Genomic DNA, 113,860 nt, shown 5'->3' on the forward strand with positions numbered 1-113,860 from the left:
CAAAACGGGGCGCACTACCCGGTTCGGGCCAAGCGCCGTATCCGCGCCAACGCTCGGCTGCGGGAAGGAAGAGTGGGACTCAATGCATCGCGATGAACTGACACGCTATCTGGATGATCTGCTGGGAGCCCCGCGGATCAAGGATTATTGCCCAAACGGTTTGCAGGTGGAAGGTCGTGCCGATGTGCGCAAGCTGGTTTGCGGCGTTACCGCTTCCCTGGCCCTGATCGATGCCGCGATTGCGCGCGGGGCAGACGGCTTGCTGGTGCATCACGGTTACTTCTGGCGCGGCGAAGACCCGCGCGTTCTTGCCACGCGGCGCAAGCGGCTTGCCCGACTGCTCGGGCATGACCTGAACCTTTACGCCTATCACTTGCCGCTCGACCTGCACCCTGAGCTCGGCAATAACGCCCAGTTGGCAAAGCTGATGGGGTGGCGCGCTGTCGGGCGTTTTGGCGATCAGGACATCGGCGTGATCGGGGAGCTTGAGGCGCCAGCCCCCCTGATGCAGGTGGCGCGTTCAATTGGAGCCCGGTTGGGGCGCGAGCCCCTGGTTGTGGGTGAGGCGGCAGGCGAGATCCGGCATGTGGCCTGGTGTACAGGCGCTGCGCAGGGCATGTTCGAAGCGGCGATTGCCGCGGGGGCCGAGCTGTTTGTTTCCGGTGAAGTGTCTGAGCCCACCGTGCATCTGGCGCGGGAGAGCGGCGTGCCCTACATCGCTGCAGGGCACCATGCCACTGAGCGCTACGGCGTGCATGCCTTGGGCGCGCATCTGCAGGCCCAACTTGGCATTCACTGCGAGTTTGTCGATATCGACAACCCGGCCTAGCGGGCCGGCGCTAGTCGCGCGCCTTGAGCGGTGGCAGTTCTTCGTCGAGGTTGAATTCGATCATCGACTCGGTGCGTTCCGGCACGAATGGCGCCGGCGCGGGCCGTGGCTTTGAGGGCGGCAGCGCGTCGTTGTCGACAGTGAAGATGGCGTCGAGCGGCGGTAGCGGGGGCGGCGCGGCTGGCTCTGTCTCGGGTTCAGGCGTCGCGGCCCGATCCACGGCGTCCTCGATGATGATCGGTGGCATGTGATGTGGTGCAGGCGGATTCTCCATCGCCAGCAGTTCTGCCGGGCTAGGGCGGAAGGGGCCCAGTTCGATCTCCAGCACCCCGTTCAGACACAGGATGTCGTCGACGATGCCGAGCGGAAACCCTTGGCGGGTGCCCTTGCGGTTGTCGCGAAGCAAGGTGTGCAAGAGCGATTGACATTCCCGTGTGCCCCAGCTTTGCTCGATCCGGCTGAGCACATGTGGCATTTGCTCGATGCTTTCGTTGGCGGCCTTGACGGTGTCGAACTCATCCCATGTCACCGCCTTCACATTGAAGGTCTTGTTCAGTTGCCCAGCCAGGGCGTCGAACTCCATCCGCATCGAGGCTGCCTTGTAAACCTCAAGCAACTTGATCCAGGGCTTGACTGCTTGCTTCGGGTTGGCGCGGATGAACTCCGCCAGCGTTTCGGCGGCGCCTTGCACACGACCGAAGGACATCATGATTTCGGCCAGTTCAACCGCCGAGTCGTGCTCTTCGACTTCGTCGTCAATATGCAAGAGGCTGCTGGGGCCGAGTGCATCCGGCGAAAGGGTGGGCGGTGACCAATCGATGGCGTCACGTGCGCCGGACTCCGCTTGCGGAGCGCCTTGACTGTCGGGCCAGATGTCCGAAACCGTCAACGGCTCAGCCTCGAACTCCACCTCTTCGTCTTCGGCCAGGTTCGCGGCACCAGGCAAGGGGGTGACGGGCTGCACCTGGATCCGGCGGCGGCGCCAAGCGAACCAGGCGCCGAAGGCCAGCAGCGGGATCATCGCGGCCGCCGCGAACCAACGCCAATCCTGCGTGGTGGATGCGGGCTCGCTTTGGATGGGGGCTGCGGTCTGGCTTGCGATCAGGCGCGTCAGGCGTGCGTTCTCGGCCTGAAGTGCTTGTTGTGCGGCCTCGAGCTGGCGGATGCGGTCGTTGAGCTCAAGCGTGGTCGCGATCTTGTCGTCGATCGCCAAGATCAACTGCTGTTCGCGCTGCAGCCGGACGCGCGTCGAATCATCCGGCACTGCATGTCGGCGCGATTCGTCGAGCTCCAGCGAAAGGCGTAGGGGGCGGTCGCCCTGATCGGCAGTCACCGAGAGGCGATCAGCGCTTGTGGGGCGATCCTTCGGCGGCCGCGTGCTCGTCGTGCCGCGGCGCGCTGTTGGTGCTAGCGCCTGCGGCGTGGCCGTATCCTGCTTTGCGTCGGCGGGGCGTTGCGGGTCGGCGCTTGGCTGTGTGCGCAGCGTCAGATCCGAGGGGACAATCAGGCGTGTGCCAGCGGGCAAGGCCCGTTTTGCAGCGTCGGAAGCCCCGCCGTAGACATCGGGGTTCGCGCTGATGATGTCTCGCGTGATCTGCGCTTGAAGTCGGCGATCGCCGGCGGCCAGCGCACGTGCAATGCTGGCGGCGCTTTCACCCTCAGCCGTTGACCAGGCGTCCCCTTCCCGAGCGCCAGCCTTTCGGCTTTGGCGGGGGCTTTCGTTCGCGCTTGCGTCGGTCGTTCGGGGCGGCTCGACCGTGGCAACAGGCGCCAGCAAAAGAGTGAATTCACGCCGGATCTGGGTGCCGCAACCAATCTGCATGCCTAGTACGATTGCTGGCTCATGCACTGCATACCGTGTGCTGACGACCAGTCGCGCTTTGTCGGGGCCGATGTGTTCAACGCGCGTGATTGCGTCGCGCACCCAAGGCAAGTCATCGTTGGCCGCCGACGGGATATAGGAACGGAAGCATTCTTGCCCCAGCTCCGATGCGTCATCGCCCACCAGCGCGATCTCAACCCTAAGCGGCTGCCCCAGGTGACTGCTGACCCGTGCGTCACCCAAGCCGGCCGCGTGCACGGCGCCCGCCGCCCCTAACAGCAGGCAAAGCAGTAAGGCGTGTCGTCCGAATTGAGTCTGCATCGAAGTCGAGTGGGAAGCTGCAACGATGGATGCGATGTCGCACCACGGTGTCTCTAACGACCAAAACACAGTGGACTTTAAGGCGGGAGGCGCACTAAAGCGAGCGCGGAGGCGGGGTTTGGCGTGGCGCCGTCGAATCGCCCCGGCAAATGCGAGGCTTTGGGCGGCGCTTGCGAACCGGACGGGGCGCTGATTGACCTATTTGAACGGCTTATTGATTTCACTGGGCGCAATCGTGTTTCGCATTATAGCAAAGCCGGAAAGCAAAATCGTTGACCTGACGTTCTTGTTGTTGTTGCGTCAGAGGCATACGCTGTACAGGTCGATTAAGCGCTCAACTTGATGACGGCGTTGCGTGTGTTCGCGTAAGCGGGCGGGTGCCGGAGCCTCAAGTCGCGCGCATGCCGGAACTCTCGCAACGCGTTGAATGCGGGTTTTGCGACGGCACCAAGTTTGAACTCGAAATGCCTCAGGAGGGCGATCATGGATGTAGCAGTCAAGTCAAAGGAAAACCCGGTGGTTGGCGAGCCGTGGCGCGGTTTTGCCGACGGCGTCTGGCAGAAGCAAGTCAATGTGCGCGACTTCATCCAGCGCAACTACACGCCCTACGAGGGCGATGACAGCTTCGTCTGTGGCGCGACCGATCGCATTTCGGCCCTGTGGGCAAAGCTTCAGCCGCTGATCGCCGAAGAGCGCGAGAAGGGCATTCTCGATGTCTCGCAGATTCCCTCGGGCATCACCTCGCACGAGCCCGGCTACATCGACAAAGACCTTGAGCTGATCGTCGGCCTGCAGACCGAAGCCCCGCTCAAGCGCGCAATCATGCCGTACGGCGGATGGCGCATGGTTGAAACCTCGCTGGAATCCTACGGCTACAAGGCAGACCCGAAGGTCGCCGAGATCTTCACCAAGTACCGCAAGACGCACAACGCCGGCGTGTTCGATGCCTACACCCCGAGCATCTTGGCCTGCCGCAAGTCCGGCATCGTTACCGGCTTGCCGGATGCCTACGGCCGTGGCCGCATCATCGGCGACTATCGCCGTGTGGCGCTGTACGGCGTGGATTTCCTGATCGCCGCGAAGAAGCGCGAGAAGGCCGAACTCAACGACGTGCATTCGACGGAAGACGTGATCCGCTTGCGCGAAGAGCTGTCGGAACAGATCCGTTCGCTTTCCGAACTCAAGGAAATGGCCGCCGGGTACGGTTACGACATTTCCAAGCCGGCCGCGACCGCACAGCAGGCGGTGCAGTGGACCTACTTCGGCTACCTCGCTGCGATCAAGTCGCAAAACGGTGCTGCGATGTCGGTGGGCCGCGTATCGACCTTCCTTGACGTGTATTTCGAGCGCGACCTGAAGGAAGGCCTGATCACCGAGCAGTTCGCCCAGGAAATCATGGACGACTTCGTGATGAAGCTGCGTCTGGTCCGCTTCCTGCGCACGCCGGAATACAACGAGCTGTTCTCGGGCGACCCGGTGTGGGCGACAGAGTCGATCGGCGGCATGGCCGAAGACGGCCGCACGCTGGTCACCAAGACCAGCTTCCGCATGCTGAACACCCTCTACACGCTGGGACCGGCCCCCGAGCCGAACCTCACCGTGTTCTGGACGCCGGCGCTGCCGGAAGGCTTCAAGCGTTTCTGCGCGAAGGTCTCGATCGACACTTCGTCGATCCAGTACGAGTCGGACGAGCTGATGCGCCCGCGTTGGGGTGACGACTGTGCGATCGCCTGCTGCGTGTCGGCGATGCGCGTCGGCAAGCAGATGCAGTTCTTCGGTGCCCGTGTGAACCTTGCGAAGACCATGCTCTACGCGATCAACGGCGGCCGCGACGAAATCTCCGGCGAGCAGGTGGGTCCGGTTCTGCCCCCGATCGAAGGCGATTACCTCGACTACGACACGGTGATGGCCCGTCTCGACACGATGATGGACTGGCTCGCGAAGACCTACGTGAATGCGCTGAACATCATTCACTACATGCACGACAAGTACGCGTACGAAGCGATCGAGATGGCGCTGCACGACCGCGACATTCTGCGCACCATGGCTTGCGGTATCGCTGGCCTGTCGCACGCGGCGGACAGCCTGTCGGCGATCAAGTTCGCCAAGGTCAAAGTGGTGCGTGATGAGCGTGGCCTGATTGTCGATTACGTCACTGAAGGCGACTTCCCGTGCTACGGCAATAACGATGACCAGGTTGATCAAATTGCGACTGGCCTCGTCACGTCGATGATGGAGAAGATCCGCAAGTACCCGACCTATCGCGATGCGATGCATACCCAGTCGGTGCTGACGATCACCTCCAACGTGGTGTACGGCAAGAAGACCGGCTCGACGCCGGACGGCCGCAAGAAGGGCGATGCCTTCGCGCCGGGTGCCAATCCGTCGAACCAGAAGGACACCCATGGTGCGCTGGCCGCGATGATGTCGGTGGCCAAGATCCCGTACGAAGACGCCGCTGACGGCATCTCGCTGACGCTGTCGTACTCGCCGAGCGCACTCGGTTCGGCCGAAGAGCGCACCGAGAAGCTCAAGGGCAGCCTTGATGGCTACTTCGGTAGCGAAGGCTTCCATGTGAACGTCAACGTGCTCAACCGCGATATGCTGATCGACGCCATGGAGCACCCGGAAAAGTATCCGCAGCTGACCATCCGGGTCTCGGGCTATGCGGTGAATTTCGTCAAGCTGACGCGTGAGCAGCAGATGGACGTGATCAACCGTACCTTCCACGGTTCCATGTAAGGAGATCCTCTCGTGGCGACACGCCTTTCCGGCAGTCGCTACGAGCTGAAGGTCCAATCCGGGGCCACCCAGTCGGGTGGCCCGGATCATTTTGCGATCCACGAGGCTGATCTTGAGGACATCGCAGAAAACGAGGACCAGCAGCTCGTCGGCTACATCCACTCCTACGAAATGGGCAGCGCGGTAGATGGCCCCGGCATTCGTGCCGTGGTCTTCCTCTCGGGCTGCCTCATGCGTTGTCAGTACTGTCACAACCCTGACACCTGGCACAAGATGCACGGTACGCCCACCACTGCGGGCGACCTGATGGCGGAGCTCAAGAAGTATGTGCGCCCGCTCACCTTGTCCAAGGGCGGCGTGACGATCAGCGGCGGCGAGCCGCTGGTGCAGCACCGTTTCGCCAAGCGCATCCTGCGCCGTTGCAAGGAGCTCGGGCTGCACACGGCGCTCGATACCTGCGGCCGGCTGGGCGAGAAGCTGTCGGACGAAGAGCTGATGGATGTCGATCTGAACCTGCTCGACATCAAATCCGGCGACCCGGACACCTACTTCCGCGCGACGCATCAACCGCTGCAGCCCACTCTGGACTATGCCAAGCGCTTGTCGGATCTGAACCGTCCAACCTGGGTGCGTTTCGTGCTCGTGCCTGGCCTGACCGATGACTACGACAACGTCGAACGCGTTGCCGACATCACCGCGTCGATCCGTAGTGTTGAGCGCGTGGATGTACTGCGCTTCCACCAGATGGGCCGCTCGAAGTGGGATGCGCTCAATCTGAAGTACCCCTTGGCGGATGCTCATCCGCCCAGCAACGAGCTGACCGAGCGCGTCAAAGAGCAGTTCCGGGCGCGTGGCCTCAAGGTTTATTGAGGGCTTGGGTGGGAGTCGGGGTGGCGGCTGATCGCTGTCAATATTGCGGCGCAATATGAATGGCAGAATTTTCGACACCCCTTCTTCGGACCCGACGCGATGGATGAGTTGAAGAACCTCACCTACGACGATCTGCACGTCGGCGCGTCGATGGAAATCACCCACACCGTCACCGCGACCAACGTTGCGATGCTCTCGCAGCTCTCGGGTGACGCCGAGGCGTTTCACCCCGAAACCGACAAGACCGATGAGAAGCTCTCGGTCCAGGGCGTCTGCGCGGTGGCCTTGATGTCCAACGTGGTCATGCGCCGTTTGCCCGGCCCTGGCTCGCGCATCATCAATCAGAGCTTGCATGCTGGTGGTTTCATCACCGATGGCGATGAACTCACTGCATCGGTGCGGGTGCATAACAAGTATCCGGGCGATCGCACCGTCGAGCTCGACATCCGCATCGTGAATCAGCACGGAGACAACGTGCTGTGGGGCTCGTTAACCGTGCTGCCGCCGGGCACCAAGGGGCGTTTTGCCGATTCGCGCCAGACGGCGTTCTACATGCCGCGCAACGACTCGTTCGCCAAGATGTACGCCGCCTGCGCCGGCATCCCGCCGGTACTGACCGCGGTAGTGCACCCCTGCGACCGTGAGGCCTTGCTGGGCCCGGTGGAGGCGGCGCGCAAGGGGCTGATTACGCCGGTTCTGGTGGGGCCGCTTGCGAAAATCCGTGCGGTGGCCGATGCCGAGGGCGTTGATCTGTCGCCGTTTGAGGTAATCGATTGCGAGCACAGCCACGCAGCCGCCGAACATGCTGTGAGCCTTGCCCGTCTTGGTAAGGTGCAGGCCCTGATGAAGGGCAGCCTGCACACCGATGAGCTGATGGCCGCGGTGGTCAAGAGCGCCACCGGGCTGCGCACCTCGCGCCGGGTCAGCCACGTGTTCGTGATGGACGTGCCGGCCTACCCGCGGATGCTGTTGGTGACCGATGCCGCGATCAACATCTTCCCAACGGTGGAGGAGAAGGTCGACATCGTCCTGAACGCGGTTGAGCTTGCGCACATCCTCGGGATTGCGTTGCCCAAGGTAGCGGTGATCTCGGCGGTTGAAACGGTGAACCCGAAGATCCAGTCGACGATCGACGCAGCGATGCTGTGCAAGATGGCCGACCGAAAACAGATCACCGGCTGCGTGATTGACGGGCCGTTGGGTTTTGACAACGCCGTCAGCGAGGCCGCCGCCAAAACAAAGAAGATCGTCTCGCCGGTGGCGGGGCGCGCCGACATCCTGATCGTGCCCGATCTGGAAGCCGGCAACATGGTTGCGAAGCAGCTTCAATATCTTGCCGGTGCCGACAGCGCTGGCATCGTGCTCGGCGCCAAGGTGCCGATCGTTCTGACCAGCCGGGCCGACTCTGTCGCGATCCGGATGGCCTCCACCGCCGTGATGGCGCTGATTGCGCACTATCGCAGCACGGGAGAGATCCCGATGAATACCCCCTGAAAAAACAAAAGGTTTCCCCATGACCGATGCAATTGTTGTGCTGAACGCAGGCTCATCGAGCCTCAAGTTTTCTGTGTTTGCAGTTGAAGACGGCGAGATCAACCTGCGCCTGCGTGGCCAGCTTGAAGGCCTGTTCACCTCGCCCAAGTTCGTTGGCAAGACGGCCGACGGCAAGGTGTTGGGCGAACACGCCTGGCCCGAGGGCCATCAGTTGGGCCACGAGGGCGCGATGGCGCACCTCACCGCCTTCCTTGATGCGCATACCGAAGGGCTCGAGATCAAGGCCATCGGCCACCGCGTGGTGCACGGCGGCGTTGAATTCGCCGAGCCGGTACGCCTTGATCCGGCGACGCTCAAGCGCCTTGAGGCCTTTGTGCCGCTGGCGCCGCTGCACCAGCCGAACAACCTGCTGCCGATCCGTTTGCTGCTTGAAAGCGGCACCAAGGCGACGCAGGTCGCGTGTTTCGACACCGCGTTCCACCGCGACCAGCCGCTGATTGCGCAAATGTACGCGCTGCCGCATGAAATGACAGCCGCCGGCATCCGCCGCTATGGTTTCCATGGCCTCTCGTACGAGTTCATCGCCTCGGTCATGGCGCAACACGACGAGCGCGCCGCCAAGGGCCGCACAGTGGTGTTCCACCTCGGCAACGGCGCCAGCATGTGTGCGGTTGAAAACGGCCGTAGCGTTGCGACGACGATGGGTTTTACCGCGGTCGACGGCTTGCCGATGGGCACCCGCTGTGGCTCGGTTGACCCCGGCGTGCTGCTGTATCTGATGGATCAGCGCGGCATGGATGCGCGTGCGATCGAAAAACTGATCTACCACCGCTCTGGCTTGCTGGGCATGTCCGGCATTTCGAGCGACTGCCGTGCGCTGGAAGAGTCCGATGAGCGCAATGCCAAGCTGGCGCTCGATCACTTTTGCTACCGCGCCGCGCGCGAGCTGGCATCGCTGGCCGCGACGATGGGCGGAGTGGATGCCGTGGTGTTCACCGCCGGCATCGGTGAGAACTCGCCGACGGTTCGCGCGAAGATCCTTGAGCAGGCAGCCTGGCTGGGCATCGATCTTGATGTCGAAGCCAACAACTGCCGTGGCTTTGCGAAGATCAGCACCGCCGCCAGCAAGGTCAACGCGTGGGTCATCCCAACCAATGAAGAACTGATGATCGCGCGTCACGCCTGGCGTGTGGTCCACGGCTGATCCAGCCACCAAGAACCCACCTCTCCCCCGGGTACGGCCGGTTGCTGCAAGGCGCCGGCCGTTTTCACGTCGGCGGGCCTGCCGCCGCATGCATTGCTATCATCCGACGCTCAGGGAAGCGGCTGGCCGACGCCGGGGGGCGATTGGCCAGCACAAATGGGGGAGAGCATGGCATTACCAGAACCGGGGCCACGACGTCGCTTGCACACGCGCCGGATCGAGGCCGAGGGCTACCTTCGTGACGACGGGCATTTCGAACTCGACGCTACATTGGTGGATCTGAAAGACCAGGACTACGAGATCCTCTCGGGCGTCCGCGCGGCCGGCTCGCCGGTTCACCAGATGCGGGTGCGGCTGACCATCGACAAACGCTTCAACGTGCTGGATGCGATCGCAGACACCGAGTGGGCGCCTTACACCGGATACTGCGAAACCATTGCGCCGGCCTATCGGCAGCTGGTCGGGCTGAATCTGTTTCAGGGGTTTCGCAAGGCTATGCGCGAGCGCTTTGCTGACGTGCACGGCTGCACCCACCTGACCGAGCTGCTGCTGACCTTGCCCACGGTGGCATTGCAGACTTTCGCCACCCTGATCCGCGAAGATGACTCGGGTGATCGCAAGCCTTACCAGCTCGATCGCTGCCACGCTCTTGATTCAGCAGGCGCCGCGGCGCAGCGTTACTACCCCAGGTGGTATCGGCCGCATGTGCCAGGCGAGACCGAGTAGCCGTAAGTAACGCGCAAGGGCGATTCGGTTACAATCCGCCGATCCGGGTGTTGCACTGCGGCAAAGGGGCTGCCACGCGCCCGGTCTGGCTTCTGCTAAGGGGGAGGGGGCGGATCCACTGCGTCAAAGGGGGCGCAGTCCGTCTCGCTTGCCCGTATTCCGACCCGATACCAACTTTGAGCCTACTGCGCCCGGCCTTGCCGGGTGGGGGGCAGAGATCGAAGGGCAACCATGAAGATTCACGAGTACCAGGCGAAAGAAGTCCTGCGCAAATACGGTGTTGTGACGCCGCGCGGCATCCCGTGTTTTTCCGTCGATGAGGCGGTGAAGGCGGCCGAAGAACTTGGCGGCAAGATCTGGGTGGTGAAGGCCCAGATCCACGCGGGTGGTCGCGGCAAGGGCGGCGGCGTCAAACTCGCGCGTTCGCTCGATGAAGTGCGCGCACTCGCTGGCGAGATCCTCGGCATGCAGCTCATCACGCACCAGACCGGCCCGGAAGGCCAGAAGGTCCGTCGCCTGCTGATCGAAGAAGGCGCCGACATCAAGAAGGAATACTACGTTGCCGCGCTGACCGACCGTGCTACGCAGAAGGTGGCCATGATGGCCTCTTCCGAGGGCGGCATGGACATCGAAGAGGTTGCGCACAACACGCCGGAGAAGATCATCAAGGTCTTCGTTGATCCGGCAGCCGGCCTGACCGACGCACAAGCCAAGGAACTCGCGAGCGGCATCGGTGTGCCCGAAGCCTCGATTCCGCAGGCCGTGGATACGCTCAAGCGCCTGTACACCTGCTACATGGAAACCGATGCCTCGCTGGCGGAAATCAACCCGCTGATCCTCGAAGGCAACGGCAACATCAAGGCGCTCGACGCCAAGTTCAACTTCGATGCGAACGCGCTCTTCCGCCACCCGGAGATCGTTGCCTACCGCGACCTGGACGAAGAAGACGCGGACGAGATCGAGGCCTCGAAGTTCGACCTCGCCTACATCTCGCTCGACGGCAACATCGGCTGCCTGGTGAATGGTGCCGGTCTGGCGATGGCGACCATGGACACGATCAAGCTCTTCGGCGCCGAGCCGGCGAACTTCCTCGATGTGGGCGGCGGCGCAACGACCGAGAAGGTCACCGAAGCCTTCAAGATCATGCTCAAGAATCCCAAGGTCAAGGGCATCCTGGTCAACATCTTCGGCGGCATCATGAAGTGCGACACCATCGCCACCGGCGTGGTCACCGCAGCCAAGGAAACCCACCTGTCGGTGCCCTTGGTCGTGCGCATGAAGGGCACCAACGAAGATCTGGGCAAGAAGATCCTCGCCGAATCCGGCCTGCCGATCATCGCGGCCGACACCATGGCCGAAGCGGCTGAAAAAATCGTTGCTGCCGTCAAGTAATGGCCGGAGAAAACTGAAATGTCGATTCTCATCAACAAAGACACCAAGGTCATCACCCAGGGCATCACTGGCAAGACCGGCCAGTTTCACACCGAAAAATGCCAGGAGTACGCGAACGGCAAGAATTGCTTCGTTGCCGGCGTGAACCCGAAGAAGGCGGGCGAGTCGATCTTCAACATCCCGATCTTCGGTTCGGTGAAGGAAGCCGCTTCTGAAACCGGCGCGACCGTATCGGTGATCTACGTGCCGCCGGCGGGCGCGGCCGCTGCGATCTGGGAAGCCGTCGAGGCCGATCTGGATCTGGCGATCTGTATCACCGAGGGCATCCCGGTTCGCGACATGCTCGAAGTGCGCAACAAGATGAAGGCCAAGGAAGCGGCCGGCGGCAAGAAGACCCTGCTGCTGGGGCCGAACTGCCCGGGCCTGATCACGCCTGACGAAATCAAGATCGGCATCATGCCGGGCCACATCCACCGCAAGGGCCGCATCGGCGTGGTGTCGCGTTCGGGTACGCTGACCTATGAAGCGGTCGCGCAGCTGACCGAAATCGGCCTCGGCCAATCGTCGGCTGTCGGCATCGGTGGCGACCCGATCAACGGCCTCAAGCACATCGATGTGATGCGCATGTTCAACGACGATCCGGATACCGATGCGGTGATCATGATCGGCGAGATCGGCGGCCCCGACGAAGCCGAAGCGGCGATGTGGTGCAAGGCCAACATGAAGAAGCCGATCGTTGGCTTCATCGCTGGCGTGACCGCGCCGGCCGGCAAGCGCATGGGCCACGCTGGTGCGCTGATCTCCGGCGGCGCCGATACCGCAGATGCCAAGCTCGCCATCATGGAAGAGTGCGGCTTCAAGGTGACCCGCAACCCGTCTGAAATGGCGCGCTTGCTCAAGGGCATGCTCTGACCCTGAGCTTAGTGTTGTGTAACAACGCCCGGCCTTGGCCGGGCGTTTCGTTTTGGTGCTTGAGCGGGCGCTTGGCGCGGCCAGCCCTGGCGGCTCCGCTAGAATTTGGCTTTTCAAAGAAACACGCTGATGCTGCAATTTTCTGATCCGCTCTTCTGGTCTGCCGTCGCGCAGATCATCGTGATTGACTTGGTGCTCTCGGGCGATAACGCCGTCGTGATTGCGCTCGCCTGCCGCAATCTGGCGCCTGCGCAGCGCAAGCTCGGGATCTTCTGGGGCGTGTTCGGCGCGGTGGGTTTGCGTGTGGTGCTGACGGCCTTTGCCGCGCTGCTGATGGATTGGCCTTGGCTCAAGGTGGTAGGTGGGCTGCTGTTGCTTTGGATTGGGGTGAAGCTGCTGGTGCCCGAGCAAGACGGCGATCACGAGATTGGCGGCGCGTCCAATGTGTGGGGCGCGGTGAAGACCATCATCATTGCCGACTTCGTGATGAGTCTGGATAACGTCATCGCGGTCGCCGGCGCGTCGCACGGTAGCATTCCGTTGCTGGTATTCGGCCTGGTCGTGAGCATTCCTATCATCGTGTTTGCCAGCCAGCTCATCCTCAAGGCGATGGAGCGCATCCCCTTGATCGTCACGATTGGTGCGGGCCTGCTGGGTTGGGTGGCGGGTGCGATGATTTTTGCCGATCCCGGCGTTCGGCCCTATGTTGCGGGGATGCCGGGCTGGGCACATTACGGTGCGTCGGCGCTGGGGGCGGTGCTGGTGGTCCTGGTCGGCTGGCTGATTTCACGGCGACAGGCCAAGGGCTATCGGGTACTGGAGAACGTCTGAGATGGCGGCGCTCTACCTCACCGAGCAGGATGTCGCGGCCGTGGTCGACATGCCGCTCGCGCTTGAGGCCGTTGCGTCGGCGCATCTTGCGCTGGCGAAGGGCGAGGCGGTTGATTGCCCGCGCCAACGTGTGCGAAGCGGAAAATCGATCCAGCATTTGCTGCAGGGTGGGCTTTTCGATGCCCGCAAGGTGACCGGCTACAAGGTCTACACCTCGTCGCGCGCAGGCGTTCGCTTCTGGCTGCATCTGTTCGACGCAGAGCGTGGCGATCCGCTTGCGGTGATCGAAGCCAACCGGCTTGGCATGATGCGCACCGGTGCTGCGGGCGGCGTGGCAGCGCGCGCGCTCGCGCGTGAAGACAGCCGTCGTGCGGTGGTGTTTGGCGCTGGCTGGCAGGCGCGTGGCCAGCTTGAGGCATTGGCCTTGTCCACTTCGGTTGAGCAGATCGCGGTGGTGGCACGCGATGCAACGCGCCTTGACGCGTTTTGCTGCGAAATGGCAGCACTGACCGGGCGCGAGGTTTTCCCCGCCGAAGACATCGAGGCTGCCGTGCGGCAGGCGGATGTGGTGGTCACCATCACGACCGCGGCCGCGCCCTTGTTCAAGGGGGAATGGCTGGCCGAGGGGTGCCATGTCACGGCGGCCGGATCGAACGCGTTGATTCGGCGAGAGATCGACGAAACCTGTGTGTCCCGGGCTGGTTTGGTGGTGGTGGATAGCCGCGCCACCGCTTTGCGCGAGGCTGGCGATCTGCTGCCCGCACTTGAGAAAGGGCGTCTGCGTGAAGGCGCGCTGGTGGAGCTTGGCGAAATCCTCGCGGGGCACCGGGCGGGCCGATCGGATCAGCGCATGATCACGCTTTTCGAATCGCAAGGTCTGGCCGTTCAAGACCTCGCCTTGGGGGTTGAAGTGCTTACTCGCGCGCAATCTGCCAAACTCGGCACGCTCCTGCCCTATTGAATTCGCCGGTACCCGTTGCCCGCCGGGGCGTGGCGGGGCATGATTGTGATCTTGGTGGTGCTGCCCTCGGGTGGTTTTACGCCTCAATCTGGAGTTCCGAATGCCCAAAATCGTCCTGAGCATGGATGGCCTCGTGCTGAAGGAAATCGCGCTCGACAAACAGCGCATCACAATCGGTCGCAAACCGCACAACGACATCCAGATCGACAATCTGGCGATCAGCGGCGAGCACGCTTCGATTGCGACGATCCTCCAGGATGCGTTCCTCGAAGATCTCAACAGCACCAACGGGACTTACGTAAACGGCCAGCCCGTCAAGAAACATGCGCTCAAGGACGGCGATGTCGTCGAACTGGGCAAGTACCGCCTCAAGTTCCTCAAAGACACGCCGCCCCCCGCGGCACTCGCCAATTCGCTGGAAATGGCGTACGAAGTGCCGCAAGACTTCACCAAGACGCAGAACACCACAATGCGCACCGCCGCAGAGACCATGGTGACCGGCTTCGCGGAGGGGCAGACGGCGACGCAGGGCGTCACAGCATCGGGCGGGCTGTCGGGCACCAACTGGTCGCAGCCGGAATCGGATGCTGTCAGCCAGATCGGTGTCGTACAAATTCTGTCGGGGCGCAACGCCGGGCGTGAGTTGGAACTAAGCAAGTCGCTTACCACGCTGGGCAAGCCGGGCCTGCAAGTGGCGGTGATCACGCGTCGTTCGGTGGGCTATTTCATCACCCATGTTGAGGGCACTGCGTTCCCGGTGGTCAATGGCCGCGAGATCGACGCGCAGGCCCGCGCCTTGCAGGATCACGACGTGATCGAGCTAGCGGGCGTCAAGATGGAGTTTTACCTGCGCGCCGGCTGAGCGCGCGGGTGGGGTGAGCGGTGGAGGTCCGCGTTCTCGGATGCAGCGGCGGCATTGGTGGGCTGGACGTTCGCACCACGGCGCTGGCTGTTGACGACGACATCCTGATCGACTGCGGCACCGGCGTCGGCATGCTGGATGTGCCGGCCTTGATGGCGATTGATCACGTATTCCTCACGCACGCGCACCTCGATCATGTGGCCTACCTGCCGTTCATCATCGATACGGTGGGTGATTACCGCGATCGGCCGCTGATGGTGTATGCGGCGCCCGAAACCTTGCGGATTGTTCGTTCCCATATCTTCAACTGGCTGATCTGGCCAGATTTCTCCGCGATTCCCGATCGTGCGCACCCGCTGATGCATTTCAACGAAATGCGGCCGGGCGAGTCGGTCGATCTTGGCGGGCGGCGCATTACATCTCTACCTGCGCTGCACGCGGTGCCGGCGGTTGGTTACCAGTTGCGCTCCGAAACCGGTGCCAGTCTGGTGTTTTCGGGCGATACAACGGTTTGCGAGCCGCAGATCGACGCAATCAATGCGATCAACGATCTGAGCGCGCTGATCATTGAAACCGCGTTTCCGAACGCGCAGCACGATCTGGCCCTTGCCGCCCGGCACTTGTGCCCGCAGATGCTTTTTTCGGTACTCGATCGCCTGCTGGTATCGCCCGAGGTGTTTGTCACCCACCTCAAGCCTGCACAGGCGGCCGAGATTACCGCCGAGATTGAACAATACGCTGGGCGCCTGCGGCCGAAGATCCTTACAAACGACCACGTTTTCCGCTTCTGATCGCGCCGTTGGCGCAGGCTGCCGGGTTTATCATCTGAACGAGGCATTTCGCCATTGGGGGGCGATTGATGAGTTCGATTCCGGGGCGCACCAGCGCAGGTGATCTGAGCCGCAGGCTGGCTTTTTTCAAGGGTCTGCAAGGGCTGACGGCCCGTATCCACGCCACAAACAACATCGACGAGATCATCTTCGAGCTCTCGGCGGATATCTGCAGCCTGTTCGGCGCAGAGCGGATCACGCTCTACACGGTGGACGAATCCGGCGCCGCGATCGTCTCGAAGGTAAAGACCGGGCTGCATTCGATCAAGGCGATCCGGCTGCCGATTTCAGACCGCAGCGTGGCTGGCTACGTTGCCCTGCACAAGACCTTGTTGAACATCCACGATGTCTACGACGCCGGCGAACTGAGCGCGATATCGCCTAACCTGGAGTTCCGCCGCGAAGTGGACGAGCGTAGCGGTTACCACAGCAAACAGATGCTGGTTGCGCCGATCATGGGGGCCGCCGAGAGCGAGCTGCTCGGCGTGGTGCAATTGATCAATGCCCGCGATGGCTCGTCCTTCTCCGCGATTGATGAGGAGGGGCTCCAGGGGCTGGCGCAGACGCTCGGCGTGGCCTTCGCCCAGCGCCTGTCGCAAGAGAAGCCGTTGCGCAACAAGTACGAGCACCTTGCCCGCGCCGGGCTCATCAGCCATGAGCAGCTTGAGGACATGTCTCGCCTTGCGCGTGAGCGCAATGCCACGGTCGAAGCCATGCTGCTGGACGAACACCGACTTGCGGCGGCGGCGGTGGGGGAGTCGATGTCCCGCTTCTACGGCGTGCCCTACGAGCCCTTTCGGCAAGAACGGGTCAAGTCGATGCACCTGCTGCGCAACATCAAGAAGGACTACGTGCTGCAAAGCGGCTGGTTGCCGCTGGAAGAAACCCAGGAAGGCATCGTCATACTGACGACCGATCCCGAACTTGTGCGCGGTGCCCGGGTTGCCGACAACGTATTCCCCGGCGCCAAGCTTTCGTTCCGCGTCACCACCCGGCGCGAGTTCGAGAAAACCACTCAACAGCTCTTTGAGCAAGGTTTTGATGACGCCTCGGTGACCGATCTGATCTCGGGACTGGGCGATGATGATCGCGATGGGCCTTCGCAAGACGACATCTCCGCCGCGGCGGACAACGAGTTGGTCAAGCTGGTCAACAAAGTCATCATCGAAGCACACCGGCAGGGCGCCTCCGATATTCACATCGAGCCTCGTCCGGGCAAGGAAAAGACGCTGATCCGCTTCCGCAAGGACGGCTCGCTGGTGCCCTACATCGAGATCCCCGCCAGCTACCGCAACCCGCTGGTCACGCGCATCAAGATCATGTGCGACCTCGACATCTCCGAGCGCCGCAAGCCGCAAGACGGCAAGATTCGCTTCCGCAAGTACGGCCCGCTTGATATCGAACTGCGGGTCGCCACGGTGCCCACCGCCGGTGGCATGGAAGACGTGGTGATGCGTCTGCTTGCCAACGGCGAACCGCTGCCACTGGCGGATCTGGGCATGTCGCCGCGCAACCTTGATCGGCTGCGCGGCACGATCAACAAGCCGTACGGCATCTTCTTCTGCTGTGGCCCAACCGGCTCGGGCAAAACCACCACGCTGCATTCGATCCTGCGGGAACTGAATACGCCCGATACCAAGATCTGGACGGCGGAAGACCCGGTTGAAATCACCCAGCGCGGCCTGCGGCAAGTGCAGATCAACCGCAAGGCAGGGCTCGATTTCGTTTCGATCATGCGTGCCTTCCTGCGCGCCGACCCGGACGTGATCATGGTCGGCGAAATGCGCGACAAGGAAACCGTGACGATCGGCATCGAAGCCTCGCTCACCGGCCACCTCGTGCTCAGCACCTTGCACACCAACAGCGCGCCCGAATCGGTGGTGCGCCTGCTCGACATGGGCATGGACCCCTTCAACTTCGCCGATGCGCTGCTCGGCGTGCTGGCTCAGCGTCTTGCCAAGCGCCTCTGCAAACACTGCAAAGAGGCCTACCACCCCGACGAAGATGAAATTCAGGCGCTACTCAACGAGTACTGCGAGGATTTGCGCCTCACCCCCGAATTCCGCGCCGACCCCGCCGCTGCAGAAGCCGCCATCCTTGCTGAATGGAAAGCCGAGTTTGGTCATGAAGGCCAGTTGCTGCTCTACCACCCCAAGGGCTGCCCCGAATGCACCGAGGGCTACAAAGGCCGCGTCGGCCTGCACGAAATGATGATCGGCTCCGCCCCTGTCAAACACCTCATCCAGGCCCGCGCCCCCGTCTCCGAGCTCTTCACCGCTGCGATGGAAGACGGCATGCGCACGCTGCGCCAAGACGGCATCGAGAAAGTGCTCAAAGGGGTGACGGACATGAAGCAGGTGCGGAAGGTGTGTATTCGTTGAGTGCCTGCCGTGCGACGGCAGTGTAACTGACGTATAGCGTCACTTGCCCTTTCGCCTTGGGAAGAGGTTCAGGCACCACATCAAGCGTTTTCAGGGAAATGCCGCGAAACTGGTATCTGGCACGGCTCATGCTGGATGTGCTTCGAGCGGGATGTGCCCGCCGAGACTTTCTCAACTGAGGAGAATCAGCATGACGAACAAAATCCAAAAAGGCTTCACCCTGATCGAACTGATGATCGTTGTGGCAATTATCGGTATCTTGGCCGCAGTTGCGTTGCCGGCATACCAGGACTACACCATTCGTGCCAAGATCAGCGAGTGTGCTGGCGTAGCAAGCGCATGTAAGTCGTCAGTCTCGGAGGCTTATGCGTCGATGAATGCCCTGCCGGGTACTACCGCGGCCGCAGGCTGTGCAACAACCGATACCCAATATTGCGACGCCCCGTCGGTTGGCACCAATGGCGTAATTACTGTGGGCATCAAGACGCTGACCGGCGTTTCAGGTGCTTGTAACCTTCTTTTGACGCCTAATCCTTCGGCAAGTGCCTGGACTGGCTCAACGACTTGCGACAAGAAGTACGTGCCAGCAAACTTCCGCTAATGCCATTGTCGCCTGAGAACGCCCCGCGATGCGGGGCGTTTTTGCTTTGCTTCTTTGTGGAATAGCGCTGTGGATAGAAATCAGATCCAGACAAGGATTCGCTTTGCTTCGCTACATCTCGCGATCAGCGGACTGGTTCTTGCTGCTATATCAACAGTCGTGTTCATCTGCTGGTACCCAAACGATCTGCTTGAGATACAGGGCGGCTTTTTCGTATTGGGAATGGTGGTGCTCGTCGATCTATGTCTTGGGCCGTTACTGACTTTTGCGGTGTATGACACGAAGAAGCGAGAGTTACTGCGCGATCTGATTGTCGTTGTCTTGATACAGCTCGCAGCTACGAGCTATGGGGTGTGGGTCCTCTATTCGGAGCGACCTGCGTATCTCGCCTTTGTCCATGATAGGTTCTTCGTCGTCCGCGCAGGTGACTTGTTTGGCCCTGCCGGCGAGGCAGAGTTTGGTCGGGTGGGCTATGGATTCGGTCCGGCTGTTGTCGCGGTTAACATGACTGCGCGGACTGAGATGGAGTTGGCCCCAGAGATTGAAAATGCCGCCGCGGTGCCTTTGTTTGCGGCGATGCCGGCTGGCTATCAGGCCATCTCCGATGCACGGAGTCGTCTAGCGCATACAGGCCGAAGCGCGACCGGTGGAAAGTTACCTCACTCCGTGATCGCTTTGCTTGAGGGTGATCCGCAACTAAGGGCTTACCCTGTGGTGGGCAGGAAGTCATCAGGTTTCGTTGTATTGAACCATCAATACCCACTTGACTCGATACGTGTCATAGCCCTCAACTAGATTGCTTCGCAGCTGCGCTCTAAGCCTGCGTTTTTGGGCCGTAGGGGCCAGATTGAAGACTTGCCCGAGAGGGTTTTGTGTTTGGCTTTGTCGGCAGAAACTCTGTTCATTTTGCTTTAGTTTTGGGGCTTGCCGCCTCCATTCTTCCACTTCGATCAAGTCCAAGCGCTACGTTTTGGTCGGAATGGCTTGTAGGTGGAATGGCGCTGACATGGTCGTCTATTCGGCTGAGTCGTGCGCAAAGCTGGCGCGCGATGAGCGAGGTCCCTTGGGCGGCAGGTTTTTTGGCCGGTGCGTGCCTCGTCCCGTTGCTTTCAGCTCGCGTGCATGCATCAGCATTTGGCGTTTCTTCTTTCCTTTTGACGCTGATGTGTGTGAGTTGCGTGGCTAGTCTCTCACGTGATGTCTCGAAGGTTGTCTCGTTCGGGGTGCTACTCGGCGCCGTGCTTCAATCGCTCGCGGGCGCTATGCAGCTCGCTGGCATCTCAGCTTTCGGTCTGGTGCTTTCCAAGGTGTATCTGCAGGCGTTCGGCAATGTCGGCCAAGCGAATCACTATGCATCGCTTCTAAGTTTGGGGCTTGCGGCTTTGGTAGTCGGCGCTGGGCGTTGGCGCTGGCCAAACTGGCTGACGGGTGTGTGCGTGGTTTGGCTTGCCTTTTCCATCGCGGCTTCTGCGTCACGCGCACCGTGGTTCTACATGCTGGCATTCATCGTCCTTGGCGCTTGGGCCTTGCGTTCGGATGATCCCGATAGCCGCGAGGCGGGGTGGCGGTCGATCTGGGTCGGGGTGGTCGTGCTGGCGGTTCAGGTGGTGTTCGCCTATGGCGGTTTCCTGGACAAGCTTGGTGTGACTTCGTCAATTGCCCGTGCCGCCGATGCCGGCTCCAACGGCCAGCGCCTCTACGATTGGGCGTTGGCTTGGTCGGCGATCAAGGCGCATCCGTGGCTGGGCGTGGGGATTGGCGGTTTCCATGGTTGGGCGATCGAGCAGATGCCCTTCACGCCGCCGGTGCCGTTTTCGAAGTTTGCCGAGCATGCGCACAATTTGCCACTTCACCTGGCGGCGACGATGGGCGTGCCGTTCACCGTGCTGTTTCTTGGTGGGCTCGGCTGGTGGCTGGTGCGGCAGTTGCGTGCGCCGATGACGCCGGAGCGCTTGTTTGCGTTCTGCGGGCTGGCGGTTATCGGTTTGCACAGCATGGTTGAGTACCCGCTCTGGTACACCTATTTCATCATTCCGGCGGGTTTGTTTTGCGGGATTCTGGCAGCGACCAATCCGTCCGAGCGCACGATTACTGTGCCGGCTTGGGTGATGCGCGGCTTTGCAGCGCTGATGCTGATCGGGCTGGTATGGGTGGCGCGCGACTATGTGATCCTTGAGCGCGCGTATGCCGACTGGTATGCCCATCGTGCCGCGCCCACGCTGGAAGATCGCGCCCGCGTGCGGGCTGCGGTGGAGCGGGTGCCGCGCTGGTCAATCGTCGGTGATCATGCGCAGTCGATGGCGCTGCAGACTTGGCTACCGGATGCGGCGACAGCGGCGGACATGGTTTCGCGCTGTGAGCCGGCATTCAAGGTGCGCCCCTCCTGGGGCTTGGGTACGCAGTGTCTGCTTGCAATGGGGATGGCGGGTGACCGCGTCGGGCTTGAGCGGATGTCCCGGGTGATGTGCGAGGGCTTCGCGCGCCACCATGCCTTGCTGCGCCAATGGGTGGATGGTGCCCAGCGTTACAAGCCCGCCCTGCCTTTGCGCTCGTTCGCCTGCCTGCGCAATCCCTGACCGGATTTGCTGCGCTGCACGCCGGTATACTGGTGCGTTGCCTGGCATTAAAGAGCCCTCAAGTCCATGACATTTCTCGATAAACACGGCGTTTTGCCCCGCTTTCAGGCTGGAGAGCGGTTTTCGATTGAGCTGGGCTGTGGTCCGCGCAAGCTCGATGCCGCAGCAGTGGGGATTGATGCGCTGGACTTCGATTGCGTCGATCTGGTGGGCGATGTTTTTGAAGTGCTCGCCGCCTTGCCGCAAGGCGGTGTTTCGTCCTGCTATTCGGCGCATTTCTTTGAGCACATTGACGATCTGCCGCGCCTGATCGACGAACTGGCGCGCATCATGGCCCCCGGTAAGATCGCGACGGTCAAGGTTCCGCACTTTGCCAACCCTTACTTCTACTCCGATCCGACCCACCGCCGCTTTTTCGGCCTCTACACCATGTCCTACTACGCGCGCGATGCGCTGCTCTGGCGCAAGGTGCCTAACTATGGCCGCATGCCGGCCTTTGAGCTGGATGCTGTGACGTTGAAGTTCGACTCGCCGTTTCCGATTCGAGGCTTGATCAAGCGGACACTTGGCCGAGTGTTCAATCTGACAACCTGGTTGCAGGAGTTCTACGAAGAGAACCTCTGCTACCTGTTCCCCTGTTACGAAGTCGAATACCGCCTGCGCCGGCTCTGATTCGCTGATGTCGTTGCGCTCAAGCCTCGCCTACTTTGCTTTTCGCGGCGCTTCGGGCGCCATGGCGGTGCTAACCGTATCGGTCTTCGCGCGCCTGCTCGGCCCAGAGGGTTATGCGCACTGGACGCTCGCTGTTGTCCTCAGCAGCTTCGTCGCCGGCGTGCTGATCCAGCCGATCCACGCTACGCTGGCGCGCTTTCTGCCGCGCCCCGGGGGGGCTGAACTGGTTACGACATTCGGCCGGCTGCTGTTGGTGGCTGCGGGCATCGTCACCGTGTTCGCCCTTGTGCTGGACGCGCTGATTCCCGCATGGTTGCCTGCCGGCATCCTTGCTCTGGCGCTTGCGCTGGGCCTGTCGCAGGGCGTCTTTGATTTCGCCGCGCAGCATTGCTCCAGCACCTTGCAGGCTCGCCGGTATGGCCGGCTCTACCTGTTTAAGTCCGTGGTGGCGCTGGCGCTTGGCTATGCGGTGCTGACGCAGGGCTGGGGCGCGGCGGGGGCGGTGTTTGCCGTGTGCGCGGCCTATCTGCTTGCTACCGCGGTGTTCGGGCGCGCAGCCTGGGTGGCGGTGGTGCGTGGCCGCTTCAGCGCGGCAAGCTTGCCTGAGATCCGAGCCTACGCCTTGCCCGTGGGCTTTGCCCTGCTGACTGGCGCGCTTTTGCAGTGGGGGGATCGGCTGGTGCTCGCCGCCCACGTCGCACCGGCGCAATTGGGCGCTTACGGTGCGGCGGGGGATCTGGCACAGCAGGGTTTTGGCCTGCTCTTCAGCGCCTTCCACCTGGCTTGGTTTCCGCGGCTTATATCGGCGTGGGAGCGTCGGGCGCCGGATCTGCAGGCCCAGCTTGACCGCTATGCGCAGCTCTCGCTGCTTGTGATGGTGCCGGCCACGCTGGGGTTTGCGCTGGTCGCGCATGAGCTTGCCGGCGCGCTGCTGGGCAGCGCATTCCGCGACGATGCCGCGCGTGTCATGCCCTGGCTGGCCTTGGCGGCCTTGCTCGGCGGGCTGCGCACCTACCTGTTTGATTTGCCCCTGCATCTTGGCCAGCGCATGGGCGTGCAGAGTGCAATCGCCGGTGGCTGCGCGCTGCTGGGCGTAACGCTCAATCTCTTGCTGGTGCCGCGCTACGGCATCGCGGCGGCGGCGGCGGTGGCAGTGCTGGCACAGGGCTGCGGATGTGTCGCGAGCTACTGGGTCGGGCGGCGCACGTTGAGCCCGCGCTGGGCAATGCGCGATCTTGGCGCGGTCGGCGCCGGGGCGCTCGGCATGGCGCTTGCGGTGATGGCGGTGCCGATGTCTGCGGGCGCTACGCTGCTGGTCGCCACGACACTGGCGGCCAAGGTGCTGTTGGGCGGGCTGGTGTATGCGCTGGCGATGCTGGCCTTCAACACCGCCGGACTGCGCACGCTGATCCTTCGGTGCCTGAGGCCTGGCGTATGACGCAACGTGTGCGGGCTGTCGCCTTGACACAAGGTGTCCGGGAGCCGTCGGCGCGGTTTCGTGTGCGTCAATACCTGCCGCAACTCGAATGCGCCGGTATCGATCTGGTCGAACGCCCCGCGCGTTTTGGTGCTTATCCGCCTGGTCCCGGCTTGCAACGCCTGCCCTGGCTGGCCGCCACCCTGGCAGAGCGGGCCTTTGCGGCGTTGCGATCGAACTCGGCCGACGTGGTGCTCTTCCAGCGTGAAATGGTGTCGACGCTGTCGCTGACCGAACGCCTTTGCCGTGCGCCAGCGGTGCTGGATGTGGATGACGCGATTTGGCTGACGCAGCGCGCCGGCATGATCGACCGCCTCGCTGCGCGCTGCCGGCTGGTGTTATGCGGCAACGACTACATTGCGGATCACTTCGCGCGCTTTGCGCCGGTCCGTGTGTTGCCAACCGGTGTGGATACCCGCGTCTGGGTGCCCGGCGTGCGCGACGCGAAGCCGACGCTGGTCTGGTCGGGCAGTGCAGGGGGCTTGCCCTACCTCTACGAGATCGAAGCGGCGCTTGCGCGCTTGCTGGCGGATCTTCCCGAGGCAAGGCTGCGGGTGGTCAGCAATACGCCGCCGCTCTTCCGAACGATCGATCCCTCACGCGTCGAGTTCATCCCCTGGTCGCCGGAGCGCGAGGTCGCGGCGGTGCAATCGGCTTGGGTGGGCCTGATGCCGATGCCAGACACACCGTGGACGCGCGGCAAGTGCAGCTTCAAGATGCTGACCTACCTTGCCTGTGCCGTGCCGGCGGTTGCGTCCCCTTGGGGGATGAATCAACTGGTCATCGCCGGCGGTGGCGCGTTTGCGGCGATCAGCGACGACGACTGGGTCGAGCATCTGCAAGCGCTGCTGCGCGATGCCGATCTTGCGCGGCAGGCAGGTCTTGCCGGGCGCGCCCAGATCGAAGCGAAATACGCGTCAGAAATGCTCGGGCAAACCCTTGCAGCAGCCCTTCGCGAGGTGGCCGCTTGAACGCGCCGCGCTCGCCCGATAATCTCCTTCACCGTTTGGATTGAGACGCAGGTATGTGTGGCATTGCTGGGTTCTGGGGGCCGTCTGCGTCATCCGATGCGCTGACTTCAATCGCGCGGGCGATGGGTGAGGCGAGCGTGCATCGCGGGCCGGACGGGCGGGGTGAGTTTGCCTTGCCGGCGGTGGGGCTTGGGTTGGCGCACCGGCGACTGGCGATCATCGATCTGACCGAGGCCGGCCACCAGCCGATGCATTCCGCGTCGGGGCGCTGGACGGTGGTCTTCAACGGCGAGATCTACAACTACCTGGTCGCCCGTGCCGAGCTCGAAAAGCTGCGCGGCGGATTCGCCTGGCGCGGCCATTCCGATACCGAACTGCTGGTCGAGGCGCTGGAAACCTGGGGCGTTGAAGGCACGCTGGCGCGCTGCAATGGCATGTTCGCGTTCGCTGCGTGGGATCACGCCGCAGGCCGGTTGATCCTCGCGCGCGACCGGCTTGGCGAGAAGCCGCTCTACTACGGCACCATGCCCGACGGCACGCTGCTGTTCGGCTCGGAACTCCGCGCGCTGTACGCACACCCTTCTTGGCGCGGTGCAATCAACCGCGACGCGGTGGGCATGCTGATGCACTACAACAGCATCCCGGCGCCGTTTAGCGTGTGGCAAGGCGTTGCCAAATTGCCACCGGCACACTGGCTGGAGGTGCGCGAGCGCAGGGCAAGTGCGCCACGGCCTTACTGGTCGCTACGCGATGCGATGCAAACCGGCGCCGCATCGCGTACTGGTGCGGCCGGTGACGACAGCCTCTGGGTCGATCGGCTCGAAACTGTGCTCGGCGAAGTGGTCGAGCAGCAGATGCTCTCCGACGTGCCGCTGGGCGCCTTCCTGTCTGGTGGCATCGACTCCTCGCTGGTGGTTGCGATGATGCAGAAGCGCGCCTCGCAGCCAGTCAAAACCTTCACGATAGGTTTCCGCGAAGACGCCTTCGACGAGGCGCGTTTTGCCCGCGAAGTCGCCGCGCACCTGGGCACCGAGCACCACGAGTTCTACCTCACGGGCGGCGATGCGCTGGGCGTGGTGCCCAAGTTGGCCGAGATCTATGACGAACCTTTCTCGGATTCCTCGCAAGTGCCGACCTGGCTGGTCTCGCACTTTGCACGCCAGCATGTCACGGTCGCGCTGTCGGGCGACGCGGGTGACGAGCTGTTTGCCGGCTACACCCGCTACCTCGTCGGCGATGGGTTCTGGCGCCGTGCCAGCAAGGTGCCTTACCCCTTGCGTCGCGCGATCGCTGCGGGCATTGGCTGTATGCCGTCGCGCGCATGGGATGGGCTCGGTGCCGCACTCGGGCCAGCCTGCCCGAAGCTGTTGCGCAATTCACCCGGCGACAAGTTCTCGCGCATCGCCCGCATGCTGCGCGAGCGCTCGCCAGCCGGTTTCTACGATGAGCTGATCTCGCACTGGAAGGACCCCGCGACCCTGGTGCCGGGCGCGCGCCTTGCACCGCTCGAACTGGCCGAGGCCGCGGCCCGCGCCGGGCTCAGCGACATCGAATTCATGCAGGCGCACGACACGCTGGCCTACCTGCCTAACGACATCCTGGTGAAGGTCGACCGCGCGGCGATGGCGGTTAGCCTGGAGACTCGCGCGCCCTTCCTCGACCGCCGCGTCCTCGAGTTCGCCTGGACCGTGCCTGAATCGCTCAAGGTGCGCGAGGGCAATGGCAAGTGGTTGATGCGCGAACTGCTCGCGCGCCATGTGCCGCGAGCGCTGTTCGAGCGCCCCAAGCAGGGCTTCGGCGTGCCGCTCGCGGGCTGGTTACGTGGGCCCTTGCGCGAATGGGCCGAGAGCTTGCTGGCGCCCTCGGCATTGGCCGAGAGCGGCCTGTTCGACCCGGCGCCGATCCGCAAGAAGTGGGCTGAACATCTGGCCGGGCAAGGTCACTGGCACTACTACCTGTGGGACGTGCTGATGTTTCAGGCCTGGTTCCAGCGCTACCGCGCCCAGGTGAGCTGACACAATGCGGGTGCTGCTGTTCGCCAACACCGATTGGTTCCTGTGGAACTTCAAGCGCTCGCTCGCCCACGCCTTGCGCGCTGCGGGCCACGATGTGGTGCTGGTGAGTCCGCCCGGTGAATTCGGCGAGCGCTTGCGCGCCGACGGATTCCGCTGGGAGCCCTTCGAACTCTCGCGCAGCGGCACGCACCCACTGCTCGAACTGCAGGCGGTGCGTCGGCTCGAAGCGCTCTACTGCGCGCTGCGGCCCGATCTGGTGCACCACTTCACGATCAAGTGCGTGATCTACGGCTCCTTCGCGGCGCGGCGCACCCAGGTGCCGCGCATCGTCAACTCGATTACCGGACTCGGTTTCGCGCTGCTCGCGACCACGCTCAAGGCGCGGCTGATCCGCCCGGTGGTGGTGGCGCTGTACCGCCGTGCGCTGGTCGGCACGCAGGTGATTTTCCAGAACGCCGACAACCGCGACACGCTGGCGGCGCTGGGTGTGCTTGAGCGATCCGGCGTGCATGTGATTCCCGGCGACGGGGTGGATCCCGCTTTCTTCGCGCCGCCCGCCAACGCAGCGCGTGGCAAGACCGTTCTGATGATGGGGCGTCTGCTTGCATCCAAAGGTGTGGCCGAATACGTAGCCGCTGCGCGCATCGTGCGCGCGCGCCATCCCGATGCGCGGATGCTGCTGGCCGGTGCGCCCGACCCCGGCAACCCCGAAAGCATTGGCGAGGCACAGTTGGCGCAATGGCGCGGCGTGGGCGCAGTCGAATTCCTTGGCCAGCGCAGCGATGTGTTGGCTCTGCAGCAGCAGGCCGATGTGGCCGTGTTGGCAAGCACGCAGGGCGAGGGCATGCCGCGTGCTTTGCTCGAAGCGGCATCCTGCGGGCGGCCGATGGTCGCTACGGATGTGCCCGGTTGCCGCGAGCTGGTGGCGCATGGACGTAACGGCTTGCTGGTGCCGCCGGGCGATGCCGAAGCGCTTGCGGCGGCGATCATTTCGCTGCTCGACGATCCGGCGCGCGCCGCACGCATGGGCGCCGAAGCGCGGGCCGATGTACTCGCGGGCCTGACGGACGCGCGCATCGCGGCGCGGACGATGCAGGTCTATGGGCTTGACGCGGGAGCGGGCGCCGCGTGAGTTTCAACTACCTCTTCTACCCCTTCGCGCTGTCGCTGATTTTCTGCCTCGTGCTGGCGCGGCTGGCACCGTGGCTGGCGCTGATGGATAAACCCGATGCGCGCAAGCAGCACGGCCGCGCGGTGCCCGTGGTGGGCGGCATCGCGATCATGGGTGCCTACATCCTCGCGCTGAAGCTGCGCGGGATTGGCGGCAACCTCTTCGAGGCGATGCTGCCTGTGGCGCTGGTGCTGGTGGTGGGCGTGATCGACGATGCGCGGCCGGTCCCAGCGCGCGTGAAGCTGATCGCGCAGTGCGTGGCCGCCTGGCTGCTGCTGCGCGTGACCGGCTTCACCCTGGCGCAGGTGCCGCTTCCGGGGCTGGATGGCGGCGTGCCGCTGGGGCCGCTGGATACCGCGGTTACGGTGTTCGTCATCGTCGGCGTAGTAAACGCGCTTAATCTTTCAGACGGGGCGGATGGTCTGGCCGGCGGGCACGTGATGATTGCGCTGACGGTGTTCCTCGTTGCTGCAGTATCGGCGGGGCGCACGACCGATGTGCTGCTGATCGTCGGTCTGATGTCCTCGGTGCTGGGTTTTCTGGCCGTCAATGCGCGCCACCCGATGCTCGACCGCGCCCATGTGTTCATGGGCGATGCAGGCGCGCTCGCGCTCGGAACCTTGCTGTGCTGGTTCGCGATCCATCTTTCGCGTGGCCCGAACCCGGCAATGCCGCCGGTGCTGCTGCTGTACGCCGTCGCGCTGCCCCTGCTCGACATGGCCACCGTGTCGGTGCGGCGCCTGATGCAGGGCGTATCGCCAATGCGGCCGGATCGCACCCACCTGCACCACATCCTGTGCCTGAAAGGCCTGTCAGTGGAACTCTCGGTGCCCTTGCTGTGGGCGCTGAACGCCGCGATTGCCACGCTGGGCTTGCTGCTGTGGCGTGGTGGCGCGTCGCAGGGCGTGCTGCTGCTCGTCTGGGTCTTGGTGCTGGCGGGCAAGATGGTCTGGATGCGCGTGTGGGAGGAGGTCGAGCCGCCAGTGCCCTCCATATCGAATGAAGCGGAGCGGTAACAGGTGGCTAAGTGCGTCCGATAAGAGTCTGTTTCATCATCTCTGGTTTGGGCCTTGGTGGCGCCGAACATGTTCTATTGCGGTTGTTGCGCGCGCTTGATCGCACAAGCATTGAGCCGTTGCTCGTGGTTCTTGGGGCTGATGATGCCTTGGCGGACGAATTCGCTCGCGCGGGCGTAGTGCCCCACATGGTTGGTCTGACGAGACGGCGCTTGCAACTGATGGACATGTTCCGCCTGATGTCCCTAATCAGAGGGCTGTCACCGGATTTACTTCAGGGTTGGATGTACCACGGAAATTTCGCAGCCAGTTTCTTCGGCGCTCGATTGGGCGTGCCGGTGTGCTGGAGCATCCATGACACGCCCGATGCCGCGCACGGACTAAGCACAACAACCCGCTGGATTGTTAAGTTGTCGCGTTGGTATGTGGGACGAGTGGCCACAATCTTCAATGTTTCCGCACGAAGCGCTGCATATTGCTGTGCGACGATGGGGTGGCCCGCAGACCGGACCGAGGTGCTGCCAAACGGTCTCGATGTGTCGAAGTTTCGCCCTGGCGCGGCACGCAGGGCCGCATGGCGACTCGCGCTCGGTGTCAACGATTCGATTCCTTTGATCGGTATGGTGGCGCGCTGGAGTCCAGTCAAGAATCATCGTCTATTCTTGGAAGCGGCAGCGACTCTGGTCAAAAGTGGCAATCCGGGGCGTTTTGTCATGGTCGGCAAGGGGCTCGATAGTGACAACAGCGTGTTGTCTGGCTGGATTGACGAGCTTGATCTTGGGGCAAGGGTTGTGTTGCTTGGCCCTCGACATGATCTTGAAGAGATTTACCCTGCATTCGATCTTGTCGCGCTTACATCGAAGAGCGAGGGGTTTCCGCTGGCATTGACCGAGGCGATGGCATGCGGTGTTCCCGTGGTCAGTACGGACGTGGGCGATGCGAGCGAGATCATTGGCGAAGCAGGTCGAGTAGTGCCCGCGAGTGCTGAGGCATTTGCTGCCGCGTTTGCAGAATTGCTTGGTGCTCCCAAGCTGGCTGAATTGGGGGTGGCCGCAAGAGCGCGGATCGTCGATCGCTATGCAATCGAAGGCATTGCGGCAAGGCTGGCTGCGCGTTACGTGGCTCTCGCGGCTGGACGCACGTAAACCGCGGAGCTTGAGATTCCTCTGCGGAGGGCGGTGCCGATTCGTTATAATTCAAGGCTTTGCTCCTTTCTGGCAGACCAATCATGACCACCACTCCGCTCACCGCGCTCTCTCCGCTCGACGGCCGCTATGCCTCGAAGGTAGACGGCTTGCGCCCGCACTTCTCCGAATTCGGGCTGATCCGTAACCGTGTGCGGGTGGAGATCGAGTGGCTCAAGGCGCTGGCCGCCGAACCGCACATCGCCGAAGCCACCGCCTTCTCGCCAGCGACCATCGCCGAGCTCGACGCCGTGATCGCCAACTTCTCGGTGTCGGATGCGGAAGCCGTGAAGGAAATCGAGGCGACGACGAACCACGACGTCAAGGCGATGGAGTACTGGCTGAAGAAGCGCTTCGCCGCCAACGCCGAAGTCATGAAGGTCACCGAGTTCATCCACTTCGGCTGCACCTCGGAAGACATCAACAACGTCTCGCACGCGCTGATGCTGCAGGAGGCCCGCGAAGAGGTGCTGCTGCCGGCCTTCGACAAGGTCGTGGACCGCTTCGTCGCGCTCGCGCACCAGCACGCCGAGCTGCCGATGCTTTCGCGCACGCACGGCCAGACCGCCAGCCCGACCACGCTGGGCAAGGAGATGGCCAACATCGCCTACCGCCTGCGTCGCGCACGCAAGGCCTTTGCCGCGGTGGAGATGACCGCCAAGTTCAACGGCGCGGTCGGCAACTACAACGCCCACCTCTCCGCCTACCCGGACTTCGACTGGGCTGCCTTCAACCAGCGCTTCATCGAATCGCTGGGCCTGGTGTTCAACCCCTACACCATCCAGATCGAGCCGCATGACTCGATGGCGGAACTGTTCGACGCCATTGGCCGTGGCAACACCATGCTGATCGACGCCTGCCGCGACATCTGGATGTACATCTCGCTCGGCTACTTCAAGCAGAAGCTCAAGGACGGCGAAGTGGGCAGTTCGACGATGCCGCACAAGGTCAACCCGATCGATTTCGAAAACGCCGAGGGCAACTTCGGTGTCGCCAACGCGGTGCTGCGGCATTTTTCCGAAAAGCTGCCGATCTCGCGCATGCAGCGCGACCTCACCGACTCGACCGTGCTGCGCAACATGGGCATCGGCATCGGCCACTCCGTGCTGGGCCTCGAATCCTGCCTGCGCGGCCTGAACAAGCTCGAAGCCGACCCGGCCAAGCTTGCCGCCGACCTGGACGCCGCCTGGGAAGTGCTGGCCGAGCCGATCCAGACCGTGATGCGCCGCTACGCCGTGCCGAACCCTTACGAGCAGCTCAAGGCGCTCACGCGTGGCACCGGTATCACGAAGGCCGCGCTGCAGGACTTCGTCAAGACGCTGGCGATTCCCGAAGCCGACAAGCAGCGCTTGCTCGACATGACGCCGGGCAGTTACATCGGTGAAGCCGCGGCGCTGGCCAAGAAGATCTGAGCTTCCACGTGTTCTGACCACGCCCCGGCGCCGCGCGCTGCGGCGTGGTTTTTCATTTCCACATCAGGATTTCGACATGAGTTTTGCCGACACCCTCAAGCAGCTTCCCAAGGTTTCCCACCTCGATGCACTGCAGTTGATCGATGCCGACGGCGCAATCGTCGCGACCATCGAGAACAAGCCTGGCCAGGCCGGTTCGTTGGCGGTGTACAACCACCTCGCCCAGCTTCACGGTTCGATCAACGCTGATGCAGCCAAAAAGGGAATTGAGCTCTACGCTGAGCATAGCGAAGACGCGCGTGCCAACCCGGGCAAGCATCCGAACATCGATCGGCTGATCGAGATCGCTGCCGGTGCCGCCACCCTGCGGGTCAAGCACATCTTCGCGGTTTGAGGGAACCCGGCGCGCCGCCGCCGGTCTGCCTGATCAGGAGGCAATATCGTGTCGATCGAACGTAATGTGCTGGGTGGGCCACTGCAGGCCTGCAGTTTTGATCCGCTGACCGGATTTTTCCGCACGGGCTGCTGTGAGACTGGGCCCGAAGACCTGGGTCGCCATGTCGTGTGCGCCCGGGTGACGGCAGAGTTCCTCGCCTTTTCGGCCGAACGCGGCAACAACCTGTCGCAGCCGCGCCCCGAGATGCGCTTCCGCGGCTTGCGGCCGGGCGATCGCTGGTGCCTTTGCGCGCTGCGCTGGCGTGAAGCGCTGGAGGCTGGTGTGGCCCCTCCGGTAGTGCTGGAGGCGACCCACGAATCCGTGCTGCGGGTGGTGTCGCTGCAGGATCTGACGCGCCACGCCGTATCCGCCTGACCCATGCACCAGGACGGCGCCGTCATGCTTTGCTGTGGTGCAGCAATGTTTGTAGTGCTTGGTGATTAAACTGCGCTACGTTGTTGGGTTGTGGCGCACAAATTGTTTTAATCGTTGCGTATTTTGTCTGAAGGCAACAACAATCAACCCGCGAAATTCGGCTGAAAACTAGAATCAAGCCTCGTTTTCGGCCGGCGGGCTACCCATCCGCACTGGTCTGAATGTTCGGCGTTACCCACGTCGAGCGCCTGATCCACCTCTACCCGAGGTCTTTGCGGAATGCAGCTTGCTCAAGTCTCATCGTCAGTGCGCGCAATTGCGCCGCTGCGTCCTTATCTTCTCTTGATTTTTGCTGCGCTGTGCTGGGCCGGCAACTTCGTCCTGGCGCGCGGCGTCAGTACGCAGATCCAGCCCGTTTCGCTGGCTGTGGGGCGCTGGACCGTTGCAGCGATCCTGCTCGCACCGCTGGCTTTGCCCCGCCTGCGCGATGCGATGGCATCCTTGCTCGCCATGCGCGGCCGTCTGCTGGGGCTCTCGCTGCTCGGCATCGCCGCTTCGAACACGCTTGTCTATGTCGGCCTGCAAACGACGCCAGCCACCCACGGCGTGCTACTTAATGCACTGATGCCGATGATGGTGGCTGTGCTGGCGGCAGTGATCTGGCGCAAGGCGCTGCCGGTTGGCGCGTGGGCCGGCATGGCCGTGTCGGTGCTGGGCATCCTGCTCATCGTCAGTCACGGGAATCCGCTCTCCTTGATCGAGATCGGGATCGGCGGCGGCGAGTTGTGGGTGGTGGGCGGCATGGTGTGTTGGGCTGCCTATACCGTGATGCTGCGGACGGTATCGCCGCAGGTCGACAAGCTGGTGTTGCTGTGGGCCTCCGTCGTACTCGGCTTGGTGATGCTGACGCCGTTCTGGATCGGCGAACTGGTCATGCACGGTCTGCCGGTGCCGACCCGCGGCGCGATGGCAGGCGTCTTGTACCTTGGGGTGTTTCCGTCTGTGCTCGCCTTGTTTGCGTACATGAGTGCGGTGGCGGACATTGGCGCTTCGCGTGCGGCGGCGTTCCTTCACCTGATCCCGGCGTTCGGCACGCTCATGGCGGCGCTGTTCCTGGGTGAGCAGCTCGCGCTCTTTCACTATGTCGGGCTGGCTGCGATCCTTGCCGGGCTGGTCTGGACGCAACAGTCTTCGGGGCGAGAAAAAGCGTGAAATGCGACACGCGTCACGGCCTGTGGCGCTAGACCCTGCGTCGCGGTAACGATTTCGGTATGATCCCGTGGTCATGAGCGACCTTCACGCAATTCCTGCCAAACCCGAGCGCGAGTACTGCAGCACCAGTGAGGCTGCGCAGATGCTTGGCGTGTCTCTGGGTACCGTGCAGCAGATGGTTGAAAACGGGCTTCTCGAGGCCTGGAAGACAGCCGGGGGCCACCGCCGCATCCGCATCGGATCGGTCGAGGATTATCTGAAGCGCCGGTCTTCCGGCGGCGGCGTTGTGCCCACCATCGGAATGCTCCGCGTGCTGGTGGCCGAAGACGACCGTATCCTGCAGCGGCTCTACGCCCACACCTTCGAGACCTGGGGCCTTCCCATCGAAATGCGTCTGGTGGAGTCGGGTTTTGATGGTCTGCTCGAAATCGGGCGCCAGCAGCCTGATCTGCTGATCTCGGATCTGGTGATGCCGGGCCTCGATGGTTTCGCGATGATCTCCAAACTGCGCTCGGATCCGAAGCTTGCCGAGATGGACATCATCGTGGTCACCGGCTTGTCGGCAGATGACATTGCCGAGCGTGGTGGCCTTCCGGATGACGTGACGATCTACGGCAAGCCGGTGCCATTCAAGGAACTCAAAGGCTACATTCAGGCTCGTCTGGCACAGTTCCAGCGCCACGGCCGCGCTGCCGGCTGAGTGCGCCAATGCGCAAGAAAAAAGCCCGCTTCGGCGGGCTTTTTCATTGGTGTTCTGCTCAGCCTCAGGCGCCGCGAATGCGCCCCAGCAACGCGGTGGTTGAACGCAGATGCTCGAAGGGGATTGAATGGACGGTGCCGCCCCAGCCCAGCACCTCCGGCGCGCCAACGATGCGGTCTGGCGTCCAGTCGCCGCCCTTGACCAGGATGTCCGGTTTGCAGCTGAGGATCCGTTCAATCGGTGTGTCTTCGTCGAACCAGGTCACCAGGTCGCAGCAGTCGAGTGCTGCCATCACCGCAAGCCGGTCTTCCAGGCAATTGATCGGCCGGTCGTCGCCCTTGCCCTGGCGTTTCACCGATGCGTCGGTGTTGAGCGCCACCACCATCGCCGCGCCCAGCTCGCGCGCCTGCGCGAGGTAGGTGACGTGGCCGCGATGCAGGATGTCGAAGCAGCCGTTGGTGAACACCAGCGGACGCGGCAGCGCTGCAATGCGTGTTGCGAGTTGGTCGGGTGCGCAGATGCGCTGTTCGAAGCGTGGGCGGGGATAGCTGGCGGACATGGTTGTTCGGGGTGATGGCAAGCCCAGAGTCTAGCGCAGCTCGGCTGCCGGCTCGCGCACCTTACGAGCTTAGCTGTGGTGCTCGCTCTTCACCCGGTACATCGCGGAGTCGGCGTGACCGAGCAATGCTTCGGCGTCTTGCCCATCGCTCGGGTAGCGTGCCACGCCGATACTGGCGCACAAGCGGATGGTCTTGCCGCTGGGCATCACCAGCGGCTCTTCCAGGGCTCTGTGGATTCTGGCAACAGCCTGTTCGGCCGTGTTCTCGTGGTCGAGGCCGTCGAGGATGGCGACGAATTCGTCACCGCCAAGCCGCGCAACCGTGTCGCCCAAGCGGATGCAGCCTGCGATCCGCCGTGCGGTTTCGCGCAGCACTTCGTCTCCCGTCGCGTGACCGAAACAATCGTTGATTTCCTTGAAGCGATCGAGATCGACGAATAGCAGTGCCAGTTCGCGTCGGTCGCGCCGCGCGCGATGGAGTGCGCCTTGCAAGCGGTCCTGCAGCAAGGTGCGGTTGGGTAGTCCTGTCAACGGGTCGTGGTGGGCCTGCAGCTCTAGCTGATGCTGCCGATCCTTGAGCGGGGTGATGTCGGCCAGTACCGCAATGTACTGGGCGATCTGATCGTCGTCGCCGCGTACCGCGATGACGGTGGCCCAAACCGGAATCGGCTGCCCGTTCTTGCGCCGCAACCAGAGCTCGCCAACCCAGCGGTGTTCGCTCTGCAGGGCCTTGCTCATTTCATGGCGGGTGTCACAGGCAGGGCGTTCGGCATCGAGGATGCCGGGCGACTTGCCGAGCAGTTCTGCTTCTTGGTAGCCGCTGATTTCGATCAGGGCCGGGTTGACGGCGAGGATGCGCTGATGCGCATCGGTAACGACGATGCCCTCTGCGGTGTTGCGGAACACGGCGTCGGCCTGGCGCAGTCGCAGGGCGGCCTCGTAGGCGGCCGAGATGTCGTGGCAGATACCGATCAGGCCGATCGGTTTGCCGCTGCCATCAAGGATCGGGCTCTTGAGGGTATCGACACGGACTTGCCGACCCTCCGGATACACGATCCATTCCTCGTTGCGGCGCGCCTCGCCACAGGCCATCACGACCTGGTCATGGGTACGGTAGAGGTCGGCGAGCGCGCGTTCCCACAGATCATGATCGGTGCGGCCGACCAGCTTTGCTTCGGTGGTGCCGCTGAGGCGCTCGAAGGCCGGATTGCAGACGATGAAGCGCCCCGCCTGATCCTTGGCGAAGACCGGGTCGGCGATCGAATCGAGCAGGGTGCGCAACAAGGCGCGTTCGCGCAGCGTGCGGTCGAGCACCCGGCGGCGCTGGGCGGTGCGCAAGGCCAGCGCCAGCGCGATCAGCGCAAGGCCGGCAACCAGCGCGGCGGCGGCCGTTGTGGCAACCGGGTGAGCGCGCCACACCGGGGTCGGGCGATTGATGACTCGCGCATCGGGTGCGAGCAGGTCTTCGGCCAGGTGCCAGCGCTGGAGCGCTGCGTGATCGAAGATCGGGCGATTCGGGCTGGTCTCGCGGATCGGGATGCTTTGCGGCGGTGTACCGTTGAGGATGCGCAGGGCCATGTCGGCCGCTACCAGACCGTGCTCTCGGTGGCTCATCACATAGCCGCCGACAAGGCCGCGCCCGATGCCGTGTTCCCAGAGGTGAAAGACGGGGCCGTTGGCGTGCTCGATGATCCAGTCCACGCCGTTTTCGAAACTGCGCGGCTTGCCCTGCACATCGCGGTAGGCGGCCAGCAGCAATGCCGCCTCGTCAGGGGCGAGGCGTTCAAGCCGGCGCGCGAGCTCATCCCAGGTGATCTGTGTGAGATCGGCGACTTCGATGGCGATCTCGGGGAAGCGGGTGGCGTGCTGCGCGCGCAGCGTCAGCAGATCGGCGCGGCCGCCGGGGCTACCATCGGCGATGACGAGCATGCGCTTGAGGCCCGGCATCAGGCGCTGAACTTGCGCAAAGGTTTCGGGGATCGATACATGTTCGATCACCCCGGTTTCGCGGGGCGAGCCGCGCAGCGCGAGCGCCCGTTCAACATTGTTCACGCCGAGGAAGACCACGGGGACATTACCGAACAGCGTAGTGCCGTGATCGGTGGCGAGGTTGAAGGCCGCATCGTCGGCGCTGATCACCAGGTCATAACGGGGTTTGCGCGCGAGGCGGTAGGCGAGCCATTCGCGATAGCGGGCGGCGCTCTCGGGGTCGGAGAGATGGCGCGCGTCCATGAACTCTTCGTCGATCTGGATGCCGTGCGCAGCCAGCACCTCGAATACGCCGCTATGGATTTTCTCGGTGGTCGGAAAGCCCGGGTGGTAGGAGTACAGCAACAGCACACGGCTGTCTTGAAGGGCTTCGGCGCCGAGGCATGCGCCCGCCAGCAGGTGGAAGCCGAGCAGCAGTAGTCCGATACGAAGCAATGCGCGTCGCATTGATACCCCCGCGGGCGCATGGTTGCGCCCTTACCCAAACTATAACGGACGCGGGGCGCGCTTCTGAAGGGCTATCCCGCCGCCGCGCCGAGGGACTTGCGGAAGCGGTTGAGGTCTTGCGCGGTCTCGAAGGCCTGGCCGAAAAGGCTCGATAGATTGCGCAGGATGCCGCCGATGACGCGGGCCTCCTGTTCGCGGCCGAACTGGATCTGTTCCGAGAGCCAGTGCTCCAGCCAGGCTGGATTCGGCAGCCGCGACTGGATCGTGTCGTTCGGGAACAGGCCCTGATTGACATGCAGGTTCGTCGGGTGCAGCGGTTTGCCGCTGCGCGCCGAGCTGGCCATCAAGACGCCGATCTTTGCGAAGGCGGCGCGCGCGGTGTCGCCCGCACGGTCGATCGCCTGCTTCATGTACTTGAGGTAGGCGCCACCATGGCGGGCCTCATCGCGCGAGAGCAGGTCGTAGATCTTCTTGATGACCGGCTCGGAATGCCATTCGGATGCCCGCCGATACCATTGGGTCAGGCGTAATTCGCCGCAGAAATGCAGCATCAGGGTTTCGAGGGGCGGCGCCGGGTCGAATTCAAAGCGGACCGCGTGCAGCTCTTCTTCGCTCGGGCTCAGTTCGGGGCGGAAGCGCCGCAGGTATTCCATCAGGACCAGGGCGTGCTTCTGCTCTTCGTAGAACCAGATCGACATGAAGGCGGAAAAGTCCGAGTCCTCGCGGTTGTCGCGCAGGAACATTTCGGTGGCGGGCAGCGCGGACCATTCGGTGATGGCGTTCATCTTCACCGTCAGCGCCTGTTCTTCGCTGAGCAGGCCGGGATCGAAGCGGTCCCACGGCACGTCCCGCTCCAAGCTCCAGCGCGCAGATTCGAGCGATTTGTACAGTTCGGGATACAGCATGATGGGGGTCTCCAGGGGCGGGCGCAGCCTGGCGAGCGGGAGGCTCAATCCGGAGGCGGCCGGGCAACGCGACTTATTGCAGGTTCTTGTTACGCCATTCTTCCAGCGCACCGGTGGCGTCGGCAATATCGGTGATGATGCTGACCCCTGCGATGCCTGGTTTTCGCTCGGCCAGGGCGCGCCCGCCCGCCCACAGTGAGATGTTTGCGGGCAGGGTCTGGCGCAAGGCGGTGAGGCCGTCGATCGCCTGGCGGGCCGGAAAGGCGGCCGAGAACGAGAGCGCGACGATGTCGAAGCCGCCCGCCTGCGCTGCGGCGTCAATATCGGCCAGCGGCATCTGGGTGCCCAGCGAAACACAGGTGGCGCCCTCGCTCACCAGCATGGCTTCGGCCATCAGCAAACCGAGCACGTGCAGCTCATCGGGCAGGGTGGTCAGCAGCACGCGCGGGCGCGATCCGCCGCCCTGTGCGCTGATCGCATTGCGCAGGATGTTCTGCACCTGCTCGGTGTACAGATGTTCTTCCGCCACATCGATTTCGCCCCGCAGCCAGGCGCTGCCGATCATCTGATTCATGGGCGCAATGGTGCTAGTGACAAATTCCTGCAAGCCCTGCTTGAGCAATACCTGCTGCAGCGCGCGGCGTAGTTCGTCGGCGCGGTGCAGGCGCAGCAACTCGATCAAGCTGCTGCAGCGGCTTGCCGCGGCCGGGCATTCGATGCCCTTGGGCTGGTGGTTTTCAAGCAGGCGCGCCAGTTCGTCTGCGCTGGCCATGATCAGCTTGCCGGGGCGCATGCCCTGGTCGATCAAACGCTTGAGCAGACGCAGCTTGTCGACCTGGTCGGCGGGGTAGAGCCGTTCGTCATTGCTGTCGCGCTCGGGCTGCGGAAAGCCGTAACGACGCTCCCACATCCTGAGCGTGTCTTTGGGCAAGCCGGTGTCGCGTTCAACGGCGGCGATCGAGAAAGTGCTCTGTTGCTTTTGCATTCAATTTGTCCTGGACAAATGCTTGACGCGTTCGATCTATGTGTCTATCTTACGAACACGGAATCAATTTGTCCAGGACAAAAGGTGGCGAAAATGACGCAACTCAGATCGATCGCAGTCAGCCGGAAACGCTTGCTGGCCTTGGCTTCAGCCCTGGTTCTGCTGGGCGGACTGGGCTGGACCCTGGCTCACGCAGGCGAGCAAGTGTGTGCCGCAACGGCAGGTCTGGAGCATGATCGGATTCTGCTTGTCCTGCACAGCAATGGCGCCGAGGCGGCAGTGCCGCGCCTGCCCAGCCTTGCTCCTTGATCCGGCCGCAGCGCAAACACGGGGAAGCCGACAATGAAGATGGGTGAATTCAACGCTCGCATGCTCGATCAAGGCAGCCGGCAGCGGATTGCGGTGGTGGGCTCTGGCATTGCCGGGCTCGGTGCGGCCTGGCTGCTGCGTAACCATCACGACGTCGTGCTGTTTGAAGCGGCGCCGCGGCTGGGAGGCCACACCAACACGGTGGATGTGAGCCTGGATGGCATCACGCATGGTGTGGATACCGGCTTCCTGGTGTTCAACCGCCGTACCTACCCGAACCTTTGCGCCTTGTTTGCCGAACTGGATGTGCCGGTGACCACCAGCGACATGAGCTTTGCCGTCAGCGTGAGCGAGCCGGATATCGAATGGGCTGGCAGCAATCTGGCAAGCGTGTTTGCGCAGAAGCGCAATCTGACGAGGCCTGCCTTCTGGCGCATGCTGCAAGACATCGTGCGCTTCAATCGCGAAACCACGCAGGCTGCACGCGAACACTCGCTACCGGCGATCTCGCTGGGCGACTATCTCGATCGCAACCGTTACGGCGCGGAGTTCCGCGACTGGTACCTGGTGCCGATGGCGGCGGCGATCTGGTCTTGCCCGCCGCGCACCATGCTTGAATACCCGGTCGCGACCTTCCTGCACTTCTGCCATAACCACGGCCTGCTCAAGGTCACCGATCGGCCGCAGTGGATGACGGTGAATGGCGGCGCGCGCGAGTATGTGCGCCGCATCGCCGCGCAGCTGCCGGATATCCGCCTCAGTACGCCGGTGGCCGGCGTGCGCCGCGAGGCGGGCAAGGTCGAGCTGCTCACCGCCGCCGGCGCGGAGGTCTTCGACCAAGTGGTCTTCGCCTGCCATTCCGATCAGACGCTCGCGATCCTTGGCGGTGCCGCAACGCCACTGGAGCGTTCGGTGCTTGGCGCGGTGCGTTACCAGCCCAATCGTGCCCTGCTGCATACCGACCCGGCCTTGCTGCCGCGCCGGCGAAGCACCTGGAGCGCATGGAACTACGCATCGAGCGCGGGCGCTTCGGCCGATCGCTCGGTGGCCGTGTCCTACCTCATCAACCAGTTGCAGCCCCTGCCGTGGAAGGCGCCGGTGGTGGTGTCGCTCAACCCGTTCCGCGAGCCCGCGCCCGAGCATCTGATTGCCGAGATCGACTACGCCCACCCGGTGTTCGATGCGGCGGCGGTGGCGGCGCAAGCGCATCTGCCGATGCTGCAGGGGCGCAACCACACCTGGTTCTGCGGTGCCTGGACGGGCTACGGCTTCCATGAAGACGGGCTGCGCTCTGCGGTGGATGTGTGCGGCATGATCGGCGCGGTCGCGCCCTGGAAGGCGCAACCCTTGCGTGAGCAGGTGCTTGCATGAACGGCGGCGCCGAGGCAGCCCTCTGCGTGGGTGGCGTGATGCACGCGCGCCACTGGCCGGTGGGGCACCGCTTCGCTTACCCGCTTGCCTGGGTGCGGCTGCCATTGTCGAAGCTCGATACGCTGGGTAATGCGCTGTTCGGGGTGGAGCGGGCGCGGGTCTTTTCCTTCCGCAACCGCGACCATGGCGCGCGCGATGGCAGCCCGCTGCTGCCTTGGATTCAGGACTTGCTGGCCCGCCACGGACTGGCCGCGGCCTGCGATGGCGAAGTGGTGCTGCAGACCTTCCCGCGCCTGTTCGGTTTTGTCTTCAACCCGGTGAGCTTCTGGTATTGCCATGATCGGGACGGTGCGCTGCGCGCGGTGCTGTGCGAGGTCAGCAATACCTTTGGCGAGCGCCACAATTACCTTGTTGCGCATCCCGATGGCCGCCCGATCACCAGCGCAGATCGCTTCCGTTCGAGCAAGGTCTTCCATGTGTCGCCCTTCTTTCCGGTGCGCGGCGAGTACGAATTCCGCTTTGTCCAACGCGGCAAGATCGCCAGCGTGTCGATCGACCTCTTCGACGGCGGCCGCCACCAACTCACCACCCGCTTGAGCGGGCGCGCCGGCGCGCTGTCGCCTGCTGCACTGGCGCGCGCCGCGCTGCGCTTTCCGCTGCTGACGCTGGGCGTTGTCGTTCGTATTCACTGGCAGGCGCTCAAGCTGTTCGCCAAGCGTGTGCCCTTTCACCGAAAACCCGTGCCGCCCCTTCAGGAGACGACTTCATGAGCGCTATTGAAAACACCCTCGCTTCCGGCCGTTTCGAACTGCTGCCCGGCCCGGCCAACGCCGTCATCAAGATGCTTGGCGCAATCCGCGGTGGCAGCCTGGAGCTGGCCTTGCCCAATGGCGAACGCGTTGTTGCGGGTGAGGGCCACCGCGTGGCGAGTTTCGAAGTTGGCGACTGGGGCGTTTTCGAAACCCTGATCGCAAAGGGTTCGATCGGCCTGGCCGAAGACTTCATCAACGGCCTCTGGCGCACCGACAACCTGACTGGCCTGCTGACCCTGGCGGCGCAGAATCGCGACGCCATGAGCCGTGCGATTCACGGCAATGCGCTGCGCCTGCTGGGCTACAAGATCTGGCACGGCCTGCGGGCCAACACCCGCAAGGGCGCCCGCCGCAATATCGAGGCGCACTACGATTTGGGCAACGATTTCTACAGCCTGTGGCTGGACGAAACGATGACCTACTCAAGCGCGCTGTTTGCCGACCCGCACCAGCCGCTGGCCGATGCGCAGCGCGCCAAGTACCGCCGCATCCTCGATCAGCTCGACGCCAAATCGGGCCAGCGCATTCTGGAAGTGGGCTGCGGTTGGGGGGGGTTCGCCGAAGTCGCAACGCTTGAATACGGCTGCGAGGTGCTCGGGCTCACGCTCTCGCCCGCGCAGCTGAAGTTTGCGCGTGAGCGCGCCGAACGCGTTGGCTTTGCCGACAAGGCCGACTTCGAGCTGTGCGACTACCGTGACGTGCGCGGCCATTACGATCACATTGTTTCGATCGAGATGTACGAAGCCGTGGGCGAGCGTTTCTGGCCTTCCTACTTCCAGCAGTTGCATGATCGACTGGCACCCGGCGGCCGCATCGTGATCCAGGCGATCACGATTGACGACAATCTGTTCGGCTTCTACCGCAAGAATCCGGACTTCATCCAGCGCTACATTTTCCCCGGCGGCATGCTCGCTTCGCCGGGCACGATCGAGCGCCTGGCCAAGCGCTCCGGTCTGGCGATCGTCGATGATCTGGCCTTCGGTCTGGACTACGCACGCACCCTGGCGGTGTGGCACGAGCGCTTCAACGCCGTGCGCGAGCAGGTGCACGCGCAGGGCTTTGACGAGCGTTTCGTGCGCCTGTGGCAGTTCTATCTGTCGTACTGCGAGGCTGGTTTCCGTGCCGGCTCGACCGACGTGCATCACTACGCGTTTGCGCGCGCCTGAGGGGGCGGCCATGTTGCGCATCCGTCTGCTCATGAGTCTGTTGTGTGCGGCGCTGGCGCTGCCGGTAGCGGCCACTGCATCGAACACCGCGCTGCCTGAGGCCGTGCGCACGCTGGCGCCGGACTGGCGCCAGCTGGGCAGCGGCGAGATGAGCTGGTTTGGTCTGCGGCTCTACGACGCGCAGCTCTGGGGTAGCGCTGCAAGCTTCTCGCCCGCGTCGCCCTATGCCTTGCACCTGACCTATGCGCGCGATTTCTCTGCCGAGCGCCTGGCCGACACCAGCATCGACGAGATGCGCCGCCTTGGCACGCGCGACGAGGCAACCCTCGCGCGCTGGCGCGCCGAGCTGGGCCGCGTGTTTCCGGAAGTCAAACGGGGTGACGTGATCGTCGGCGTGCACCTGCCCGATCGCGGCGCGCGTTTCTACCACCAGGGCAAACTTACCGGCGAGGTGAACGACCCCGCTTTCGCGCGGGCCTTCTTCGCCATCTGGCTCGACCCCCGCACCCGCGCGCCCGAGCTGCGAACGCGCTTGCTGGGCAGCGCATCATGACGCGTACCGCAGCGGCCCTTGCGCCGCCGGGCTTGCTGCGGATTGGTGATTTGCTTGCCTATGGTGCGCTGGCCGTACCGCTCGCGTTTGCGGCACTGCCGCTGTATGTGCACGTGCCCAAGCTGTACGTCGACACGGTGGGCCTCTCGCTCAGCCTGGTCGGTGCGGTGCTGTTGGCCGCGCGCCTGGGGGATGCGGTGGCCGACCCGCTTTTCGGCTTGTGGAGCGATCGCCTGCAACGGCGCCGCGGCCTTACGCTGATTGCGCTACCGCTGCTGGTGCTGGGCATGTTCGGCTTGCTGCGCCCGCCTGAAGGCGCTGGCGTTGCCTGGCTGGCGGCGATGCTGGTGCTCGCCTACACCGGCTATTCCTTGTCGAGCGTGAACTACTACGCCTGGGGCGCAGAGGCGGGGGCAAGCTCGGCGGGCCGTACCGGGCTGACCGCTGCGCGCGAAGGCTGTGCCCTGCTCGGCGTGGTGCTCGCATCGGCTTTGCCGGAGCTGCTGGCGCCCACCCAGGCGCAAGGGCTTGAGCGCATGCTCTGGATCTTTGTGCCGCTGGTGCTGGTGAGCGCGTGGCTCGCAGCACGCTATGCGCCTGCGCCGCGGCCGCTCAGGCCGGTGCGGTCCGGCGCCAGCATGTTCCAGCAGGGCTTGATCCCTTTGCGCGACCGGCCGGTGCTCGCACTGCTCGCGGTTTACGCCCTCAACGGAATTGCTGCGGCGATTCCGGCGACCATCTTTCTGTTCTTCGTGGCCGATGTGCTAGACCGCGAGCGCTTGTCCGGCCTCTTCCTCGCCGCTTACTTCGTCAGTGGAGCGGCCGCCTTGCCGCTATGGGTGAAGCTGGCCGGGCGCACGGGCAAGGTGCGCGCCTGGCTGCTTTCGATGTGCGTGGCCGGACTGGCGTTTGGCTGGGCGGTGAGCTTGGGGGAGGGCGACGTCGCGGCCTTTTTTGCGATCTGCGTGCTGTCGGGCATCGCGTTGGGGGCCGACATCACCTTTCCGCCCGCCCTGCTGGCCGATGCGCTGGCGCAACCGTCGCGCGCTTCGGCCGGCGGCGTCTACTTCGGCTGGTGGAACCTTGTCACCAAGCTCAACCTTGCGCTTGCTGCAGGCATCGCCTTGCCCTTGCTTGATCTGCTCGGCTACCAGCCCGGCGTGCGAGATGCCGCGGCGCTGAGCGCACTGGCAATCGTCTACGCGATCGCACCAATCATCCTCAAAGCCTTTGCTGCACTGCTGCTGTGGCGCGTGCAGGCCCGAATCGAAACAGACGGAGTCTCACGATGAAACGCTTGTTGATTGTCCTGATGACGGTCTTCTTCCTTGCAGGCTGCGCGAGCGTCGATGTGGCGGACTACCGCAACGAGAAGCCGGTGCTCGATCTGCAGACTTACTTCAACGGTACGGTGGATGCGTGGGGCGTGTTCCAGGACCGCTCCGGCAAGGTCGTCAAACGCTTTCATGTGGTGATCGAGTCGAGCTGGCAAGGCAAGGTCGGTACGCTCGATGAGCGTTTCGTGTATTCCGACGGCACGACGCAACGCCGTGTCTGGACGGTGACAAAGCACGACAGCGGCCGATACACTGGCCGTGCCGACGACGTTGTGGGCGAAGCGCAGGGCGAGGCGCAGGGCAACGCCCTGCGCTGGCGCTACACGCTGGCCTTGCCGGTGGATGGAACGGTGTACAACGTCGAGTTCGACGACTGGATGTTCCTGATGGATGACAAGACGATGCTGAACCGTTCGTTCATGAGCAAGTTCGGCGTCGAGCTCGGGCAGGTCACGCTGAGCTTCCGAAAGCGCTGACAGATATGGCGATGAACGAACCGATTCGGGACTGGCGCGGCAAGCGCGTCTGGATAGTGGGCGCGTCCACCGGCATTGGCGCCGCCTTGGCGGAGGACTTGGCTGCGCGCGGCGCGCACCTGGCGCTCTCGGCGCGCCGCGTCGAACGTCTGCAAGCCTTTGTGGATCGACTCCCTGGCAGCGTCGCGATCCCGCTCGACGTGGCCGAGCACCAGACCCTGATGCCAGCCTTGCTCCAGCTGCTGGATCTGTGGGGCGGCATCGATGTGGTGATCTTCAATGCTGGGACCTATGCGCCGATGCGGGCGTGGGATCTGACGGTGGAAGGCGCGCGGACCACCTTCGAGATCAATCTGATGGGCGTCATCAATGGCGTTGCCGCCGTGCTGCCGCAGTTCCTGCAGCAAGGCGAGGGCGCCATCGTCATCGTCGGCAGCGTGGCGGGCTATCGTGGCTTGCCAAAGGCGCTCGCTTATGGGGCCTCGAAAGCGGCAGTGATCAACTTCGCCGAGTCGCTGTACATGGACCTTGCCCCGCGCGGCGTGAGTGTGTTTCTGGTGAACCCGGGCTTCGTCGAAACCCCGCTGACCGCCAAGAACAAATTCCGCATGCCTGCGCTGATCAGCGCGGCCGAAGCTTCACGCCAGATCCTGCAAGGCATGGCGCGCGGACGCTTCGAGATCCACTTCCCGCGACGCTTCACCTTGATGCTCAAGGCCATGCGTTTCCTGCCCGAATGGATCTACCTGCGCGCGGTCCGCCGTGCAACCGGCACATGAACACCGGTGCAGCGCTGGCAGAGCTGGTGATTGCCTACGAGGGCTTGAGCGCGCAGAACACGGCTGCGCTGGCGGCCCGCTATGCGCCCGAAGCTCGCTTCAAGGATCCATTCAACGAGGTGCAGGGGCGCGCGGCGATCGAGCGGATCTTCATCCACATGTTCGAGCAGGTCGATGCGCCCCGGTTTTGCGTGACCGGTCAGTTCCCCGGCGACGGGGCGGCGATGCTGACCTGGGAATTCCACTTACGCTTTCGCGGTGAAGCGCAGGCGCGAGTGATTCGCGGCGCCAGTCACCTGCGCTTCGATGCGCAAGGCCTGGTGACCGATCACCGCGATTACTGGGATGCCGCTGAAGAGTTGTACGCCCAGATTCCGCTGCTGGGCGCGCTGATGCGTTGGCTGCGGCGCCGCCTCGCGACGCCGCAGCACTGATCGATCAGTTGCTACCCGCCACTTTCGGCGTCTTGCGCGGCGGCAACTCGCGCGCCGCTTCGGCAGCTTCTGCCATGTCCATCTGTTCTGGGCTCAGGTAGCGGTAGGCCAGACCAACGAAGACCGCGCCGCCGATCACATTCCCCAGGGTGCTGAACACCAGATTGAACAAGGCTTCCTGGATGGTGAGCCCACCGTGGCTCATGATGGCCATCGAGAAGGTGCCCATGTTGGCGATCGAGTGCTCAAAGCCGAGGTAGAGAAAGATGAATACCACCAGGATCATCGCGATCATCTTGGTGAAGTCTTCCTTGACCTGAAGCGCGACCCACACCGCCAGGCACACGACCCAGTTCGCCAGGATGCCCTTGAAGAAGATCACTTGCGCGCTCTGGTGGACCTTATGCACCGCACCCTGGTTGAGCGCATGCTCGGGCGGCAGCGCATCGAGTACGCCCGCGCCGTAGAGCAGGCCCGTCAGGATGAGTGCGCCCACCAGATTGCCGAAGTAGCACACGATCCACAGTTCGATCATCTGCCCCCAGGACGTCTTGCCCTCGGCCGAAGACACCGCGAGGTACATGTTGTTGCTGGTGAAGAGTTCAGAGTTCGTGAACACGATGATCGACAGACCCACGCCGAAAAACAGGCTTGCCAGCACCTTGCCGAAAGGCGAATCGTGCAGGTTGTTCAGCAGCGACCAATACACCAGCACGACGATCGACAGGTACATGCCGGCGAGCACAGCCCGCATGATGTACCGCCCCGGATCTTCTTCCAGTAGCGAGATTTTGCGCAGGCCACTTGCGGCCGACTTTTCAACGATTGGACGTTCCATTGCGGGAGTTCCTGTTTTTCTTGGGGAGGGGCCGCTGTGCGGCTTGTGAGCACAAGTTTCCGCGCACTGTAAGTGACTGACTTTGCAGCATTTGCGCTTCTGTGGCTCTGTTTGATGTGCGTCAGTTTGGCGGGCCGGTAGTAAAACTACATTTATCGAGCCATAAGCAATCACATTTTCTTACAAGCCCTTGAGGAGACATTCGTGAAGAATCGCTGGCTCATCGCCGCATCCGCAGTAGGCGTCCACATATCCATCGGTTCGGTTTATGCGTGGAGCGTGTTCAAGAAACCGCTCGCGCCGCTGATGGAAGCCACCCCCGGGTTCCAGACGCTCAAAGAGATCGTGCCCGATCCGATCGGTCTCGCATTTGGCCTCGCCATTCTCTTCCTTGGGCTGTCCGCTGCCGTGCTTGGGCGTTTTGTCGAGCGCAATGGCCCGCGCATCTCTGGCATGGTGTCGGCCTGCTTCTGGGCCGCCGGCCTGGCCATCTCCGGCCTCGGTGCGCTGCATGACAACCTCTGGCTCTTGCTACTCGGCTACGGCGTGGTCGGCGGAATCGGTTTGGGGGTGGGTTACATCACGCCGGTATCGACCTTGGTCAAATGGTTCCCCGACCGCCGTGGTCTGGCAACCGGTATGGCCATCATGGGCTTCGGCTTCGGTTCGCTGGTTGGTGCGCCGGTGTTTGCCAAGCTGATCGCCATGTTCGGCGTGCCGCAAACGTTCTTCATCATTGCCGCGGTTTACTTCTGCGTCATGATGGCTAGTGCGCAGTACCTTGCGGCCCCGCCCCAAGGCTGGAAGCCTGCCGGATTTGAAGACGCAATTGCCAAGGGGAAGGCCAAGGTCACCTTCGACCTGACGCAATCGACCGCAAACGAAGCCGCCAAGACCCTGCCGTTCTACGGGCTCTGGGCGATGATGTTCATCAACATCACCTGCGGTATCGGCATGATCTCGATTGCCTCGCCGATGTTCCAGGAGTTGTTCGGCATGGAAGCGGCGGCTGCGGCCGGCATTGTGGGTACGATGGCCTTGTTCAACGGCCTGGGGCGTATCGGTTGGTCCACCGTGTCCGATCTGCTGTCGCGCCCGGTTACCTTCATCATGTTCTTCTCGATCGAGTTCCTGGCCTACCTGTCCTTGTCCGGCATGCCTGAATTCGTGATCTTCCAGGGTCTGGTGTTCCTGGTCATGACCACCTACGGCGGCGGCTTCGCTACCCTGCCCGCATACATCGGCGACTTGTTCGGCACCAAGCAACTGGGCGCGATTCACGGTTACGTGCTGACCGCGTGGTCGCTCGCCGGTATCGTCGGCCCGCAAATCGCCGGTATGGGCAAGAAGATCGGTTATCACAACGTGCTGCTGACCTTCGTTGCGATGTACGCCGTGGCGCTGGTCGTTTCGATCCTGATGCGCCTGTACGTTGTGCGTGCGATGGCGAGCAAGCAACAATCGACCGCAGCTGTCTGAGACTCAGAAGTCCGGTTGTAAGCAAGGGCACCTTCGGGTGCCCTTTTTGTTTTGGCTGCGTTGTCCGCCAAAATCCCACTGGGTCGAACCTGCTGCACCGCAGATTGTGAGTCGCTTCGCCGAGACCGGGCGCTGGGTTTTGCCCACGCTTGCTGCGGCTGTGACGCACTGGGATGGTCCTGCCGTGCGGATTCGCGGGAGATGCGCGTGAACTTAGTGGTCCTCAGGCTTTGGGGGGGTGGGGTGTGCTTCACCGCGTCTGAGCGCGCGGCATTTGCACGCTTAGGGATGGCCTGAGTCATGCGGACTGGCTGACGAAGCCCCGCTCGTCGGTGCAAGGAGGTTTCGATGTGCGCTGCCGGTTCGGGCGGTGAATGCCGGTTTGCACCGCAGAGCGGGCGCGCTGAGCATGCGGCGGCGTCGTAGTCGCAGGTCCGGTCGGGCGGGGCGCGCAGGCGAAAGGCGCTCGGCGCAGGCGTTACGCCGCAAGGTGCGTGCAGGCAGCAGCAAACAAAAACCCCGGCACTAGGCCGGGGTTTCCATTTACTGCTGGGGGGCTAAGGTCAGGCGACCTTCTTGCCGCCCTTCTTGGTGCTGGCCACCGGGGCGGCTTCCGGCTCGTCTTCGCGTTCGTACGCTTCGACGTAGGCGCGGCCGTAGTAGCTGTCGAGCAGGATCTGCTTGAGTTCGCTGATCAGCGGGTAGCGCGGGTTGGCGCCGGTACATTGATCGTCGAACGCATCTTCAGCCAGCTTGTCGACCTTGGCCAGGAAGTCAGCTTCGGACACGCCGGCAGCCTGGATCGATGCCGGGATGTTGAGGGTCTTCTTCAGGCCTTCAACCCATTCGACGAGCTTCTCAACGCGCTCGTGGTCGCGGCTGGCTTCGATGCCGAGGTGACGGGCGATCTGGGCGTAGCGTGCAACGCTCTTCGGACGGTCGTACTGCGAGAACGCAGCCTGCTTGGTCGGGATATCGACGGCGTTGTAGCGGATCACGTTCGAGATCAGCAGCGCGTTGGCCAAGCCGTGAGCGATGTGGAACTCGGCACCCAGCTTGTGCGCCATCGAGTGGCAGACACCCAGGAAGGCGTTTGCGAAGGCGATACCGGCGATGGTGGCGCCGTTATGGACTTGCTCGCGGGCCTTCGGATCCTTGGCGCCGTTCTCGTACGCGGAGGGCAGGTAGTCCTTCAGCAGCTTGAGCGCTTGCAGGGCCTGTGCATCCGAGTACTCGTTCGCCATGATCGAAACATAGGCTTCGAGCGCGTGGGTCACGGCGTCGATACCACCGAAGGCGGTCAGCGACTTGGGCATGTTCATGACCAGGTTCGCGTCGACGATCGCCATGCTCGGCGTCAGCTCGTAGTCGGCGATCGGGTACTTCACGCCGGTCACTTCGTCGGTCACGACAGCGAACGGGGTGACTTCCGAACCGGTACCCGAGGTCGTCGGCACGGCAACCATCATCGCCTTGACGCCCAGCTTCGGGAACTTGTAGATGCGCTTGCGGATGTCCATGAAGCGCAGCGCCAGGTCTTCGAACGCGACTTCCGGATGCTCGTACATCACCCACATGATCTTCGCGGCGTCCATCGGCGAGCCGCCGCCCAGCGCCAGGATCACGTCCGGCTGGAAGGCATTGGCCAGCGACAGGCACTTGCGCACGACGGCCAGCGTCGGGTCGGCAGCGACTTCGAAGAACACTTCGACTTCCATGCCCAGGCTCTTGAGCAGGCGAACCGGCTCATCGACGTAACCGTTTTCGAACAGGTAACGGTCGGTCACGATCAGGCAGCGCTTCTTGCCTTGCAGGTCGTCAAGGGCGAACGGCAGACAGCCGCGGCGGAAGTAGATCGACTTCGGAAGTTTGTGCCACAACATGTTCTCGGCTCGCTTCGCAACGGTTTTCTTGTTGATCAAGTGCTGGGGACCGACGTTCTCGGAGATCGAGTTGCCGCCCCACGAACCGCAACCCAGCGTCAGCGAGGGTGCAAGCCGGAAGTTGTAGAGGTCACCGATACCGCCTTGCGACGACGGGGTGTTGATCAGGATGCGGGCGGTCTTCATCTTGTCGCCGAAGTGGCGGATGCGATCCTGCTGCAGATCCTGGTCGGTGTAGAGGGCCGAGGTGTGGCCGATACCGCCCATGGTCACCAGCGCGACAGCCTTGTCGCAGGCGTCATAGAAGTCCTTGGCGCGGTACATGCCCAGACAGGGCGACAGCTTCTCGTGTGCAAACGCTTCAGCTTCGTTGATGTCGCTCACTTCACCGATCAGGACCTTGGTGAAGGGCGGCACGGTCACGCCAGCCATCTCAGCGATCTTGATGGCGGACTGGCCAACGATCGCGGCGTTCAGGTGGCCTTCGACGAGGATGACCTTGCGGACTGCCTCGGTTTCCTTCTTGCTCAGCATGTAGCCGCCGTGGTGGGCGAAACGCTCACGCACTGCGTCGTACACCTTGTCGACCACGATCACCGACTGCTCGGATGCACAGACGACGCCATTGTCGAAGGTCTTCGACATCAGGATCGAAGCGACAGCGCGCTTGATGTCGGCAGTTTCGTCGATCACGGCCGGGGTGTTACCTGCGCCCACGCCGATTGCCGGCTTGCCGGACGAGTAGGCTGCCTTCACCATGCCGGGGCCGCCGGTGGCGAGGATCAGGTTGATCTCGGGGTGACGCATCAGTGCGTTCGAGAGTTCAACCGACGGCTGGTCGATCCAGCCGATGATGTCTTTCGGGGCGCCGGCGGCAACGGCTGCATCGAGCACGAGCTTGGCGGCGTAGCAGGTTGCGTTCTTGGCGCGCGGGTGCGGTGAGAACACGATGCCGTTGCGGGTCTTCAGTGCGATCAGCGCCTTGAAGATGGCAGTTGAAGTCGGGTTCGTGGTCGGAACGATGCCGCAGATGATGCCGATCGGCTCAGCGATCGTCATGATGCCGAATTCCGGCTCTTCGTCCAGCACGCCGCAGGTCTTCTCGTCCTTGTACTTGTTGTAGATGTACTCGGAGGCGAAGTGGTTCTTGATGACCTTGTCTTCCAGGATACCCATGCGGGTTTCCTCGACGGCCATCTTTGCCAGCGGGATGCGCGCATCAGCGGCGGCAAGCGCGGCACTGCGGAAAATCAGGTCAACCTGCTCTTGCGAGAAACTGGCGAACTTCTGCTGAGCTGCCTTGACTCGAACCATAAGGGCGTCGAGTTCGGCCACATTCGTGACAGTCATAACAATGCTCCTGCATCAAGGGGAATCGGGCGCAGTGCCGAGGTTTTGCGATGACCCCGATACAGCGAGTCGGTCACATAGAACAGCCTGCGTATTTTCCAAGCAGTATAAGGATTGCCGCGAAACTTCATATGATCTAAGTCAGTCGCTTCGGCGGTGCAGCAGACGCGGTCAAGCCGCAGGGAGGGGGCGGGTCTTGACGAGGGACCAGGTTTCGCCGGGCGCTGACGTGAAACCGGTGATGCAGCAATACGACCGAGGGCTCGCAAAGAGGTTCCTCGGCGTACGTAGGGGGCGTGCGGTGCGCCTTCGCGTTGCGGGTCAGGCGTGGCGACGCTGGAGCGATTCGTAAAGGCTGATGAACTCCTTGGCCAGCTTGTGCGAGGGGTCGAGGTGGATCATCGGCTTGGCGTGTTCGTGCGACTCGCGGATCTTGACGCTGGCAGAGAGGAAAGACGTCAGCACCGGCAGGCCTTCGTCCTGGAGTTCCTTGACGATTCGCTGCGGCAGGGCCGCGCGCGGCTGGAACTGGTTGACAACGATGCCTTCGATCTCGAGCGTTTCGTTGTGGTCTGCCTTGAGTTCGGTGACGCTCTCGAGCAGCGAATAGAGGGCGCGACGGGAGAAGTCGTCGCAGTCGAAGGGGATCAGGCAGCGTTCGGCGGCGATGAGCGCGGAGCGGGTATAGAAGTTCAGCGCGGGTGGCGTGTCGATGAACACCATGTCGTAGTCGTCAGCCAGCTCGTCAAGCGCATCGCGCAGCTTGTAGATCTTGTAGCGCGACTCAAGCTTGCTCATCAGTTCTTCGAGCGCAGGCGCCGACGGAAGGATGTGCAGGCGCTCGAAGGGGGTCTCGTGCACATAGCCTTCGACCTTGTCGTTGAGCAGTCGAAGCCGCAGCGTCTGGTCGAACATGTCTGCAAGGGTCTTGTCGAGCGAATCGGCCGCCTTGCCCAGAAGGTAATGCGTTGAGTTTCCCTGTGGATCGAGGTCCACGACCAGCGTGCGTTTGCCCCGGCTGGCGGCAATCGCGGCGAGGTTGCAGGTAATGGTGGATTTGCCGACGCCACCCTTTTGATTGAATACCACGCGTCGCACGATCGGATCCTTTGAAGGTTGGTGCACCACGGCATTGTGCCAAATCCGCCTGATGAACGGCGGAGCCGTGTCGAGCCGGGCGATGTGAAGTTGTTTTACAAAGCGGAATCAACCGGAATTTCTCGTTTTCGGATAATCTTTTCACGTTTTGGTGGGATCGACCCGGAGCCAAAAAACAGAACGCGAACTCGAGTTCGCCGAAATCAGGAGGTGGATGTGAAGCGCAGTCTTACAGCGCTGTGCTTGGCGATGGTGGTGGGGGGAGTGGCCCAGACCGCGGTTGCCGAGGACATTGTGGTATTGCAGGTCGCCCCAGGCGCGACCAAGGATGGAACGGTGGGTTGGCAACTGCAGATGGGGGCCAAGAGCTGGTTCGATGAAGTCAATGTGCGTGGCGGCATCGGTGGCAAGCAGATCAAGCTGCTCTCGGTGGATGAAACGGGCGACGTGTCGGTGCAGGTCAAGGCGCTGATCAAGGAGCATCAGCCTGCGGTGCTGTTTGGTACGGTCGGTTCGGCCTCTGTTCAAAAGCTGCTGGCCGACAAGGTGCTCGATTCAACCCAGGTGCCCTTGATTGGTCCCCGTACGGGCGCGGGGGTGATCGCCAACGACAAGAAGGCGGACCTGGTGTTCCTGACGCGGCCAAGCTATGCCGACGAAATGGACAAGGTGATGAAGCAGCTTGCGACCATCGGGATTCGCAAGTTTGTGGTTTTTCATTCGGAAGACATTACAGGGCTTGAGTTGCGTGACCTTGCGAAGGCGGTCGCGGCCAAGCAGAACCAGACCGTTGTGGCCGCCGTGGCGCAACCTCGCGATTTGGGCAAGATTGCGCCGCTGGCTGATGCGGTGGTCGAGAAAGAGCACCAGGCGGTGTTGCTGGCCGTCGAGGCGCCGGCAGCTGCGGCCTTCGTCAAGCGGTATCGCGAGCTGGGCGGTTCTGGCCAGCTGGTTGCCATGTCTACGGTTGAAGGCGTGCGTCTTGCAGAGATGGCCGGCGCGAAAGCGTCGCGTGGTGTGGCGGTATCGCAGGTTGCGCCCAATCCGCGTAACGAGGCCTACGCGGTTGTGCGGGAGTTCACCACCAACTACCGTAAGTACGGCCCCTACACCGAAGAGCCCACGCAAGCCATGATGGAAGGCTATCTGGCAGCGAAGGTGATCAGTGAAGGCCTCAAGCGTGGCGGCGGCAAGGCCGGCCTGGCGCGCGCTGTTTCTGGTATGTCGAGCTACGATGTGGGGGGCGTGACCTACAGCTTTGGTTCGGCCTCACGCAGTGGCGCGAAGTACATCGAAATGTCGGTGATCGACAAGGATGGCCGCGTAACACGCTGACCCCCGGCAGCATCAAAAAAAACGGCGACCTTGGTCGCCGTTTTTGTTTGTACAGCCGAGCGCTCAGTCGCGCAAGCCTGCCAGCAGAATCACGTCTCCCTGGCGCTTGACCAGCGCGGCTTCGGGCCGTTCGGCGCGGGTGATGGGGCTGCGAGTTTTGTAGTAGACCCAGCCCTCGCCTTGCGCGGTTGCAACCTGAAGCGCATCCACGTAAAGGTACTTGCCGCTGACGTCGCGCAGATCAAGGATGTTGCGCCCGACTCGCTGCGGCTGATTCGGATCTGCAACGACGTTTCCGGCCAAGTCCAGGGCGAGAACGCGCGTCTTGCCTTCGTGCAGCGGGCTGTTGGCTTTCTGCAGGCTGTTGACCATGGCGGCGTTGCCATTGGTGGATGCAAATTGCGTCGCGCGCTCCATGGCTGCGCGTGCCTCTTCCTTGGTGACTTGTGGTTTGAACGAGATGACGGCTGTGCCACCTACGAATGCAAGGCCGATTGCGATGCCTTTGATTACGCTGCTCTTCATTACGATTCTCCCGATCGGTTGATACGGCACGCTCTTCGGCGTGTAAACGTGTGAACGGCCAGTGCCTTGTGGACTTGAGGGTGACAAGTGCCGCGTGGCGCACCGGTCATGCTGCACTGCGCTAGAATCGCGCCGAACGTACTGCGACGTTCTTCCCCCCAGCGCCGTCCGACCGGGATGGCGCCTTGCCGGTGAGCATCCGGAGGCCTTCTCCACACTGGTGTCACGTGCAGCACGCCCATGCGGGCACGCGCCTTTTGCGCTTGCCCAGGGCCATGCTTTCAGACAATCACTTGAGGCAAGACGAATGGATAAGGATTTCATTGCCGCGGCGCTCGACTATCACCGCTACCCAAGCCCGGGGAAGATCTCGGTCACGCCAACCAAAGGGCTGACCAACCAGCGGGATCTGGCTTTGGCTTATTCGCCGGGTGTTGCGGCGGCGTGCGAAGCGATCGTCGCGGACCCGGCGCAGGCGGCCGAACTCACCTCGCGCGGTAATCTGGTCGGGGTGATCACGAACGGCACCGCGGTGCTGGGCCTGGGCAATATCGGCCCGCTGGCCGGCAAGCCGGTGATGGAGGGCAAGGGCTGTCTGTTCAAGAAATTTGCCGGGATCGATGTGTTCGACATCGAACTCAACCAGAACGACCCCGACAAGCTGATTGAGATCATTGCCGCGCTTGAGCCCACGCTTGGCGGTATCAACCTTGAGGACATCAAGGCGCCCGAGTGTTTCTACATCGAGCAGCAACTGCGTGAGCGCCTCAATATTCCGGTGTTCCATGACGATCAGCACGGCACGGCGATCATCTCCACCGCGGCCCTGATCAATGGTCTGGAGGTTGTCGGCAAGGCCATCGGTGAGGTGAAGCTGGTGTGCTCGGGCGCCGGGGCGGCGGCGATCGCCTGCCTTGACCTGATGTGCCGCCTTGGCCTCAAGCGCGAGAACGTGTTCGTGTGCGATTCGCGCGGCGTGATCTGGCAGGGGCGCGACGAAAACATGGAGGCCAACAAGGCCCGTTATGCTCAGGCCACTACGGCGCGTACCCTGGGCGAGGTGGTCGAAGGCGCGGATGTCTTCCTCGGGCTGTCGACGGCAGGCGTGCTCAAGCCCGAGATGGTTGCGAAGATGGGGCCGAGACCCCTGATCTTCGCGCTCGCCAACCCGACGCCGGAAATCATGCCGGAGCAAGCGCGCGCCGTGCGGCCAGACTGCATCATCGCCACCGGCCGTTCGGACTACCCCAACCAGGTGAACAACGTGCTGTGCTTCCCGTTCATCTTCCGCGGGGCGCTCGACGTGGGGGCAACGCGGATCACCGAAGAGATGAAGCTCGCGTGTGTGGAGGCGATCGCGGGCCTGGCGCGGGCCGAGCAGAGCGATGTCGTCGCCATGGCCTACGGCGGCGCCGAGCTGCGCTTTGGCGCCGACTACCTGATCCCCAAGCCGTTTGATCCGCGCCTCATCGTGCGCATTGCGCCGGCCGTGGCCAAGGCTGCGATGGATTCTGGCGTGGCCGCGCGCCCGATTGCCGACATGGATGCCTACGTCCAGCGCCTGACGGAGTTTGTGTACCACTCCGGGATGCTGATGAAACCGGTGTTCAACGCGGCCAAGCGCGTGGCCGCCAGCCGCAAACGCGTGGTGTATTGCGAAGGCGAAGACGAACGCGTGCTGCGTGCGGTGCGGGTGGTGGTGGATGAAGGCCTTGCACACCCGATCCTGATCGGGCGGCCAGCGGTGATCGAAAAGCGGATCGAGCGCTTTGGCCTCAACCTGACGATGGGGCGCGACTTCGATGTGGTTAACCCGGAGTCGGATGCGCGCTATCGCGATCTGTGGCAAAGCTATTTCCGCCGCATGGCCCGTGACGGCGTCACGCCCGACATCGCCAAAGCCGAGTTGCGGCGCGACACCACGCTCATTGGCTGCATGTTGCTCGACAAGGGCGATGCCGATGCGATGGTGTGCGGTACCTATGGCGCGTATGAGAGCCACTTGCGGCATGTGGCCAACATCATCGGCCTGCGCCCGGGTGCCCGGCTATTTGCGGCCATGAACCTTCTGCTGCTGCCGGCACGGATGATGGCGATTACCGATACCTATGTTAACGAGTGTCCCGACGCGGAAGCGGTGGCCGAGATCGCCCGCATGGCGGCCGAGGAGTTGCGCCGCTTTGGCATTGAGCCGCGCGCGGCCTTGCTTTCGCATTCGAGCTTCGGGAGTTCCCGCTCGGCCTCTGCACGCAAGATGCGTGAAGCCTGCGAACGCTTGAAGGTGCTGGCGCCGGAGCTGGAGGCCGATGGCGAGATGCACGGCGATGCGGCGATCTCTCCCGAGGTGCGCGAACGCGTGCATCCGGATTCCACGCTCAAGGGCGAGGCCAATCTCCTGGTGATGCCAAACATCGACGCAGCGAACATCGCGTTCAACCTGATCAAGATTTCAGGCGGCGATGGCGTCACGGTGGGCCCGATCCTGCTTGGGGCGGCGAAGTCGGTGCATATCCTGACGCCCTCGGCGACGGTGCGGCGGGTGGTTAACATCACCGCACTGGCGGTGGTGGATGCGCAGGCCGCAGCTGCGCGCGATCGCTGAATCTGCAAACCGCGTGGCCGGCCCCGTGCCGGCCGCTTGAATACGGATTGGGGGGTGACATGTCGATGGCGATTCGAATCAACAGCACTGGCGGGCCAGACGTCCTGCAATGGGAGGCGCTGGATGTGCCGCCGCCGGCCCCGGGCGAGGTGCAGATCCGGCAGCATGCCGTCGGGCTGAACTACATCGACGTCTATCACCGCAGCGGCCTCTATCCTTTGCCCTTGCCGGCCGGTATCGGTCTCGAGGGCGCGGGCGAGGTGGTCGCACTCGGCGAGGGGGTGGCTGAGCTGAGCGTGGGCGATCGTGTCGCCTACGCGGGCGGGCCGCCGGGGGCCTATGCGCAGCTGCGCAACCTGCCGGCCGATCGATTGGTTCGCCTGCCCGACGCGATCTCCTACGACACCGGCGCTGCGATGATGTTGCAGGGCCTCACGGCGCAGTACCTGTTGCGCAGGACCTACCGCGTGCAACCCGGCGAGACAGTGCTCGTGCATGCAGCGGCAGGGGGCGTTGGCCTGATTCTCTGTCAGTGGGCCAAGGCCCTGGGCGCCATCGTGATCGGCACGGTGGGGTCGGATGAAAAGGCGGCACTGGCCGCGGCCCACGGCTGCGATCACCCCATCGTCTACACCCGGGAGAACTTCGCTGAACGCGTCAGGGCGCTGACCGGCGGCCGGGGCGTGGCGGTGGTGTATGACTCGATCGGCAAAGACACGTTCATGGATTCGCTGGCAAGCCTGCAGCCGCTGGGAATGATGGTCAGCTACGGCAATGCCACCGGCCCGGTGCCACCGTTTGATCTGAGTGTGCTGGCAAAACTGGGCTCGCTTTTTCTCACCCGCCCCAGTCTTTTCGCTTACACCGCGAAACGATCGGATCTGCTTGCCATGTCGTCAGAGCTGTTTGAGGTGGTGCAGAATGGTGCCGTGAAGATCGAAGTGCGCCAGCGCTATGCGCTTGCCGATGCGGCGCAGGCCCATCGCGATCTTGAAGCGCGTCGAACCACTGGTTCAACGATTCTGGTTCCCTGAGCGTTACTGCCCCAATGAAGATTCGAATCGTTTCCCAACTGCTGCTGTCTGTTGCGATTGCCCTGGGAGCGGCGACGGGCCAGGCGTCCGAAACGCCGCCCGAAGCGCCATTCACGCCGGCTCAGGCGGCGTATTTCAAGGCCGAAAGCCGCAAGGCCGACGAGCGCTTCGTCAGCGATGTCGCGCGCATCACCGGCAGCAGCGCAGCCCAGGTGCGCAAGGCGATGCCGCCGGAGGGGCGCATCGTCAACCCGGCAGTACGAGTGGTGACAACCCTTGAGCACCAGCGCGGCGCTGAGTTTTCAGAGCAGATCCGCGCCGAGGTTGATGCCGCCGAGACCACGCGGCGCAAGGCAATTGCCGCTGCGCGTGAAGCCGCGCACAAGCGCTGAGTCGGTGGCCGGGCTCAGTGAGCCCGGCGTTGCATCAGTTCTGCGCAGCCCGGTTCACTGAGTCGGGCGACAAACCATTCCAGTGCGCGCCCATGGTGATTGGATTGCCAGGCCAGCCAGAGCGGCGCGCTGGCTTTGGGCCCCGCCAGTTTCTTTTCGACCAGCCGCCCGGCGGCGATGTCGTGTTCTGCCAGGGTTCGCGGCAAGTGGCCCACGCCCAGCCCGGTGCGTTGCGCCGCCGCCTTCGCGGCAATATCGGGCACGGTGAGCGTGTCTTGCCCGTCAAGCAGACCGGCGGTGCGCGCCATCAGCTGGCGCGAGGTGTCGGCAATGACGATGGCGCGGTATTGCCGCGCAAGATCGGTCGGGATCGGTTCCGGGGCATCGGCCAGCGGGTGGTGAGGCGCCACGCAGAAGACGAAGTCCTGTTGCCCCCACGCGCGGGTAGCGTAAGTCGCACCGGGCGGTGGGTCGCCCACCGCGCCGATCACGAAGTCCGCGCGCTGGGTGGCGAGCGCATCCCATGTGCCGCCCAGCACTTCGTACATCAGCTTGAGTCGGGTGCCGCCATAGTTGGCATAGAACTCCGCGATGACCGGGTAGAGCGCGGCAGCGTCGAGCGAGCCGTCGATGGCGATGCGCAGCTCGGCCTCCCAGCCGGTGGCGATGCGCCGAGCACGACATTCCAGATCACCCGCCGCGCGCAAAAGGGTGCGTCCATCTTCAAGGAGGGTTCGGCCTGCGGTAGTGAGGGCGGCGCGACGCCCGACTTTCTGGAAGATCTCGAAGCCCAGATCGTCTTCTAGTTTGCGAACCGCGTGGGTCAGCGCCGAGGGCACGCGGTGCAGGGTTTCCGCTGCTGCCGCAAAGCTCCCGCGGGTGTCGATCGCATCGAGCATGGCCAGGGCTTCGAGTGAAATCTTCATCCGGTCCTCGTTGGGGTTGATTGCGGGGCAAAGCGGGGAATGCGCATGCCGATTGTATGCGACGGCCGCGCGCAGCCGTTTGATCGCGCAGGCGCCGCCGCTATGATGTGGCGCCCGCTGGCGGGGCGTGGTCGCGGCAGGGGGATTCAGCGCTTGGCGGAGAGGGCATTCGATCCGGGCGCGTTAATCGCAGCACCGGCGTGTGCCGTGCGCTGCTGACGCCCTGGCTGCCCATAATGTCCAATGCTGTTGCTCAAGGTGCTTTCAATGAATACAAAACCCTTGCAGGGGGTTCGGGTGATCGAGTTTGGCACGCTCATCGCGGGCCCCTTCTGTGCGCGCATCCTTGCCGAGTTTGGCGCCGAGGTGATCAAGGTGGAATCCCCCGAAGGCGGTGATCCCCTGCGGCAGTGGCGAAAGATGCATGAGGGCACCTCACTGTGGTGGTACGTTCAGGCACGCAACAAGCAGTCGGTCACGCTCAACCTCAAGCACCCCGACGGGGTGCGCATTGCGCGTGAGCTTTGCGCCAGTGCTGACCTCGTGATCGAGAACTTCCGCCCGGGCGTGATGGAAAAACTGGGGCTGGGTTGGGATGTGCTATCGGCGGCGAATCCGGGTCTGGTGATGGTGCGCCTTTCCGGCTTTGGGCAGACCGGCCCGATGGCGCAGCAGCCTGGCTTCGGCGCGATCGGAGAATCGATGGGCGGTCTGCGTTTTGTGACCGGCTTTCCGGATCGGCCGCCGGTCAAGTCCGGCATCTCGATCGGTGATTCGATCGCGGGCTTGTGGGGGGCGATCGGCGGCCTGATGGCGCTGCGGCATCGCGAAGTCAATGGCGGTGCCGGGCAGGTGGTTGATGTAGCGCTTTACGAAGCGGTCTTCGCGATGATGGAGAGCTTGGTGCCCGAGTACGCCTTGGGCGGTGCGGTGCGGGAGCGGACCGGCAACATCATGCCGGGCATCACGCCGTCGAACACCCACACGACGCGTGACGGCGAGCATGTGGTGATCGGCGGCAATGGCGATGCGATCTACAGGCGCCTGATGCGTGCAATGGGCCGCGACGATCTGGCCGATGATCCGGCGCTTGCTGGTAATGCCGGGCGCAGCGCGCGGGCGTCAGAAATCTATGCGGCAATCGATGCCTGGGTCGGCGCTCATGATTCGGCCCATGTGCTTGCGGCGCTCTCGGCCGCCGAGGTGCCCGCCACCAAGGTCTATTCGGTTGCCGACATCTTTCGCGATGCGCAGTTCGCGGCGCGTGGCATGCTCGAAGAGGCAAGCCTGCCCGACGGCACGGAAGTCCGCATCCCCGGGGTGGTGCCGCGCCTGGCCGATACTCCGGGTGGCACAGAATGGCTTGGGCCCAGGCTGGGCGAGCACACCGAATCGGTGCTGGCGTCACTCGGGTATACCCCGGAAAAACGCGCTGCGCTGCGCGAGGCCGGGGTTCTGTAGGCGTTCATTGGTCTGCAAGCGCCTTGGTGGGCTTCAACCGGGGGAGCCGCTCCGGTATAATCCCGCGGTTTTTCTATGGTTTTTGTGCTTTCGGGACGTATCACCGGGGATAGAGGGTCATGAGCGACGAGAACAAAACGGACAACGGCCGGAGAACTCTGGTCATTGCCACTGCCGCTGTCGGGGGCGGAGCGGTGGCCGGGGCGGCTGTGCCGTTCCTGGCGAGCCTTTCGCCGTCTGAACGGGCGAAAGCTGCGGGTGCGCCGGTTGAGGCTGACATCAGCAAGCTGCAGCCGGGCGAGATGATGACGGTGGAGTGGCGCGGCAAGCCGGTGTGGATCCTGCGTCGCACCAAGGAGCAGTTGGCAACGCTGGCCAAGGTCAAGGGCGAGATGGCCGACCCGGATTCGGCGCGCTCCGAGCAGCCGGAGTACTGCAAGAACGAGCACCGTTCGATCAAGGAGGAGTACCTCGTCACGATCGGTATCTGCACCCACCTGGGCTGTTCGCCAAGCTCCAAGTTCCAGCCCGGTGCCGAAGGCGGCATGACTGCTGACTGGCAGGGTGGTTTCCTCTGCCCGTGCCATGGTTCGACCTTCGATCTGGCGGGTCGGGTATTCAAGAACAAGCCGGCGCCGGACAACCTTCCGGTGCCGCCGCACAAGTATCTCGCCGACACCAAGCTGCTGATCGGCGACGACAGCAAGGGGGCTTAAGCCATGACAAGCAAGCCGCAGGCGCTGCTTAACTGGATCGACGAACGTTTCCCGCTGACGTCGACCTACAAGGCCCATCTGGCCGAGTACTACGCACCGAAGAACTTCAACTTCTGGTACTTCTTTGGCTCGCTGGCACTGCTGGTGCTGGTGATCCAGATCGTCACCGGCATCTTCCTGGTGATGCACTACAAGCCGGACGCGTCGCTGAACGCGGCCGGTGTGCCGGTTGCCTTTGCCAGCGTCGAGTACATCATGCGCGATGTGCCGGGCGGCTGGATCATCCGCTACATGCACTCGACCGGCGCGTCGGCGTTCTTCGTCGTCGTGTACCTGCACATGTTCCGTGGCCTGCTCTATGGTTCGTACCGCAAGCCGCGCGAGCTCGTGTGGGTGTTCGGTACCCTGATCTTCCTGTGCCTGATGGCCGAAGCCTTCATGGGCTATCTGCTGCCCTGGGGCCAGATGTCGTTCTGGGGCGCGCAGGTGATCGTAAACCTGTTTGCCGCCATTCCGGTGATCGGGCCGGATCTGTCGGTGTTCATCCGTGGTGACTATGTCGTCAGCGATGCCACCCTGAACCGCTTCTTTGCCTTCCACGTGATCGCCGTGCCGCTGGTGCTGCTGGGCCTGGTGGTGGCTCACCTGGTTGCGCTGCATGAAGTCGGCTCGAACAACCCGGACGGGGTCGAGATCAAGAAAAAGAAGGACGCCAAGGGCGTGCCGCTTGATGGCATTCCTTTCCATCCGTACTACACGGTCAAGGATATCTTTGGTGTTGCGGTGTTCCTGATCGTCTTCTCGGCGATCCTGTTCTTCGCGCCCGAAGGCGGCGGTTACTTCCTAGAGTTCAACAACTTCATCCCGGCCGATCCGCTGAAAACGCCGCCGCACATTGCCCCGGTCTGGTACTTCACGCCGTTCTACTCGATCCTGCGCGCGGTGACCTCGGACTTCCTGATCATCATGCAAGCCGGTGTTGCAGCGATCTGGGTCTGGTCGCTGATGCGTGCGCCGTTCATCGGCAAGGCCATCGCGACGGCTGCGGCCGTGGTGCTGATTCCGGGCATGTTCTTCATCGACGCCAAGTTTTGGGGCGTCGTCATGATGGGCGCCGGTGTTGTGGTGCTCGGCTTCCTGCCCTGGCTTGATCAAAGCCCGGTCCTGTCGATTCGCTACAAGGGCGCGCTGACCAAGACTGCGATCGCGATCTTCGTGGTGGCCTTCGTCATTCTCGGCTACCTCGGGGTATTGCCGCCGACGCCGATGCGCAACCTCACGGCACAGATCTGCACGGTGATCTACTTCGCGTTTTTCGCCTTGATGCCGATCTACACCAAGCTGGACAAGACCAAACCCGTACCGGAAAGGGTGACCTGGAAATGAGCCGCACGATGAAATTCCTGCGAGCCGTGGCGCTTGTAGCGCTGGCTTCGCCGCTCGTTGCAAATGCGGCGGGCGCTGAGCTGCATCTGGACAAGGCACCGGTCAGCTTCGAGAACAAGTCGCTCCAGAACGGAGCGAAGCTGTTCGTCAACTATTGCCTCAACTGCCACGGCGCCAGCTTCCTTCGTTACAACCGCCTGAAGGATATTGGCCTGACGGAAGACCAGATCCGCGACAATCTGATGTTCACCGCCGACAAGGTCGGCGAGCAGATGAAGGTTGCGATCCGGGCTGACGAAGCCAAGGCCTGGTTTGGTGCAACGCCGCCCGATCTGACGGTGATCGCCCGTGCCCGCGCGTCCGAATTTGGCAGCGGCGCGGACTGGCTCTACACCTACCTGCGCAGCTTCTACCGCGATGAAAAGCGCCCGACCGGCTGGAACAACACCGTGTTCGCGAACGTGGGCATGCCCCATGTGCTCTGGGAGCTCCAAGGCGAGCAAGTGGCGCGCTTCGCCGAGAAAGATGACGGAAGCGGCAACAAGACCAAGCATTTTGAAGGCTTTGAAGTGGTCAAGGCCGGCAAGATGGAAAAGGCCGAGTATGACCAGAACGTTGCCGACCTCGTGTCGTTCATTGTCTGGATGGGCGAGCCCGCACAACAAACGCGCAAGCAGATCGGCGTGGTCGTGATTGCTGTGCTGTCGCTGCTCGCGCTGGTCGCATTCGCGCTAAAGAAAGCCTACTGGAAGGACGTTCACTGATACGTCCGCCTGCTGCAGGTGCAAGCCTGTAGCGAAGATGTCCGGACTACGCGCCGCCTCTGCGGCGCGTAGTCCATTTCTGATTTAACTACTTCGCGGGGATTGCCTACGATGATGAACCTGTATTCCGGTACGACGGACCCCTTCAGCCACCGCTGCCGGATTGTGCTCTACGAAAAGGGCATGGATTTCCAGGTCATCGACGTCGACCTTTTCAACAAGCCTGAAGACATTGCGGTCATCAACCCATACAACCGCGTGCCAGTGCTGGTCGATCGTGATCTGGTTCTGTACGAGCCCAACATCATCAACGAATACATCGACGAACGCTTTCCGCATCCGCAACTGATGCCGGCCGACCCGATCATGCGTGCCAAGGCGCGCCAGTTGCTGCATTCGCTTGAGCACGAGCTGTTCTCGCATATCGAAGCCTTGGAAAAGAACGCCAAGGGCGTCGAGAAGAACCGTGCTCACGTCCGCGACCAACTGGTGCAACTCGCGCCGATGTTCGTCAAGCAGAAGTTCATGCTGGGCGAAGAGTTCTCGATGCTCGACGTGGCCATTGCACCATTGCTGTGGCGCCTTGAGCACTACTCGATCGATCTGCCCAAGACGGCGGCGCCGATCGCCAAATACGCCGAGCGCGTGTTCTCGCGTCAGGGCTTCATCGACGCGCTGACCCCGTCAGAGCGGGCAATGCGTCGCTAAGACTGGCTTGGCTGACCCGTAGGAGGCGTGGGCTCGCCCATCCCTCCGGCGGGTAGCCTCTTCGGGCAGGGGCTGCGTCTGCCCGGCTTGGATCGGTGCTTTTTGCGGGAATGATGAGTAGCTGAAATGAGTAAGGTTCCGTCCACCAAGCCCTACCTGGTGCGTGCCCTCTACGAGTGGTGCGTCGATTCCGGCTTCACGCCGCATGTGGCGGTACAGGTCGATGACGATGTACGTGTGCCGCGAGCCTTTGTGCGCGACGGCCAGATCGTGCTCAACGTTGCCCCCGACGCCACCAACCAGTTCAACCTCGACAACGAGGCGCTCAGTTGCCAGGCGCGCTTTGGCGGGGTTGCGCAGTTGATCTACGTGCCGATTGCCAACATTGCGGCAATTTACGCGCGGGAAAACGGCCAGGGAATGGCTTTCGAAGTCGAGTTGAAAGCCGATGCCTCGTCTGCTGGGCCTGAAGATGTGCCCACGGCGGAGGAGCCACCTGAAGACAGCGAGCTTGCCGCAGATGAACCGCCTCCGCCCGATGGCGGCGCGCGGCCACGGCTGCGGGTGATCAAGTAAGACGACGACGGCCCCGTGGGGCCGTTGTTGTTTTCAGACCTGGGACCGGGCGGCTTCGCCTTCGTGGCGTTGGACGAGGTCGGCCAAAGTTTTTGCGCTATCGCTGATCGCGTGCTGGAAACGTTCGAGCATCGTGTCCAGCAAGCGCAGCTTGTGACGAGTCGACATAGTCTCTGCGCAAGGTAAGGCGATGCATCAGCTCAGGGCTTACTGCAGGGCGTGACGTTCTTTGGGTGTTTCGCTGCGGAGGCGTACGGGCGATTTGGCCGCTTGGGGCACCGCCTGAAATGGGGGCTCAGGCGTGCCGGCTCCGAGTGACGCCCGCCGCGCTCAGGCTGGTGGGCGGGCGCGGTCAGCTCAGGCGAACCAGCATCTTGCCGGTGTTCTCGCCGCGGAACAGGCCGATGAAGGCGTCCGGCGCCGCTTCAAGCCCTTCGCGAATCGTCTCCCGGGTCTGGATCTTCCCTTCGGCCAGCCATTTCGCCATCAGCGCGACAAATTCCGGGTAGGCGCCCCAGTGATCGGACACGATGAAGCCTTCGAGCCGCAGCCGTTTCATGATCACCAGCGCGATGTTCGATGGCCCCTTCGGCGCCTCGGTCGCGTTGTACTGCTCGATCATGCCGCACACGGCCACGCGGCCGTTGGGCTTGAGCACGTTGAGCGCGGCTTCAAGGTGGGCACCGCCGACGTTCTCGAAATACACATCGATGCCCTCGGGCGCCGCGGCCTTGAGTGCGGCAGTCAGGTCGCCCGCCGTGCGGTAGTTGATCACCGCATCGGCGCCCAGCTCGCGCAGCCATGCGGCCTTCTCTTCATTGCCGACACTTGCCACGACGCGGCAGCCCTGTAGTTTGGCGATCTGCACCGCGATCGCGCCAACTGCACCCGAGGCGGCCGAGACGAACACGGTTTCACCCGCCTTGATGTGGGCGATGCGGGTGAGGCCGGTCCAGGCCGTCATGCCGGTCATGCCGATGGCGCCAAGCCAGGCTTGTGGCGGTGCGAGGCGGGTGTCCACTGCATGCACCTGGGTGTCGGCGGCGACGAAGTGCTCGCGCCAGCCGAACTGGTGCAGCACCACGTCGCCTACCTTGAAGCGTGGGCTGGTGGATTCGAGCACTTCGCCCACCGCGCCGCCGTCGAGTGGCTTGCCGATCTGGAAGGGCGGCACATAGCTCTCGCGATCGACCATGCGGCCACGCATGTACGGATCTACCGACATCCAGAGGTTCTTCACCAGCACTTCGCCGGCCTTCAGGGGCGGCACCGGCGTGCTGGCGATTTCGAAATTGGCGGCAGTCGGCGTGCCCGTGGGGCGGGATGCGAGGCGGACTTCGCGGGTCGATTCGAGGAACATGCAGTTCTCCTTGGCGATCAGATCAGCGTGATCTGGACGTCGAGATTGCCACGGGTGGCGTTTGAATAGGGGCAGACCTCATGCGCTTTGGCGATCAGGGCCAAGGCCGTGTCGCGTTCGATGCCCGGCAGGCTGACGTCGAGCGCCGCTGACAGCACGAAGCCACCGCTTGGGTTCGCGCTGATCCCGACGCGGCCGGTCACCGAGGATTCCGTGATCGAAACCTTGGTGGCGCGGGCCACATGGCGAATCGCATTTTCAAAGCAGGCCGAATAGCCGGCGGCGAACAGTTGTTCCGGGTTGGTAGCGAGTTTGCCGCTGCCGCCCAGTTCGCGCGGCAGTGCGAGGGTGACATCGAGTGCGCCGTCGCTGCTGACGGCTCGGCCTTCACGGCCCCCGGTGGCGGTGGCAACTGCGGTGTAGAGCGTTTTCATGGTGCGTTCTCTCTGTGGTGAGGCTGCCGGGGCAGCGGGTGAGGCAGACTCTACCCAGCGGCGGCGCATCAATCCAATGCATGGGTAGAATGCGCGCTATGACTATTTGGTATGGCTGGCCGTGCCCGAACTTCACCAGATCGACCTGAACCTGCTGGTCGCCCTGCAGGCGCTACTGCAAGAGGCAAACGTCACCCGCGCGGCGGAGCGGCTGGGCGTGACCCAGCCGGCGATGAGCCGCACCTTGGCTCGCCTGCGGACGCTCTTCGATGACCCGCTCTTCGTGCGCACGCCCGCCGGTTTGCAGCCCACGCCGCGCGCCGAAGCCCTGCGTGAGCGCCTCAAGGCAACGCTGGCCGATGTTGCCGGTCTGGTGGCCCCGCCGAGTTTTGACCCCGCAAGCGCCCGTGGCGTGTGGCGCATCAGTACCACCGACTACGGCGCGGTTTCGATGATTCCGCGCGTGCTCTCGCGCCTGCACCGCGAGGCGCCCTTGCTTGACATCGCAGTGGTGCCCTGGCGGACCGACAGCGGCTTTCGTTGCCTGGAAAGTGGCGACGTCGAACTCGCGCTCAGTTCCGTATCGCAGGCCCCCGCCGCGATTCATGGCCGCGGCTTGGGGGATGACCGCTTCGTTGCGCTGATGCATGGCGATCATCCGGCCTTGAAGCAGCCCTTCGATCTGGACGCCTTCGTGCGCATCCCGCAGATCCTGATCCACCTGGGGGGCAGTGACCCGCGCGGCGTGGTCGATCTCGCCCTCGAACGTGTTGGCCGCCGCCGCCGGGTTGCGGCGCGGGTATTCAATTTCATGGCCGCAATGGCGATGGCCGCGCGTACCGACATGCTCGTCTGCGTGCCGCGTACCCTGGCGCGGCTGTATGCGCCGCAGTTTGGCCTGGTAGAAGCTGAACTCCCGGTCGAGGTGCCCGACATCCGTTATGCCTTGCTGTGGCACGAGCGCTGGCACAACGACCGCGCGCACACGTGGTTGCGCTCGCTGTGTTTTGAAGAAATCACCGCCGCCCTCGCAGATTGCCGCTGAATCCCGCATCTGCGGGTAAAAACCACTGTGCGCCGGGGGCAGGTAACGGCGACAATCGCAGCCTGTGTCCGACCACGCTTGAAGCAATGACTCAGCCGACCCCTTCGCTTTTCTCCCTGCGTCAGGTGCTCATCGTTCCGTATGTGGCGCTGATTCTTGCCCTGGCGGTGGTGATCGGCGTGATCTCTTACCTTACCGGTTCGCGTGCGGTCGCCACCGTGTCCGATCACTTGCTGATCGAAACCGTCGGGCGCATCGGCCAGGCGGTGGATCGGCATGTGGTGGGCTCCGGGGCGGTGCTCGAAGCCGTGTTTCCGGCCGGCATGTCGGCGCCGGCCTCGATCGAGACCGATCTGCAGGCCCTGCGCACCCGCATGTGGATCGCCACCTCGCTGCATATCGACCCAAACAACTACGCCTACTACGGCAACCGCGCCGGGCAGTTCATCGGGCTCTGGCGTAACTCGGTCAGCGAAGGCGAATTGCGGCTCAAGACGCGCGCGGAAGACCCGCGCACCTTCTACACCTTCCGTGGCATCGGCGGCGCGCTCGAAGAGGCCTCGCGCGAGACCAAGATCTTCGATCCGCGCGCGCGGCCCTGGTTCAAGGCGGGGGAGGGTACGCAAACACACACCTGGACGGCGGTGTACATCGACTTTCGCCATGGCGGGCTGGTCGCCACGCGCGCGCGCAGGGTGCTCAATGCGGCCGGCGAGTTCGAGGGCGTGGTCGCCACCGATGTCTCGCTGCGCGGGCTGAACGACTTTGTTTCGCGACTTGCGCTGTCAAAGAACGGCATCGCATTCATCGTCGAGCCGGACGGCAAGCTGATTGCGTCATCCGCCAGCCCCAACCTCAAGCCGCAGCCCGACGGCACCAATGCTCGCCTGGGCGCATCGGAAAGCGGCCATCCCCTGCTGGCGGCTACCTACGCGCAAGTGCGTGACACCCTGGCCTCGGTGAAGGCCGCGCAACTGCCGCAGACCCGCACCTTCCAGGGCCCCAAGGGCGAAACCGTGCATGCCGCCTTCGACCGGGTGAAGGACGATGCGGGGCTGGAGTGGATTACCGTTGTCGCGGTGCCGGCGAGCGACTTCATGCAGGGCGTGACCGAGAACGTGGTGCGCACGGCCATCGTCGGCGGCATCGCCGCCTTGCTCGCGATCGCCCTCGGTTTGCGCATCCTGGGCTGGGTCACCGGCGATCTGCGCCGCCTGTCGCAATCGGCCCGTGCGATCGGCGACGGCGATCTGGATTCGCCGGTGGGCGTGCATCGCAAGGACGAAATCGGCCAGTTGGCCCGCAGTTTCGAGGCCATGCAGGAGCGCCTGCGGACCGACCGCCTGACCGGCCTGGCCAACCGCGACGCCTTCATGCGGCGGCTGGGCGGGCGCATCGGACAACATCGCCGCGCGGCCGACGACTCGCCGTTTGCGGTGCTCTTCGTCGATCTGAACTACTTCAAGCAGGTCAATGATCGTCTTGGGCATGAGGCCGGCGACAAGGTTCTGATCGAGATTGCCGAGCGCCTGCGCGACGCGGTGCGCGCCAGCGACTTTGTTGCGCGTTACGCGGGCGACGAGTTCGTGCTGCTGCTCGACCGCGTGGCCGATCGTGCCCAGGCAGAGCGCGTGCGCGAACACATCGAGCATGTGCTGGCTCAGCCTTTGCGGAGCGTTGACGTGAGCGCGCTGGGCAGCACCGCTTTGGGCGGGGCGGTCGGCCTTGCGCTCTTCCCGCAGGACGGCGACGAGGCCGAGCCCCTGATGCGCAGTGCAGATCACGAAATGTATGCACGCAAGTTCAGCGCGCGTGGTGAAACTTCCCCGATCCACGCCGATGATGGCAATGCCTGAGGTGTTGCGCGCGCCCTTGGGCGGGGCCGGATGCGACTGGAAATTCCGACCCGCGCCCCGATTGTGTTCGCATGGATAACGCTGATATTGCCGCCGCCTTGCAAACGCAAGGCAGCGCCCTCGTGTTTCTGAACGTCTTGCTGCAACAGCTCGGCTTGCCGGTACCGGCCGTGCCCACGCTGGTGGCAGCCGGCAGTCTTGCGCAGGGCACGCCTGCCTTGCTGGGCATGCTGCTGGCCGCGGTACTGGCATCGGTGTTGGCCGACGCAATCTGGTATCTGGCTGGGCGGGCGTTTGGCTACCGGGTGCTGAACGGGCTTTGCCGCCTCTCGATCAACCCCGGTTCCTGCGTCAGCCAGACTGAGGCGCGCTTCCTGCGTTGGGGGATCTGGTCGCTCGTGATCGCGAAGTTCGTGCCCGGGTTTTCTACCGTTGCGCCACCCATTGCGGGTGCCTTGCGCATGCCCTTGCCGACCTTCCTGCTCGCTGCCGCGATCGGCGCCGCGCTGTGGGCCGGATTCGCGCTGCTGGCAGGCCTGCTACTGCGAGAGCAGATCGAATGGTTCATGGGCTGGGCGCTGCAGCATGGGGCCGACGCCCTGATCGTGATCGCCATCGGTGCGCTGCTCTGGTTGGGCTGGAAGCTGTGGCAGCGGCGGCGCTTCGAGCGTGCCGCTGCCATGCCGCATATCTCGCCCAACGAGTTGGCCTCGGCCATGGCAGCGGGCGTGCCGGTCCGCGTGCTGGATCTGCGCGGCGCCAGCTTGCGCGCGGAAACCGGCGAAATCGCCGCGGCGGTGGTCGCCCAGTACGATGCGCTCGACGCCGCGGTGGCCCAGTGGCCGCGCGATGCGCTGGTCGTCACGCTTTGCGCCTGCCCGGAAGACGCCGGCGCGGTGCACGCCGCGCGCGAGATCAAGAAGCTTGGCTACCGCCAGGTCCGCCCGCTCACCGGCGGATTCGAGGCCTGGAAGGCGCACCCGGCCCTCGCCGGCGCCTGACATCAGCCGATGATGCCCATGCGCTGACCGGCGGCGTGCGCTTGATCGCTCAGCCTGCCGGGGCGGGCGGGCAGTGGCCCTCGCCAGCGTCCAGCACCTCGCCGTCCGGCAGACTGACGAAGCGCCAGCGGTATTGCGCGGCGTCGAGTTCCAGCCTGAGGTAGCCGTGCCGCCCGGCACGGCGGGCTTCGGTGATGGGCGGGGCCGGCTCACGCACCCGATACGGCGACGCACCGCCGGTGCCCACGACAAAACTCCGTGTGCCAAGCGGGTTTGCTTGCCCGGCCGCATCCAGCGGCGTGTTGCGTTCGTAGTGATGGTCATGCCCGGCGAGTGCGACGGCCACCCGCGCATCGGCAAGCGCCTGCCAGATCGCCTGGGTGCCCGCTGCGTTGCCATGAGCCCCGCTTGAGAAGCGCGGGTGGTGCCACATTGCCAGCGTGCAGCGCCGCGTGTTGCCGGCAAGGGTGTCGCTGAGCCAGCGGCCTTGCGCCGAGTCCTTGTCCATGGCGATGTTGCTGTTCAGCCCCAGGATGCGCCAGCGCCCCAGATCGACGCTGAAATAGCCGTTCGGCGCCGCTGGCGGGCCGATGTACGCGTAGAAGGGCGCGCCGTTGGCGGTGGCGTAGTCATGATTGCCGGGGACGGCCAGGATTTCGCGTCTGAAGCGCCCCCACACCGGGTCGAAGCAATCGGCGAATTCGGCCGCGGTGCCGTGCGGGTAGACCAGATCGCCGAGCAAGAGCAGGCGCGATTCGCTGCGCTTGGGCAGGCGAGCGCGGTCGGCAGCGATCAGCTCGGCAAGCGCGCGGTGCGCATTGCTGTTGCAATCGGCAATGTCGCCGATCGCGTAGATCACCGCGGGCTTATCGCTGGCGGCGTGGGTGGCAAGGGGCAGTAGCAGGGCAAGACAGCAGAGCGCGCGCATGGCTTCGACAGCAAGAGTGGCAATTCGCTGAGCGTAGCAGTTCGGCGCGCGGCCTCGGGGCCGTGGTGCATCGGCGCAGGTGGCGACCTTGCTGGGCCGCGCACGCGCGGCGGTGGGCTTGGCGCAAGCGGGCAGGATGCCTCACCATGCGCGGCATGCGACGACCGGGTCTTTCACTTGTTCTGCGGGTTCTCATGGCGGCCGCCGCGCTGGCTGCGCTGGCTGCCTGCGCGCCTGGTTTCCAGCGCAATCCGCTCGCCGACGACGTCAAGATTTCGCCGAACGTCAGTGCGCGGCGCGTCAGTCTGGTGGTGATTCATCACACCTCAAGCAGCAGTCATGAATCGGCGCTTCGAACCCTGCGCGATCCGCTGCGTGAGGTCAGTGCCCACTACCTGATTGCGCGCGACGGGCGGCTGATCCAGCTGGTGGACGAGGCCGACCGCGCTTGGCACGCGGGCCGCGCGCGCTGGGGGGCGATCACCGACGTCAATTCCGCCTCGATCGGCATTGAACTCGACAACAATGGCGACGAACCCTTCCCGGCCGCACAGATGGCCGCGCTTTATCGTCTGCTCGACGATCTGCGTGCCCGCCACCGGCTCACACCGCTGGCCTATGTTGGCCACGCGGACGTCGCGCCGGGCCGCAAGGTGGACCCGTCTGCCCACTTCCCGTGGCGCGAGATGGCTCTGCGCGGCTTCGGGCTGTGGTGCGATCCTCCGCTGGCCGCCGCGCCGGCCGGGTTTGACGTGGCGCTCGGGCTGCAGGCACTGGGCTACGAACTGGCTTCGCCGGATGCCGCCGCGATGGCCTTTGCCTTGCACTACGGCGCGCCGCAAGCGGGCCTGGCGGCGCTCGATCCGGCTCTGGTCGCGTGCCTCGTGGCGCAGGCGCGCGCGGTGACCGAGCCCTGAGGCGGTCTACACGCTGAGCGATTCACCACTGACATAGAACTGCCCGCCCGCCACATAGTGCAGGGTGCGCAGCGCCGCATCGGCGTCGTCGAAATGCCAGTGCCCATCGCGGAATACACGCGCATCCGCCGAGGCGGCAATCACTTCGCCCAGGAACAGGTCGTAGGCCTGCTCGTTGTGCGGTTCGCGGATCACGCGGCACTCCAGCCAGCCCACGCAGCCGGCAATCAGCGGTGCGGCAAGTCTGTCGGCGGGCAGGCGGCCGATTCCCAACGCACTGAACTTGTCCAGCGAACGCCCCGACTGGCCTCCCGCCCCGATGACCTGCGCCGCAATGGCCCGGCCGGGGATGTTGAGCACGAACTCGCCCGAGGCTTCGACCAGCTCGCGGGTGTAGGTGCTCTTGTCGATGACCACCGCCACCTTGGGCGGAGAGAAGTCCAGCGGCATGCACCAGGCGGCGGCCATCACGTTCTGGTGCCCACCGTGCGCACTGCTGACCAGGGTGACCGGACCATGGTTGAGCAAACGATAGGCTTTCGAGAGATCGACAGGGGTTCGCATGGGGGCTCCGTGAGGCAGTGCGTTCTGTTGTGCGGCCCGTCGCTGCGGTGTCAAGCGCAAGCGGGCTGGCGGTCCAGCCCATCGGGCAGGAAGGGCGCCGGGCAGTTGATTTCGAGCGGTGCGCCGGTTAGCGGGTGGGCGAGCCTGAGCGTGCAGGCATGCAGCATCAGGCGCGGGTGTGCCGCATCGGCCCCGCTGGCGTACAGGGCATCGCCAAGAATCGGGTGGCCCAGCGCCTGCAGGTGCACCCGCAGCTGGTGACTGCGGCCCGTCACCGGCGTGAGCCGAACCGTCGAACGGCCTTGAACCGGGTCGCGCGCGAGCACTTGCCAATGCGTCAGCGAGGGCTTGCCAAGGTGCAGATCGACTTTCTGGCGCGGGCGTTGGGGCCAGTCGGCCGCGAGCGGGAGGTCGATGCTGCCTGCATCGTCCGGCATGAGCCCGCTCACGATGGCGACGTAGTGCTTTTCAAGCGCGCGCGTCTGGAAGGCGATGCTGAGCAGGCGTTGCATGGGCGCGCCGCGCGCCATCAGCAAGATGCCGGAGGTCGCCATGTCCAGCCGGTGCACGATCTGCGCATCCGGGTAGCTGGCTTGTACGCGCGCCGAGAGGCAATCCTGCTTGTCTTCGCCGCGTCCGGGCACTGAGAGCAGCCCGGCAGGCTTGTCGAGCGCGAGCAGCGCGTCGTCGGCGTAGAGCAGGCGGAATCCGCTTGGCAGGCTGGGCGGGCAGTGAAGCATTGGCAGGCATCGGAAGCGCGAATCGGATGCGACTCTACCGCAGAGTGCTGGCCGGATCAGGCTGCGAGCGGCGCTTCGCGCAGGTAACGCAGCAATCGGCCACGGTAGGCCACGGCTTCGTGTTCGCAGTCTGCGCGGGTTTCGGTCAGCGTGAAACCGTTGTGTTTCATGTGGCGACTGAAGTGCGGCCGGTTGCCCCGATCCGGGTCGACGATCAGAACTTCGGCGCTTGGCGCGGCGTGGCGCTGGATGAATCCGGCCAGCTGGCCGCGCTCGTCCCGTTCGTAGAGCACATCGCTGCCGATGATGAGGTCGAAGCGGCCCAGCGCTTCGCTATGCGTGGCCCAGTCGCCGGTGAGGTATTTCATCGGCGGCAGCCCGTTGAGGCGCAGGTTCTCGTTGATGAAGCTGCGTGCCAGTGGATGGCAGTCGCTGGCGGTGACATCGGCCAGGCGACGGTGCGCGATCAGGCTTGCGATCGCAAGGCCGCAGCCCACTTCCAGGATGCGCAGGCCGGCCAGATCACGGACGGCCATTTCGCCTGCCAGCACCCGGCCCGATGGCCAGACCAGTCCGAACAAGGGCCAGGCCGCCGAGCTGATGCCCATTGCCTCGGCCTCGCCGAGCGGGTCGGAGAACTGCTCGCGATCGAGCAGGGATCGGATCTGGATGTTCGCAACGCCGGTGATGGCGATGCTTTCAAGTTTGACAAGGTAGCCCGGCATGAATGCTTCTTTCCTGGCCGACGAACGCACGCGGGCGCGATCGAAGGCATTGGGTGGCGTCGTGCATCAGGGAAATGTTCGGGTTGAACAGGCACGAGGCTTCACCGAAGCGGGTGCGGGGCCGGAGGCCATTTCGCGGGGGCAGAACAGAAACAAAAACCGGCGGTTCTGCCGCCGGTTCAGGTCTGCAGTCTAGCTGCTTGTGCTGGGCAGGACAATCGCGCTGCCAGCGGAACTGGGGGATCGAGGCCTTGTGGGCCGAGCGCTCCCGGGCGGAATCAGAAGCCGAGCTTGCGCAGCACATGCCTGCCGCGTGCGGCAAATGCCGTGTCGGGCATGCCTAGTTCGTAGATGCTGCCAGAGGTGGTTTCGATGCGCTTGCTCAGCGGGTCGTAAGCCACGATTGCGGTGGTGCTACCTCGACGGCTGCGCAGGATCGAGCCGATCAGCGCGGCGCTTTCGGTAACCATCAGATCGCGTTCCTGATTCGCGATCCACCAGCCACTGATGCGGCCACGGACGTAGCGGTTCGAAAGCCGGGTCGCGCCAGGAGGAAGAACCGGCTCCTCGGGTGTGACCGCGCGCGGGGCGTCGATGGGCGTTTCGAGTTCGGCGAGCATCACATCGATGCCGCCCATGAAGTTGGTTTCCTGCAACTCCTTTGTCGCCTCGAACATGTCTATGCCTTTGGAATTGTTTGTGGGCGCTGCAGAGAATACCCTGAATGCATAGATTCGGGGGTGCTAGGGAAAACCCGGTGTCATGAATTTGTGCACGCCCGCCGATTTGTCGGCAGGCTCAGCCGTGCGCGATCGGGTCTGCGATGAGATCTGCGCGCCGGATCGGATGCCCGGCTGGCGTGAGGTGAAGGGCCAGTGCAGACAAGGTCACATAGGCCTGACCAAGATCGTGATCGAGCGCGCTGGTCGCGGCGCACTCAGCCTTCACGGTGGCGAGGTCGCCCCGCGCGATCGGGCCGCTGAGCGCGGCGCGGGTGCCGGCGCGGTCAATGTTTGCGAGCGTGCCGTCGATCAGCGGCCGCAGGGCCGGCCAGGCAGCCTCGCTTGGCACGCCAGCGGCCAGCAGGCAGCGCAGCGCGCCGTCCATCAGTGCGACCAGTTGATTGCAGGCCATGACGGCGCCTGCGTGGTAGAGCAGTTTGTGCTGCTTGGCGATCGTGATGCGCTGCCCGCCGATGGCATCGAAGAGCGGGCCCAGCACGGCGAGCGCGGCCTCGTCGCCTTCCTGCGCACAGACCGTGCCAGAGAAGTGCGAGACCGCGCTGGCGGGCGTGGCGAACGACTTCATCGGATGCACGCTCGCGATGTGGGCGCCACAGGCCTTGAGTGGTTTGAGCACCTCACTGGCGAGCGCGCCACTGCAGTGGAAGACGATGTCGCCGTTCCGCACTACGCCGCTCGCCGCCAGCGTGGCGGCAGCGGTGGCGATGGCGTCATCATGGGTTGCGATCAGCGTGATCGGGGAGGGCCGCTGCGCTGCGGCGGCCGTTCCGGCGCCGATGAAGTTGATTGCCCCCTGCGTGGCAGCCGGGTCCGTATCCATCACATCTCCCATGCGCAGCACCCCGGCGTTGTGCCACAGCCGGGCGAGCGAGCGGCCCAGGCGCCCGGCGCCAATGAGTTTGAGTTCAGATGTGCTGGCCTGCATGGAAAAACCCTCTCAAGTCCGCTGACGACGTGACCGTTAACCTATCGTGCATGCAAATAGTGCCATCGCGATGCTGCGCTGCAAGCGCGCGGCTGTTTTTGGACTGGCGCTCAAGCCCGTTGGGCGTCCAAGGGGGATCCATGATGACGTTCTTTGACGATCTGAGTTTGCGCGCCAAGCTGCTGGTCAGCTTCGTGCTGAGTTCAGGAGTGCTGATCCTCGCGATCATCTTCTGTGTGGTTCAGATTCAGCATATTCGTGCGGACACTTCGGAGATCGCCACGGACTGGCTGCCCTCTGTTCAGTCGGCCGCGAAGATCAGCCAGGAGCGCTTGCGTCATCGCGTGCGCAGCCTCGAGTACATGCTGCCGGGCAGCCCGGATGAGAAGCAGAAGATCGAGTCTTCACTGAAGAAGCTCAGCGAGGACGTGTCTGCGGCCATTGCTGCCCACCGCAAGCTGGCCGACTCAGCCGAAGAACAGAAGATCGTTGATGCCGTCGCAGTGGCTTTCGATGCCTACCGCAACGCTGTCGGCGAAGCGGCGCAGTTGCTGCAGGCCGGCGACGAAGAGAAGGCTCAGTCCCTGCGCAAGGGGGCGTGGGTCAAGGCGGCCAACGCGCTTCGCGATCAGACCGACGCGCTGGCGAAGTTCAATGCCGAGGGCGTGCAGGCTTCGGCCGCTGCGGCCGAGCGCGACATTGCGCTCGCCACCCGCGGCAGCCTGATTGCACTGATCCTGGGCGTGGCGATTGCGATTGTGTTCTCCTACTTGTCGGCACAGCGCCTTGCCCGGCGCCTGGGGGATGCGGTGGATGCTGCCCGCCGGATCGCTGCCGGCGATCTGACCGGGCGCCTGCCTTCGGGACGACGCGATGAGATCGGCCGGCTGATCGAGGCGATTGCCTCGATGCAGGACTCCCTGCGCGCGGCCATGAGCGCGTCCAACACGCAGGCGGGGCAACTGACCGCTGCGGCCAATGCGCTCACGCATGGGGTGGACGAAATGGAGCGCGTCGCCCAGGCAGAAAGTGCGGCGGCTGCAGCAATTGCCGCCAACGTCGAGCAGCTGACGGTTTCCATCAACCATGTTTCGGAAGACACCCGCGAAGCGGCCCGCCTGGCACTTGATTCCGATCAGCGCGCACGTACCGGCCGTGCGGCGGTGGATGCCGCGGTGAAGGAAATCGAGCGCGTGCAGGTAGTGGTGGTGGATGCGGCTGAGCGGATTGCTGAACTGGAGCGGCAATCCGGCCGCATCTCCGAAATCGTGGTGGTGATCAAGGATATTGCCGACCAGACCAACCTGCTTGCGCTCAATGCCGCGATCGAGGCCGCGCGCGCAGGCGAGCAAGGGCGGGGCTTCGCGGTGGTGGCCGATGAAGTGCGCAAGCTTTCGGAGCGCACGGCCCACTCCACCAGCGAAATCACCCAGATGATCGGCACAATCCAGGCTTCAACCCGCCAGGCGGTGGCCGGAATCAACGATGGCGTCAGTTCTGTCGAGAGCGGTGCGCGGCTGACCAACGAAGCGGGCCAGGCAATCGCCGAACTGCAGGACATGGCGCGACGCGTGGCGGGCGTGGTGGGCGAAATCTCCGACGCACTGCGCGAACAGTCGAGCGCATCCACCGATGTGGCCAAGCGTATCGAACAGATAGCCTCGAATGCAGAGGAAGCCACGGCGGCAACCGCGCGGAGCAGCGAGGCGGCCCACGCGTTGGAGAAAATTTCTGCAGACATGCACGCCACGGTGGCCCGTTTCCGGCTCGAATGAGGCGAAGGTGTCCGGTGGCTGCGCGTGGCCTGGCCGCGCTGGTGCTGTGCTGGCTTGCCGTTGCCGGGGCGGATGAGCCGACACTGGTGCTGCACTACAACGAGCGGCCGCCTTACAACATCAGCGGTGGGATGGGTATCGTCTACGGCCTCACCGCGACGCCGGCCGCTGCGGCCTTGAATGCCGCGGGCGTGCCCTTCCGCTGGGAACTGACTCCGCTTGCGCGGCAGTTCAAACTGATCGAGATCAGTGCCGGGCTGGACTGCGCGGTCGGACTGTTCCGCAACCCGGAGCGTGAGCGCCTGGGCAAGTTTTCCGCGCCGTTGTACCGCGACCGCGGCATGGTCGGCATCGCACGGGCCGAACTGGGCTTGCCCGAGCGCGTCCGGATCGAGGACCTGATGCGAGATCGATCAAAACGCTTGATGCTCAAGCGCGGCCTGACCTACGGCTCGCGCGTTGCCGAACTGGTGAAGGCACTGCAGCCCGCTGCCGAGTGGGTGACGATCGAAAGCGAACAGATGGTGCGCATGCTCAAGGCCCAGCGGGCCGACTGGATGCTTGCAACCGAAGAGGAGGCGAGCTATCTGATCGCGCGTGCCGGACTTGGCCCGGCGGACGTCACCGTGCTGCGCTTCACGGATTTGTCGCAAAGCGAGCCGCGCCACCTGTATTGCAGCCGCGCCGTGCCCGATGCCATGCTTGAGCGCATCAATGCGGCGATTGGCGGCAAGTTCGCGCGCTAGCGCCGGCACCTTGGACTTAGGGGCGGGTGCCAGGACGCCTGCCTTGACCGGCTTCCGACCGCCTACGTACAGTGCCGCATCCCGGCGCGTGGCGCTCGCCTTCGAAGCCGGGCCCCGGATCGTCTGGCGCCCCGCGCGCTTCAGCCAAAAGGAATCTGCCATGCACGCCGCGCTTCCACGCAAAGTCGCCATTGTTGGCGCAAACCGTATTCCGTTTGCTCGCTCGAACACCGCTTACGCGCAGTTGAGCAACAAGACCATGCTGACCGACACCCTGCGCGGCCTGGTCGAACGCTGTCGCCTGCAGGGCGAGATCCTGGGCGAGGTGGTGGGCGGCGCGGTGATGAAGCATTCACGCGACTGGAACATGGTGCGCGAATGCGTGCTCTCGTCCGGCTTGCATCCGAACACCCCGGCGTTCGACGTGCAACAGGCGTGTGGCACCGGGCTTGAGGCTGCGATCCTGGTTGCCAACAAGATTGCGCTGGGTCAGATGGATGCGGGGATTGCGTGTGGGGTGGATACGACCTCCGACGCGCCGGTGGCGGCCAATCGTGGTCTGCAGCGCGCCCTGATGGATCTGAATGCGGCAAAGACCGGTCGCGCCCGCTTCAAGCACCTGTTGCGCGCCATGCACCCGAAGCATCTTGTGCCGGAGTTGCCCGCCAATGCCGAGCCGCGCACCGGCAAATCGATGGGCCAGCATGCCGAGATCACCGCCAGGCGCTACGGTCTCACGCGGCAGGCCCAGGACGCGCTGGCGCTGGCCAGCCACCAGAACCTGGCAAAAGCCTACGACGAGGGCTTCTTCGATGATCTGGTGATGCCCTACCACGGCTTGTCGCGCGACAACAACCTGCGCCCGGATTCGTCGATCGAAAAGCTCGCCAAGCTCTCGCCGGCTTTTGACCGCAACGGCGGCACGATCACCGCCGCGAACGCATCGCCGCTGACGGACGGGGCCTCGGCGGTGCTGCTGGCTAGCGAGGAATGGGCACGGCACAAGGGCCTGCCGATCCTGGCATACCTGGTTACCGGCGAAGTGGCCGCGGTCGATTTCAGCGACGAACGCGAAGGCCTGCTGATGGCGCCGGCCTACGCGATCCCGCGCATGCTCAAGCGGCTTGGGCTGACCTTGCAGGACTTCGACTTCTACGAGATCCACGAGGCGTTTGCGGCCGTGGTGCTGTGCACGCTCGCGGCCTGGGAAAGCGACGACTTCTGCCGCAACAAGCTTGGCCTTCCGGGCGCGCTGGGCAGCATCGACCGCAGCCGCCTGAACGTGAAGGGCAGTTCGATCGCGGCGGGCCACCCGTTTGCGGCAACCGGCGGGCGGGTGCTTGCGACGCTGGCAAAACTTCTCGCCGAAAAGGGCTCGGGGCGCGGGCTGATCTCGATCTGCGCGGCCGGCGGGCAGGGTGTGACGGCGATTCTGGAGCGCTGAGCACCGTGGCTGACCTGTTGCTTCGTCTTGCGAACGGCCGCTACAGCCGCCGACTTGTGCGCGCGCTGGGCCTTCCCTGCCCGGTGCAGCTTGCGCGTGCCGCGGGTGGCTACGAGCCAGCGCCCTTGCTCGGGCGCTGCACGGTCGTCGGTGCCGCACCCGGCGGCTGGGCGTTGCCGGCCTTGCTAACGGCAGCGCGTAATGCCGGCGCCGAGTGCTTCGATGCCCTGCCGGAGGGGCGTGCCGCCGACACGGTGCTGTTTGATGCCACCGGCTGTGGCACACCCGCAAGCCTGGCGAGCCTGTATGCCGCGTTCCAGCCCCTGATGCGCCGTTTGGCGCGCAATGCACGCGTGCTGGTGGTTGCGGCGGATCCGGCCGATTGTGGCGACCCGCTCGCCGCGGCGACGGCTCGGGCTATCGAAGGCTTCGTGCGCGCTTTGGGCAAAGAGATCGGCCGCCTTGGCGCAACCGCCAACCTCGCGCGGGTTGCGCCGGGCGCCGAGTCGCGCCTGGACGGGCTGGTGCGCTTCTGCGGGGGCGTGCGGTGCACTTATGTCTCCGGGCAGGTGTTTTGCGTCAGTGCAAAGGTAAGCGAAACCGAACCGGCGACGTCGGCAGGGCAACTGGCCGGCCGCGTGGCGGTGGTGACCGGGGCGGCGCGCGGCATCGGCGCTGCGACGGCTCAGCGCCTTGCCGAAGAGGGGGCTCACGTGGTCTGCGTGGATGTTGCCGCGGCACGCGATCCGCTTTATGAACTGGCGGCGCGACTGCGCGGCACGCCGCTTGTGCTTGATATTGCGACGGCGCAGGCGCCGAGCGCCCTGTGCGCATTCGTGCAGGAGAAGTTCGGCGGCATCGACGTGATGGTGCACAACGCCGGGATCACCCGCGACAAGACCCTCGCCAACATGAAGCCGGAACTCTGGCAGCAGGTGATCGCGGTGAACTTTGCGGCGATCGCCGCGATCGACGACGCCCTGCTGGCCGGGGGCTTGCGCGATGGCGGGCGGATCGTCTGCCTTTCATCGGTCAGCGGCGTCGCCGGGAATTTCGGCCAGACCAACTACGCCACCAGCAAAGCGGCGCTGATCGGCTATGTTGCTGCGCGCGCAACGGGCCTTGCCGCGCGGGGCATCAGCATCAATGCGGTGGCGCCCGGTTTCATTGAAACGCCGATGACAGCGAAGATCCCCTGGATACCCCGAGAGGCGGGCAGACGCCTGAACGCGTCGAGCCAGGGCGGGCAGCCGCGGGATGTGGCGGAGTTGATAACCTTCTTGGCTTTGCCGGGCAGCGCGGGCTTGAGCGGCAACACGATACGGGCATGCGGGCTGGCCTTGATTGGCGCCTGAGCAGTGTATGAAACTTTGACGACACGGGTATCTTTCGCGTAGGAAATCGTCCTACACTGAACGGCTCTACCCTCGTTCATGCACTGGTCATTGCGATGAAGCGACGCATTCGAAGCCTCGCCCGGCAAACCTTGCGCTTTGCCACGTCATGGTTACCCAGCCGCCAGCGATACGCCCTGATGCGCAATGCCGTGCGTGTTGAGGAGCCGCCGCCGGATAACCTGGTATTCAAGCTCGCTGAAACCGAAGACGAGCTGACCGCCTGTTTCAAGCTGCTGCACGATGCGTATGTCGGTGCTGGCTTCATGGCGCCCGACCCTTCCGGCATGCGGGTGACGCTGTATCACGCCTTGCCCTCCACCACGACCCTGCTCGCCAAGTGCGACGATCAGGTGGTGGGCACCATCTCGCTGATCCGCGAGAGCGCGCTCGGTTTCCCCTTGCAGCGGATTTTCGATATCGACGCGATTCGTGCCGAGGGCGGCAACATCGCCGAAGTGTCGGCGCTGGCCGTGCATCGTCGCTGGCGCAACAAGGGCGGGCAGGTGCTGTTCCCCTTGATGAAGTTCATGCGCGAGTACGCAGTGAAGTACTTCGATACCCGCCATCTCGTGATCGCGGTGAACCCGCGCCACATCCCCATGTACGAAGGCCTGCTCTGCTTCCGCCGCCTCAAGCAGAACCCGGTGGCGCACTATGACTTCGTTAACGGTGCGCCGGCCGTGGGCGCGCACCTTGACCTGAAGAAGATGCCGGATCTGTATCGCCGCGCATACCGCAACAAGCCGCCCGGCAAGAGTCTGTATCACTACTTCCTTGAACTGACGCTCAAGCACTTCCAGTTCCCGGACAAGCGCTTCTTCACCACCAATGATCCGGTGATGACGCCTGCGCTGATCAATCACTTCTTCAACCGCGAGACCGATGCATTCCGCCGCGCAACCGAACGCGAGCGGGTCTTGCTGCACGCGATCTACGATTTGCCGGCCTACAAGGCCTACTTGCCGCCCTTGCCGGGCAACACGCAGCACACCGAACTGCGCCACCGTCAGCATCAACGCTTCTCGGTGATGTGCCCGGCCGAGTTCAAGGTGATGCTGCCCGGCTCGGCCAAGCCAATCAGCTACCCGATGAAGGTGATCGAGTGTTCGCGGACCGGCTTCCGCGCGACTTGCGACAGCGAGATTCCGCTGACAACCGAAGGCACTGCGTACATCGAGCTCGGCGAGTCGGATCGTTGCGTGCTGAAGGTGTTCGTGCTGCGGCACGGGCGGGTGAGCAAGACCATCCTGATGTTCAAGCTCAAGGAGCCGGACGAGGTGTGGCTCAAGTTCGTGCGGGCCCTTCGCATGGCGCGCACGCATGACGAACTGGGCGACGCGACCCGCTTCCTCGCATCGACCTCTTCGGGCACGACCCAGGCGCCAGTCCGCGCAGCCTGAGGTTCGCTTACACCGGCCCTGCCGGGACGAAGAAGCGTTCGCCCAATTCCTCGATCCCCAGCGTCTGCAAGAGTTCCTGCAGGCGCTCGCTGGGGCGGCGACGGGGCAGTTGCTTGTCGGTGGCGATGATCAGCTCGTTCTTCATCGAGTGCTCCCAGCCCACCAGCTCGGTCACGTTGACCTGGTAGCCGTGCGCTTCCAGTTGCAGGCAGCGCAGCACGTTGGTGACCTGACTGCCGAATTCGCGCGTGTGGATCGGGTGGCGCCACAGCTCGGTGAGCGTCGACTTCAGTGCCTTGCCCTTGTTCTTCCGCAGCACCGCGGCCACTTCCGCCTGGCAGCAGGGCACCAGCACGATGTGGCGCGCGCGCTTGGCCAGCGCGAAGCGGATCGCGTCATCGGTGGCGGTGTTGCAGGCGTGCAGCGCGGTCACGACATCGATCCGTTCGGGCAACGCACTCGACGTGATCGAATCAGCCACCGACAGATTCAGGAAGCTCATGCCACCAAAACCCAGGCGGGTGGCCAAGTCGCGTGAGCGGGTGACAAGTTCCTCGCGCGTCTCGATGCCCCACACATGCCCCTGCCGGGCGGACTCCTTGAAGAACAGGTCGTAGAGGATGAAGCCCAGGTAGGACTTGCCTGCGCCGTGGTCCACAAGGCTGACTTCCGGGTGCGCCGCCAGCACATCCTGCAGCAGCGGCTCGATGAACTGGAACAGGTGATACACCTGCTTGAGCTTGCGCCGGCTGTCCTGGTTCATCTTGCCGTCGCGCGTGAGGATGTGCAGTTCCTTCAGCAGTTCAAGCGATTGGCCGGGGCGGACGTCGTAAGTCTTGGTCATGGCAGATGGGCGGCGCAGGCCGAGGCGAAACAAGGGCGCGATTATGCGCCTTGGCGCTGCCGCCTGCCCTTCAGCGTTGCGCCTTGATGACGCCCCGGGCGGCAAGCGTCTCGACTTCGTCCTTGCGCTTGCCCAGCAGGGTTTGCAGCACGGGGATCGTGTCTGCCCCGAGAATTGGCGGCGCGCTGCTGTAGCTGACGGGGGTTGCGGACAGTCCGACCGGGTTGCCGACCAAGGGCAGCGGGCCGGCCGTGGGGTGGGCCATCTCGACCCGCATCCCGCGGTGCTGCACCTGCGCGTCGGCGAAGACCTGGTCGAGGGTGTTGATCGGGCCGCAGGGCACGGCGGCGCTTTCCAGTGCGGCGATCCACGCGGCGGTGCTGCGGGTGCGGGTGACTGCGTGCATCGCGGGAATCAGTGTGTCGCGGTGCTTCACGCGCGCGGCGTTGGTCGCGAAGCGTTCGTCTTGCGCCCAGTCGGTGCCGGCTTCCTGGCAGAGCCGGGCGAACTGGCCGTCGTTGCCGATCGCCAGGATCATGTGGCCATCGGCGGTGGGGAAGGCGTCGTAAGGGACGATGTTCGGGTGGGCGTTGCCCATGCGCTGCGGCGCGCGCCCGCTGGCGAGGTAGTTCATCGCCTGGTTGGCGAGGCAGGCGACCTGCACGTCGAGCAGGGCGAGGTCGATGTGCTGGCCCTTGCCGCTGCGCTCGCGCCATGCCAGGGCGGCGAGGATGGCGTTGCTGGCGTAAAGCCCGGTCAGGATGTCGGTGAGGGCGACGCCCACCTTGGTGGGCGGGCCGTCCGGCTGGCCTGTCAGGCTCATCAGCCCGCCCATGCCCTGGATCAGGAAGTCGTAGCCGGCGCGCTCGGCGTAGGGGCCGTCCTGCCCGAAGCCGGTGATCGAGCAGTAGATCAGGCGCGGGTTCAACGCCGACAGCGTGGCGTAGTCCAGCCCGTACTGTGCCAGCCCGCCAACCTTGAAGTTCTCGACCAGCACATCGCACTGCATCGCCAGCTCGCGTACCAACGCCTGGCCTTCGGGCTGGGTGAAGTCGATCGTCACCGAGCGCTTGTTGCGGTTGGTGCACAGGTAGTAGGCGGCGATGTCGGTGTCCTCGCCCGCCTCGTCCTTGATCCACGGCGGGCCCCAGGCACGGGTGTCGTCACCGCTGCCGGGGCGCTCGATCTTGATGATTTCCGCGCCAAGGTCGCCCAAGAGCTGCGTGGCCCAGGGGCCGGCCAGTACGCGGGAGAGGTCCAGCACGCGGAGATGGGAGAGGGCGGAGGGCATGTTCGCTTTCACCACAAAGGCGCGAAGGGGCGCAGCGGGCCACGAAGAAAGTCAAAGGAATGCAAGGTCACGATTTGGATTTTCTTTGCGGCCATTCGTGTCGCTTTGTGCCTTCGTGGTGAGGATTCTTCAGTTCAGCAAAACGCCTGAATGCCGGTGATTGCCCTGCCGAGGATCAGCGCATGCACGTCGTGGGTGCCTTCGTAGGTGTTCACCACTTCGAGGTTAACGAGGTGGCGGGCGACGCCGAATTCGTCGCTGATGCCGTTGCCGCCCATCATGTCGCGCGCGAGCCGTGCAATGTCCAGCGCCTTGCCGCAGGAATTGCGCTTCATGATCGAGGTGAGCTCCACGCAGGCCGTGCCGTCTTCCTTCATGCGGCCCAGGCGCAGGCAGCCCTGCAGGCCGAGGCTGATCTCGGTGAGCATGTCGGCGAGCTTCTTCTGGATCAGCTGGTTGGCGGCGAGCGGGCGGTCGAACTGCTTGCGTTCGAGCACATAGCTGCGCGCGCGGGCGAAGCAGTCTTCCGCCGCACCCAGCGCGCCCCAGGCGATGCCGTAGCGCGCCGAGTTGAGGCAGGTGAAGGGGCCCTTGAGACCGCGTACCTCGGGGAAGGCGTTTTCCTCGGGCACGAAGACCTCGTCCATCACGATCTCGCCGGTGATCGAGGTACGCAGGCCGACCTTGCCGTGGATCGCCGGCGCCGTGAGGCCCTTCCAGCCCTTCTCCAGCACGAAGCCGCGGATCTTGCCTTCGTCGTCCTTCGCCCACACCACGAACACATCGGCGATCGGCGAGTTGGTGATCCACATCTTGCTGCCCGAGAGGCTGTAACCGCCTTCGACTTTGCGCGCGCGGCAGATCATGCTGCCGGGGTCGGAGCCGTGGTTCGGTTCGGTCAGGCCGAAGCAGCCAATCCACTCGCCAGTCGCGAGCTTGGGCAGGTACTTGCGGCGCGTGGCCTCGTTGCCGAACTCGTGAATCGGCAGCATCACCAGCGAACTCTGCACGCTCATCATCGAGCGGTAGCCGGAATCGACGCGTTCGATCTCGCGCGCGATGAGGCCGTAGGCGACGTAGTCCAACCCGGCGCCACCGTACTCGGGCGGAATCGTGGCGCCCAGCAGCCCGAGTTCGCCCATCTCGCGGAAGATCGCGATGTCGGTCTGCTCATGGCGGAAGGCTTCGGTTGCCCGCGGCAGCAGGCGATCTTGCGCGTAGGCCTGTGCGGTGTCGCGCACCATGCGTTCTTCTTCGGTGAGTTGCAGGTCGAGCAGCAGCGGATCGTCGGCGTTGAAGCGGGCGGCTTGGGCCATGATGGTCTCCGTTTGGTGCGGGCAGCGCTTTGACGCATGCCCCCCGGCAAGCGCAGCGCTGCATTCTGAGGCGTGCATCTTGCCGCGCAGGCAAGGCAGCGGCAAACGCTTTGTGCTCAACTTGTTGTGCGATTAGCGCACTCCGAGACAAAAATTCCGCTTCTGATTGGTGGCATAGTTGCGTGGATTGCACTTCGAGTCTGAGTTCATGCGCCGCAGAATTCCGTCTACCGCTGCACTGCTTGCCTTCGAGGCCGCCGCGCGCCACCTCTCCTTCACCAAGGCCGGCGAAGAGCTGGCGCTGACGCAGAGCGCGATCTGTCGCCAGATCGCGAGTCTGGAGGCATTCCTCGGCGTGGCGCTGTTTCGGCGGGCGCGGCGCGGGGTGCTGCTGACCGAAGCGGGCGAACGTTACGGCCGGCAGATCAGCGGCCGACTTGACGCCGTCGAGCGTGACACGCTTGAACTGATGGCCGGGCGGGGCTTGGGCGGTACGCTCGAACTCGGTGTCGTGCCGAGCTTTGCAACGCGCTGGCTGGTGCCACGCCTGGTGCGGTTTCACGCCGCGCATCCCGACATCACGGTGAACCTCTCCGTACGTACCCGCCCGTTCCTGTTTGAAGATTCAGGGCTCGACGCCGCCATCACCGCTGCCTTGGCGCCCTGGCCGGGCACCGAAGCGGATCGCCTGATGGCCGAAACCTCGATTGCCGTCGCAAGTCCGGCGCTCCTGGGTGGGGCGGCCCCGTGTTCGCCGGCGGCAATCGCCGCGCTGCCGCTGTTGCAGCAAAGCACCCGCCCCTACGCTTGGCGGCACTGGTTTGCCGCGTGTGGGGTGAGCGTTGCGGGCGACCTTGCCGGCCCGCGATACGAGCTGTTTTCAATGCTCGCAGAGGCCGCCATCTGTGGCGGCGGGGTCGCCTTGATTCCGCCATTGCTGATCGAAGACGAACTGACAAGCGGGCGCCTGGTGCGCGCCGCCGAACCGCAACTGGACGACGGCCGCGCCTATTGGCTGGTGTGGCCCGAAGGCAGCGGCGAGGGGGCCGTGATGCGCGTCTTCAGGAACTGGCTTGCGGGCGAACTGGCACCGTCGCCTTCCACGGCGCCCTGAACACCCGGACTGGCGCGCCGCGCGACCCGAATTTTCCCCTGACGCGCGCTCTTGCAGGGCAAACGATTGGTGCGCCGCACAATCGTGGGGCGCGGGTCGTACATTCACCATGCGCGCCTCTGCGTCGCAGCGTTCTAGCTGTATGTGAAGCCCTTGCGCCGCAAGGCTTTGCGGCGGTGTCGCGCGAATTGTGAGAAATCGTTCTTCGGTGGATTTTCGGCCTGACTCTTGCTCAAGCCTTGGCAGGCGCCGCGTCGATCAAGCGCGATGTGGCGAAGCTGGCGAACCGGAAGTCATGACCTTTCGGCGCCGCCAAGACTCACCGAGGATCATCATGAACATACGATCTGTCATCGGGCGAATTGCGCCCACTGCCAACGAGCCCCGTGTTTCGTCCTGCGGCTCATGCGCTGCGCCTTCGCTGGCCGCTGAACTGGAAGCAACCCAGGCTGCCTTGTGCGTGATTCGCGCCGAGTGTGAATCCGTCAATGCCTGCATGCAGGGGGTTCGAGCAGCTACCCCTTCTGCCTGGAAGCTGGTGCCGCGCAACCGGCGCCATGTAGAGACGCTCACCCTTTTCGACGCCACCGAGGCTTTGGCGCATGCGCGCGAATTCGACTGCGACATCGTGCCGCTGTACGAAGCGCCGATGCCGGCCGACCGCGAACGCCGCCTGCTCGAAGCCGCGCGCCAGTGCGTGGCCGCCTTCGCTGCGGCAACGCGGGTGGATGGTGCGCTCGCCACCTTGCCCGGCGCAGCCGTGCGACGTCTGGGCATTGTTGTGCAGGAGTACGACGATGAATAAGCCCATCCCCGTTGCCTGGTACTGGTCTGGCGTTGGCCGCCGTGTCGAACTGCAACGCCCCAGCGCGTCCAACAGTGCCAACTGGAAGCCGCTCTACCTGGTGCAGGATTCCAGCCGCGAGGCCCAGCTCGAAAGCGCCGTCAGTGAAGCACTTGAAGCCCTTCAGGCCCTCGGCGATGGTTCGCGCGTGCGCAAGACCGAGCTGGCGCATGTGACCGAGCGTTTGCGGCAGGTGCTGGCGCCCGGCGCAGCGCGCTAACCGCGAGCGTCGGGTCCGGTGCTTCGCAGCGCTTGGCGCAGTGCCTGCAGAGGCATGCTGCGCGGTCACTGCGGGCGGGGGCTAGGGGGTGAGCGCAGGGTGCTTGAGCGCGTGCGCGGTTTCCTGGGTGAAGTGTCGCGCCTGCATTTCGTCTTGCGCTAATCCGAGCTCGCCGTTGCGATAGGCCATTGCAAGGGTTTGGATTGCCTCGGGCAGTTCCAACTCTGCGGCCTCTTCGTAAAGTTCCCGGGCGCGCGCTTCGTCGCGAGGCACGCTGTCGCCTTCGCGGTAGGCGTTGGCGAGCATGAACATAGCGGCGGCGGAATTCTTCTCCGCGGCGAGGGCGAACCAGCGTGCGGCAGCCGCGCGGTTTTCGCGCACGCCGTAACCGCTTCGCAGCATCAGCCCCAGGTAGTAGGCAGCGCCAGCGTGGCCTTGCGCGCCAGCGGCCGCGAAGTAACGATAGGCGCGCGGATAGTCTTGCGCGAGAAACGGTGTACCCAGAAAGCGCAGCTTGCCAAGCGCCATGCTGGCATCGGCGTCGCCTTGTTCTGCCGCCTTTTCAAGCCACACAATGCCTTCGGCGAAGTCGCGTGGCGTGTTGCGCGTAAGCAGCGCTTCGCCCAACTCGCGCTGCACGGATGCGCGTTTTGACGACTCGGCGAATTGGCGCAGGACTTGTTCGGCTTTTGCGTCGCGCCCGGGCCCCGCCTGTTGGGCAAGCACTGCGATGGTGGCGGCATCCGGCATGTGGGCGGCATGGTTGTTCCATGCCGCACCGCCCACGCCCGCAAGCGCGGCAGCGAGCGCCGCGCTTGCAAGCGCCTTCTGGACGCCGGGCCGCGTGCGTAAAGTTCGCGTCACGGCCATTGCGATCATTTCGACAGATCCAGCGCGTAAACCGACAGGTTCTTGCCGCTGCCTTCATCGGCGCGCAGCAGCGAAACATTGGTGAGCCCTGCGGCAGTGGCGATTGCCAGCTTCCCGGCCGACGAGTTGAAAATCACCGGGCCGGCGGTTGGCACCTTGGTGAACTTCCAGCTGCGATCCGATCCGTTGGCGGCGCGGGTCACCGCCTTGACCGACTTGATGTAGGCGATCAGCACGTCGCGGTTGGCGTCCGGCGCGGCGAGGATGGTCTTGCTGCCGTCCAGGCCGGGGAAGTTGCCGCCGCCGCTGGCGCGGTAGTTGTTCGTCGCGACGATGAACTCCTGCGTGCCAACAATCGCTGCGCCTTTGTAGCTCAGGTTCTTGATGCGGCTGCCGACCGGCTGAGTGACGTCGATCTCATACGAGATGTCAGCACTGGTGAACATGTCGAAGTTGTAGCCGGGGAAGCTGCTGATCAGTGCTTGCTCGGTAGTCTTGGCCGGGTCGATCTGGTTGAAGCGTTTGGCCGCGGTTTCGAGCCAGGCCTTGATATTGTCGCCGCTCACCTTCACCGCGTAGATCGTGTTCGGGTAAAGGTAGAGGTCGGCGGCATTGTTGATCGCCACGTTGCCTTGTGCGACATCGGTGTAGTCATTGCCGCCGCCAAAACCGCTCTTGAACGGCGCGCTGACCGACAGTACCGGCAGCGTTGCATAGGCCGGCAGGTTGGCCTTCACATACTTCGCCACATAGTCCGCTTGGGCCTGATTCACCAGTTCGATGGCGCCGACTTCGCCGACATCGGCGAAGTAGCTCGTCATCTGGAAGTCGGTTGAGCCGATCGGCGTCTTCACATAGTCGATCGTGGCCTGGTGTTCGGCTGCCACGGCGGCGGCGATACTCGGTTCAGCCGCGACGTAGGTCTTGTCTGCATTCTGGATCGAGCGCGTTTCCACTTTGGTCTTGGCTTTGTCGACCACCCAGGCTTTGCCGTCGTGGGCCAGTTCGAGTTTGATCACGCCAAGGTGCTTGCCCCAGTAATTCGCCATCACTGTCGGCACGCCGTTCACGGTGCCATTGACCTTGTCGACGCCGGGCAGGTTGAACTGCGGCACCGTGCTGGTCGCGTTCGGGAAGATCTGGTGCGAGTGGCCGATCAGCATCGCATCGACGCCCGCGACCTGCGACACGTAGTAGTTGGCGTTTTCCATCGTCGGCGAGTAGGCCGAGTTATCCAGCCCGCCGTGCGAGATCACCACCACCAGATCGGCGCCCTTGGCGCGCATCTCGGGGATGTACTTCTCGGCCTGTTCCTTGATGCCGGCGGTGTAGACCTTGCCGTCGAGCCAGCGCTTGTCCCACGACAGGATGGTCGGCGGCGTGAAGCCGATGATGCCGACCTTGATCGGCGCGGTGACTTCCTTGCCATCCGCCGTTTTGGCCTTCAGTTCGCGGGTCAGGATCGTGTAGGGCTGGAACAGCGGCTCCTTGCTCTTCACGCTCAACACGTTGGCGAGCACCTGCGGGAAGGCGGGGCCGGCGCAGGCCGTCTGTTTGGCCGGATCGGGCAGGCCTTCGACGTTGAACTTGTTGCCGGTGACCTGGTTCAGGTAAGGCAGGCCGTAGTTGAACTCGTGGTTGCCGATGCCGCCACCGTCGTAGCCCATCGTGTTCATCACCTTGTACATCGCCAGCGTGGTGCCGCAAGCGATCGGTGCCACCTGGGCCTGGTAGTCAGCCAATGCGGTGCCTTGAATCGTGTCGCCGTTGTCGAGCAACAGCGTGTTCGGGAACTCGGCTCGCGCGTTCTTGATCAGCGTCGCGACCCGCTCGAAGCCGAAGGACTTGTCTTCGGCGAGCTTGAAGTAGTCGTAGCTGAGCACGTTGGTGTGCAGATCGGTGGTCTCCAGCAGCGCCAGCGTGGCGGCTGTGCCCTTTTCGATCGAAGGTGCCGGCGCCGGCGCCGGCGTCGCTTGAGTCAGCGCTGCGGGGCTGGTGTCGTTGCCGCAGGCGGCAAGCAGGAAAATGGAAAGGCAGCCACCGGTCAGGAAGCCGAAGCGGTTTTGCATCTGGATCACCTTGTGAGCGAAAACCGACAAACATGCCCGGGCAGTATTGCGCGCGAATTAAGGATTTATGGAGATGTCGCGTTTCGCCGACCTTGCGGCCAGCCTTGGCATTTCGCCGCGCTGCGCACTGCGGTAACCTCAGTGCCCGTTGCCAAGGAGCCCGCCATGCAAGCGATTCGAGCAATACCCAAGTCACCGGTTTTTCAACTGAGCGGTGTTGCCGTGGCTGGCGCCCTGTTGGCCGGCTGCGCCAGCACGAAGATCAACTCACAGTGGGTAGACCCGGCGCTTGGGGCAAGCCCCCTGCGGGGCGCCAAGGTGCTGGTGGCGTGCCAGGCGGCGGAATTGTCGATCCAGCGCAGCTGCGAAGACATGTTCGTGGCGCAGCTTGCCGCGCGCGGCGTGGTGAGCGAGGGCGCGAAGGGCCGCGCCGCATTCGGCGGCGAGCGCGATGCCGTGGTGGCGGCGCTGGTGCCGCTGGCGCGATCGGTCGGCGCGATGGCGGTCCTCCACGTGATCGCGGCACCCGATGCGTCTTACGTGTCGCCCGGCCCGTCGATCAGTTTCGGATTTGGCGGCGGGAGCTGGGGCGGTGGTGGAGGTGGGGCGGGCGGTATCGGCATCTCGATGCCGGTGGGCGGCGCTTCGGTGAGCACCGCCTACGGCGCCGAGAGTTCCATCTACATGGCCGCCGATGGCCGGGTGGCCTGGTCCGCCAAGGCGGTTGCGCCGCCGTCGGACAATCTCAACGGACAGCTCGCTGAGCTGGCGAAGATCCAGGCCGACGCGGCGCAAAAAGCCGGGCTGTTCTGACCCGGCCCGGCTTCACTTCCGGCTGCGCCGCTCCAGCTGGTAGCGGTTGCGGAAGGCGAGTGGGGTGGCGCCGGTGGCGTCTTCGTGCAGGAAGTTCAGCCCGTGTGGATCGAAAGCCAGCTCGTAGCGCAGGCGCACCGGTTCATCCTTTTCGTTGCGTTCGCCGCGGTCCAGCGTGATGCGGAAGGTGTTGCCGTCAAGCGCACGGGCGCTGATGCGGTAGTCGCGGGCGGATTCACCCTTGGGGCCACTGACCCAGCTGGCCCGGTTGTTCGCCAGATCGAAGCGGATGCGCTCGTAGGCGTGCACGATCTTGCCGGGGCCATCGTCGAACACGTAGTGCATCGCAATCTCGTCCGGCGCGGTGCGGGCCACGAAAAGCATGGTCGGCAGCGTGACCCGTTTGTCGGGGTGGTTGTAGTCCTTGTAGGTGAGCGTGCCCGCCCATTCGCCTTCCGCGTTGGCGAGGAAGTCGGTGTTGGCGGATTCGGTTTGCCCGGCCTGCACGGCAAATGCGCACAGGCTGAGCAGGGCGGCGGCGAGGGTGCGTTTCATCTCGGGGCTCCGTCGGGTCGTCAGGCGTGTTTCAGGCGTGGGTCAGGCGCCACAGCGTGGTCACCTCGGCCGAGCGGGCTTGGTGCAGCGGGTCATCCGGGTCGCTGGCCTTGCCGTGGCGTGGGCGTATCGTTTCGCGGCCCGCCACTTTCAGGCCGGCCGATTCGATCCATTCGGTCAGTTGCTCACGGGTGCGCAGGCCCAGGTGCTCGGCAAGGTCCGAGAGGATCAGCCAGCCTTCGCCCTTGGGCTCCAGGTGCTCGGCAAGGCCGGTGAGGAAGCTGCGCAGCATCCGGCTATCCTGATCGTAGACGGCGTGCTCGATCGGCGAGCTGGGCTTGGCGGGCACCCAGGGCGGGTTGCACACCACCAGCGGCGCCTTGCCGGGCGGGAACATGTCTGCCTTGATTACCTCGACGCGGCCGGCAAAGCCCATGCGCTGCATGTTCTCGTTTGCGCAGTCGATCGCACGTGGATCCTGTTCGGTCGCAACGATGCGATCCACGCCACGTTTGGCGAGCATCGCGGCCAGCACGCCGGTACCGGTACCGATATCGAAGGCCAGCGACTTGTTGCTCACCGGCAGCGGTACGCGCGCAACCAGGTCCACATACTCGCCACGCACCGGCGAAAACACCCCGTAGTGCGGATACACGCGCGTGCCCAGCGCAGGAATCTCGACCCCTTTCTTGCGCCACTCGTGCGCGCCGATCAGGCCTTGCAGTTCGCGCAGCGATGCAAGGTAGGCTTCGTTGGCGGGGCCGTAGGCTTCGCCGCAGGCCTCGGCCACATCCGGCGCGCGGCGCAGCGGGATCAGATGGCCCGCCTCGAACGGGATCAAAAGCATGCCGAGGGTGCGGGCGCGTTGCGCCTGCGCCATGCGGTGCAGGTGGAAGGCTTCGGTGCTCGATTTGGCCGGCTTGGCCTTCTTGCTGCGGTCGGCGCGGCGCGCCATGGCCTGCAGCAACAGGCGAGCGTTCTGAAAGTCGCCGCGGTAGAGCATGGCAGTGCCTTCGCAGGCCAGCTTGAAGGCGGCGTCGGCGTTGGTCGTGTCGTCGATGATCACGACCCGCTTGGGCGGCGCAACGCCGGCTTCCGAACGCCAGCGCGCGCTCTGCGCGGCGTTGGCTTCAGTCCATTCAACTCTTGGAAAATCGCTCACGGGGCTACCTGTTCTGTGTTTGATGCCGCCCACTGCGAATGCGTGAATGGGCGAAGGGCTGAAGGATAGACTGTCCGGCGCCCGGGCGGGGGCCGGCGCGCCGACATCGTCACGCAGCCCTGATGCGCCGCAAGCCTTTGCCGCGATGCCTGGCGCCGAAGGACGACCTGCCCGCTGCCGCGAGCGGGCAGGGCTCGCCGGCGCTCAGGCGAGCGGCCAGTTGTCGTGCCGGGCACGTCGCTCGGCGCGATAGTTGGTGATTTCGAAGTGAATGCCGTCGGGGTCGTGGAAGTGGGTGGCCCAGTAGTCGGGAGCGTAGGCAGTGTGCAAGGCCGCATCGCTCGCGGGAATGCCGGCAGCACGCAATTCGCGGCTGGCGCTCATCACATCATCGATCGAATCAACCCGCAGGCAGACATGGTGCAGCCCCGGCGCGTAGGGTTCATGCGCGTTCGCGAAGCGTGCCGGGCGGAGCACCAGGCCGAAGTGCCGGTTGTAATACTGCACATGGGCCTCGACGCCCAACTCGAAGCGGTTCTTGTGAAACCCAAGCACGGCCATTGCGCGGTCGTAAAAGGCCTCGGCGCGAGCAAGGTTCGAAACGGACAGGTAGAGGTGGTCGAAGCCGGTGATTTCGGGCATGGCGGTCACGGTGATGGGCGGGTGGTTCGAGTTTTCCGTGCTCGTTGGCGCGTGGCAAGTGTGTTCGCGGCGTTAAGTAGTAAACCGGGTGGGGGTGGTGGTTCAGTGCGGGTAGAACGACTTGTTTGCACGGTCGGCCTTGTAGTGCTGCCCCGATTGAGCAAGCTCAAACTCTAGAACACTGCTGACGCGTGTTCGCCATGGGATGTGCAATTGGCTACGTGTGGGTCTGCCGTGAGGGAGATAGTGTCACGCTCCTTCATCAATCGAAGAAGCGATGGGAGGGGGCACATGACTTTTGGTTGGTTCCGGTTCGGCTTGCTGGCGATCTATGTGGCACTGCTCGCGGGATGCGGTGGAGGCGGTGGGGAACCGGTTGATCCGAATACCCAGCCGACCATCGAGTGTTCGTCGATGATCAAGTCCGGCCCGTCGCCGTTCACCTACCCGATTTACGTTCATCTGCCACCCGGCTACCAGACGAGCACCACCGCCTACCCAGTGGTTTATGTGATGGACGCGGAATGGACGTTTTCTGGCTTCAGCGATGCGTTGTTCCGCGCTGGAAAGCAGGTGATCCTTGTCGGGGTCGGAAACGGTGACGTCCAAGCACTCGGTCGGCGCACACTCGACTATTCAATGCCAGGCGCCCAGGCGCACTACCGATTTCTGATCGATCAGGTCTTGCCGACCGTAGAGGCAAAGTACCGCATCGATCCTACCCGCCGCACCCTGGTCGGGCATTCGATGGGTGGTTTATTTACTGCGTTGGTGATGATGCTTGAAGACCCGGCGCAGCGGCGCTTTGCCAACTATGTGTCGCAAGACGGTAGCTTCTGGTTTCAGGAAGACGTTGTCGCAGGGCTCGAGCAGACGCTCTCCACGCGTACCGCGTCGCTACCTGTGAACTTGTTCCTCTTCAGCGCGACACAAGGCGGCGAGGCCAACGTCCGCTGGGTCGAACCATTCAGGGATCTACTCGTCGAGCGTAACTACAGTGGCCTGGTCTTGCGCTACGAGGCGTTCAACATGAGTCACGGAGAAATGAACCTGCCTTCATTCCGGCGAGCGATCGACACGCTCTACCCGACCAACTGAGGTTTCGGAGGTCAGCCGGATGTGCTGGCGGATATCGTGCGCGTTGGCGCTCGGCAGAGGGGGCGGTCAGCGGAACCGTTCTCACGCTGAGTCGAAGCCAACCGTAACAGCACCAATTTCCACAGCCACTGCATCAGCAGCGCCTCGAGTGTTGGCTGTTGTGTAGGGCGTGGGGTGAGCCTGCAGGTTGGCGCCGAGGCGATTCACCCAGATGCGGCGTGCTGTGCTGGTCATTTGCTCGCGCGGAGAATAGCTGTTGAGTTAAATGTCTCGACGCCATTGGTGACCCGCAGAGGCCGCCCGGGCTGGGCGGCTTTCAAAGCACCAATGTCCATGTTCTCGATCCCCGTTTCGACTTCGGCTCGCTTTTCCTTGGGCACGATCACCATCAGCGCTTGCGCGAGGGGCCTATCACATTGCGTGGTGGATGGGGGCGCCGCAGCGAAGCGAGGCAGGCGCTCTGCCGTATCGAGTGGCATTCGAGTTCCGCTTGCGGTATGGCGCAAAGGCCGCGCCGCGCACAGGCGTAGAATGCCGGCCTTTCGCAGGATGATCCCGCGCCCTCATTCGTCCCGACGCGGCTGCGCACTGGCCGGCGGAGAGATCGAATTCGATTCACCGTTGTTTGAAGAAGTAGAAAGACCCCTCATGAGCACATTGCCGAACTGCCCCCAATGCAAGTCCGAATTCACTTACGAAGACAACGGCATGTACATCTGCCCGGAGTGCGCGCATGAGTGGTCTGCCAGCGCCGCGGCCGAGGTGGTGGAGGCTGCGCGTGTGGTGAAGGATGCGAACGGCAACGTGCTGCAGGATGGCGATTCGGTGACCGTGATCAAGGATCTGAAGGTCAAGGGTTCATCGCTGGTGGTGAAGGTGGGCACCAAGGTGAAGAACATCCGCCTGGTCGATGGCGATCACGACATCGACTGCAAGATCGACGGTGTGGGCGCGATGTCGCTCAAGTCTGAGTTCGTGCGCAAGGCCTGAATTTCAGCTGCGTGGGTCGCCGGGCAGGTAGCTGCCGGTGACCTTCTTGTAGGCTTCCGATGTGCGTTTGCCGGGTACGCCATCCACCTTTACGAATACGCCGGGGAAGGTGTTGAGCCAGCGTTGCAGGTCTTCCACCCGCGCCGCCATTGCCGGATCGTCGGGGCGGGTGTTCGAGAGTGCGACGACCAGTGGCGGTGCGTCGGGGGCCGGGGCCGGCTGGTCGTGGAACTCGATGATGCCGCTTTCGGCCATGCGGCGCAGCATCACGGCGGCGCCGCATTGCTTTGAAACGGCGGTGTCTGACCAGGTACCGTCGGCCACATACTTGCCGCTGCGGTAGTGGTTGGAATAGCTCCACAAGTAGGGCGTCAGCACATGCGGGTGGTTGAGGCGATAGCCCCAGCCGTTGTAGCGCTCAAGCTGGTAGAGCGTGCCGGCCAGGCTCCAGTCCGTCTGGGTGCTGAGGCCCTTGAGGGCGATTGCGTCGATCGCGCTCGCCTCCCAGGTGAAGGGCGGGTTGCCGGATTTCGGGCGCCCCGCAGGTACCTGGATTGTGCGTGCGGTTAGCGGATCGCCGTTGTGCAGGTGCTTGCTGAAGCTGGCGCTCGCTTCCATGGTGTGCACGGCGGCGATGAAGGCCCACGGCACACCGCTCGCTGCGCTGACAGCCTGATACCGCGCCTTGTTCGCGACGATGGCGCTGATTAACTGTTCGACTTGCGCGGCACGATCGCTGCGGATCAGACTGCTGTTGAACAGGGTTTCGTATTCGCGACGCAGGCTGTCGGTCAGTGGGATGCTGGGCATGTGGGGCTCCGGTGCGGTGATGGCGATTCGCGGCTGGCCGCGCATGCGCGGGGCCTGCTTGATGAATAGACCCTGAGGCGGCCTACCGCAATGCGTGCCTTCGTCGCCCAGCGGGCGGCGACGGGCAAATCAAGGAATGCCGGGCGCCTTGCTGCGCCAAGGAGCGTGCATGACGGGCAGTACACAAGCGATGCTGGGCTGGCTGCGCCACTATCGGCGCGCGGATCTGTCGCACGACTTGGTGGCCAGCGTCACCCTGATCATCTTTCTGGTGCCGCAGGGGCTGGCCTATGCGCTGCTGGCCGGGCAGCCGCCCCAGGCGGGCTTGTACGCGAGCATCGCACCGGCTATCTGCTACGCCCTGTTCGGCAGCAGTGCCGCCTTGTCGGTGGGCCCGGCGGCGCTGCCTGCCCTGATGACGGCGGCGGTCATTGCCGGCATGGCGCAACTCGCACCCGCCCAGTACGCCGCGGTGGCGGCTGCGCTGGCGTTGTATTCGGGCCTCTTGCGCGTGGCGCTGGGCAGCCTGCGCTTCGGCTTCATTGCCAACTTTCTGTCGTCTTCGGTGGTGGGGGGCTTTGTCTGTGGCTCGGCGGTGCTGATCCTGCTGACCCAGATCCCCAACTTGCTGGGGGTGCCAAGTCATGGCGCCAGCGCGGTGGCGATCGTAGAGGGCATCTGGGCTGCGCGGCACGGCATCGACTGGGCGGCGCCGGCGGTTTCCGCTGGCACGCTGCTGGCGCTGTTGGCCTGCCGGAAGTGGTTGCGCGCGCTCTTGCGCCGTATCGGGCTGGGGGAAACGCCGGCCGATCTGCTGGCCAAGGCGGCGCCGATTCTGGTGATGGTGCTGGCGGCGGTAGCCGTGTCGCTGGGGGCGCTGCCCTTGCGTCTGGTCGGGCAACTGCCCGCCGGAGCGCCGCCACTGGCCTGGCCGCCGGTGGCGTGGAGCGCGCTGCTGCCCATGCTGCCGGCGATTGGCGCGATTGCGCTGATTGGCTTCATCGACAGTTACTCGATTGCGCAGATGCTGGCCTTCAAGCGCCGTGAAAATGTGGACGCCAACCGCGAACTGATCGCGCTCGGAGTGGCGAACGTGGCGGCCGGGGTTACCGGCGGCTTCCCGGTTTCGGCCAGCTTCAGCCGATCCGCCGCGAACGAACTGGCCGGCGCGCGCACCCAACTGGCGGGCCTGCTGGCGGCGGTGTGGATGCTGCTGGTGTTGCTGGCTGCGTCCGGCGTGTTTGCCAAACTGCCGCTCGCGGCGCTGGCTGCGACGATTGTGGTGGCGGTGATTCCGCTCGTTGATCTTTCCTTGCTGCGCCTTGCCTGGCGCTACGAACGCGCCGACGCCTGGATCTTCATTGCCACCGGCCTGGGCGTGCTGGCACTTGGTGTGGTGGATGCGGTGATGCTCGGCGTGACGCTATCGCTGGCCTTGTTCGTGTGGCGCACAAGCCAGCCACATGTGGCCGAACTGGGGCGGGTGGCCGGCAGCGAGCACTATCGCAACCGCCTGCGCTACACGGTGCAAATGCAGCCCGGCGTACTCGCCTTGCGGGTGGACGAAAGCCTGTACTTCGCCAATTTCCGCTTCGTGTTCGGCAGCATCGTCGGCGTGCTGCGCGAACGGCCGGACACCCGCAGCGTGCTGCTGGTGCTCTCGGCGGTGAATGCAATCGACGTGTCGGCACTGCAAGGCCTGCGTGATCTGAACCACGGCCTCGCCGCCCAGGGCGTGAGCCTGCACCTGGCCGAGGTCAAGGGCCCGGTGATGGACCGCCTGCGCCACAGCGGCTTTCTCGATGAACTCAGCGGTGCGGTGCATCTGTCCACCCACGCCGCAATGCTGGCGCTGCGTGGGGGCGATGCGGCGGACTTCGTGATCTGAAAGCGGCTGGGCTACTGGCTGAGCGTTGATCCGCTGACTTTGGGCGCGCCAAGCCCGAGGTAGAAAATGCCCGGGTAGCCGGCAGTTTCGAAGCCGGCGCTGGGGTTCTGGCTGAGTACCGAGTCTGTGATCGAGAGCGTGCCGCTGCGGTCGTTGCTGACGAAGAAGATGGCGCCGCCGCCTTCGTTGGCGGTGTTGTTGGCGATGCGGGTACCGCACAGTGCCAGATCGAAGGTGTTGCCGTCGTTGTAGATGGCGCCGCCGCTGCCGCCGCCTGGCGTGCCGCTGCGGGCCGGGTTGGCGCCGTTGCCGATGGCCTTGTTGTGGCTGAAGAGGCTGTTGATGACGGAGTAGGACACCCCGATCGACGAGAGCCCGCCGCCGTTCGAGCACATATTGCCCAGCCCGTCGGCGCCGCCGAAGGTGCTGTTGACCACGTACAGCGGTTTGTTCTGCGACTGGCTGAAGGCGCGCACCGCCGCGCCGCCGACGTCGGGCCCGGTGGCGTCGCACTGGTTGCGGAAGAAGCGCGTGTTCACCAGCTTGAGTCGCCCGCCACGCGCCCAGATGGCGCCGCCGCCGTCGTAAGGGGTGAGGCCGCTGGCGTTGCCGTCGATGAAGCTGATGTTCTGCACCGACACCTGCGGGTGATCCTGATCCTGGCAGTGCGGCGTGGTCCAGACCAGATCCGGGTCGCAGGTGTTCATGTAGAGGATGCGCGATTTGCCGCCGCCGCTGAGCGTGACCTTGTTGCCGCCGTCGATGACGATCTTCGGCCCGGTGTTGTTGAAGATACGCGCCGGCTGCGTCATCGTGATCGTGACCGGATCGGCCCCGCAGTTGAAGCTGATCACGCCGCCCTTGGCCACCGCGGCCACCACAGCGGCCCCGGTGCAACTGGCCGGTGTGCCGTCGCCGATGACCTGGGTGGGCTTGGACGCATCTTCTGCGGCGGCTTCAGCGGGCACGGCGCACGCGCCCGCCGGGTTACCGGCCGCGGGGTAGGTGTCGTTCCACACCACCGCGCCGCCGCTGCCGGTGCTGCCACCACCGCTGCCACTGTCGGTGCTACCGCCACCGCCACCGCTGGGCGGGTCGCCGATGACGGGCGGCTGTGTTTCGCCGCCACCGCCGCCACAGGCGGCAAGCAAGAGGGCAAGGGTCAGGATTGATGTACGCATGGCGATCCCCGGGATTTATGCCGGCAGCTTAACCCTTGGGGTGCTGGCGCTGGCTCAGGGCGCCGGCCCGGCGGCATCCGCGGGCTGCCCGACGGCGTGCGGATCGGCCAGGTGGCCAGCGTCGCGGCCGGCATAGTGGCTTTGCTTGCGGGCGTACATGCGTTGGTCCGCCACGCGCTGCAGCGATTCGGGCGGCGTTTCGGCGCTCGAAGCGTGGCCCACGCTGAAACTGACCGGCAGCCGCAGTGGCCCCGCGGGTGTTGGCACTTCGCAGGTGGCGGCCTGTTGCCGCTCTTCGAGCCGGTTGGCCAGTTGCGCGCAGGCCTCTGGCGAGCCATCGGCCACCAGCACGGCGAACTCGTCTCCGCCGATGCGGCAGATCGTGTCGCTCTGGCGCAGCGTGCCGGTGATCAGCGTGACGGCGGCCCGGATCAGGGCGTCGCCGGCTTCGTGCCCGTGCGCATCGTTGGTGGTCTTGAGGCCGTTGACGTCGATCGAGATCAGGCCGAATTGGCGCGTGTCGCCGCCGGCCTGCCGCGCGCTGATCTGCTCGAGCACCTGATCGAAGTAGCGGCGGTTGAAGGCCCCGGTCAGCGAATCGGTCAGCGCGATGTGTTCGAGTTCGTCTTGCAGGCGGCGGTTGGCGGCCATCGCGGAAAGCTGGCGTCCGAACAGCTCCACGATCTCGCGCTCGTGCGGGTCAAGCACCGCCGGCCACACCAGCAATTGCCCCAGCGCCATGCGGCGCGGGCCGGTAAGGGGAAGGGCAATCGTGTCAAGGGCCCACAAGCGTGCAAGATCGGGCGCCTTGCCTGCTTCGCCCGCGTGGCGTTCGAGCTCGCCGGACAGCGCTGCGGGCATGCCGCGCGTGATGGCAACCGTGCCCTCGGTGCCGGCCAGCAGCACCGCAAAGCCGCGCCCCGGGTACAGCGTGGCAAGGCGGGCAAGCGAATTGCCGACGTTCTGCACCGGGTCTTCGTCGCTTTGCAGTTCGATGCTGATCTCCAGCAGGGCGCGGAAGACGTCGCTGTTGCGCTGGATGATCTGCAGTGTTTGCTGCAACTCTTGCGTGCGGGTCTCCACCTTTTGTTCGAGCGACTGATTCAGCGCCGCCAGTTCGCTTTTCACGCGGCCGTAGTGGATGTGGTAGCGGCAGCGGGTGAGCAGTTCGATGCGCGAGACCGGCTTGACCAGGTAATCGTTGGCGCCGAGCGCGAAGCCTTCGTGTATGTCTTGCGCTTGCTCGCGCGCCGTGAGGAACAGGATGGAGGTGGCGGCAAAGCGCGGGTTCTCGCGCACCCGGCGGCACACCTCGAAGCCGGACATCTTGGGCATCATCACATCGAGCAGCAGCAGGTCGACCGGGCCGTGGGCTTCGAGCTGCTCAAGCGCTTCGGCGCCGCTGCTGGCGCGGCGCAGGGTGTAGGGCTCGTTGTAAAAATAGTTGGTGAGGATCTCGAGGTTGATCGCTTCGTCGTCAACGATCAGCACGCTGGCCTGGTGGCGGGGCAGGGTGCCGCTGTCGGGCGGCGGTGCGGCGTCAGCGTCTTCCTCGATGTAGGCCGTGGTCGCCGCGGGCAGGCGCTGGCGCACGGTGGCCGGGTCCATCGGGATCTGGCCTTCGGCCGCGCGCAGCGTGAGCGTGAAGGTGGAGCCGCCTTCGGGCGGGCATTCCAGATCAAGCGTGCCGCCGTGGAGCTCCACCAGCTGGCGCGAGATCGACAGCCCCAGCCCGGTGCCGGCATGGCCCCGCGTGAGCGAGTTTTCCACCTGTGCGAAGGGGTCGAAGATCTGCGCCCGCTTGTCTGCCGGGATGCCGATGCCGGTATCGGCCACCGACAGCGAGAGCCGATCGCCCTGGCGGGCGGCGCTGACGCGGACGCTGCCTTCGGGCGTGAACTTGAGCGCGTTGCCGATCAGGTTGTGCAGCACCTGCTGCAGGCGGTACTCGTCGGCCCAGGCGGGCGGCAGGTCGGTGGGGACGGCGTTCACCAGCGCCAGCCCGGCACGCCGCGCGGCGGCCTCGTGCAGCGACAAGACGATATCGACCAGGCTTGAGAGCTCGACCGGCCGCAGGTCGAGCGTCAGCGCCCGGTTCTTGATCTTGGAAAAATCGAGGATGTCGTTGACCAGGGATTCGAGCCGTTTGCCGCTTTGCTCGATCAGGCGCACGTTGCGGAAGACCTTGGGCGAAAGATCGCCGGCGGCGCCGTCAAGCAGCGATGAGGCAATGCCGATGATGCCGTGCAGCGGCGTGCGCAATTCGTGCGAGGTATTGGCGAGGAAGTCATCCTTGAGCTTGTCGGCCCGCTGCAGTTGCTCGTTGGCGCTGCGCAGCTCGCCAAGCTGGCGGGAAATGTGGCGCCCCATTTCACGCAGCGTGTCAGAGACGCGATTGAATTCGTCGAAGCTGCGGCGTGCGGCGGTGGCGGTGTAGCGGCCCTCGGCGTAGTCCTGCGCAAGGGCTTCGAGTTCGCGCAGCGGTCTGCCCAGGCGCCGGCCCAGGGCGGTGACGGCGAAGGCCAGCGTGCCCATGGCGAGCAGCAGCAGGATGGAGAGGAACATCACCGTTCGGCGCAGGTTGGCAAAGCGCACGCTGTTCGGCTCTGACACGCTCACGGTGATCGGCGGCAGCTTGCCCGCTGCGGTTTCGCCCTCGGCCCTGGCCTGCGCGCGTTGCACGTCTTCGTCGGCCGCCGGCTTGGTGTCGTCGCCGAAACTCAGTGCCACGGTTTGCGCCTTGCCAAGGTAGCGGGACGCCGTGGCCTGCAGGCCATCGAGCGGCACCATGGCGACCATGATGCCCTCAAGCGCACTGTCGCGCGTGTAGCGGTTGAGGAAGAGCGGCGTCACCATCACCAGCAGGCGCTTGTCGGGCGCCGCGCCGGCCAGGCCCTGCGCGCGCCGCAGCTGGTCGGCCAGGCGCGCATCGGTGACGCGAAGCCAGAATCCGTTGCCCTGATAGCGGCGCGGTTCGGGCATGGCGGCCTTGATCCGGGCGATCAGGGGCGCCAGATCGGCGATGCCGGCCGGTTCCGGCACCACGTCGATCAGCTCGTAATCACGGTCGAGCAGGAAGTTCGCCGCAACGATGGGTGACTGGCGGATGAAATCGTCGGCAATCAACGTGGCGCGGCTGCCGAAGAAGGGGCTGTTGATCGAGAGCGCGAGATCCTTCTCCTGGCTGGTATCCACGAAGCGCGACGCGGCGAAGTTGAGCTGGTGGCGGATCTCGGTGGCCAGCCGCTCGGCGTTGAGGCGAAGTTCGGTCACCGCGCTGTCGCGTGTGCTGGAAAACACGTGCCAGATGTAGGGTATCGATACCAGCAGCACCGGCACCAGCGCCGCGGCGAGGATGAACACCATGAAGGTGGAGCGGAAACTTCGAAGCATCGTCTGAAGGCCTGGGGTCGGTCTGTCGGAGGGGGCCTCAGTAATCGGCGCGCCGCTGTGCGCGGTCGGCGTGCTGCTGCATGATCCGCGCCGCTTCGGTGGCCGTGACCCGCCCCTGGTACATCGACGAAAAGCCCTTGGCCATGCCCTCCCAGGCGAATGCCATGCCGCGGTCGTTGGGCATTGCGCGCGCCTGCTTGAGCTGGTTGAGCGAGGCCTTCAGGTTGTCATCGGCTCGCGCGAGCACGTCGCGGTAGACGTTGGCGTTCACCGGCAGATGGCTGGTTTCGTTGAACCAGCGGCGTTGCACCGGCTCACTTTGCATGTAGCGGATGAACTTGAGCAGGGCGTCGCGTTTGGGCCCCTTGAGCGACTGGCCGGGAAAGACCAGCACATAGCCCGAGTACATCGGCACCAGGTTCTTGCCCCCGTCAAGCTGCGGCAGGGTGGCAACACCGAGTTTGTCGCCCAGTGCGTCGCGCAGTTCGCGCATGGCCCAATCGCCGTTGATCGAGTAGGCAAATTCGCCCGCAGCGAAGCGGTCTAGCGCGCAATCGTTGCGGCATTCCTTCAGGGTGAGCCCGCCGCTGGCAAGGCCGAAGTAGGTGGTGAGCGCTTTTGCCATGGCGGGTGTATCGAGCGTGACCGCGCCCTTGGCGTCGACCGGCCACCCGCCGTAGGCGCCGTAGAAGGGCACCAGCCAGAACATCTCGCCAAACTGCATGCCTAGCGCGCGGATGTTGCGCGCCTGCAACTGGCGCGCCTGCGCCGCCATCTCGGCCCACGTGCGGGCCGGTTTGCTGACGAGCGAACGGTTGTAATACAGCATCAAGTGGTTGCCCCAGAACAGCGGGGCGCCGAGGTTGCGCCCCTCGAACAGGCCCGAACTGGCGGCATTGGGCACTAGCGTGCCGTCCTTGCCCGCTGCGGGCACCACGGAATATTTGAGTTCTTTGTCGAGCGCAAGAAAGTCCGCGGGGACCAGCGCAACGTCGGGCAAGTCGCCGTCGGTGGCATGCCGCAGCAGCGAGCTGCGAAGATCGGCCTGGTTGAGCCAGTTGGTCTCTATCTTGATGCCCGCGCTCTTGGTAAAGCCGGCCGCAACGTCGGCCAGTAGCTCGCCGTTCTGTTGCGAATTCCAGAAAACCAACGTCTGCGCGGCACCCAGCGGCAGGGCGCAAAGCAGTGCCAGCAGGCCAGCAAGGGCGTGCGTCAATGGGCGGCAATTGGCGCGGTTCGAGGGCATTGTGACTCCGTGTCGATCTTTCGGGGGGGCGTCCGGCGCAGGCAAGCATTGCGCGCGGCGCAGCACTCACGGTAAACGACTTTGGCGAGCGAAACTTCAGCGTTCAGGCACGGGGGCTTGCGCGCGGTCAAACGCGCCGGGCCCTGCGGCACGCAATCGCGTTGCGATGGCTCAGTCAGTGGGCGCGGGCGCTCGCGTAAAGTGCCGTGCTCCCCTTCCATAAAACATACCGACCATGATTACCTCTCCCCCGCATTTGTCTTTGCCCTTTCCCCAGTTGCTCACGCGCATCCAGAATGAAGCCACTGTGCTTGATGAGCAGATCATCAAGATCGACCACTTCCTGAATCACCGCATCGAGCCTTCGTTCATGACGGCCATGGGGCGCGAAATCGCGGCCCGCCTTGCGGTGTACAAGCCTGATCTGGTTCTGACGGCCGAGGCCAGCGGCATTGCGCCGGGCCTGGTGGCGGCGATCGCGCTGGACGTTCCGCTGGTGTACGCGAAGAAGTACGCGCCGATGATTGAACCGCCAGCGTATTCGCGGATTGTGCCTTCGCCCACCAAAGGCGGCGAGACGCGGCTGGTCATCGGCAAGCGCTACCTCTGGGCGGGCGCTCGCGTGGTGATTGTTGACGACATCCTCTCGAACGGCCGTACCTCGCAGGCGCTGATCGAGATGGTTCGCGAAGCGCAGGCCGAAGTGTTCGCGGCGGCGTTCATCATGGAAAAGCGCTTCAAGAATGGCCGCGAGATGATCGAAGCGCTCGACGTGCCGGTGGCGACACTGGCTCAGGTGGCGCGAATCGAAGCCGGCAAGGTGATCATGGCCGGCCAGTAAGTCGCCCGGCCGAGGACTGCGCTGGGTGCGGCACACCCCGGGCGCGCGGCCGATGCCACCGCGCCGCCCGGCGTGCGCGGTGGCATCGGCATGTTTGCCGCGCGCGGCCTCTCAGGTGCGCAGCGCGCGCAGCTCCTTGTTCATGAAGCGCACGCGCATTGCCAGCACGCACGCGATGCCCTCGAAGATGTGCGCGGCGGCCTCGCTCTGACTATCGGCCAGTTCATTGAAGCGGTGGCGGGCAAGGACGAAGCAGCTCACCTCATCGAGCGCGGTGGCATCGGCTGCGCGGCGCGAGGGATCGAGAAAGCCCATTTCGCCAATGAAATCGCCGCGGCCGAAGGTGCCGATATGCCAGTGATCCTTGCCTTGCAACGGCAGCACCACGCGCACCGTGCCTTTACGGATGAACACCAGCTCGTCTTCCGGCCCGCCCAGGTTCAGCACCTTGGTGCCGGCTGCATACTGCCGCGTTTCAATGATCGGCGCGATGCGCGTCAGGCTGCCCGGCTTCCAGCCGAGCAGGCCCTCAAGGTCTTCGAGTTCGAGCGGCGCCGGGTCAGCGGGAATCAGCCCCGGTTCGGTGCTCAGCATCTGGTGCTCGATCCACTCCAACGCCTGGTCAAGGTCGCGGAAGGCCAGCGCCTTCTCTGATTCGCGCACCAGGCCCACTTCCTTCAGATAGCGCTTCATCTTCAGGCCGCTGGGCAGGCCGCGCGGGATCTCGGTGAAGATCAGGTAGGCGCCGGCGGCTTCCAGCCGTTCCTTGATCTGTTCCAGCGCGTGCGTGGCGGTCAGGTCGAGCGATTGCACCCGGCGCAGATTCAGGATCACGTAGGTCCGCTGGCCGATCTCTGGCTCCAGTGCCTGGTAGAGCTGGTTCGCGGTGCCGAAGAACAGCGCGCCCTGCAGCTCTACGATCACCGTCTTGCTGCCGTTGCGCAGCAGCACCTGCAGCTCGATCTCGTGCCGCACCACGCGCGAGAACATCTCGCCGCCTTCGAGCTTGCGGCGCAGCACCGTGCTGCGCGTCTGTTCGCGCAAGAACAGCACCACCGCCAGCACGATGCCAGCGCCCGACGCGGCCACCAGGTTAAACACCAGCGCCACGGCAATCACGGTCAGGATCACCAGGAAGTCGAAGCGGGTGGATCGGGTGCGGAAGAACTCCAGGCTGTGCCAGTCGATCATCCGGTAGCCCACTACCAGCAGGATCGCGCCCAGCGCTGCAATGGGCACCCATGCCACCAGGGAAGAAAGCAGCAGGAAGGCCAGCAGGGCGAAGAGGCCCTCGATCGTGCCCGAGCGCCGCGTCTGCGCACCGCTCGACACATTCACCAGCGAAGCGCCCATCGTCCCCGCGCCCGGGATGCCGCCGATCAGCGCCGAACCCATGTTGCCGAGGCCCTGGCCGATCATCTCGCGGTCCGGGTTGTGGTGGGACGCGGTCATCGCATCGAGCACCACGCAGGTCTTCAAGGTGTCGATCGAAAGCAGCGCTGCGAGCGATAGCGCGGGCATGAATACCTGCGCCAATAGGGCAGGGTTCCAGTCGCCCAAGGCGTGCGCCTGCCGCAGCAGGGTCTCAAGCAACTGGCCCTCGCCGGCGCTCAGCGGCCCTACGACCAGCGGATTGCCCTGGGTTTGCCACAGCGCCGGGTTGGCAAAGCCCAGGGCCAGATAGGCCAGCACGCCGCCGATCAGCGCGATGATCGCCGCCGGCACCGCGCGGATCAGACGCGGCGCCCCCGCCATGACGGCGATCACGATGGCGCCGACCAGCAGGCTTTCCCAATGCCAGCCGCCGGGGTCAAACAAGGCCTGCCAGAGGCCCTGTTCCTTGTCGGCACCCAGCACGCGCGGCAGTTGCCCGGCAATGATCGTGATGCCCACCGCAGTCAGGTAGCCGCTGACCACCGGGTAGGGGATGAAGCGGATCAGCCTGCCGATGCCCGACAAGCCAAAGCCAATCTGCAGCGCGCCCGCCAGCAAGCCGATCAGCACCAGCATCAGGATCACCGTTTCCGGCGGCACGCCCTGGCGGTTCAGGTCGATCGTCAGCGCCGCCAGCAAGGCCGCGGCGGGCGCGCATGGCGCGGTGATCAGGCGGTCGGTGCCGCCGAAGGTGGATGCAATCAGCCCCAGCGCGGTCGCGCCAAGAATGCCGGCCATCGCGCCCTGCGGGCCGAAGCCAGGCCCCAGCGGCGAAAAGATCGTCACGCCAAACGCAATTGCAGACGGCAGCGCCACCAGCATCGCCGCCAGCCCACCCCACAGATCGCCGGCCCACGCTCTTCGTGCGTTGTTCGTTTCCATGTTCAGTGCCCCGCGTTGTCGACGCTCATCTCCGGCGGCCGCCCGGTGTCGCCCCGCGCCCTGCACCGGCACAGTCGCGAGCACACGTGCAGCCCGGTGTCAGCATAGGCCCGGCAGCCGGCCTTCAGCGGCAGATTGGCGAATGCAGTGCAAGGGGGATTTGCTTGGGCTCAATAGCCCGCTTGATTCGCTGGGCGGCAGGCCGGTGTGCTCGGCCTCGCAGGGCAGCTCTTTTTGTGCGGGCTTGGGTCGATCTGAGGTATCCGGCCAACGCCAAGAGCAGGGCGTGGGGTCTGACGATTGATTGACGGCCGCAGCGCTGCGGGACACACTCGCGCCGGTTTCGAGTCCTCAATTGCGACCCTCCTGCGCACCCCCGGGGCGCGCGGCGCTCACCCTTTCCGGAGGATAGGCCTTGGGAAAACACAGTCCGATCGCAGAAGCACCGCGCTACATGCAGCAGTTTCAATGCACCGGCTCGGCTTGCCCCGAGAACTGTTGCACCGGTTGGAAGGTGTCGATCGACAAGTCCAGCTACCAGCTGTACCGCGATGTGCGCCGGGAGCCGCTGGCCGGTTTGTTTCGCGAGGGGCTTGAGCGCTTGCCGGGAGGGGGCACATACGCCTATGCGCAGATCCGGCTGCGCGAGGATGGCAGCTGTCCGTTTCTCGATGAGCGGCGCCTGTGCCGCATCCATGGCGAATTGGGCGAGCAGGCCTTGTCGACCACCTGCAGTCAGTATCCGCGCGTGTTCGGGCTCGATGGCCAGGACCACCAGTTGCACGCAACGCTGAGTTGCCCGGAGGCCGCGCGACTCGCCCTCACCGATCCGGGCGGGCTGGACCCGGTATCGCTGCAACTGCCCTTCCCCAACCCTCAGCGGGTGCCGCTGAGCATCGTGCGTGCAGCGCCCAACGAGACCGAGCCGGACCCGGTGAGCAAGCATGCCCGGCTGATCGGCCAGGTGATCCAGGCGCTGGTGCGCATGCCCGCGCTGAGCGCAGCGCAGTCGCTGGTGCAGGCAGGCTTGATGCTGCGGCATATCGCGCGCATCGAAACGCGCGGCCCTTCAGGCGAGCAGGCGCTGGCGCAGGTGATCGAGCACTACATGGCGCCCCAAACGCTGGCTCAGGTGCCGGCGCTGCTGGCGGGGCTTGAGGTGTCGCGTGAGACCCAGTTGTCGATGCTCTTCGAAACGACCCGGCGATACCTGGCCGCACACAGCGGGCGCCCCTCGTTCCAGGCCCTGATCCAGGATGTGCAGGACGGTCTGCAAGTGGAGCAGGATCCCGACGGGGTGCTTGCTCGCCTCGAAGCGGCACTGCGTGAGCGCTGGATGCCGCTGGAATCCGCCCAGCCGCAGCTCCTGAAAAACTACCTTCTGAACGACCTTGCCAAGTCGCTGTTCCCGCGCAACGGCATCGCCGGGCTGGAGCGTGAGTTCATGGATCTGGCCATGCGCTTCGCACTGATCAAGTTCTTCCTGCTCGGCCTCGCGGCAAAGCGCGGCGCAGCGTTCGGAGCGGACGATGTGGTGCGGGTGGTGTACGTCGTGGTGCGCAACATCGAGCACAACGCGAGTTTCATGGCATCGGTGATGAGCGACCTCGAAGCCCGCGATGCGCTGCGTCTGGAGGTGCTGGCGACGCTGGTGCTGTGAGCCCGGCCGGGCTTATGGCGTGGCGCCATCGGTGGCACTGAGCGGTTCGCTCCTGCGCTTTGCGAGCTTGACGCGCCGAGGTGTTTCGGCGCCCACCATCGTCGAGTACGAACTCCAGGAACCGTCTTCGATAGCTTCCACATCCGGGTCCGCACTGAGTGCAGCACGATGTAGCGCACCAGTTCCAGCAAGTGCGCAACGCGCTCCACCAAAGTTGCCTTGAAGCGCCCATGAAACACATGCCCCATCCGGCGATGCGCCCGGTTGAACCGTTCGCGCACTTCCCGCAACACCTGCGCCACATCCGGCGGTCGTTGTCACTCAGAACGATGTCCTCGCGGTCGTCGCCGCGGGACGTCACGTGATACAGCGCACCGGAGAATTCGAGTCGGATGGGGCGGGCCATGCATTCATCGCAGCATCAAGATGAGTGAATGCACGACCTGTCCCCGTTGCTACGCCCCGCGCATCAACTGTCCGTTTGGGGCCAAGGAAAGTCGTATCGGCCGATGTAGTGGGATGCCTTCAGATACGCGAGATCCGTCTCCCAATCCGAAATCGCGGCGGCATACCGATGCCGGCCGGCTCGCTTCTTGTGGCGTGCAAATGCAGCGATCGATTGAGCCATCTTCTGGAGGCGAACAGCAGATCGTGCCGTTCCCCACTCGTCGAAGTACTGCTGCGAGTTGATTCCCGGGAGATCGTTTGCGTAGGCAGAATCGAGCAGCCCATGGCGCCGGTTTGCCTCCAGCCCCGCCTTTCCGACCCTGTAGCCCAGCCAGCCCAACATCCCGTGCTTGTACGGGAAGTGGCTTTCATCAAGTTGTCCGTTTCCTCCTGGCGCTTCGGTGCTTGGCCACGGGAAGTAGTAGTACTCCTGCGCCACCTCCAGCAGACGCTGCGCAACTTCGGCGCGAAGTTGCAAAGCCGCCGGTTTGGTTCGAATGTTCAGTTCCAGGAGCAGTTGAGCGAGAACGGACAGGTTCGCTCCATTCTGCTCAAACTTGCATCTCAAGGACGCAACGCTCTCGCGCAAGTAAGGACGTGTAGCTAACAAGGTGCTCATGGTTTCTCCCCTCAGTCGTGGCTGGCAGAAGCGGGTTTCAGCGGATCAAGGACGCCGGATTCTTGAGAACCGATGCCCCACCGTGACGGTCGCCCCGGTGTCTGCGGCCTCAATCAGGTAGCAGTCGAAAAACTCTCGCATACGACGGACCGGCTCGCGGCCAAGGGCGCGCTCCATTTGTCGCCGGCTCCGCTTGGAGAAGAATCTGCGGATTCCGCCATGGCCGTCATGGACGGCCTCACCGTAGTCAAGCAGCCAGCATTCGATGAGGGGCGGAACGCCCCGTTGCTGGGCGCGAATCCTTGCGTGTTCGGTTTGCATATCCGTCTCCTGTCGGGTGTCGTGCAGTCATTCTGCCGAGAGGCGGACTCGTGCAAAAGCCCCGCCAAGTAAGCCTGTACGAGGCTTCGACAGACTGCTTACGCGCGTGGCGCGCGGTGACGCGCGCGCGTTACGCGCGCGAATCGCCATCAGGATCTGCGCTGGCGATTTTTTTACACGTTGTGACATTTTTTTGCCCAGCGGAAGCCCAACGCCTTCATTCCGGCGGGGTAGCTCGGCCGGTTCGCTGGGGGGCTTCGTCACACTTGCCTCGGCGCAGGCATCCTCTGGCGCCCAGACGGTGATGCACAGGTGCAAGAGGGGGCTTCCCTGCCGTGCCCTGAACCGGGCATCACACAGTGTGCGTGGGCGCTAGACCAGGTCCCCGCCACCGCGATTTGCAAACTTATGTGGAATCCGGGCGCCCGCTCAACTCAAATCAAGCGCCAGCCACACCGCGGTTCGGATAATCCGCCACTGCTGATCTCCAACCGATCGCTGTCCTGATCGGATTCGATTGAACATGGTCGCAAACGGGCGCTGCAACTTCGCGATCCCGTTTTATGCGCGGTGCGACTGCGTTCATGGGAACGAGATTCGAATGTGGCGCTGCACGTTTGCGCGGCGCTGAAAGCTGGTGTCACCGCCTTCATGCGTTGGGGCGGCAAATTGACCGGCCTGGTCACCGCGAACAGGCAAACCGCATCAAGGAAAAGAAAATGCTGCAACTTCGTCGTACTCACGCAGTGCCTGTTCTGTTCTCGCTTGTTCTTGCCGCTTGCGGCGGCGGCGGGGACTCGACGGCACCCACGCCGACTCCGACCCCCACACCGACCCCGACCCCGACTCCCACCAACCCCGCCACCGGGATTGATGCGGTCGATACGATCAACCCCGCAATCAAGCAGACCGTGCTGGGCACATGGTCCATCGGCTTCAAGCGCGACGCCGAAGAGTCAAAGTCCGGGCTCATGGCGGTGCTGCCGGATGGCCGCTTCTACGTGGTTCATCGTAGCGTCCCGAACGGCGCCTATGACACCGTTGGTACAGGGGCCTATACGGACGCCGGCAGTGCTTTCACCTCTGGCGATTACTACCGTGCGGTCAATGGCGGAGCCCCGATCGGCGGCACGATCAGTGCCTCGTTTGACCCGGTCTATTCGCAGCTCATGGGCACGGCCTCGATGTCGGGCACTGACGGTACTAACGTGATTCAGTACGTTGAAACCTTCGGTGGTCTGGTGGACCCGGATTACAAGGATGCTGGGGCCGCTGTGCTGGGTGATCTGGCGGGCACCTGGTCGGCCGAAACCTTCTTCGGTGGTAAGGCGTCGGATATTTCCATCAAGATCACCACTGGCCCGGATGTTGAGGCAATCGAAGGCTCGCTTGCTGATGGCTGCACCTTCACCGGCTGGGCCAAGCCGTTCAAGTATGGCTACGGCGTTGAGCGCGCCGTCATCAGCTTCGATGCGACGAAGTGCGCAGCCACCAAGACGGTTGTGGCGGGCGCCACCTACCGCGGTGCGCTGTTCTTCCGCAAGGGGGGTGACGGTGTTGGGCGCGCGATCATCGGTGTCATGACGGATGACCGTCACGGCTTTGTGGCACAGATCGTTCGGTAAGTCTTTCCAAGAATAAGGAAGTCCGGCTGAGTGCGGACTTCTGCTTCTTGAATACCACCAAGACACCGCCCCACCGGGCGGTGTCTTGGTGTTTGGCCGGCATACCCCGGGGTCACGCATATCGCGGGTCTCCCCGGGGTCGGGTCTTGCATTCACACATTCGTCCTCCCATCAGTTTCTGAACTACAGAGCAGTGGCCGTTCGTTCGATGTGATGTTTGGCTCGCGCGAGTTGGGCAAGCAAGAAAACGGGCGATGCTTGGGGGCTTTCTTCCATGGCGGCGTCGAGCGCTGCATGAAGCGCTAAACTCCCGCCCTCCCGCGTCATCCGCGCCAACTCGCCGTCCCAATGCCCCCGCTGCAACTGATTGACCTCACCCTCTCCGCCGACCGCCCGCGCCTGCGCCGTGCCTTGCGCGAACTGCCCAAGCGTGCGAACACGCTCGCCGATCTGCCGGAGGCGCTGCGGACGAAGTTCGAGGCTTCGATTGCGGAA

General features: G+C 64.2%; 103 protein-coding genes (1 of these 103 cut by a window edge). 68 read left to right on the plus strand and 35 right to left on the minus strand.

The genetic code is table 11. The features are described 5' to 3' along the window. The first annotated feature begins 82 nt into the window (after positions 1–82). Complete coding sequence (locus tag OPU71_RS01890) at positions 83–829, plus strand: Nif3-like dinuclear metal center hexameric protein (RefSeq protein WP_267724438.1); 747 nt, start codon at positions 83–85, stop codon at positions 827–829. Between the two features lie 10 nt (positions 830–839). Here OPU71_RS01890 and OPU71_RS01895 read toward each other — a convergent pair whose 3' ends face one another. Then, the gene (locus tag OPU71_RS01895; RefSeq protein WP_267724440.1) at positions 840–2,909 is read right to left on the minus strand and encodes a FimV family protein; all 2,070 of its coding nucleotides are present in this window, start codon (positions 2,907–2,909) and stop codon (positions 840–842) included. Positions 2,910–3,455: 546 nt separating this feature from the next. On the opposite strand from OPU71_RS01895, the gene pflB reads away from it, so the two are divergent. The 27 genes from pflB (at position 3,456) to OPU71_RS02035 (ending at position 33,995) form a co-directional block, all read left to right on the plus strand. Continuing rightward, the gene (pflB, locus tag OPU71_RS01900; protein WP_267724442.1) at positions 3,456–5,714 is read left to right on the plus strand and encodes a formate C-acetyltransferase; all 2,259 of its coding nucleotides are present in this window, start codon (positions 3,456–3,458) and stop codon (positions 5,712–5,714) included. A 12-nt stretch (positions 5,715–5,726) separates the two neighbouring features. Then, a complete protein-coding gene (pflA, locus tag OPU71_RS01905) occupies positions 5,727–6,584 on the plus strand; it encodes a pyruvate formate-lyase-activating protein (RefSeq protein WP_267724444.1) in 858 nt (285 codons plus the stop codon). 99 nt (positions 6,585–6,683) lie between these two features. Beyond that, entirely contained in the window at positions 6,684–8,078 is a 1,395-nt protein-coding gene (locus tag OPU71_RS01910) for a bifunctional enoyl-CoA hydratase/phosphate acetyltransferase (RefSeq protein WP_267724446.1), read from the plus strand. 19 nt (positions 8,079–8,097) lie between these two features. Continuing rightward, positions 8,098–9,282 carry an acetate/propionate family kinase gene (locus OPU71_RS01915; protein ID WP_267724448.1) on the plus strand — a complete coding sequence of 395 codons (1,185 nt, stop codon included), beginning with the start codon at positions 8,098–8,100 and terminating at the stop codon, positions 9,280–9,282. A gap of 168 nt (positions 9,283–9,450) precedes the next feature. After that, a complete protein-coding gene (locus OPU71_RS01920; protein WP_267724451.1) occupies positions 9,451–10,008 on the plus strand; it encodes a DUF2889 domain-containing protein in 558 nt (185 codons plus the stop codon). A gap of 231 nt (positions 10,009–10,239) precedes the next feature. Further along, positions 10,240–11,400, plus strand: a complete 1,161-nt coding sequence (sucC, locus tag OPU71_RS01925; protein WP_267724453.1) for an ADP-forming succinate--CoA ligase subunit beta — start codon at positions 10,240–10,242, stop codon at positions 11,398–11,400. Between the two features lie 18 nt (positions 11,401–11,418). Beyond that, positions 11,419–12,312: a succinate--CoA ligase subunit alpha gene (sucD, locus tag OPU71_RS01930; protein WP_267724455.1), complete on the plus strand. Its 894-nt coding sequence runs from the start codon at positions 11,419–11,421 to the stop codon at positions 12,310–12,312. A gap of 129 nt (positions 12,313–12,441) precedes the next feature. Beyond that, complete coding sequence (locus tag OPU71_RS01935; protein WP_267724457.1) at positions 12,442–13,143, plus strand: TerC family protein; 702 nt, start codon at positions 12,442–12,444, stop codon at positions 13,141–13,143. Position 13,144: 1 nt separating this feature from the next. After that, positions 13,145–14,104, plus strand: a complete 960-nt coding sequence (locus tag OPU71_RS01940; RefSeq protein WP_267724460.1) for an ornithine cyclodeaminase family protein — start codon at positions 13,145–13,147, stop codon at positions 14,102–14,104. 100 nt (positions 14,105–14,204) lie between these two features. After that, entirely contained in the window at positions 14,205–14,966 is a 762-nt protein-coding gene (locus tag OPU71_RS01945) for an FHA domain-containing protein (protein ID WP_267724464.1), read from the plus strand. A gap of 20 nt (positions 14,967–14,986) precedes the next feature. Then, entirely contained in the window at positions 14,987–15,757 is a 771-nt protein-coding gene (locus OPU71_RS01950; protein ID WP_267724467.1) for an MBL fold metallo-hydrolase, read from the plus strand. Between the two features lie 68 nt (positions 15,758–15,825). Next, a complete protein-coding gene (locus OPU71_RS01955) occupies positions 15,826–18,177 on the plus strand; it encodes a GspE/PulE family protein (protein ID WP_267724469.1) in 2,352 nt (783 codons plus the stop codon). A 190-nt stretch (positions 18,178–18,367) separates the two neighbouring features. After that, entirely contained in the window at positions 18,368–18,778 is a 411-nt protein-coding gene (locus OPU71_RS01965; RefSeq protein ID WP_324256024.1) for a pilin, read from the plus strand. A gap of 69 nt (positions 18,779–18,847) precedes the next feature. Then, the gene (locus OPU71_RS01970) at positions 18,848–19,573 is read left to right on the plus strand and encodes a hypothetical protein (protein ID WP_267724471.1); all 726 of its coding nucleotides are present in this window, start codon (positions 18,848–18,850) and stop codon (positions 19,571–19,573) included. Positions 19,574–19,956: 383 nt separating this feature from the next. Continuing rightward, positions 19,957–21,354, plus strand: a complete 1,398-nt coding sequence (locus tag OPU71_RS01975) for a PglL family O-oligosaccharyltransferase (RefSeq protein ID WP_267724473.1) — start codon at positions 19,957–19,959, stop codon at positions 21,352–21,354. A gap of 66 nt (positions 21,355–21,420) precedes the next feature. Next, complete coding sequence (locus tag OPU71_RS01980; RefSeq protein WP_267724475.1) at positions 21,421–22,026, plus strand: methyltransferase type 11; 606 nt, start codon at positions 21,421–21,423, stop codon at positions 22,024–22,026. 7 nt (positions 22,027–22,033) lie between these two features. Continuing rightward, a complete protein-coding gene (locus OPU71_RS01985) occupies positions 22,034–23,464 on the plus strand; it encodes a polysaccharide biosynthesis C-terminal domain-containing protein (protein ID WP_267724476.1) in 1,431 nt (476 codons plus the stop codon). A gap of 62 nt (positions 23,465–23,526) precedes the next feature. Beyond that, the gene (locus tag OPU71_RS01990) at positions 23,527–24,474 is read left to right on the plus strand and encodes a glycosyltransferase (RefSeq protein ID WP_267724477.1); all 948 of its coding nucleotides are present in this window, start codon (positions 23,527–23,529) and stop codon (positions 24,472–24,474) included. 53 nt (positions 24,475–24,527) lie between these two features. Next, the gene (asnB, locus tag OPU71_RS01995; protein ID WP_267724478.1) at positions 24,528–26,489 is read left to right on the plus strand and encodes an asparagine synthase (glutamine-hydrolyzing); all 1,962 of its coding nucleotides are present in this window, start codon (positions 24,528–24,530) and stop codon (positions 26,487–26,489) included. Positions 26,490–26,493: 4 nt separating this feature from the next. Continuing rightward, complete coding sequence (locus OPU71_RS02000; RefSeq protein ID WP_267724481.1) at positions 26,494–27,621, plus strand: glycosyltransferase family 4 protein; 1,128 nt, start codon at positions 26,494–26,496, stop codon at positions 27,619–27,621. After that, complete coding sequence (locus OPU71_RS02005) at positions 27,618–28,676, plus strand: MraY family glycosyltransferase (protein ID WP_267724483.1); 1,059 nt, start codon at positions 27,618–27,620, stop codon at positions 28,674–28,676. Before OPU71_RS02000 ends, OPU71_RS02005 begins: the two co-directional genes overlap by 4 nt. An 11-nt stretch (positions 28,677–28,687) precedes the next feature. Then, positions 28,688–29,821: a glycosyltransferase gene (locus OPU71_RS02010; protein WP_267724486.1), complete on the plus strand. Its 1,134-nt coding sequence runs from the start codon at positions 28,688–28,690 to the stop codon at positions 29,819–29,821. A gap of 83 nt (positions 29,822–29,904) precedes the next feature. Continuing rightward, positions 29,905–31,272 carry an adenylosuccinate lyase gene (purB, locus tag OPU71_RS02015; RefSeq protein ID WP_267724488.1) on the plus strand — a complete coding sequence of 456 codons (1,368 nt, stop codon included), beginning with the start codon at positions 29,905–29,907 and terminating at the stop codon, positions 31,270–31,272. Positions 31,273–31,348: 76 nt separating this feature from the next. Then, positions 31,349–31,666, plus strand: coding sequence for a DUF2322 family protein (locus OPU71_RS02020; protein WP_267724490.1), 318 nt, complete (start codon positions 31,349–31,351; stop codon positions 31,664–31,666). Positions 31,667–31,714: 48 nt separating this feature from the next. Further along, positions 31,715–32,083 (plus strand): DUF2237 family protein, encoded by a 369-nt coding sequence (locus OPU71_RS02025; protein WP_267724493.1) that lies wholly within the window; start codon positions 31,715–31,717, stop codon positions 32,081–32,083. A 279-nt stretch (positions 32,084–32,362) separates the two neighbouring features. Further along, on the plus strand, positions 32,363–33,295 hold the full coding sequence (locus tag OPU71_RS02030) for a DMT family transporter (RefSeq protein WP_267724496.1): 933 nt from the start codon (positions 32,363–32,365) through the stop codon (positions 33,293–33,295). A gap of 73 nt (positions 33,296–33,368) precedes the next feature. Further along, the gene (locus tag OPU71_RS02035; protein WP_267724498.1) at positions 33,369–33,995 is read left to right on the plus strand and encodes a response regulator; all 627 of its coding nucleotides are present in this window, start codon (positions 33,369–33,371) and stop codon (positions 33,993–33,995) included. A gap of 64 nt (positions 33,996–34,059) precedes the next feature. Here OPU71_RS02035 and OPU71_RS02040 read toward each other — a convergent pair whose 3' ends face one another. The 4 genes from OPU71_RS02040 to OPU71_RS02055 all read right to left on the minus strand — a co-directional run bounded on the left by OPU71_RS02040 (position 34,060) and on the right by OPU71_RS02055 (position 38,880). Continuing rightward, positions 34,060–34,554 (minus strand): adenylyltransferase/cytidyltransferase family protein, encoded by a 495-nt coding sequence (locus OPU71_RS02040; RefSeq protein ID WP_267724500.1) that lies wholly within the window; start codon positions 34,552–34,554, stop codon positions 34,060–34,062. Between the two features lie 69 nt (positions 34,555–34,623). Next, positions 34,624–36,990, minus strand: a complete 2,367-nt coding sequence (locus OPU71_RS02045) for an ABC transporter substrate binding protein (RefSeq protein ID WP_267724503.1) — start codon at positions 36,988–36,990, stop codon at positions 34,624–34,626. Between the two features lie 71 nt (positions 36,991–37,061). Then, a complete protein-coding gene (locus OPU71_RS02050) occupies positions 37,062–37,895 on the minus strand; it encodes a ferritin-like domain-containing protein (protein ID WP_267724506.1) in 834 nt (277 codons plus the stop codon). A 73-nt stretch (positions 37,896–37,968) separates the two neighbouring features. After that, complete coding sequence (locus OPU71_RS02055; protein ID WP_267724509.1) at positions 37,969–38,880, minus strand: MerR family transcriptional regulator; 912 nt, start codon at positions 38,878–38,880, stop codon at positions 37,969–37,971. Between the two features lie 93 nt (positions 38,881–38,973). Here OPU71_RS02055 and OPU71_RS02060 point away from each other — a divergent pair, with 93 nt between their 5' ends. From OPU71_RS02060 to OPU71_RS02100, 9 genes are read left to right on the plus strand one after another with little or no spacing between them, the layout of a single operon-like run. Then, the gene (locus OPU71_RS02060) at positions 38,974–39,189 is read left to right on the plus strand and encodes a hypothetical protein (RefSeq protein ID WP_267724512.1); all 216 of its coding nucleotides are present in this window, start codon (positions 38,974–38,976) and stop codon (positions 39,187–39,189) included. Between the two features lie 33 nt (positions 39,190–39,222). After that, entirely contained in the window at positions 39,223–40,560 is a 1,338-nt protein-coding gene (locus tag OPU71_RS02065; protein WP_267724515.1) for an NAD(P)/FAD-dependent oxidoreductase, read from the plus strand. Next, entirely contained in the window at positions 40,557–41,330 is a 774-nt protein-coding gene (locus tag OPU71_RS02070) for a DUF1365 domain-containing protein (RefSeq protein ID WP_267724518.1), read from the plus strand. The genes OPU71_RS02065 and OPU71_RS02070 overlap by 4 nt, the downstream gene beginning before the upstream one ends. Beyond that, positions 41,327–42,538, plus strand: a complete 1,212-nt coding sequence (locus tag OPU71_RS02075) for an SAM-dependent methyltransferase (protein ID WP_267724520.1) — start codon at positions 41,327–41,329, stop codon at positions 42,536–42,538. Before OPU71_RS02070 ends, OPU71_RS02075 begins: the two co-directional genes overlap by 4 nt. Positions 42,539–42,548: 10 nt before the next feature. After that, the gene (locus OPU71_RS02080; protein ID WP_267724523.1) at positions 42,549–43,091 is read left to right on the plus strand and encodes a chalcone isomerase family protein; all 543 of its coding nucleotides are present in this window, start codon (positions 42,549–42,551) and stop codon (positions 43,089–43,091) included. Continuing rightward, positions 43,088–44,383: an MFS transporter gene (locus tag OPU71_RS02085; protein ID WP_267724527.1), complete on the plus strand. Its 1,296-nt coding sequence runs from the start codon at positions 43,088–43,090 to the stop codon at positions 44,381–44,383. The genes OPU71_RS02080 and OPU71_RS02085 overlap by 4 nt, the downstream gene beginning before the upstream one ends. After that, on the plus strand, positions 44,380–44,904 hold the full coding sequence (locus OPU71_RS02090) for a DUF3833 domain-containing protein (RefSeq protein ID WP_267724529.1): 525 nt from the start codon (positions 44,380–44,382) through the stop codon (positions 44,902–44,904). Before OPU71_RS02085 ends, OPU71_RS02090 begins: the two co-directional genes overlap by 4 nt. A gap of 11 nt (positions 44,905–44,915) precedes the next feature. Beyond that, a complete protein-coding gene (locus OPU71_RS02095) occupies positions 44,916–45,683 on the plus strand; it encodes an SDR family NAD(P)-dependent oxidoreductase (protein WP_267724531.1) in 768 nt (255 codons plus the stop codon). Continuing rightward, on the plus strand, positions 45,680–46,117 hold the full coding sequence (locus OPU71_RS02100; protein WP_267724535.1) for a nuclear transport factor 2 family protein: 438 nt from the start codon (positions 45,680–45,682) through the stop codon (positions 46,115–46,117). The genes OPU71_RS02095 and OPU71_RS02100 overlap by 4 nt, the downstream gene beginning before the upstream one ends. A 4-nt stretch (positions 46,118–46,121) precedes the next feature. On the opposite strand, the gene OPU71_RS02105 is transcribed toward OPU71_RS02100, so the two are convergent. Next, on the minus strand, positions 46,122–46,955 hold the full coding sequence (locus OPU71_RS02105; protein WP_267724538.1) for a formate/nitrite transporter family protein: 834 nt from the start codon (positions 46,953–46,955) through the stop codon (positions 46,122–46,124). Between the two features lie 204 nt (positions 46,956–47,159). Between OPU71_RS02105 and OPU71_RS02110 the strand changes: the two genes are divergently transcribed. Next, complete coding sequence (locus tag OPU71_RS02110; protein WP_267724541.1) at positions 47,160–48,434, plus strand: OFA family MFS transporter; 1,275 nt, start codon at positions 47,160–47,162, stop codon at positions 48,432–48,434. Between the two features lie 563 nt (positions 48,435–48,997). Here OPU71_RS02110 and adhE read toward each other — a convergent pair. Further along, complete coding sequence (gene adhE, locus OPU71_RS02115; RefSeq protein WP_267724544.1) at positions 48,998–51,667, minus strand: bifunctional acetaldehyde-CoA/alcohol dehydrogenase; 2,670 nt, start codon at positions 51,665–51,667, stop codon at positions 48,998–49,000. Positions 51,668–51,988: 321 nt separating this feature from the next. Beyond that, entirely contained in the window at positions 51,989–52,765 is a 777-nt protein-coding gene (locus tag OPU71_RS02120) for a ParA family protein (RefSeq protein WP_267724546.1), read from the minus strand. Positions 52,766–52,786: 21 nt separating this feature from the next. On the opposite strand from OPU71_RS02120, the gene OPU71_RS02125 reads away from it, so the two are divergent. After that, positions 52,787–54,100, plus strand: a complete 1,314-nt coding sequence (locus tag OPU71_RS02125) for an ABC transporter substrate-binding protein (RefSeq protein ID WP_267724878.1) — start codon at positions 52,787–52,789, stop codon at positions 54,098–54,100. A 63-nt stretch (positions 54,101–54,163) separates the two neighbouring features. Here the strand turns inward: OPU71_RS02125 and OPU71_RS02130 are convergent, their stop codons facing one another. Next, positions 54,164–54,625 carry a cache domain-containing protein gene (locus OPU71_RS02130; RefSeq protein ID WP_267724549.1) on the minus strand — a complete coding sequence of 154 codons (462 nt, stop codon included), beginning with the start codon at positions 54,623–54,625 and terminating at the stop codon, positions 54,164–54,166. A 307-nt stretch (positions 54,626–54,932) separates the two neighbouring features. Between OPU71_RS02130 and OPU71_RS02135 the strand changes: the two genes are divergently transcribed. Genes OPU71_RS02135 through OPU71_RS02145 form a run of 3 tightly spaced genes read left to right on the plus strand, consistent with a single transcriptional unit; the run spans position 54,933 to position 58,653 of the window. After that, positions 54,933–57,227 (plus strand): NADP-dependent malic enzyme, encoded by a 2,295-nt coding sequence (locus tag OPU71_RS02135; RefSeq protein WP_267724552.1) that lies wholly within the window; start codon positions 54,933–54,935, stop codon positions 57,225–57,227. Between the two features lie 59 nt (positions 57,228–57,286). Further along, on the plus strand, positions 57,287–58,261 hold the full coding sequence (locus OPU71_RS02140) for a quinone oxidoreductase family protein (protein ID WP_267724554.1): 975 nt from the start codon (positions 57,287–57,289) through the stop codon (positions 58,259–58,261). Positions 58,262–58,275: 14 nt separating this feature from the next. Further along, on the plus strand, positions 58,276–58,653 hold the full coding sequence (locus OPU71_RS02145; protein ID WP_267724556.1) for a hypothetical protein: 378 nt from the start codon (positions 58,276–58,278) through the stop codon (positions 58,651–58,653). Positions 58,654–58,667: 14 nt separating this feature from the next. On the opposite strand, the gene OPU71_RS02150 is transcribed toward OPU71_RS02145, so the two are convergent. After that, positions 58,668–59,579, minus strand: coding sequence for a LysR family transcriptional regulator (locus OPU71_RS02150; RefSeq protein WP_267724558.1), 912 nt, complete (start codon positions 59,577–59,579; stop codon positions 58,668–58,670). 267 nt (positions 59,580–59,846) lie between these two features. Between OPU71_RS02150 and OPU71_RS02155 the strand changes: the two genes are divergently transcribed. The 6 genes from OPU71_RS02155 (at position 59,847) to OPU71_RS02180 (ending at position 65,190) form a co-directional block, all read left to right on the plus strand. Continuing rightward, the gene (locus OPU71_RS02155) at positions 59,847–61,040 is read left to right on the plus strand and encodes a CaiB/BaiF CoA transferase family protein (RefSeq protein ID WP_267724559.1); all 1,194 of its coding nucleotides are present in this window, start codon (positions 59,847–59,849) and stop codon (positions 61,038–61,040) included. A gap of 119 nt (positions 61,041–61,159) precedes the next feature. Continuing rightward, positions 61,160–61,756: a ubiquinol-cytochrome c reductase iron-sulfur subunit gene (petA, locus tag OPU71_RS02160; RefSeq protein ID WP_267724560.1), complete on the plus strand. Its 597-nt coding sequence runs from the start codon at positions 61,160–61,162 to the stop codon at positions 61,754–61,756. A gap of 3 nt (positions 61,757–61,759) precedes the next feature. Further along, the gene (locus OPU71_RS02165; RefSeq protein ID WP_267724563.1) at positions 61,760–63,142 is read left to right on the plus strand and encodes a cytochrome b; all 1,383 of its coding nucleotides are present in this window, start codon (positions 61,760–61,762) and stop codon (positions 63,140–63,142) included. 8 nt (positions 63,143–63,150) lie between these two features. Further along, complete coding sequence (locus tag OPU71_RS02170; RefSeq protein ID WP_267724565.1) at positions 63,151–63,906, plus strand: cytochrome c1; 756 nt, start codon at positions 63,151–63,153, stop codon at positions 63,904–63,906. 111 nt (positions 63,907–64,017) lie between these two features. Continuing rightward, complete coding sequence (locus OPU71_RS02175) at positions 64,018–64,614, plus strand: glutathione S-transferase N-terminal domain-containing protein (RefSeq protein WP_267724567.1); 597 nt, start codon at positions 64,018–64,020, stop codon at positions 64,612–64,614. A gap of 126 nt (positions 64,615–64,740) precedes the next feature. Then, positions 64,741–65,190, plus strand: coding sequence for a ClpXP protease specificity-enhancing factor (locus tag OPU71_RS02180; RefSeq protein ID WP_267724569.1), 450 nt, complete (start codon positions 64,741–64,743; stop codon positions 65,188–65,190). A 33-nt stretch (positions 65,191–65,223) separates the two neighbouring features. On the opposite strand, the gene OPU71_RS02185 is transcribed toward OPU71_RS02180, so the two are convergent. From OPU71_RS02185 to OPU71_RS02195, 3 genes are all read right to left on the minus strand, one after another. Beyond that, positions 65,224–65,358 (minus strand): hypothetical protein, encoded by a 135-nt coding sequence (locus tag OPU71_RS02185; protein ID WP_267724571.1) that lies wholly within the window; start codon positions 65,356–65,358, stop codon positions 65,224–65,226. A gap of 184 nt (positions 65,359–65,542) precedes the next feature. Further along, on the minus strand, positions 65,543–66,550 hold the full coding sequence (locus tag OPU71_RS02190; protein ID WP_267724573.1) for an NADP-dependent oxidoreductase: 1,008 nt from the start codon (positions 66,548–66,550) through the stop codon (positions 65,543–65,545). A 17-nt stretch (positions 66,551–66,567) separates the two neighbouring features. Then, positions 66,568–66,984: an organic hydroperoxide resistance protein gene (locus OPU71_RS02195; RefSeq protein ID WP_267724576.1), complete on the minus strand. Its 417-nt coding sequence runs from the start codon at positions 66,982–66,984 to the stop codon at positions 66,568–66,570. A 121-nt stretch (positions 66,985–67,105) separates the two neighbouring features. Between OPU71_RS02195 and OPU71_RS02200 the strand changes: the two genes are divergently transcribed. The 3 genes from OPU71_RS02200 (at position 67,106) to OPU71_RS02210 (ending at position 70,886) form a co-directional block, all read left to right on the plus strand. After that, positions 67,106–68,029, plus strand: a complete 924-nt coding sequence (locus OPU71_RS02200) for a LysR family transcriptional regulator (protein ID WP_267724578.1) — start codon at positions 67,106–67,108, stop codon at positions 68,027–68,029. 86 nt (positions 68,030–68,115) lie between these two features. Then, entirely contained in the window at positions 68,116–69,885 is a 1,770-nt protein-coding gene (locus tag OPU71_RS02205) for a diguanylate cyclase domain-containing protein (RefSeq protein WP_267724580.1), read from the plus strand. Between the two features lie 71 nt (positions 69,886–69,956). Next, positions 69,957–70,886, plus strand: coding sequence for a VTT domain-containing protein (locus tag OPU71_RS02210; RefSeq protein WP_267724583.1), 930 nt, complete (start codon positions 69,957–69,959; stop codon positions 70,884–70,886). A gap of 49 nt (positions 70,887–70,935) precedes the next feature. Here OPU71_RS02210 and OPU71_RS02215 read toward each other — a convergent pair whose 3' ends face one another. After that, on the minus strand, positions 70,936–71,814 hold the full coding sequence (locus OPU71_RS02215) for a metallophosphoesterase family protein (RefSeq protein ID WP_267724585.1): 879 nt from the start codon (positions 71,812–71,814) through the stop codon (positions 70,936–70,938). 146 nt (positions 71,815–71,960) lie between these two features. Here OPU71_RS02215 and OPU71_RS02220 point away from each other — a divergent pair, with 146 nt between their 5' ends. Then, complete coding sequence (locus OPU71_RS02220) at positions 71,961–72,731, plus strand: N-acetylmuramoyl-L-alanine amidase (protein WP_267724587.1); 771 nt, start codon at positions 71,961–71,963, stop codon at positions 72,729–72,731. Between the two features lie 6 nt (positions 72,732–72,737). Here the strand turns inward: OPU71_RS02220 and OPU71_RS02225 are convergent, their stop codons facing one another. From OPU71_RS02225 to OPU71_RS02245, 5 genes are all read right to left on the minus strand, one after another. Further along, positions 72,738–73,295: a flavin reductase family protein gene (locus tag OPU71_RS02225; RefSeq protein ID WP_267724591.1), complete on the minus strand. Its 558-nt coding sequence runs from the start codon at positions 73,293–73,295 to the stop codon at positions 72,738–72,740. 50 nt (positions 73,296–73,345) lie between these two features. Further along, positions 73,346–74,035 (minus strand): RluA family pseudouridine synthase, encoded by a 690-nt coding sequence (locus OPU71_RS02230; RefSeq protein ID WP_267724593.1) that lies wholly within the window; start codon positions 74,033–74,035, stop codon positions 73,346–73,348. A 56-nt stretch (positions 74,036–74,091) separates the two neighbouring features. Further along, a complete protein-coding gene (locus OPU71_RS02235) occupies positions 74,092–74,760 on the minus strand; it encodes a class I SAM-dependent methyltransferase (RefSeq protein ID WP_267724598.1) in 669 nt (222 codons plus the stop codon). 278 nt (positions 74,761–75,038) lie between these two features. After that, on the minus strand, positions 75,039–75,437 hold the full coding sequence (locus tag OPU71_RS02240; protein WP_267724599.1) for a hypothetical protein: 399 nt from the start codon (positions 75,435–75,437) through the stop codon (positions 75,039–75,041). 121 nt (positions 75,438–75,558) lie between these two features. Then, complete coding sequence (locus OPU71_RS02245) at positions 75,559–76,428, minus strand: Rossmann-like and DUF2520 domain-containing protein (protein WP_267724602.1); 870 nt, start codon at positions 76,426–76,428, stop codon at positions 75,559–75,561. Between the two features lie 140 nt (positions 76,429–76,568). Here OPU71_RS02245 and OPU71_RS02250 point away from each other — a divergent pair, with 140 nt between their 5' ends. From OPU71_RS02250 to OPU71_RS02270, 5 genes are all read left to right on the plus strand, one after another. Then, entirely contained in the window at positions 76,569–78,203 is a 1,635-nt protein-coding gene (locus OPU71_RS02250) for a methyl-accepting chemotaxis protein (protein ID WP_267724604.1), read from the plus strand. A 14-nt stretch (positions 78,204–78,217) separates the two neighbouring features. Further along, positions 78,218–78,949, plus strand: coding sequence for a transporter substrate-binding domain-containing protein (locus OPU71_RS02255; protein ID WP_267724606.1), 732 nt, complete (start codon positions 78,218–78,220; stop codon positions 78,947–78,949). A 160-nt stretch (positions 78,950–79,109) separates the two neighbouring features. Then, positions 79,110–80,393 carry an acetyl-CoA C-acetyltransferase gene (locus tag OPU71_RS02260; RefSeq protein WP_267724608.1) on the plus strand — a complete coding sequence of 428 codons (1,284 nt, stop codon included), beginning with the start codon at positions 79,110–79,112 and terminating at the stop codon, positions 80,391–80,393. A gap of 5 nt (positions 80,394–80,398) precedes the next feature. After that, complete coding sequence (locus tag OPU71_RS02265) at positions 80,399–81,748, plus strand: 3-oxoacyl-ACP reductase (protein WP_267724610.1); 1,350 nt, start codon at positions 80,399–80,401, stop codon at positions 81,746–81,748. 95 nt (positions 81,749–81,843) lie between these two features. Continuing rightward, complete coding sequence (locus OPU71_RS02270) at positions 81,844–83,190, plus strand: N-acyl amino acid synthase FeeM domain-containing protein (RefSeq protein ID WP_267724612.1); 1,347 nt, start codon at positions 81,844–81,846, stop codon at positions 83,188–83,190. 7 nt (positions 83,191–83,197) lie between these two features. Here the strand turns inward: OPU71_RS02270 and OPU71_RS02275 are convergent, their stop codons facing one another. The 3 genes from OPU71_RS02275 to OPU71_RS02285 form a co-directional block, all read right to left on the minus strand. Next, positions 83,198–84,034 carry a class I SAM-dependent methyltransferase gene (locus OPU71_RS02275; protein WP_267724614.1) on the minus strand — a complete coding sequence of 279 codons (837 nt, stop codon included), beginning with the start codon at positions 84,032–84,034 and terminating at the stop codon, positions 83,198–83,200. A 70-nt stretch (positions 84,035–84,104) separates the two neighbouring features. Further along, positions 84,105–85,325, minus strand: coding sequence for a CaiB/BaiF CoA transferase family protein (locus OPU71_RS02280; RefSeq protein WP_267724616.1), 1,221 nt, complete (start codon positions 85,323–85,325; stop codon positions 84,105–84,107). Between the two features lie 134 nt (positions 85,326–85,459). Then, the gene (locus OPU71_RS02285; RefSeq protein ID WP_267724617.1) at positions 85,460–86,641 is read right to left on the minus strand and encodes an acyl-CoA dehydrogenase; all 1,182 of its coding nucleotides are present in this window, start codon (positions 86,639–86,641) and stop codon (positions 85,460–85,462) included. A 208-nt stretch (positions 86,642–86,849) separates the two neighbouring features. Between OPU71_RS02285 and OPU71_RS02290 the strand changes: the two genes are divergently transcribed. From OPU71_RS02290 to OPU71_RS02300, 3 genes are all read left to right on the plus strand, one after another. Next, complete coding sequence (locus OPU71_RS02290; protein ID WP_267724619.1) at positions 86,850–87,755, plus strand: LysR family transcriptional regulator; 906 nt, start codon at positions 86,850–86,852, stop codon at positions 87,753–87,755. Positions 87,756–88,089: 334 nt separating this feature from the next. After that, complete coding sequence (locus OPU71_RS02295) at positions 88,090–88,560, plus strand: hypothetical protein (protein ID WP_267724621.1); 471 nt, start codon at positions 88,090–88,092, stop codon at positions 88,558–88,560. Then, a complete protein-coding gene (locus tag OPU71_RS02300) occupies positions 88,553–88,819 on the plus strand; it encodes a hypothetical protein (RefSeq protein WP_267724622.1) in 267 nt (88 codons plus the stop codon). The genes OPU71_RS02295 and OPU71_RS02300 overlap by 8 nt, the downstream gene beginning before the upstream one ends. Before the next feature lie 81 nt (positions 88,820–88,900). On the opposite strand, the gene OPU71_RS02305 is transcribed toward OPU71_RS02300, so the two are convergent. Together OPU71_RS02305 and OPU71_RS02310 are read right to left on the minus strand one after the other, a co-directional pair. Beyond that, a complete protein-coding gene (locus tag OPU71_RS02305; protein WP_267724624.1) occupies positions 88,901–89,698 on the minus strand; it encodes a tetratricopeptide repeat protein in 798 nt (265 codons plus the stop codon). Further along, positions 89,695–91,758, minus strand: coding sequence for a bifunctional 2',3'-cyclic-nucleotide 2'-phosphodiesterase/3'-nucleotidase (locus tag OPU71_RS02310; protein ID WP_267724625.1), 2,064 nt, complete (start codon positions 91,756–91,758; stop codon positions 89,695–89,697). The genes OPU71_RS02305 and OPU71_RS02310 overlap by 4 nt, the downstream gene beginning before the upstream one ends. A 165-nt stretch (positions 91,759–91,923) precedes the next feature. Between OPU71_RS02310 and OPU71_RS02315 the strand changes: the two genes are divergently transcribed. Then, positions 91,924–92,571: a hypothetical protein gene (locus tag OPU71_RS02315; RefSeq protein ID WP_267724626.1), complete on the plus strand. Its 648-nt coding sequence runs from the start codon at positions 91,924–91,926 to the stop codon at positions 92,569–92,571. A 12-nt stretch (positions 92,572–92,583) separates the two neighbouring features. On the opposite strand, the gene OPU71_RS02320 is transcribed toward OPU71_RS02315, so the two are convergent. From OPU71_RS02320 to OPU71_RS02330, 3 genes are all read right to left on the minus strand, one after another. Further along, complete coding sequence (locus OPU71_RS02320; RefSeq protein ID WP_267724627.1) at positions 92,584–93,126, minus strand: hypothetical protein; 543 nt, start codon at positions 93,124–93,126, stop codon at positions 92,584–92,586. Between the two features lie 31 nt (positions 93,127–93,157). Continuing rightward, entirely contained in the window at positions 93,158–94,288 is a 1,131-nt protein-coding gene (locus tag OPU71_RS02325; RefSeq protein WP_267724628.1) for a class I SAM-dependent methyltransferase, read from the minus strand. 204 nt (positions 94,289–94,492) lie between these two features. After that, on the minus strand, positions 94,493–94,930 hold the full coding sequence (locus tag OPU71_RS02330) for a VOC family protein (protein ID WP_267724629.1): 438 nt from the start codon (positions 94,928–94,930) through the stop codon (positions 94,493–94,495). A 291-nt stretch (positions 94,931–95,221) separates the two neighbouring features. On the opposite strand from OPU71_RS02330, the gene OPU71_RS02335 reads away from it, so the two are divergent. Further along, positions 95,222–96,028, plus strand: coding sequence for an alpha/beta hydrolase (locus tag OPU71_RS02335; RefSeq protein WP_267724630.1), 807 nt, complete (start codon positions 95,222–95,224; stop codon positions 96,026–96,028). 230 nt (positions 96,029–96,258) lie between these two features. Here the strand turns inward: OPU71_RS02335 and OPU71_RS02340 are convergent, their stop codons facing one another. Next, positions 96,259–96,417, minus strand: coding sequence for a hypothetical protein (locus tag OPU71_RS02340; protein WP_267724632.1), 159 nt, complete (start codon positions 96,415–96,417; stop codon positions 96,259–96,261). Between the two features lie 259 nt (positions 96,418–96,676). Between OPU71_RS02340 and OPU71_RS02345 the strand changes: the two genes are divergently transcribed. Then, positions 96,677–97,018 carry a zinc ribbon domain-containing protein YjdM gene (locus OPU71_RS02345; RefSeq protein ID WP_267724633.1) on the plus strand — a complete coding sequence of 114 codons (342 nt, stop codon included), beginning with the start codon at positions 96,677–96,679 and terminating at the stop codon, positions 97,016–97,018. Positions 97,019–97,021: 3 nt separating this feature from the next. Here the strand turns inward: OPU71_RS02345 and OPU71_RS02350 are convergent, their stop codons facing one another. Next, complete coding sequence (locus OPU71_RS02350; protein ID WP_267724634.1) at positions 97,022–97,828, minus strand: hypothetical protein; 807 nt, start codon at positions 97,826–97,828, stop codon at positions 97,022–97,024. Between the two features lie 169 nt (positions 97,829–97,997). Between OPU71_RS02350 and OPU71_RS02355 the strand changes: the two genes are divergently transcribed. Continuing rightward, entirely contained in the window at positions 97,998–99,716 is a 1,719-nt protein-coding gene (locus OPU71_RS02355) for a SulP family inorganic anion transporter (RefSeq protein ID WP_267724635.1), read from the plus strand. Between the two features lie 11 nt (positions 99,717–99,727). On the opposite strand, the gene OPU71_RS02360 is transcribed toward OPU71_RS02355, so the two are convergent. From OPU71_RS02360 to OPU71_RS02370, 3 genes are read right to left on the minus strand one after another with little or no spacing between them, the layout of a single operon-like run. Next, positions 99,728–100,897, minus strand: coding sequence for a hypothetical protein (locus OPU71_RS02360; protein ID WP_267724636.1), 1,170 nt, complete (start codon positions 100,895–100,897; stop codon positions 99,728–99,730). Between the two features lie 54 nt (positions 100,898–100,951). After that, positions 100,952–104,290, minus strand: a complete 3,339-nt coding sequence (locus OPU71_RS02365; RefSeq protein ID WP_267724637.1) for a diguanylate cyclase — start codon at positions 104,288–104,290, stop codon at positions 100,952–100,954. A 37-nt stretch (positions 104,291–104,327) separates the two neighbouring features. Next, positions 104,328–105,536 carry a sugar ABC transporter substrate-binding protein gene (locus tag OPU71_RS02370; protein ID WP_267724638.1) on the minus strand — a complete coding sequence of 403 codons (1,209 nt, stop codon included), beginning with the start codon at positions 105,534–105,536 and terminating at the stop codon, positions 104,328–104,330. 235 nt (positions 105,537–105,771) lie between these two features. Here OPU71_RS02370 and OPU71_RS02375 point away from each other — a divergent pair, with 235 nt between their 5' ends. Further along, entirely contained in the window at positions 105,772–106,377 is a 606-nt protein-coding gene (locus OPU71_RS02375; protein WP_267724640.1) for a phosphoribosyltransferase family protein, read from the plus strand. Between the two features lie 111 nt (positions 106,378–106,488). On the opposite strand, the gene OPU71_RS02380 is transcribed toward OPU71_RS02375, so the two are convergent. Next, positions 106,489–108,693, minus strand: coding sequence for an SLC26A/SulP transporter family protein (locus OPU71_RS02380; RefSeq protein ID WP_267724641.1), 2,205 nt, complete (start codon positions 108,691–108,693; stop codon positions 106,489–106,491). A 415-nt stretch (positions 108,694–109,108) separates the two neighbouring features. Between OPU71_RS02380 and fliB the strand changes: the two genes are divergently transcribed. Further along, on the plus strand, positions 109,109–110,353 hold the full coding sequence (gene fliB, locus OPU71_RS02385) for a flagellin lysine-N-methylase (protein ID WP_267724642.1): 1,245 nt from the start codon (positions 109,109–109,111) through the stop codon (positions 110,351–110,353). Positions 110,354–110,822: 469 nt separating this feature from the next. Here fliB and OPU71_RS02390 read toward each other — a convergent pair whose 3' ends face one another. Continuing rightward, on the minus strand, positions 110,823–111,419 hold the full coding sequence (locus tag OPU71_RS02390) for a hypothetical protein (protein ID WP_267724644.1): 597 nt from the start codon (positions 111,417–111,419) through the stop codon (positions 110,823–110,825). 45 nt (positions 111,420–111,464) lie between these two features. After that, complete coding sequence (locus OPU71_RS02395) at positions 111,465–111,740, minus strand: hypothetical protein (RefSeq protein WP_267724645.1); 276 nt, start codon at positions 111,738–111,740, stop codon at positions 111,465–111,467. Positions 111,741–112,459: 719 nt separating this feature from the next. On the opposite strand from OPU71_RS02395, the gene OPU71_RS02400 reads away from it, so the two are divergent. Both OPU71_RS02400 and hrpA read left to right on the plus strand, forming a co-directional pair. Continuing rightward, complete coding sequence (locus tag OPU71_RS02400; protein ID WP_267724647.1) at positions 112,460–113,365, plus strand: hypothetical protein; 906 nt, start codon at positions 112,460–112,462, stop codon at positions 113,363–113,365. 348 nt (positions 113,366–113,713) lie between these two features. Continuing rightward, on the plus strand, positions 113,714–113,860 hold the 5' end (the start) of the coding sequence (gene hrpA, locus OPU71_RS02405; protein WP_267724648.1) for an ATP-dependent RNA helicase HrpA. It continues 3,984 nt past the right edge of the window; the window shows 147 of its 4,131 coding nt (coding positions 1–147); it begins with the start codon at positions 113,714–113,716; its stop codon lies off the right edge, out of view.

It is taken from the genome of Niveibacterium sp. 24ML (assembly GCF_026586805.1).
GTDB lineage: Bacteria > Pseudomonadota > Gammaproteobacteria > Burkholderiales > Rhodocyclaceae > Niveibacterium.

Coding starts and splice junctions, on each gene's coding strand:
- OPU71_RS01890 (WP_267724438.1), top strand. CDS start 83: ATGCATCGCGATGAACTGACACGCTATCTGGATGATCTGCTGGGAGCC.
- pflB (WP_267724442.1), top strand. CDS start 3,456: ATGGATGTAGCAGTCAAGTCAAAGGAAAACCCGGTGGTTGGCGAGCCG.
- OPU71_RS01910 (WP_267724446.1), top strand. CDS start 6,684: ATGGATGAGTTGAAGAACCTCACCTACGACGATCTGCACGTCGGCGCG.
- OPU71_RS01915 (WP_267724448.1), top strand. CDS start 8,098: ATGACCGATGCAATTGTTGTGCTGAACGCAGGCTCATCGAGCCTCAAG.
- OPU71_RS01920 (WP_267724451.1), top strand. CDS start 9,451: ATGGCATTACCAGAACCGGGGCCACGACGTCGCTTGCACACGCGCCGG.
- sucC (WP_267724453.1), top strand. CDS start 10,240: ATGAAGATTCACGAGTACCAGGCGAAAGAAGTCCTGCGCAAATACGGT.
- sucD (WP_267724455.1), top strand. CDS start 11,419: ATGTCGATTCTCATCAACAAAGACACCAAGGTCATCACCCAGGGCATC.
- OPU71_RS01935 (WP_267724457.1), top strand. CDS start 12,442: ATGCTGCAATTTTCTGATCCGCTCTTCTGGTCTGCCGTCGCGCAGATC.
- OPU71_RS01940 (WP_267724460.1), top strand. CDS start 13,145: ATGGCGGCGCTCTACCTCACCGAGCAGGATGTCGCGGCCGTGGTCGAC.
- OPU71_RS01945 (WP_267724464.1), top strand. CDS start 14,205: ATGCCCAAAATCGTCCTGAGCATGGATGGCCTCGTGCTGAAGGAAATC.
- OPU71_RS01955 (WP_267724469.1), top strand. CDS start 15,826: ATGAGTTCGATTCCGGGGCGCACCAGCGCAGGTGATCTGAGCCGCAGG.
- OPU71_RS01965 (WP_324256024.1), top strand. CDS start 18,368: ATGACGAACAAAATCCAAAAAGGCTTCACCCTGATCGAACTGATGATC.
- OPU71_RS01980 (WP_267724475.1), top strand. CDS start 21,421: ATGACATTTCTCGATAAACACGGCGTTTTGCCCCGCTTTCAGGCTGGA.
- OPU71_RS01985 (WP_267724476.1), top strand. CDS start 22,034: ATGTCGTTGCGCTCAAGCCTCGCCTACTTTGCTTTTCGCGGCGCTTCG.
- asnB (WP_267724478.1), top strand. CDS start 24,528: ATGTGTGGCATTGCTGGGTTCTGGGGGCCGTCTGCGTCATCCGATGCG.
- OPU71_RS02000 (WP_267724481.1), top strand. CDS start 26,494: ATGCGGGTGCTGCTGTTCGCCAACACCGATTGGTTCCTGTGGAACTTC.
- purB (WP_267724488.1), top strand. CDS start 29,905: ATGACCACCACTCCGCTCACCGCGCTCTCTCCGCTCGACGGCCGCTAT.
- OPU71_RS02020 (WP_267724490.1), top strand. CDS start 31,349: ATGAGTTTTGCCGACACCCTCAAGCAGCTTCCCAAGGTTTCCCACCTC.
- OPU71_RS02030 (WP_267724496.1), top strand. CDS start 32,363: ATGCAGCTTGCTCAAGTCTCATCGTCAGTGCGCGCAATTGCGCCGCTG.
- OPU71_RS02035 (WP_267724498.1), top strand. CDS start 33,369: ATGAGCGACCTTCACGCAATTCCTGCCAAACCCGAGCGCGAGTACTGC.
- OPU71_RS02040 (WP_267724500.1), bottom strand. CDS start 34,554: ATGTCCGCCAGCTATCCCCGCCCACGCTTCGAACAGCGCATCTGCGCA.
- OPU71_RS02045 (WP_267724503.1), bottom strand. CDS start 36,990: ATGCGACGCGCATTGCTTCGTATCGGACTACTGCTGCTCGGCTTCCAC.
- OPU71_RS02050 (WP_267724506.1), bottom strand. CDS start 37,895: ATGCTGTATCCCGAACTGTACAAATCGCTCGAATCTGCGCGCTGGAGC.
- OPU71_RS02055 (WP_267724509.1), bottom strand. CDS start 38,880: ATGCAAAAGCAACAGAGCACTTTCTCGATCGCCGCCGTTGAACGCGAC.
- OPU71_RS02060 (WP_267724512.1), top strand. CDS start 38,974: ATGACGCAACTCAGATCGATCGCAGTCAGCCGGAAACGCTTGCTGGCC.
- OPU71_RS02065 (WP_267724515.1), top strand. CDS start 39,223: ATGAAGATGGGTGAATTCAACGCTCGCATGCTCGATCAAGGCAGCCGG.
- OPU71_RS02070 (WP_267724518.1), top strand. CDS start 40,557: ATGAACGGCGGCGCCGAGGCAGCCCTCTGCGTGGGTGGCGTGATGCAC.
- OPU71_RS02075 (WP_267724520.1), top strand. CDS start 41,327: ATGAGCGCTATTGAAAACACCCTCGCTTCCGGCCGTTTCGAACTGCTG.
- OPU71_RS02080 (WP_267724523.1), top strand. CDS start 42,549: ATGTTGCGCATCCGTCTGCTCATGAGTCTGTTGTGTGCGGCGCTGGCG.
- OPU71_RS02085 (WP_267724527.1), top strand. CDS start 43,088: ATGACGCGTACCGCAGCGGCCCTTGCGCCGCCGGGCTTGCTGCGGATT.
- OPU71_RS02090 (WP_267724529.1), top strand. CDS start 44,380: ATGAAACGCTTGTTGATTGTCCTGATGACGGTCTTCTTCCTTGCAGGC.
- OPU71_RS02095 (WP_267724531.1), top strand. CDS start 44,916: ATGAACGAACCGATTCGGGACTGGCGCGGCAAGCGCGTCTGGATAGTG.
- OPU71_RS02100 (WP_267724535.1), top strand. CDS start 45,680: ATGAACACCGGTGCAGCGCTGGCAGAGCTGGTGATTGCCTACGAGGGC.
- OPU71_RS02105 (WP_267724538.1), bottom strand. CDS start 46,955: ATGGAACGTCCAATCGTTGAAAAGTCGGCCGCAAGTGGCCTGCGCAAA.
- adhE (WP_267724544.1), bottom strand. CDS start 51,667: ATGACTGTCACGAATGTGGCCGAACTCGACGCCCTTATGGTTCGAGTC.
- OPU71_RS02130 (WP_267724549.1), bottom strand. CDS start 54,625: ATGAAGAGCAGCGTAATCAAAGGCATCGCAATCGGCCTTGCATTCGTA.
- OPU71_RS02135 (WP_267724552.1), top strand. CDS start 54,933: ATGGATAAGGATTTCATTGCCGCGGCGCTCGACTATCACCGCTACCCA.
- OPU71_RS02140 (WP_267724554.1), top strand. CDS start 57,287: ATGTCGATGGCGATTCGAATCAACAGCACTGGCGGGCCAGACGTCCTG.
- OPU71_RS02145 (WP_267724556.1), top strand. CDS start 58,276: ATGAAGATTCGAATCGTTTCCCAACTGCTGCTGTCTGTTGCGATTGCC.
- OPU71_RS02150 (WP_267724558.1), bottom strand. CDS start 59,579: ATGAAGATTTCACTCGAAGCCCTGGCCATGCTCGATGCGATCGACACC.
- OPU71_RS02155 (WP_267724559.1), top strand. CDS start 59,847: ATGAATACAAAACCCTTGCAGGGGGTTCGGGTGATCGAGTTTGGCACG.
- petA (WP_267724560.1), top strand. CDS start 61,160: ATGAGCGACGAGAACAAAACGGACAACGGCCGGAGAACTCTGGTCATT.
- OPU71_RS02165 (WP_267724563.1), top strand. CDS start 61,760: ATGACAAGCAAGCCGCAGGCGCTGCTTAACTGGATCGACGAACGTTTC.
- OPU71_RS02170 (WP_267724565.1), top strand. CDS start 63,151: ATGAAATTCCTGCGAGCCGTGGCGCTTGTAGCGCTGGCTTCGCCGCTC.
- OPU71_RS02175 (WP_267724567.1), top strand. CDS start 64,018: ATGATGAACCTGTATTCCGGTACGACGGACCCCTTCAGCCACCGCTGC.
- OPU71_RS02180 (WP_267724569.1), top strand. CDS start 64,741: ATGAGTAAGGTTCCGTCCACCAAGCCCTACCTGGTGCGTGCCCTCTAC.
- OPU71_RS02185 (WP_267724571.1), bottom strand. CDS start 65,358: ATGTCGACTCGTCACAAGCTGCGCTTGCTGGACACGATGCTCGAACGT.
- OPU71_RS02190 (WP_267724573.1), bottom strand. CDS start 66,550: ATGTTCCTCGAATCGACCCGCGAAGTCCGCCTCGCATCCCGCCCCACG.
- OPU71_RS02195 (WP_267724576.1), bottom strand. CDS start 66,984: ATGAAAACGCTCTACACCGCAGTTGCCACCGCCACCGGGGGCCGTGAA.
- OPU71_RS02205 (WP_267724580.1), top strand. CDS start 68,116: ATGACTCAGCCGACCCCTTCGCTTTTCTCCCTGCGTCAGGTGCTCATC.
- OPU71_RS02210 (WP_267724583.1), top strand. CDS start 69,957: ATGGATAACGCTGATATTGCCGCCGCCTTGCAAACGCAAGGCAGCGCC.
- OPU71_RS02215 (WP_267724585.1), bottom strand. CDS start 71,814: ATGCGCGCGCTCTGCTGTCTTGCCCTGCTACTGCCCCTTGCCACCCAC.
- OPU71_RS02220 (WP_267724587.1), top strand. CDS start 71,961: ATGCGCGGCATGCGACGACCGGGTCTTTCACTTGTTCTGCGGGTTCTC.
- OPU71_RS02225 (WP_267724591.1), bottom strand. CDS start 73,295: ATGCGAACCCCTGTCGATCTCTCGAAAGCCTATCGTTTGCTCAACCAT.
- OPU71_RS02230 (WP_267724593.1), bottom strand. CDS start 74,035: ATGCTTCACTGCCCGCCCAGCCTGCCAAGCGGATTCCGCCTGCTCTAC.
- OPU71_RS02235 (WP_267724598.1), bottom strand. CDS start 74,760: ATGCCGGGCTACCTTGTCAAACTTGAAAGCATCGCCATCACCGGCGTT.
- OPU71_RS02240 (WP_267724599.1), bottom strand. CDS start 75,437: ATGTTCGAGGCGACAAAGGAGTTGCAGGAAACCAACTTCATGGGCGGC.
- OPU71_RS02245 (WP_267724602.1), bottom strand. CDS start 76,428: ATGCAGGCCAGCACATCTGAACTCAAACTCATTGGCGCCGGGCGCCTG.
- OPU71_RS02250 (WP_267724604.1), top strand. CDS start 76,569: ATGATGACGTTCTTTGACGATCTGAGTTTGCGCGCCAAGCTGCTGGTC.
- OPU71_RS02260 (WP_267724608.1), top strand. CDS start 79,110: ATGCACGCCGCGCTTCCACGCAAAGTCGCCATTGTTGGCGCAAACCGT.
- OPU71_RS02270 (WP_267724612.1), top strand. CDS start 81,844: ATGAAGCGACGCATTCGAAGCCTCGCCCGGCAAACCTTGCGCTTTGCC.
- OPU71_RS02275 (WP_267724614.1), bottom strand. CDS start 84,034: ATGACCAAGACTTACGACGTCCGCCCCGGCCAATCGCTTGAACTGCTG.
- OPU71_RS02280 (WP_267724616.1), bottom strand. CDS start 85,325: ATGCCCTCCGCCCTCTCCCATCTCCGCGTGCTGGACCTCTCCCGCGTA.
- OPU71_RS02285 (WP_267724617.1), bottom strand. CDS start 86,641: ATGGCCCAAGCCGCCCGCTTCAACGCCGACGATCCGCTGCTGCTCGAC.
- OPU71_RS02290 (WP_267724619.1), top strand. CDS start 86,850: ATGCGCCGCAGAATTCCGTCTACCGCTGCACTGCTTGCCTTCGAGGCC.
- OPU71_RS02295 (WP_267724621.1), top strand. CDS start 88,090: ATGAACATACGATCTGTCATCGGGCGAATTGCGCCCACTGCCAACGAG.
- OPU71_RS02300 (WP_267724622.1), top strand. CDS start 88,553: ATGAATAAGCCCATCCCCGTTGCCTGGTACTGGTCTGGCGTTGGCCGC.
- OPU71_RS02305 (WP_267724624.1), bottom strand. CDS start 89,698: ATGATCGCAATGGCCGTGACGCGAACTTTACGCACGCGGCCCGGCGTC.
- OPU71_RS02310 (WP_267724625.1), bottom strand. CDS start 91,758: ATGCAAAACCGCTTCGGCTTCCTGACCGGTGGCTGCCTTTCCATTTTC.
- OPU71_RS02315 (WP_267724626.1), top strand. CDS start 91,924: ATGCAAGCGATTCGAGCAATACCCAAGTCACCGGTTTTTCAACTGAGC.
- OPU71_RS02320 (WP_267724627.1), bottom strand. CDS start 93,126: ATGAAACGCACCCTCGCCGCCGCCCTGCTCAGCCTGTGCGCATTTGCC.
- OPU71_RS02330 (WP_267724629.1), bottom strand. CDS start 94,930: ATGCCCGAAATCACCGGCTTCGACCACCTCTACCTGTCCGTTTCGAAC.
- OPU71_RS02335 (WP_267724630.1), top strand. CDS start 95,222: ATGACTTTTGGTTGGTTCCGGTTCGGCTTGCTGGCGATCTATGTGGCA.
- OPU71_RS02340 (WP_267724632.1), bottom strand. CDS start 96,417: ATGGTGATCGTGCCCAAGGAAAAGCGAGCCGAAGTCGAAACGGGGATC.
- OPU71_RS02345 (WP_267724633.1), top strand. CDS start 96,677: ATGAGCACATTGCCGAACTGCCCCCAATGCAAGTCCGAATTCACTTAC.
- OPU71_RS02350 (WP_267724634.1), bottom strand. CDS start 97,828: ATGCCCAGCATCCCACTGACCGACAGCCTGCGTCGCGAATACGAAACC.
- OPU71_RS02355 (WP_267724635.1), top strand. CDS start 97,998: ATGACGGGCAGTACACAAGCGATGCTGGGCTGGCTGCGCCACTATCGG.
- OPU71_RS02360 (WP_267724636.1), bottom strand. CDS start 100,897: ATGCGTACATCAATCCTGACCCTTGCCCTCTTGCTTGCCGCCTGTGGC.
- OPU71_RS02365 (WP_267724637.1), bottom strand. CDS start 104,290: ATGCTTCGAAGTTTCCGCTCCACCTTCATGGTGTTCATCCTCGCCGCG.
- OPU71_RS02370 (WP_267724638.1), bottom strand. CDS start 105,536: ATGCCCTCGAACCGCGCCAATTGCCGCCCATTGACGCACGCCCTTGCT.
- OPU71_RS02375 (WP_267724640.1), top strand. CDS start 105,772: ATGATTACCTCTCCCCCGCATTTGTCTTTGCCCTTTCCCCAGTTGCTC.
- OPU71_RS02380 (WP_267724641.1), bottom strand. CDS start 108,693: ATGGAAACGAACAACGCACGAAGAGCGTGGGCCGGCGATCTGTGGGGT.
- OPU71_RS02390 (WP_267724644.1), bottom strand. CDS start 111,419: ATGAGCACCTTGTTAGCTACACGTCCTTACTTGCGCGAGAGCGTTGCG.
- OPU71_RS02395 (WP_267724645.1), bottom strand. CDS start 111,740: ATGCAAACCGAACACGCAAGGATTCGCGCCCAGCAACGGGGCGTTCCG.
- OPU71_RS02400 (WP_267724647.1), top strand. CDS start 112,460: ATGCTGCAACTTCGTCGTACTCACGCAGTGCCTGTTCTGTTCTCGCTT.